The organism is Pseudomonas sp. SWI44, assembly GCF_002947915.1.
GTDB classification, from domain to species: domain Bacteria; phylum Pseudomonadota; class Gammaproteobacteria; order Pseudomonadales; family Pseudomonadaceae; genus Aquipseudomonas; species Aquipseudomonas taiwanensis.
This window is the reverse complement of the sequence record NZ_CP026674.1, coordinates 1,461,897-1,575,290: the sequence shown is the minus strand read 5'-3', so window position 1 is coordinate 1,575,290 and position 113,394 is coordinate 1,461,897. Positions and strand designations below refer to the sequence as shown.

Genomic DNA, 113,394 nt, shown 5'->3' with positions numbered 1-113,394 from the left:
GACCGACGCCGATCAGACCATGGGCCCCGGGCAGGGCTTCGTTGAACTGGGCAGCGATGTCGCCGAGCTTAGGGTTCGGCTGGATCACGTTGAAGTCTTGCTGCAGGCGCTCGGCCATGGCCGGGGTGATACGGCTGAAGGCCAGGACGGTCTTTTTCATCGGGCTACTTCTCTGCAAGGCGGTAGGACAGTGGTGGCGGCTTCGCGGATGAACCGGATCGTTGCGAAGAGGCCGGTATTGGTTAGCAACCTACCATTGTCCACCGCCTTGGCGCAGCAGCTTTTTCAGTTGGCGATCTGCAGCTCGTGGGTTTTCAGGTCCGCTTCGTGGGCCGCGAGAATCTCTGGCAGGGAGTTACGCAAGTACTCCACCCAGGTCTTGATCTTCGCATCCAGGTACTGGCGAGAGGGGTAGATGGCATACAGGTTCAGCTCCTGCAGCCGGTACTCGGGCATCACCCGCACCAGGCTTCCGTCGCGCAGGCCGTCGATTGCCGAATAGATCGGCAACACGCCCATGCCCATGCCGCTGCGAATCGCGGTTTTCATCGCATCGGCCGAGTTCACCTGGAACGGCGAGGTGGAGATGTTGACCAGTTCCTGGCCTTCCGGACCATCGAACAGCCACTTTTCCAAGGGAATCACCGGGCTGACCATGCGCAGGCAGGCGTGCTTGAGCAGGTCGACCGGTTTGTGCGCGAAACCCTGCTTGGCCACGTATTCAGGCGAAGCACAGACAATGCTGTAGGTGATCCCCAGGCGCTGGGAAACGAACCCCGAGTCGGGCAGTTCGCTGGCCAGCACGATGGACACGTCGTAGCCCTCGTCGAGCAGGTCCGGTACGCGGTTGGCCATGGTCAGGTCGAAGGTGACGTCCGGGTGCGATTCGCGGTAGCGGGCAATGGCGTCGACCACGAAGTGCTGACCGACACCGGTCATGGAATGCACTTTCAGTTGCCCGGCCGGACGGGCGTGGGCATCGCTGGCTTCGGCTTCGGCTTCCTCCACGTAGGTGAGGATCTGTTCGCAGCGCATCAGGTAACGCTTGCCCGCCTCGGTCAGGGCGATACGCCGGGTGGTGCGGTTCAGCAGCCGGGTTTGCAGATGGGCTTCCAGATTGGATACCGCCCGCGAAACGTTCGCGGTGGTCGTATCGAGCTGCGCGGCGGCAGCCGTAAAGCTGCCCAGCTGAGCTACGCAACTGAAAGCACGCATGTTTTGCAGGGTGTCCATGGGTCACTCTCGATGTAGAGGACAAAATTGTGACACGAAGTAACGAAAATGTTCCTTCGACCAAAGCCGGATTATCGCCGTTTTGGTAACAAAGATTCGCAGGAATGTGCGCTTATCGCCAGTGCGGCTGCCCCCTAGAATTGCCCGGCCTCTCCACTTCTTCCTCGGGAAATCGCAGCTGTGCCGCGTCGCATCATCGGAACGCTCCAGGCGTTCAGCGTCTGTGCCCTTAGTCTCGCCTTGAGCGGCTGTATTGGAACCTGGGGCATAGCCCCGAAAAGCAAAACCCTGCAAGCCAACACCCTGATCACCGATGCGGCCATTCGCGAAGCCGCAACCGATGCCCATTGGCCCGATCAACAGTGGTGGCACGCCTACCACGACCCGCAACTGGACCGTTGGGTCGCCCTGGCAGTGGCCGGCAGCCCGAGCATGGCCATGGCCGCCGCGCGAGTGCGTCAAGCCAAATCCATGGCGGGCGTGGTCGAGTCCGCAGAAAAGCTGCAGGCCAACGGCCAGGCGACGCTCAAGCGCCACAACTGGCCCGAGGACCAGTTCTACGGCCCCGGCGCGTTGTCGGGTGCCAACACCTGGGACAACAATGCCGCCATTGGCTTCAGCTACGCCCTCGATCTGTGGGGGCGCGAGCGCAATGCCACCGAGCAGGCCGTGGACCAGGCGCACATGAGCGTGGCCGAGGCGCGTCAGGCGCAGCTCGAGCTACAGAACAATGTGGTACGTGCCTATATTCAACTGAGCCTGCATTTCGCCCAGCGCGATATCGTCAAGGCCGAACTCGATCAGCAGGAGCAGATTCTGGCCCTGGCCCAGCGTCGTCTGGACGCCGGCATCGGTACCCATTTCGAAGTCAGCCAGGCCGAAGCGCCCCTGCCTGAAACGCACCGCCAGCTCGACAGCCTCAACGAAGAAATCGCCCTGACCCGCAACCAGTTGGCGGCATTGGCCGGCAAAGGCCCAGGGGAGGGTGCCAGCATCGAGCGACCCACCCTGACCCTGGGGGCCGACCTCAAGCTGCCATCGGCCTTGCCTGCCGAGCTGGTCGGGCAGCGCCCCGACGTGGTTGCCAGCCGCTGGCAAGTGGCGGCTCAGGCGCGGGGCATCGACGTCGCCCATGCCGGGTTCTTCCCCAATGTGGACCTGGTCGGTAGCCTCGGCTTCATGGCCACCGGCGGCGGCCCGCTGGAGTTTCTCACGGGACGCAAGTTCAACTACAACGTAGGCCCGGCCATCAGCCTGCCGATTTTCGACGGTGGTCGCCTGCGCTCCGAGCTGGGCGTCGCCTCGGCCGGTTACGACGTGGCCGTGGCGCGCTACAACCAGACGGTGATCGGCGCGCTGAAGAACATCTCCGACCAGTTGATCCGCCGCGAGTCGATGAAAGAGCAGTCGCACTTCGCCGCCGAGTCCGTGGCCGCCGCGCAGAAGACCTATGACATCGCCATGGTGGCCTTTCAGCGTGGCTTGACCGATTACCTCAACGTGCTCAACGCCCAGACCCTGCTGTTCCGTCAGCAACAGGTGCAACAGCAGGTGCAGGCTGCACGACTGGCCGCCCACGCCGAGCTGGTCACCGCGTTGGGCGGCGGCCTTGGGGCCGGTGAAGACGTACCGGACCAGGCGCGTCAGGCCGCGCCGAAAACCCCCGCCACGCTGGCCATCTTCGACAAGCCGGAACACGCTGAATGAGCACATCGAGCTTGCCCCTGCGCTGGCTGCAAAGCCTTGAGTGGCGTCGGGGTTTCTTTGCCTGGGCGCGTACCGATGGTGTGACCTGGGTCTACATCTTCAAGATCATCGCGGCTGCGCTCATCACCCTGTGGTTGGCCATGCGGTTGGAGTTGCCGCAACCGCGCACGGCAATGATCACTGTGTTCATCGTCATGCAGCCGCAGAGCGGTCATGTATTCGCCAAGAGCTTCTACCGGGTGCTCGGCACCTTGGCCGGCTCGGCGATGATGATCGCGCTCATTGCCCTGTTCCCACAGAACACCGAGTTGTTCCTGCCTTGCCTGGCGGTGTGGGTCGGCCTGTGCTCTGCCGGTGCCATGCGCTACCGGACCTTCCGCGCCTATGGGTTCGTGCTCGCCGGCTATACCGCGGCGATGATTGGCCTGCCGGTGCTCGAGCACCCAGACCAGGCCTTCATGGCCGCCGTGTGGCGGGTGCTGGAAATTTCGCTGGGCATCTTGGTGTCGACGCTGGTCAGTGCCGCCGTGTTGCCACAATCGGCCAGTGCTGCCATGCGTAACGCTCTCTACCAGCGCTTTGGCGTGTTCGCCGGGGTCGTGGTCGAGGCGCTGCGCGGCGAAAGTCAGCGTGACCGCTTCGAAGCCAGCAACGTGCGCTTCGTCGCCGAGGCCGTGGGCCTGGAAACCCTGCGCAACGTCACCGCGTTCGAAGACCCGCACATGCGACGTCGCAGTGGCCGGCTGGTACGCATGAACAGCGAGTTCATGGCCATCACCACGCGCTTCAATGCCCTCAATCGCCTGCTCGAACGCTTGCGTGCACGCGGGCCGCTGCAGATCGTCAGTGCTATCGAACCCGGTATCGAGACCTTGGCCAAACTGCTCGACCCGTATGTGGGCCGGGCCTTGACCGATGCCGATGCCCTGCGCCTGGCCTTGGAGTTGGCGGCCTACAAGGAAGGTCTGCAGGCCCAGGTGCGCAGCCTGCGCGCCGACTACCTGCGAACCGAGCCCAGCGAGTCGGACCTGCTGGACTTCCACACCGCGTTCGAGTTGCTGTACCGGTTCGTCGACGAGATGTTCAGCTACGCCGAAACCCATGCCTCGCTGGCGGCCCACAACCATGCGCGTGAGCAGTGGGACGAGCCTTACGTGTCGCGCACTAACTGGCTGGTGTCGCTGGCCGCGGGCGTGCGTGCCTCGGCGGTGTTGCTGCTGTTGGGCAGCTATTGGTTGCTCAGTGACTGGCCTAGCGGCGCCATGATGACCTTGGTCGCCACGGTGACGGTGGGCCTGTCGGCGGCCTCGCCAAACCCTAAGCGCATGTCGTTCCAGATGGCCTGCGGCACGATGCTTGGGGCTTTCATCGGCTTCTACGAAACCTTCTTCGTCTTCCCCTGGATCGACGGCTTCCCGTTGCTGTGCGTGGTCCTGGCACCGGTCTTCGTGCTAGGCGCGTTCCTCGCATCGCGCCCGGCCTATGCCGGGTATGGACTGGGGCTGCTGGTGTTCTTCTCCATCGGGTCGGTGCCCAACAACCTCACCACCTACAACCCTTACAGCTTCATCAACGACTACATCGGCATGGTCATCGGTATGCTGGCCTGTGCGGCTGCGGGGGCGATCATCCTGCCGCCGAACAGCCGCTGGCTGTGGAGCCGCCTGGAGCAAGATTTGCGCGCGCAGGTGCTGTTCGCCATCGGCGGACGCCTGCGCGGTTTGGGCAGCGCCTTCGAAAGCCGAACCCGCGACCTGTTGCACCAGGCCTACGGCCTTGCCGCTGGCAAGCCCGAGGTGCAAAGCCAATTGATGCGCTGGATGTTCGTGGTACTGGAAATCGGCCACGCCATCATCGAACTGCGCAAGGAACAGGCCCGTGCTCCGGTGCATCCGGCCTATGCCGAATCGCAGCCTTGGCGCCAGGCTATCCGCGTGATGGGCCGTGCCCTGGCCCGGTTGTTCCTGCAACCTAGCGCCAGCAATCACGAACGTGCCCTGGTGGCGGTGGACCATGCCATCAGCCGTGTGCAGGCCACCGACGAACCCTTTGCCCGGCACTTCGACACTTCGGTGCTGCGCCGGGTGCAGAGCTATTTGCATTTCATCCGTACTTCCCTGCTCGACCCACAGTCGCCACTGGCCCCGGCGAAAGGATTGCACCATGCCCCGTGAGATCGCCTTCCATGGCGTTTACATGCCCACCATGACCCTGATGTTCCTGCTCGCCCTGGGCCTGGCCTGGGGTCTGGACCGGTTCATCGCCAGCCATGATGGCTATCGTTTTTTCTGGCATCCGGCGCTGCTGCGCCTAAGCCTGTTCGTCTGCTTGTTCGGCGCCATGGCGCTGTCTCTCTACTGGTGAGAATCCTTCGATGAAAAAGTTCTTCAGCTTGATCGCCACTCTGCTGGTGCTGGCCGCCGCCGTGGTGATCGGCCACCAGTTGTGGAAGCACTACATGACAACGCCGTGGACCCGTGACGGCCGCGTGCGTGCCGACATCATCAACGTCGCCGCCGACGTGCCCGGCTATGTAGTGGAGGTGCCGGTCAAGGACAACCAGCGGGTCAGGAAGGGAGACCTGTTGATCCAGATCGACCCTGAGCACTACCAACTGGCGGTCGACCAGGCCAAGGCCCTGGTCGCCTCGCGTAAGGCCACTTGGGAAATGCGCAAGGTCAACGCCAAGCGCCGTGCCGACATGGACAACCTGGTGATCTCCAAAGAGAACCGCGACGACGCCAGCAACATCGCCAATTCCGCGCTGGCCGACTACCAGCAGGCCCAGGCACAGTTGGCGGCCGCCGAACTGAACCTGAAGCGTACGCGCATCGTTGCGACGGTGGACGGGTATGTCACCAACCTGAACATTCACCGGGGCGACTATGCACGTACCGGAGAAGCGGTGATGGCAGTGGTCGATGAGAACTCGTTCTGGGTCTATGGCTTCTTCGAGGAGACCAAGCTGCCGCATGTGAAGGTTGGTGACCAGGCCGAGCTGGAGATGATGAGCGGCGAGCGCATCAAAGGGCATGTGGAGAGCATCGCCCGCGGTATCTACGACCGCGACAACCCACAAAGCCGCGAGCTGATCGCCGATGTGAATCCGACCTTCAACTGGGTGCGCCTGGCGCAGCGGGTGCCGGTGCGGATTCATATCGATGAAGTGCCGCAGGGGTATCTGCTGGCGGCGGGGACCACTTGTACGGTGGTGGTGAAGCCTGGGGAGAGGTGAGATGTTCTGGGGCCAGGCATGGGATTTGTGGCGGGTTTGAGATCGAGCGCCGCCCGCGCGGCGCATCGCGAGCAAGGCTCGCTCCTACGTCTGTTTAGGGCCAATTATGCGTGAGTGCATGGTGCGATACCGTGTCGTACAAACAAGGCGGTCGCGCGCGCCTGCCACTGGCGTTACTGGCCAGAAACAAACGTAGGAGCGAGCCTTGCTCGCGATGCGCCGCGCGGGCGGCGCTCGATCTCACTGACGCTACAACACTCACGGCGAGCCCTCCGCAGCCCCCACCAAAACAGGCACCTGCACCCGATCAATCACCTTCGCGCTGATCGACGGATCCAGCAACCGCCCCAGCCGGGACAGGTGCCGGTGCCCCATGATGATCAATTCGCACTCCAATTCCTGGGTCTTGGCGACAATCGCCTCGACAGGCTGCCCGGCAACCATGCAGCCCCGGGCAGCAAAACCAGCTCCTTGCAAAGCCTCTACAGCCTCGGCCACCGCGCGGTCGCCCAAGCGCTGCTCTTCACAGGCAGCGGGGTATTGCTCCAGTTCTTCGGCGGTGTAAGGCGCGGGTGTGTCGTGCACGGCGAAAGTGGAGTCGATGGCCAGCAGGATATGCAGTTCATGTTCGCCTGGGCGGCAGTAGCGTTGGGCCAGGGCGAGCAGCCCGGTGGAAGCGGGGGAAGCGTCGATGGCGATGAGTACGGGGCTGGGCATGTGCGATCCTTGTGGGGGTGATGTGTTGCCGGCGATGGCGCCGGTACAGCCACTGCATTCCTTATGGCCCATCCGCACGCCGAGATAAATGCCCCATCATGCATGGCCGCATTGCGTCTGGTGCAATCGTCCGACCTGTTAACATGATGGCCCCCACAGCTGTCACGGAAAACGGTCATGCAACTCCCGGACATGAACCTGCTCGTCGCCCTCGACGCCCTGCTTGATGAAGGCAGCGTGGTCGGCGCGGCGCAACGCATGAACCTGAGCCCGGCGGCGATGAGCCGGACCCTGGGGCGGATTCGTGATGCGCTGGGCGATCCGATCCTGGTGCGTGCCGGCCGTGGTCTGGTGCCGACGCCCCGGGCACTGGCCCTGCGCGAGCAGGTCAGCCAGCTGGTGGAACAGGCCGGGCAGGTGTTTCGCAATGGCGACGATGTCGACCTGCCAAGCCTCGACCGGGCCTTCAACATTCGCACCAATGACCTGTTCATCGCCCTGTATGGCGCCCGTCTGCTGCACAAGATGCACGAGCAGGCACCGCGCACCGTCTTGCGTTTCGTCCCGGAAAGCCCCGGGGGCGATGACGACAGCGTGCTACGTGATGGGCGCACTGACCTGATCATCAGCTCGACCGTGGACTTGGGTCCGGAAATCAAGGTACAGAGTCTGTTTCATACGCATTACGTTGGGCTGGCGCGCAGCGACCACCCGATTTTCCAGCAACCGATCACGCCGTTGAGCTTTGCCAGTTATCCACAGATCAGCGTGTCGCGGCGTGGCCGTGCCAATGGGCCGATCGACGTCGAACTGGCCAACTTCAAGGTGGAGCGGCGGGTGGCATTGATCACCCCCAGTTTCCACTCGGCGCTGTTCTCGCTGCCGGACTCGAACCTGATCCTGCCGATGCCGGCCAATATTCTCAGCAGTGTGGAGAGGCTGGGGTTGCCCCTGCGCTCGTTCGAAATTCCAGTGCCGCTGGAGCGGGTGAACGTGATGCAGGCGTGGCATCCGCGGTTTCACAACGACCCGGCGCACCGCTGGTTGCGGCAAACCCTCAAGGCTTGCTGCAACATCGACCCTTGATGCTCACGTCGCTCGCTTCGCAGGTAGCTCCGCGAAAGTACGCACTGCTCCACCGATTGCGTCTGACGCAACATAAAACTGCCAATAAGTCGATTTTCGTCAGCATTCGACTTTCATAGACTTCTCCAGCCCGAAATTTGTTGCTGGAGATGTCACCCCGTGAGTTCCCTGTCTGCGCCCGCCACCGCGATAGTCGCCGCCCCAGCGCCGGCCGCGCCCGTGCAGACGGCGTTCGGCCTGCGGGTGGTGGTTGGCCTGTTCGGTGTACTGCTGGCGGTGCTGTGTGCCGGTCTGAACGAGTCGGTGACCAAGATTTCCCTGGCCGATATTCGTGGCGCGATGGGCATCGGTGCCGACGAGGGCGCCTGGTTGCTGGCGGTCTACAGCGCGGCATCGGTTTCGGCCATGGCCTTCGCGCCGTGGTTGGCCACCACCTTCTCCTTGCGCCGCTTCACCATGACCGCGGTCGGCCTGTTCGCCGTGCTCGGTCTGCTCCAGCCGTTCGCCCCGAACCTGCACAGCCTGATGCTGTTGCGCATACTCCAGGGCTTCGCTTCCGGCGCGTTGCCACCGATGCTGATGAGCGTGGCGCTTCGCTTCCTGCCGCCGGGCATCAAGGTCTATGGTCTGGCGTGCTACGCACTGACCGCCACCTTCGGGCCCAATCTCGGCACGCCGCTGGCCGGGCTGTGGACCGAATATGTCGGTTGGCAGTGGGCGTTCTGGCAGATCATCCTGCCCTCGGCCGTGGCAATGTTCTGCGTCGGCTGGGGCCTGCCGCAGGACCCGCTGCGCCTGGAACGCTTCAAACAGTTCGACTGGCGTGGCGTGGTGCTGGGCTTGCCGGCGATCAGTTGCATCGTGCTGGGGCTGTCGTTGGGCGACCGTTGGGGGTGGTTCGATTCCCCGTTGATCTGCTGGCTACTGGGCGGCGGCCTGCTGCTGCTGGTGCTGTTCATGTACAACGAATGGTCCGAGCCACTGCCGTTCTTCCAGTTGCGCATGTTGCAGCGGCGCAACCTGAGCTTCGCCCTGTTGACCCTGGCGGGTGTGCTGATCGTGCTCTCTGGTGTGGGCAGCATTCCATCGGCCTACCTTGCGCAGATCCAGGGTTATCGCCCTGCGCAGACCAGCCCGCTGATGATGCTGGTGGCCATGCCGCAACTGATCGCCCTGCCGCTGACGGCAGCGCTGTGCAATATCCGTGCGGTCGATTGTCGCTGGGTGCTGGGCATTGGATTGGCCATGCTGGCGATGTCCTGTGTCGGCAGTAGCCTGCTGACCTCCGAATGGATTCGCGGCGATTTCTACCCCTACTACCTGCTGCAGGTGTTCGGCCAGCCGATGGCGGTACTGCCGTTGCTGATGTTGTCCACCAACGGCATGACCCCGCAGGAAGGCCCCTTCGCCTCGAGCTGGTTCAACACCGTCAAAGGCCTCGCCGCCGTGATCGCCACAGGCCTGCTGGATGCGCTTGGCACCCTGCGTCGACATTTCCATTCCAACCACCTGGTGGACAGCCTGGGCAATGCCCCGCTGATCGACGACAACACCGCAGGCCTGGCCGGGCGCATTCACGAGCAGGCGCAGGTGCTGACCTGCGCTGACCTTTACCTGGTCATGGCCTGTATCGCCGTGGCGCTGATCTGCCTGATTCCTTTCGTGCCTACCCGGGTCTATCCACCGCGTGCGGTGGCCTGAACCCTGGATGAATTCGAGAACGCTGAAAATGAGCAACAACCGCAAGACTATCGTGATCGGCTCGGTGCTGGCCGTGGCTGTGCTGGCCGGCATCGTCGGCCCCTGGATGCTGGGCAGCGATCATCGTCAGAGCACCAATGACGCCTATGTGACCGCCGACTACACCGTGGTCGCCCCCAAGGTCGCAGGGTTCATCAAGGACGTACGGGTGGAAGACAACCAGCAGGTTCACGCTGGCCAACTGTTGGCGACCATCGATGACCGCGATTATCGAGCCGCACTCGATGCCGCCCAGGCGCAGTTGTTGGTGGCCAAGGCGCAGAGCGCCGATGCCCGCGCAACGCTCGATCGGCAGGCGGCCCTGATCGCTCAGGCTGAAGCGGCCGTCAAGGCCGCCCAGGCCGAGGCAGCTTTCGCCGACCATGAAGTCAATCGCTACAGTCGCCTCGCCGAACAGGGCGCCGGAACCGTGCAGAACGCCCAGCAGGCGCGCAGCCGGGTCGACCAGGCCCGTGCTCGCCTGGCCAATGCCCAGGCTGCGCTGGTGGCCACGCGCAAGCAGGTCGATGTTCTCACCGCCCAGGTCGCCAGTGCCGATGGCCAGCTCAAACGCGCCGAGGCAGGTCTGGAAAAAGCCCAGCTGGATCTCTCCTACACCCGTATCACCGCCCCCGTCGACGGCATGGTGGGCGAGCGCGCGGTGCGGGTTGGCGCTTACGTCAATCCAGGCGCGCGGCTGCTGTCGGTGGTGCCGCTGGAGCGCGCCTACGTCGTGGGCAACTTCCAGGAGACCCAGCTGACCCATGTGCAGCCAGGGCAGCCGGTGAGCATCAGCGTCGATACCTTTTCCGGTGAAACCCTCAAAGGCCACGTCCAGAGCATTGCCCCGGCCACAGGCGTGACTTTCGCCGCTGTGAAACCTGACAACGCCACTGGCAACTTCACCAAGGTCGTGCAGCGTATTCCGGTGAAGATTGTGTTCGAAGATGGCCAGCCGCTGCTTGCCCGCCTGCGCGTGGGCATGTCGGTGGAGGCGACCATCGACACCCATGGCGACAAGTTCGAAGGCAAAGAGGTCAGTGCGCGATGAAACCGGCCTTGCGTTTGAGCCCCGTGTTGCTGGCTGTGGTGCTGGCCGGCTGCACCCTCGGGCCGGATTTCCAGCGTCCGGATAGCCAGGCGCCACAGAACTGGGCGTCTTTGCAGGGTGACGCTGCTCCCAGCCAGCCGCAGGCCGAACCTATGGAATTACGCTGGTGGGATAGCTTTAACGACGCCCGCCTGAGTGCCTTGATCCAGAAAGTCGCCGAGCGCAACCTCGACCTGCAGATGGCCAGTGCTCGCCTTGTGCAAAGCCGTGCGCTGCGCAGTACGGTGGCCGCCGATGAAGCACCGTCTGTGGACGTCGACGCAGGCTACAGCCGCGCCCGTAACAGCGCCGAGGGGCTGAGCGACCCGTCCGGCAACGCCGGCAAGTCTGCGTTCAACCTGTGGCAGGGCGATTTGGTCGCGGGTTGGGAACTGGACCTGTGGGGTCGCGTACGCCGCCAGGTGGAGGCTGCCGATGCCACAGTCGAGGTGGCCGAGAACGACCGTCGCGCTGTGCTGCTGGCCCTGCTGTCCGAAACGGCCGGCAACTACATCCAGCTACGCGCCGTGCAGCACACGTTGGCGGTGACCCAGGACAACCTGGAGGTGGCACGGCACAGCCTGAAACTGTCCGAGGACCGCCAGGCCGAAGGGGTGGCCACCCGACTCGACGTCGCCCAGGCCAGCGCCCAGGTGGCCTCGATCGAGGCACGCCTGCCTAGCCTCCAAGCCAGGCGCGATGACCTGATCAACGCCCTCAGCTTGCTGGCCGCCGAACCGCCACGCAGCTTGCAGGCCGAGTTGCTGGAGGGAGGTGAGCTGCCGACGCCGCGACAGAGGTTTGCCATTGGCCTGCCGTCAGAGTTGGCCGAGCGACGCCCGGATATCCGGCTTGCCGAAGCCCGATTGCATGCCGCCACGGCCAGCATCGGTGTGGCCAAGGCCGACTTCTACCCGAGCATACGGCTGTCGGGCAGCATGGGTTTTCAGGCCATGCAACTGTCGGACTTCGGTAGTTGGGATTCGCGGCGTTTCGCCTTTGGTCCGCAATTGTCGCTGCCGATCTTCGAAGGCGGCAGGCTCAAGGGCACCTTGGAATTGCGCGAGGCGCAGCAACAGGAGGCCGCGCTGAACTACCGCAAGGTCGTGCTCGGTGCCTGGCATGAAATCGACGATGTACTGCGTCTGTACAACGCCAGCCAGTTGCGTCGCGACCACCTGGCCGAAGCGGTGCGGCAGAACCGCATCGCCCTGGAGACTGCCCAGCGTCAGTACGTGGAAGGGGCGGTGGACTTTCTCAATGTGTTGAGCGTGCAGGGTGCCCTGTTAGCCAGTGAAGAGCAGTGGATCGACAGTTCGGCTGCGGTTTTCCAAGCGTTGGTTGGCCTATACAAAGCCCTGGGTGGAGGGTGGCAGGCATTCGATATGCAGCCGCATAAAGCATGAGGATTGGCGCCGCCGCTGCTTTGAGGGAGGGGCCCTGTGTCTTGGAAGGGCTGCACAGCAGCCCCCCATGACGGCATGGGCTCAAAGCGGACGCAAAAGCCCAAAGCGCTTGCGCAACACCCAGTCCAGCATGCGGCGCGGCAGCAGCCGGGCCATCAACGGTAGTGCCGTGCTGCCATTGCCCAATCGCACAACGGCGGGCACCTTGCGCTTGCCCGTCGCTGCTAGCACCCCTTTGGCGAACACCGCCGCAGGCGTTGGGCGGTCCTGCGATGCCCGGGCCCGTGCCTGAACCTGTTCGCGCAAAGGCCACCACGCCGAGTCCGCTGCCAGCACCTGATCGGCCTGGCGTTGGGCATTGCTGGCGAACTGCGAGGCAATCGCCCCTGGCTGCACCTCCATCACCTGAATGCCAAAGGGCGCCAACTCAAGGCGCAAGGCATCGCTCAGCGCGTTCACCGCGGCTTTCGAGGCGCAGTAGGCTCCCGCAAACGGGGTCACCAGCACGCCTGACACGCTGCCGATGTTCACCACCAGACCACGGGCGCGGCGTAGCAGCGGGAACAGCGCGCGCGTCACGCCGATCACCGCGAAGACATTGGTTTCGAATTGCTGGCGCAGGGCATCAACCCCACCGTCGAGCAGCGGCCCCATGGCGCCGTAGCCGGCATTGTTGATCAGCATGTCCAGTCGGCCATGACGGTCCTCCAACTCGTCAGCCAGTCGCTTCAGGGCCTCGCTGTCATTCACATCCAGCTCACGTGCGGCGAAACCGGCTGCGGCCAGCACCGCGACGTCTTCGGGCTTGCGGGCGGTGGCCCAGACTTCATAGCCAGCATCGCGGAAGGTATCGGCCAGGGCGCGGCCGATGCCGCTGGAACAACCGGTGATCAGGACGGTGGGCATGCTTGGGACCTGTTGTCAGTGAGTGGGTTATTTCCCGTGCCGCGTCTTCGCGGGTTACCCCGCCGAAGGGCCGGTAGAGGCGACGCATCAGTTGGCAAATGTACCTTGCAGGTGCTCGGCCCGGAATTCCAGGGTCTGTGGCCGGTACCCCGAGCGCAGCGGCGGAAGTGGCAAGCAGTCTTGCCACTGTGCCCCCGGCTGCAATTCGCCCGGTCCGCGGTAACGCGGTGCATTGTAGGTATTCTCGGCAAGGTTCACCGTATCGCCAGGGGCGTAGGCTGCCACGCGCCAACGCAGTTCGGTCAGCGGGACATCGTTGCCGTTTTTCATGGTCACCCGCAGTGCGCGGTCGGCGGGGCATTCTTGCGGTGCGTAGGTCAGGCGCAGGTCCAGGCGTGCCAACTGCGAGGTTTCACGGTTGTCCTGCCAGGCCACCCACAATGCCACCAGACCCAAGCCGCACACGGCGGCCATGGAAATCGGCAAGGCCTTGGCCGGGTAGCGCAGCAGCAGGACAAGCCAAGTGAGTATCAGAGCGGCGCCGATAAGCATCAGTCAGTGACCTTCAATGCACAGGTTCATCCATCCTAGCGGTAAATCGATCCAGCTTGAAGGACGCGACGCTGTCTACGGCACACCTGGCATTTCTGCCAGTTTCGAATGCCTCTCTGCGCTCGTAGCCTTTCTCCAAGGCGGCACGTTCTCACATGCAGCATCTACTTCATAACGCTTGCGCCGCCGCAGGAGACAAGAAAGTGAATTCAAGCAAGGAAAAAGTGGGGCAGTTGGTTGGACAAATGACTGCCGTGATCAGTGGGCGCGATGCAAGGTTCAAGGCCAGCACGATCAACTATCTGCCAGGCAATGCGGTGTTCGCGATCGACGATGAAGCCATCGATAACGAGCCATTCATTTATATTCACCTGCCCGAAACGCCAGAGGTGAAAACCTACGATATCGAGCCTCTGGAAGCTGGCAAGGTTTGGGCGCACCTTGGCATCGAAGGCGCCGGTTACGCGCAGACCGGCAGGCTGGCCATCGAGGTGTTGGGAAGCTCGGGCGAGCCGAAGCAGGCAAGCTTCGACTTCAAGGGCGGCAACAGCTCGTTTTCGGTGAGCGATGGTCACTTTGAAATCGACAGTCAGGTGAGAACCCTGGCAGCGAAGGCTTCCGGGACCGCCACGGCACAGGTAAGCCCGGTCCTTGAAAGCAATGGTGGGTTCACGGCTGATCAAATCCGGCCACTCTACAACTCGGCAGGTGAACTGTCGGGCGTTCTGGTTAGCCAGCGAGAGGGGCTCAAGGGTGGCCTGGAGGATTTTGGCGCGTTTTTCCTGTTCACTGCTGACAGCGTCACCAATTACTTCGCCGTTGTTGACCGTGGGCTTTATGCGGGGCAGCCAAGTGGTGGCAACCCGCCGATCGGCAAGTTCGAATACAGACAGGGTCAAAGCCTGCTCATCGAATTCGAGTTTGAATTCACCAGGTCCGGCAAGAAGTACGTGCTGAACAGCGGGCGAGTCGAGCTCGATCTGCGTCCCAAGTAACGCCGCATTGAAAAAGCCCCGTGGTCGTCCAAGGCCACGGGGCTTTCTTTACGTCCGCTATTTACTGCGCGATGGTCTTCACCGAAATGCCGCGTTCGATGGGTGTGGATGTACGCCCATACACGTCTTCGAATCGCTCGATGTCATCCTCGCCCAGGTAGCTGCCAGACTGAACCTCGATGATCTCCAGTGGGATCTTGCCCGGGTTGCGCAGGCGGTGGACCGAGGCGATCGGGATGTAGGTCGATTGGTTCTCGGTAAGCAGGAACACATTCTCGTCACACGTCACTTCGGCGGTGCCGGACACCACGATCCAGTGCTCGGCGCGGTGGTGGTGCATCTGCAGCGACAGGCTGGCGCCCGGCTTGACGGTGATGTGCTTGACCTGGAATCGCCCGCCCATGTCCACCGAGTCGTACGAGCCCCACGGGCGATACACTTCCAGGTGGTTCTGGGTTTCGCTGCGGCCTTGCTCGTCGAGCGTCTTGACCATCTGCTTGACGCCCTGGACCTTGTCCTTGTGGGCGATCATCATCGCGTCCTTGGTCTCGACCACCACGATGTTCTCCAGGCCAATCACCGACACCAGCTTGCCGTTGCCATGGATCATGCAGTTGCGGCTGTCCTGCACCACCACATCACCCTTGGTGACGTTGCCGTCGGCGTCCTTTTCGTGCACGTCCCACAGCGACGACCAGCAGCCCACATCGCTCCAACCGGCGGACATCGGCACCACGCAGGCGCGCTGGGTCTTTTCCATCACGGCGTAGTCGATGGAGTTGTCCGGGCAGCAGGCGAAGGTGGCTTCGTCGATGGTCAACACGTCGCCGTCTTCAGCGCTGCGCTCCAGGGCCAGTACGCAGGTGTCGTAGATGTCGGCGTCATGTTTCTTCAGCTCTTCGAGGAAGCGGCTGGCGCGGAACAGGAACATCCCGCTGTTCCAGAAGTAACCACCGGCCTGAACGAATTCGGCGGCGCGTTTTTCATCGGGCTTTTCGACGAACTGCGCAACCCGCGCCACGCCCTCAGGCAGCAGGGCATCCTGGCTGGAGCGGATGTAGCCGTAGCCGGTTTCAGGCTTGGTGGCCGGCACGCCGAACAGCACCATCTCGCCACGTTCAGCAGCCACGGTGGCCAGGGCCAGGGCGCGTTGCAGTGCCTTCTGGTCCTCGATCACATGGTCGGCCGGCAGCACCAGCATCAGCTCGTCGCGGCCTTCGTTGACCAGCTTCATGGCCGCCATGGCTACCGCTGGGGCGGTGTTGCGACCGAACGGCTCCATCAGGATGCCTTGGGTCTGCAGCTTCAGCGCGGCGAGTTGTTCCTGAACGATGAACTTGTGGTCCTTGTTGCAGACCACGATAGGCGCGTCCATGCCTTCGAACACCAGGCGCTTCAGGGTTTGCTGGAACAGGGTGTGTTCACCGGTCAGGGCCAGGAACTGCTTGGGGAACTGCTTGCGCGACAGAGGCCACAGACGGGAACCGCTACCACCAGAAAGAATTACCGGGATCATCATGTTTCTCCAATAGTCGTTTAGAGGCAGGGGGATCAGTTGCTAGCCACGGGGCGAGTTACCCACACCGGCGACAAGTTGTTGCCGGAACCCGTTACGTACAGCACTGCGGCTTCGCCGCGCTCCAGAGCGACCGGCTTGAGGTCGCTGACTTTCTTGTCGCCTTCGAACAAGGCCAGGTTGACCTTGACCGGATTGATTTCACGTTCGCCACGGCCCTTGGCGGTTACCGAATCCACCACGGCAGTCTTGCCATCGGCGGTTTTCAGGGTCAGGGTCTGGTCGCTGAGGTTCTGGACCCGGACAAGTGCTTTCTGCTTGTTCTTGAACGGCGGTTCTTCGATCAACTGCGGGTTGCCGCCGGCGTTGTTGACCAGGGTGTAGTACTTGTCGGCGGCCAGTTTGACCGGGACGCTCTTGCCGCCGACCTGGGCGGTGTAGTCACCCCCCGGCAGGAAGCTGAAGTCGCTGCTGGCCTGGGCGCCGACCTGCTTGATCTGGGTGTTGCCGACAGTGGCGGCGGTGGGTGCGCTGGAGGCGTTGTACAGGCGCACGAAGGTCGAACCCTTCGGTGCGGTTGGGCCGTACAGCGCAGCGTCGGCGCCGGCGAAGGCTTGCATCGAAGCCAGGGAAAGGCCTGCCGCGAGGGTGAGGGCTTTGGCAATGGAAGTCTTGGTAGTCATGTGCGTGTTCCTCTCTATCAGTGGTTCGTCCGGGAGGACGACAAGGCCAGGTTTTCTTCGGATTTACGTGCGCTCTTGAGCTGTGCGATCCAGTTCGGGTCGAAGCTGCTGAGGTCGTTCTTCATTGGCAGATATCGTTCTGGGAATTCCCACACCACCACTTGTGGCGCGGCATTTTTGAAGGCATCGCTTTGCAGGTACTTGAGCATCGGCAACACCGGGCCATGGCCGTCTTCGGCGTAGTTGGCCACGTCGCTGCGCAGGGCTTGCTGCAGGGCACCGAGGAAGTTCCAATGCGGGTTTGCGCTGTAGCTGGTCCCCACCAGGGCCACTGGAATCCGGGTGTCGGCGAACAGTGCGTCGTCGGCCTCGCCCTCGGTTTGCGCAGGGCGCGTGGTGCGCTGCTGCAGGTTGTCGGGGGTCGGCAGCAGGTTGCTGAAGAGTGGGTCCAGCGGCAGGAAGTTGGTCAGGTCGCCCTTGTACGGTGCGCTGTTGCCAGCCTCGGTGATGAACGTCTGCGGCTCGCCATTGAGCAGGTTCTGACGGCCAACGGCTTCGGCCAGGGCCTGTGCGACGACTTCGGCGCCCATGGGCGTCCAATGGGTGTCGGTACGCAGGAACACCTGGCCACGGGCCTTGGCCTGTTCCAGGGCCGCCTGCAGGTCGGGAGCGAACACGTTGGCCTGGCGGGCCTGGGCATGGAAGCGGTTGTACAGGTCATCGTGCAGGCTGGCCGGTTGTTCCTTGCCCAGGTACTCCGAGTAGATCCGCGCCTTGGCTGGGACGATTGCCAGCACCAGTTGCACGTTGTGGCGCTTGAGGGTTTCGCTCACGCCACGGATGAGGGCGAGGTTTTCCTGCATCAACTGTTCGGCGCCGGCAGTCGGCTTGAACTCTTCGTCACTGAACAGCCACTGGTCGCGCCCCAGGACCACGCCCGGGCGGCCTTCGTTGAACAACTTGAAGTCCAGCGCCGCCCAGACGTTGGTGCCCAGGCGCTTGATCGGGAACTGCTCGTCGTAATGGGTCTCGGCAGCCTTGGCCAGCTTGCCGTCGAGCATGGTCATCTGCTCGGTGCGCTGGAAGCTTTGCAGGCCACCGGTGGACCACACGCCCATGCCCACCAGCAGACCGAGGAACGACAGGGAGTAAGTGATGCGTAATGTCCGGGTCATGGTCATCAGCCTCAGAACTGGAAGTAGAGGAACGGCGAGTAGCTCTGCGCCGAGAGCTTGAGGATCGAAGCCACGAACAGCAGCAGGATCAGGGCGCGGGACATTACCCGGGTCCAGTCCAGGCCGATCGAGCCATCGGCATTGACCTGCACCGGGCTTGCCACGGGGCTCGGCTTGGCATTGCGGTAGAAGTCGCGCAGGCCGAAGAACGCCAGGGTGATGTAGGCGATGACCAGCGTGGCCACCTGCAGGCCAGTGAGCTGGGCGCGATTGAGTTCGGACAGCTGCCACTGGCCGAAGCTGAACATGGCGCCATACATGCGGCCGGCCACTTCCAGGTTCTCGGCGCGGAAGATCACCCAGCCGACCACTACCAGCAGGAAGGTGAAGGCCCATTTGACCGGGTTGAAGCGTTGCGGATTGGTGTCGATGCCCAATGCACGCTCGATGGCCAGCCACATGCCGTGCCAGGCGCCCCAGATGATGTAGGTGAAGTTGGCGCCGTGCCACAGCCCGCCCAGCAGCATGGTCAGGAACAGGTTGCGGTAGGTATTGAAGGTGCCTTTGCGGTTACCGCCCAGGGTGATGTACAGGTAGTCCCGCAGCCAGGTCGATAGGCTGATGTGCCAGCGGCGCCAGAACTCGGTGATCGACTGGCTGATGTAGGGCTGCTTGAAGTTCTCCATGAAGCGGAAGCCCATCATCAGACCCAGGCCGATGGCCATGTCGCTGTAGCCGGAGAAGTCGAAGTACAGCTGCGCGGTATAGGCCAGGGCGCCGAGCCAGGCGTCGCCAGTGGTGGGGTTCTGCAGGGCGAAGCAGTGATCGGCGACCACCGCCAGGGTGTCGGCGATGAACACTTTCTTGATGAAGCCCTGCATGAAGCGGGTGCAGCCTTCGGAGAACTTGTCCAGTGTGTGGGTGCGGTTATTGAACTGGTCGACCAGATCCTTGAAGCGCAGCACGGGGCCTGCGATCAGGTGCGGGAAGATGGCCACGAACGCCGCGAAATCGATCAGGTTGCGGGTGGCCGGGGTGTCGCCGCGATACACGTCGATGATGTAGCTGATCGACTCGAAGATATAGAACGAGATACCGATCGGCAGCAGCACGTGGGTGAGGATGAACGGCTCCAGGCCAAACGAGGTGATGATCGCGTTCAGGCTGTCGACGCCGAAATTGGCGTACTTGAAGTAGCCCAGGATCGCCAGGTCCACGCCTACGCCAAGCAGCAGCCAACGTTGGGCCGGCTTGGTGCGCACGCCCGCGGCACCGACTTTCAGGCCGATCCAGTAGTTCCACAGGGTGACCCCGGCGAACAGGGCGAGGAAGTCCACCCGCCACCAGGCGTAGAAGATGTAGCTGGCAACCAGCAGCAGCAGGTTGCGATAGCGTTGCCCGCTCAAGTAGTACAAGCCGAGGAAGACCGGCAAGAACAGGAACAGGAACACGTTGGACGAGAAGACCATCCCGGTTCTCCTTTTTGTTCACAGCATCCAGGGCAAAGCGCCCCCCAAACCCCCCACTCGAAAAGTGGGAGATACCTAGTCCCTTGCAGGAGCGGATTCATCCGCGATTGCGATGGTCATGGCAGTGGTTGTGAGCCTGCCGACGCCAGCGCGGATGAATCCGCTCCTGCAGGGCCTTTGCGTTACTTCTTGCGCGCTGCGCTCGGGTCGTAGACCCGGGTCAGGTTGCCACCCAGCCGGAAGCTGTCGAATGGCTGCATGTCGCGCTTGCGCTCAAGGGTGTCGGCGTTGCACGAATACAGCTGGCACCAGGGCTCCAGCCAGGCGTACTTGTTGTCGATCTTGAGGTCGTCCATGTCCTGCTTCTCGCCATTGCGGGTCTTGAACGCACTCGGATCCCTGGCCCCGGCCAGCACTTTCTGCCCCAGGCGCTGCAGGGCGTTGTTGTTCTCGCCACGCAGGTCCACGCCATTGGCCTGGGCGAAGCTGGCAATCATCGCCAGGGGGGGCAGGGCATAGTTGTGGTAGGCCAGGGCGCGCTGCTTGCGCTTGAGCTCGTTTGGCAGGAAGCCCTGGGCATCGACCTGGTTGGCGCCGACCTTGTATTCCTTCACCGCCCAGTCGAACAGGTCACGGCGGTCGGTGGCCACGGCGGTAGCCATGACCGACCAGGCCGCCCAATAGCTGTGGTTGTTGATCTTCTGCAGGGGCAAGTTGCTCCAGTCGCGTACGGTCTGCTCGGCCAGGCGGGCGAACCACTTCTCGATCAGTTCGGCCTGGGCCTGGTGCGCCGCCAGTGGTTGCGAGTTAGAGAACTTAAGGCGCAGCCAAGACCCGCTCATGCTGCCCAGTGCCCATTTGCGCATGGACTTGCCGGTGTGGTTGTAGTTGGTCGACATCAGGGCATCGGCCCGTGCCCAGGTGCTCAGCCAGTTCAGCGTGCAGTCGAGCTGCGCGGGCCGACCGTCTCGCATGTACTGGTTGACCATCTTGGCCACGCCACGCTCCAGGGTGGTGATTTCCTTGGTGGAGTCGCGGAAGGCCTGTTCCGAGTCCAGGTTCAAGGTTGCCCGGGCACTGTCCGAGCCCTCGTACTTGCTGCGAAACTGCAACGCGCCGGTATAGGGTCTGGGCGGTGCCGCGCAACGGAAATTGCCGTCGCTGGTCTTGAGTTTCTCGATGCCTTCGTAATAGCCCTGGGGCGGTACCAGCGCGGCATGCGCGGCGCCGCCGAACAGCGCCAAGGCAAGAAGTGCGGGTGCGGTGGTTCTGCTGAGCTTGGTCATGTTCGCCTCACTGGCCAGCTTGCGCGGTGTGCATAGGGCTGGCGAAGTTGTTGCGTTTGCAAAGCTTGGCTTCGACTTTGCGGGTGCCGTCCTCAGGCCCCTGGACCTCGACGGCCAACAGGTTCTGGCTGGCCCAGTCTTCGTCTTCGCGCATCTGGAAAACGAAGCGACCGTCGGTTTCGGAGGTGTCCGGCTTCTCGATCTTGATGTCTTCGTGGCGGCCATTGAGGTACCACAGGGTGGCCTGCAGGGTCTTGACCGAGGTGTCCTCGAACTTGAAGTCCATCTGCAGGTTGCGGTTGATCAGGTCTTTGATCACGCCGCCCTTGCCGTTGACCATCAGCTCGTTCTTGCCGGGCTTGAGTTCGGCGCTGGCGCTCATCAGCGCAGGACGCGCGTCGCAGCCATCGTCGAGCAAGGCGAGGATCTGGCGCCAGATGGTTTCCTGGTCGAGGCGATACAGCGGAGAGAACTCCCAGATCAGGATCTTCGGCGGGTGCTTCTGGAACTCTTCGCTGCCCAGGTACTGGATCATCGAGCCTTCCAAACCGCCGCCTGGGAAGGCGACGTTGAGCACATCGGCGCCGATGTACTGTTGCAGGAACCCGGAGAAGTTGTAGTTCTTGCCGCTGTGGCTGGTGCCGACCAGGGTGATCTGGGCATTACCGCTGTCACCGAACAGGTCGTCGCCGCCGCTCGAACCCTTCGGTTCGGTGGCGAACTGGTCCATGTACTGCACGGCGTAGCTGGTGCCACAAAGCTGGCCGGCAACGTTATGCAGCGTACCGGTCTTACCCATGCGGCCCGACTTGTGGGTTTCGAATTCCTTGCGTGGAATGCCTTCGAACGCCGGCATCTTGTGCACGGTCTCGGCCACGATCTTCGCTGCGCGCTCGGCGCCGTAGGGCGTCCAGTGCTGGTCGCCGCGGAAGTAGAAGTCCTTGCCCTGGTCGGCTGCGGCCAACTGCTCGTTGGTTAGCGGCGAGAGGTCGGGTACGTTGTAGCCCATCTTGGCAAAGCGCTGCAGCATGGCCTGGTAGTTGCTCAGGGCCTTCTGATAGTTGAAGGCGGCTTTTTCTTCAGGCTTGAGCATGTTGCGGTTCACCAGGCCGCGGGTCGGCTGGTACACCACGACCAACTCCACGCCGCGCTTCTTGAAGGCGTCGTGCACTTGCTGAAGGCGTTTGTAGCCAGACGGTGTGGTGTCGAACTCGGTACGCAGGTCTTCGCGGGTCCGGAACAGCCAGTCGCCCTGGGCTTGCACCAGGGTGGTGAAGTTCTGCTGGTAACGCGTGGTGTAGCGGCTGGGGTCATGCGCCTCGGGGCACAGTTGGCAGCACGGCTCGGCGGTGAAGGTCGGTGCCTTCACGTCGTCGGCGCGCACGCCCTGGCTAATGGCCAGGAGGGCAGCGGACAGACCGAGCAGTTTCATCAGATGTGGGGTCATGGTCGGGCTTCCTTAGTCGATCATTTCGGTCTGGCGTTCGACCGGGTCGATCAGCACAGCCTTCTGCTGGCGCACCAGCAGGTCGAGGATTTCGTCCTGGCGCTCGCCGAGGATGCCGTTGAGGCTGATGCCGTTGGCCTTGCGCGGGGCGAGCATCGAGACCTTGTACAACTCCACCGAAAGGGGCGAGTCGATCGACAGCGGCCCCGAGCCGTTGGCCGCCAGCTCACCGCCGACCACGATCAGCGAGACCTTGGTGTCGAACGGGTCGAGGGCGATGTCACGGTCGGTATCCGACAGATCCTTGATGTGCCCGTAGACGCCCACCAGGCCGTTGGCCATGGCGACGTTTTCGTACAGACGAATGTTCACGCTGTTGCGCACGCGGATGCCGTGGCGACGGTTGTTGATCAGCTTGTTGCCCCAGATCAGGTTGTCGCCGCTTTCGTACAGGGTGATGCCGTCGGTGTGGTTGCGGTAGATCTCGTTGTAGGCGATCAGGTTGTTGACGCTGTTACGGTCGATCACCACACCCGAGAGCTTGTTGTCGTAGCTCTTGTTGTTGATGATCCAGCTGTCGTTGACCTCACGCGAGACGATGATCCCGTGCTTTTTCTTGGTGCCGTAGACAGTGTTGCCGGCGATGATCAGGCGGTGCGAACGGTCGTGCGGGTCGATGCCGTAGACGATGTTGTCGCGGTAGACGCTGTCCTTGACCACGAAGTCCTGGGTTTCGTAGCAGTAGAAGCCGTACCACATGTCGCTGAACTCCGAACCGATGATCCAGCCGGTCGGTTCAGGGCGGCCCATGCGCTTGGCCATGTTCGGGGTGTACTGCGAGATGCTCACACCGTAGGACTTGGACTTGGCATAGCCGAAGCTGGCCATCTTGGTGTTGACGATGTAGGTCTCGGTGCCGCCCCAGGACAGCAGGAACGGGCGGAATTCGCTGGGCGAGCGGAAACTGGCCGGGCCGTTGTCCTTTTCGCGCCAGCCGGTCACCTGGGTGTCGGTGACGAACAGCTTGCCGTCGTTGACCAGGAACGAACCGCCTTCCTGGGACAGGCGCAACTGCTTGACCTTGCCGTCGATCTCGAGGATGCCCTTCTGCCCGACCACGATCGGCAAGCGTGCCAGGTACACACCAGGCTCGACCTCGCTCAGGTACTGCTTGGGTACTTTCTTGCTCAGTTCGACCAGGTCGACATGGCCGTTGTCGACGAAGATCGCCTGGGGAATGCCATGCTGGCGCTGCACCCACTCGGCGGCTTTGTTGTCACCGCCGATGAACTCCTTGAGCGATTCTTCCTGCAGCATGCGGCGTACGCTGACGGTGCCCTTGTGGCTGCGGTCGATCTTCTTCTGCACGGCCTCTGCGGTGTAGCCGGACAGGTCGGGCAGCTTGGGTGGGTCCATGTGCAGTGGCTCGACCGGTGCACTGGACACGGTGTAGGTCTTGGCCTGCTGCAGTTCCTTGGCCTTGTTGGCGGGGTTGTCCGCGAACGCAAGGCCCGAGGCCAGCAGCAAAGCGCTGGCCAGGAGGCTGTGGCGAAGGTTCGGGTGAAGGGTCATGTGGTTCCTCTCCCGGCTCAATAGCGCCAGATCACGTCGACGAAGGCGCGGTGCATGTACGAGTCCGCTTCCTGGCCATAGGCGTCGCCCGGCTTGAACACACCGGCACGCAGACGTACCAGGGCCGAAGGTTCGTCGATGGCCTGGCTCATCGACGCCGGCAGCAGGCCTTGCTTGAAGTACTTGGTGACGACCACGTCCATCTCCTGGCCCAGGTCTTTCTCGCCATTGACCAGTGGGCGGTTCACGCCGTTGTCGTTGACCACGGCGTTGATGCCGCTGGAGCCGATGTTCTGTTGGTCATCGACACGCCAGAACTTGTGGTAGATGAAGCTTGCGTCGTAGTCGTCGCGCAGTTGCCAGGAGGCGAACAGGGTGGCCGCCTGCAGGTTGCCCAGCTCGCCACGGAACGCCTCGCCGAAGCGGTGGACGCGCGAACGGGTGCCGGTGAAGTTGGACCGGTTGCTTTCAAGGCCGGTCTGCTCGAAGTTGTTCGAGCCGTCGCTGCCGCCACCGCCGCTGCCACGGGCATAGGCCGCGCCGACTTGCCAGTTGGGGTCCAGGCGCAGGCGGATGCCGAGGTCGGTGCCCCAGGCGTTGACGTCACCGCTCTGCTTGCCGGTTGCCACCTGCTCGTTGCCCACTTGTTGGCTGCTCAGGGTGTCGCGGTCGCCCGTCAGCCAGGTGACGCTGCCCCAGTAGTTGACGGTGTGGTCGTTGCGCCAGTTGTAGGCATCGCTGTTGGCTTCCAGGCCCAGCCAGGTGAGGTCGCCAGTGCGGGTCTTGTCCAGTGCGTCGACGGTTTCGCCTGGGTTTTTCAGGCTGCCGCTGTCGTGGCTGTGGTGAGCGCGCAGGCCGACCCAGTGGCCAGGGGTCCACTGTGTGGCGACATTGCCGTAGACATGGGTGCGGTCCTTGTCTTCCGGCGCCAGTTCGGTGAGGTCGGTGCGGTATTCGCTGAAGCGCTGGGCCACGCCCAGGTCAGCCTTGAGCAGGGTGGTGTCGAAGGTCCAGTTCAGGGCTTCGATATTGGTGTCGCGCCACATGCCATCATCGCTGCGCAGGCGTTGGCGACCCAGGCGAAGCTGCTCGCCGGGGTAGGCGGTGAGGCCGCTGTAGCCGACCCAGAACTCGCGCAGGGCCAGGTAGCTCTTGTCTGGCGTGCGGCTGTCCTCGCCAGTGTCGGTGGTGGTGCCGTCGTCGTTCTGGCGCAGGGTGTCGGTTTCGATGGTGTCGGTAGCGGTCACGGCCTGGCCCATGGCGTAGGCACTCCAGTTACCGCGTTCGCCGTACACCCATGGGCGCAGGTCCAGGCCCAGGCCATTGACGTCGCCGCCGGAGCGGGTGCCCAGGTCACGGTCGTCCTCGGACTGACCGGTGATTTTCACGTCCAGACCAAAGTTCTTCTCGGCGGTCATGTCCGCCAGGGTCGGGCACGACCACAGCAGGGCGAAGCTCAGGCCGATGCCGGCCTTCACGAAGGGATTGAGCGTCATAGCATGTCCTCACCGTCTACTTCTTTTTCATCGTCTTGCAGCGCTTCGATGGCCAGTGTGCTGGTGGCACCCCGGCCTATGCTGCCGCGTGCCTGCTTCTCCTGGGCCAGCAGTTGCTGGGCCTGGCTGCGTTGTTCAGGCGTGAGTTGCTGATCGAGCTGTGCAAGCAGTTCAGCCGACTGCGGCGTCGGGTTGGCCTGGGACAGCTGGGCGAACACCCAGGCGTTGGCCGGGTTGCTGCGGATACCATGGCCCTCGCTGAACAGCTGGGCCAGGGCGTAGTCGGCGCTGTTCTGGCCACCACGGGCGGCATTGAGCAAGTGGTCGACCGCTTTCTGCGGCTCGACATCGCCCAGGTATCCACGGCGGTACAGTTGGCCCAGGTAGTAGTCGGCACTGACTTCGCCGGCGTTGGCCGCCGCTTGCAGGTGTTGTTCGGCCTTCACGGCATCGGCCGGTACGCTCTTGCCTTCGTAGTAGAGACGGCCAAGCAGCAGTTCAGCACGGGGCTGTTGCGCTTCGCGACCTTTGTCGATGTAAGCCATCAACTGGTCGGTGTCGCCCAGCTCGGGGAAGTCGTACACCAGTTGCGCGAGGCTGACCCAGGATGCCGGATTAGATGGCGCGATCTGTTCGAGCAGGTCCTTGGCGGTTTTCTCATCGGTCTGGCCGAGGTTGCGGTCGGCCAGGACGCGGGCGACGCTGTCGACGCGGCTGGCCGGCACCGAGCCGCGGGCGTAGGCCGACTTGAGCTGTTGCAGCAGGGCAGCCTGCTGGTCGGTCTGGCCCCGCTTCTGGTAGACGGTCGCCAATTCGGCATAGCAGACGTCCAGGGTGTTCAGGGCTTCCTTGCAGAGCGCCTCGACCTTGTCCAGATTCTGGTCATAGGTGCCTTGGGTGCGGTACAGCAGCACCTGGGCCAGGCCGGCTTCCGGATAGCCAGCCGCGCGCCACTGGTCGATCTGCTGCTGGGCGTTGACCTTGGGGAAGCTCTGCGGGTACAGCAGGTAAAGCATCGCCAGTGGGATCAGGGTCTTGTTTTCGCCCTGCGCCGAAGCCTGCTTGAGCAGCCGTTCAGCTTCCTCGCGCTCGGCCTGGGTGCTGTCGGGTTTGGCCACCAACAAGCGGCCAAGGCGCGCCTGGGCACGCGGCGAGGTTGCTGCCGCGGCGCGGTAGGTCGCTTCGGCTTCCTTGAACTGCGCAGGGTCGCCACTGGTGACCTTGATGTCGGCCAGGCCCACCTGCGCGTCGCTGTAGCCCAGGTCGGCCAGCGCTTTGTAGTTGCGCTCGGCCAGGGCAGTGTCGCCACGCTTGAGCGCTTCGTTGGCCAGGCGCTGGTCGGGCAGACCGGCGCAACCGGCCAGGCTGACGGCCAGCGCCAGTGCACACCATGCAGATGGGCGAGCGCTGCGTGCTCCAGTGGACGACGCAGGCCCTGTGGCTGTGGCCTTGAGTCGCGATGGAGGGCAGAGCCCTCGCAACGGCGTCATGCAATTCATCAGCTCGATCCTCTTAAAGCCCACGGGCAACGGCTTTGTCGATCAACCAGTCCAGCGATGGACCACGGTCGCTGGTGACCGAGGCCGGGCGGCCGGCCAATTCGGCCGGCAAGGCGCCGTCAGGCTTGATTTGAACGCGGATATCGGAGGCCAGGTCTTCGCTGTTGAGGCTGGTGCTGCTGACGATATGGCCGGTGCGCACGTCGTCTTCGCCGGCGATCTGGAAGTTGACACGGGTGCCTGGTTGGACCTTGTCGAACTGGCGGTAGCTGAAGCGCGCCTCGATCAGCGGGTTGCTGGTACGCGGGATCAGCTGGAAGATCGGCTGGCCCTTGGCGGCGTACTGGCCGTCGTCCACCAGCTGGCGGGCGACCACGCAATCGCAGGGACTGGTGAGAGTCCCGGAGAGTTGCTTGCCGAACAATTCCTCGACCTTGGCCGGCTCCAGCTGCGAGTCGTCCAGATGGCCCTTGAGCATGTCCAGCATGCTGGTGCTGAAGCTGGCCAGCGGGGCGCCTTTGGCGATCAGGCCACCGCTTTCGACCAGGCTGCTCACCGTACCGTCGCGGGGCATGGTGACGTTGGTGGTCGGCACTGCCACCACGCCGGCTTCGGCATGGCTCACGAAATACATGCCATACAGCGACTTGGCCACGAAGCCGAAGGCGGCAATGCCCACCACGAACACGCCCAGGGTCACGGTCACCGCTTTCAGGCGGCCGAAGGCCGACAGGCCGGTACCTGAATCCTTCTGCTTGCGGGCCTTGGTGAAGTTGTCGCGCTGCAGGGTGCTCAGTACATCGCCGATGCTGATCAGCTCACCGGACAGGTGGCTGGTGATGATGTGGCGCAAGGTGGCGATGTCGCGTGGTTCCAGGTTCTGGAACTGCGCGCCGGTACGGCCGGTGTCGGCGAGGTAGGAGCGCACCTGGAATTCGATGTCCATCGACAGGCCAAGGTTGTCGACCACGAACTGCAAGCGCCCGCGCAGCACATCGCCAACCTTCAGTGGCTGCTTGGTGTGGAAGCTCAGGCCACCGGCGGAAAGGTCGTCGACCTTCACATCATGGGGCTGGCGCTGGGCATCCAGGAAGCGCAGCTTGGCGGGGATGCGCACCCGGGCGTGTTGGCGCTGGGCTTCGGACTCATGCACGACGTTGACATTCACGGCGGTATTCATGGTGGTTTGTTCCTTTAGTTCCGATCCGGGTTGGGCTCACACGACCATGAACAGCACAGCAACGAAGATGCTGGCAGCCGAGAAGGTCATGGTCCGCGAGGACCAGGTGTTGAACCATTGTTGAAAACTGGCGAGGTCGCGCTTCAGGGCAGTGGGCTGACGGGTCCAGGACTGCTTGTCGAGGCGGAAGAACACGTAGATCTTCATCAGCGCGCCGACGATCTGGTTGTAATAGAGAATCAGCGGGTAGGCCGGACCCACGTTGTGGCCAGAGCACAGCAGCATCACCGTCAGGATCAGGCGGGTGATGCCGATCCACAGCAGGTAAACCAGCAGGAAAGCCATGCCGAACTTGAGGCTGGCGATCACCGCCACGGTAAGGCCCAGCAGGCTGGTCCACATCGACACGCGTTGGTCGAACAGCACGATGCTGGTGAACAGCCCCAGGCGACGAACACCCAGTCCCAGGGCGCGGGAATTTTGCCGCAGGTTGTTGCCGTACCAGCGGTACATCAGCTTGCGACTGGCCTTCAGGAAGCTCTTCTCGGGCGGATGTTCGACCGTGTTGATGGCGGCATCGGGCACGTAGAAGGTGTCGTAACCCAGGCGCATCAGGCTGAACCAGCTGGACTTGTCGTCACCGGTGAGGAACTTGAACCGGCCCAGGCGCCAGTGCATCAGCGAGTCGCTTTCGACGTCGGCGATGAACTCGGGGTTGGTCACCACGCTGGCGCGGAACATCGACATGCGCCCGGTCATGGTCAGCACGCGCTTGCTCAGTGCCATCGAGCACATGTTGATGTGACGCTGAGCGAAGCGCAGCTTGTGCCACTCGCTCATGATGTAGCCGCCGCGCACTTCGCAGAATTCGTTGGTGGTCAGGCCGCCAACGTTGGGGTAGAGCTTGAACCAGGGCACGGTCTTGTTCACCACGCCATCGGCCAGCACGGTATCGCCGTCGATGACCGCGACCACGGCGTTCTCGTCCGGCAGCATCCGCGAGATGGCGCGAAAGCCATAGGCCAGGCCGTCGCGCTTGCCGGTGCCGGCGATGCGCACGATGTCGAGTTTCACATGTGCTGGCGGGTTGTACTTGGCCCACAGGCTTTTCACCAGCAGCTCGTCGGACATCTCCACCAGTGAGCACACCACGGTCGTCGGGTAGCCGCAGTTGATCGCTTCACGGATCACCGAGCTGTACACCTGGGCCGTGGTCAGTGCGTCGATGCGGAAGCTGGTCACCATCAGGTAGACATGCGACGGGTCAGCCGCCTTGCCCAGTTTCTGCACCTTGCGGCGCAGGTAGGGGTAGACCAGGTACAGGAAGATCATGCCGCGGATGAAATGGGTGGCGCCCATGGAGTAGCGCCAGATGCCGACTGCGCCGACCAGGAAGATGAAGTGCTTCGACTGCGAGTCGAAGATATCGCTGGGCAGGGCCAGGGCGATCAGCATGAGCAGGCTCATGTAGAGCAGCCACCCGGCGCACTGCAACAGCACTGTCTGGAGCCTTTGCATGTTCAGCATCCGTCGCGAAATCAGAAAAAGGGAGGGCAGCGGCGGTGGGGAGGCCACCGCTGCCCGGCCAAGGGCTTACCAGCAGATACCTTCGGTACGGCTGGCAGCGCAGGTGCCTTTGCTCATGAAACCGACCAGGTCGATCACTTGCTTGCCGGCCGGCGCTTGCTCGGCAAGGGCGCGGAACTGCTCGTCACGGTTGCCCAGGACGATGATGTCGGCGTTGTCGATGACCTTTTGGAAGTTGGCGTTGAGCAGCGACGAGACATGCGGAATCTTCGACTCGATGTACTCTTTGTTCGCCCCGTGAACGCGGGCGTACTCGACGTTCTCGTCGTAGATATCCAGTTGATAGCCCTTGCCGATCAGGCGCTCGGCCAGTTCCACCAGCGGGCTTTCACGCAGGTCGTCGGTGCCGGCCTTGAAGCTCAGGCCAAGCAGGGCGACCTTGCGCTTTTCATGGGCTTCGATCAGCTCGAAGGCGTTCTGGACCTGCGATTCGTTGCTGCGCATCAGCGAGTCGAGCAGGGGAGCGCGTACATCGAGGCTGGCGGCACGATAGGTGAGGGCGCGTACGTCCTTGGGCAGGCAGGAACCACCGAAGGCGAAGCCTGGGCGCATGTAGTACTGCGAAAGGTTCAGCACTTTGTCCTGGCAGACCACGTCCATCACATCGCGGCCATCGACACCCACCGCCTTGGCGATGTTGCCGATTTCGTTGGCGAAGGTGACCTTGGTGGCGTGCCAGACGTTGCAGGTGTACTTGATCATCTCGGCCACTTCGATCGGCTTGCGGATGATCGGAGCGTCGAGCTCTTCGTACAGGCTTTGCAGGATGTCGCCGCTGGCGCTGTCCAGTTCGCCAATGACGGTCATCGGTGGGTGGTCGTAATCCTTGATCGCGGTGCTTTCGCGCAGGAACTCAGGGTTGACCGCGACGCCGAAGTCGACCCCGGCCTTCTTGCCCGAGCAGTCCTCGAGAATTGGGATGACCACGTTCTTGACGGTACCAGGCAGCACGGTGCTGCGTACCACGATGGTGTGACGACGGGTGGTGTCGCGCAGCACATAGCCGATTTCGCGGCACACCGACTCGATGTACTCAAGGCCCAGGTCGCCGTTTTTCTTGCTCGGGGTGCCGACGCAGATCATCGATACATCGCTGGCACGGATGGCCTCGGCGAAGTCGGTGGTGCCACGCAGGCGGCCGTTGGCGATGCCTTGCTGCAGCAGTGCTTCCAGGCCTGGTTCGACGATGGGCGACTTACCCTGATTGATCAGGTCGATCTTGGTGCTGGAAACGTCCACACCAATCACGTCATGGCCACGTGCCGTCAGGCAACCTGCACAGACTGCACCCACATAACCCAAACCAAAGATGCTGATACGCATCGCTATCACCTCATGTGTTTATCACGCCAGCTCCTCCGGGAAGAGCCGGACTGGGTTGATTAACAACAGTTTTCGGGCGCACGGATCCATGGCGAAAGCACACTTCGCCGAGCGCAGGCATGAATGAATCCAGAGCGCACGAAGTTGTGCACTCAAAGTTGGCAGTCAAAAGCCAATAATTAAAAGGCGTGCCCTGAAATGCAGCCGTCTTTATTGCAAGGCGCTACTTGGCGCGATGCTGTGCTTGTTCTTTCAAGTGAAAAAATCCTTTGAAATCAACCACTAGGACGATTTGTTAGGGGCGCGTCTCTCCTGTAAAGACAGGGTTCTCGGGCTTTCCGTAGCCACTGTCGAAGTTTCCATGGCGGGTATGGATACCTGCCGTTGTCATCTGTAAGTCATCTCTCACACCCACGGCGCAAGATATTCGTTACGGCACTATGAGCGATGGGTCGTAGCAGAAGTTCCGAGGTGGGTTCCGCTCGGATGAAAGATTTCTAAATATTTTTTCAGTGGCTAATACTTTCATTCTGATAGCACGTCCCGGTTTCGTACCTATATACAAAGGGCGAAGTCGGGGTGGGATGTTCTTGTGCCAGCATCCAAAAAATTTTTTCAAAAATCGTCAAAAAACTACGGGCGGTCTTATGGCGTTTGGCGATAAGGGGGTTGCTGCTGGATTTTTGGCGCTGGAAAAATGGCGCTTTGCCGAATGAAGCCTGCGCTGCCGTGGTGCAGGGTCACATTCAGACATATTCAAAGCCCATAAAAAGTCTAAGGCTTTCTCGATGGCTGCCGTTAAGCCCTATGGACGCCCTTCGGGAGCTGTCCACGTACGAAGGAACGTCTTGGACATGCTTGGGACCACCTAAGGGCGCCTCATCCATCAACACACGGAAGAGTCGAGAGAGCGCCAACGTATGAAGAAGACATCGCTGTCACTGTTTGCCACGGCTTCGCTGATTTTTGCCGGAGGGGTGCAGGCGGGGCCGCCTGTAGAGGTAACGTTCAAGAATCTGGGAACACAGCCAGCTGTGTTGAAGCTAGTGACATCCAACGAGAGCAGTACTTACCAGATAGCCAATCCCAAACCTGACCAGACCGTTGAGCCTGGATCGGCGACCTACATGCGCGTTCAGCGCATTATCAGCCCGGACGTGAATGCCGCAATGGTGCGTTACACCATTGGTAGCAAAGCCTGTGCCTTCGGCACAACGTACCAACTGCGAACACTCCCAGGTGGAATCCAGAAGCCCGAATGGACAAAGGCTGCAACGCCGAGTGGTGGGGCCACTTGCCAGGCAACCATTATCAGGACGGCTGCTGATTATTCGTGGGTCGTTGAGTTCACCATGAAATAGCACACGGTAATAGCCTGGCCATGAAGGCACCTCATTGGCGAAGTGATGAGGTGCCGCTATTTCAAGATGCAATGGATATGTTGAGGTGCAATTAATGGATTCCATAAAACGGGATTTACTATCCAGTAGTGTACGGGCTGTTGTCACTCATGTGAAACGCTTGGATGAAAGTTCGGGCAAGTCAGTCATTGCTGTCGATCCCACGGAGGATGCTGGAAAAGAAGTAGAACTGTCAGCGTTCGCACAGCAACTAGGTGCTGCTGCCGAGCGTGCTGCAGCCCGAGACAGCCAGCTTTCACGCAAAGAGCTCGCCGCATTCGCAGCCAGGATCCTAGATAGCATAGGAGGGGCTGGGTACTTGCTTGCGAAAGACTTCTATGACAGCCAGCTCCCCGACACCGATGATCCTGAACTCATTGAACGTGCCAAAAAGGCAAACGCATTTGCCATGGGGACAGGTGATAATCCCTTCAAAGGGCTCAGTCGCGATCAGTTGAGTCTGATTATTTACGATGAGAGTGGGGCATTCACCATCAGTGAACGGCGTGCCGCATTGAGTGAAAGAACTGAGCAGCACAATGCGTGGGCTCGGCATATTATCGACAAGATGAATTCGGAGTATCGGAAAACGGGGCGTATTGATAACGGATTGCAGGAGACTCTCGATTACTACAAATCGCTCCCCCCTGTAGAGGTGGCGCAGTACGGTAACTACGAAGCCGGAATCATGATGCAGATGGGCTTGCAAGAAGTTGAGAGGCCCGAATTCAACATCTCTCTAATGGACCTGATGGCCAACGAATGGAAGCTCGCTACCGAAAGCGACCCATCGTCAAAGGACCCAGAGGCCGCCCTTCCAGCGACTGACACTGACGAGGAGGGAGCACGCCGATGAGCACAATCCTTTCCCTGGATGGCGTTACCCGTTTTCTGGGCAATCAGCCCATCCTGCACGATGTCTCGCTGTCGATCCCTTCTGCCCAGACCTGTGCCATCGTCGGCCCTTCCGGTTCAGGCAAGAGCACCTTGCTTAATTTGATGGGCCTGCTGGATCAACCCTGCCAAGGCCGTGTGCTATTGGCCGGCCGCGACATGACAGCCGCGAACGCCGACCAACGCGCGATCCTGCGCAACCGCATGATCGGCTTCGTCTTCCAGAGTTTCAACCTGATACCGCGCCTCACGGCGCTGGACAACGTTGCCTTGCCGCTCTGTTATCGGGGTGTTCGGCAAGCAGCGGCACGCCGGGCGGCGCAGGTGCAATTGGAGGCGGTCGGGCTTGGGCTGCGGGTCCAGCATCGCCCCGCAGACCTCTCGGGTGGCCAGCGCCAGCGGGTGGCCATGGCCCGAGCCTTGGTGACAGAACCTCGATTGCTGCTAGCCGACGAGCCGACAGGCAACCTGGATGCGGCTACGTCCAACGAGGTGCTGGAATTGTTGTTGGCGCTGAACCGGGAACGGGGCGTGACCTTGGTCATGGTCACTCATGACGCCACCCTGGCCCGTCGTATGGAGCGGTGCCTGCAGGTGCAGGATGGAGGTGTCGCGAGTGCCTGAGGCCTACGGCCCTGATTGGCGGCATCGCGTGGGTGAGGCGTTGGCCAGTTTGCGTTTGCTGGGGCGCCGTGCCTGGCTGGCGTTGCTGGGTATCGCGGTAGGCTGCGCTGCCGTGGTGGCTTTGCTCAATATTGGCCACAGTGCGGCGCAGCATGCCAGGCAACTGTTTCAGGGCCTGGGCAGCGAGCTCATGCTCATCGACCTGACACCCGCAGGCCGTTTCCCTGGATTTTCCGGGCTGCCGGCGGAAATCAACGCGATCGCGCCGTTGGCAATGGCGGTGGTCACTGTGCAGTCGCGTGGACAACAGCGAGAAGTGCTGGTTGCCGGCAGTACTCCACATTTGGTGCAGGTCCTCGGCTTGACCGCTGGCGAGGGGCGTCTGTTGTCGATGTATGACGATTCCAGCCCCCACGTGCTTTTGGGTGCGACATTGGCTCAGACCCTCGATGTCAACGTAGGAGATCGGCTGGCGCTGGGCGCCTACCTGTTCAATGTCGTGGGGATACTCGCGCCGCTGGGCTACAACCCGATGCTACCGGTGCAGCTGGACGATGCCGTGCTCATGCCGTTGCAGGGCATGAGGCGCCTATTGGCCTCCCCTGAGATCGGCACACTGCTGGCGTTGGGGCGTGATACTGCAGTCATGTCGCAGGCTGCCATTGCCCTGAAGGACTACCTGAATGCTCGGCTTGCGGGGCATGAAGTCGAGGTACGTCTTCCGCAGCAACTGATCGAAGGCATGGCCGACCAGTCGAGCCTGTTCCGTTGGTTGCTTGGCGGGTTCGCGGGCATTGCGTTGTTGCTGGGTGGCGTTGGGGTAATGAACGTGATGGTGATGAATGTCGCTGAACGACGCCGAGAGATCGGTGTGCGTTTGGCGTTGGGCGCACGGGCTCGGGATATCGCCTGGCTGTTCCTGCTCGAAGCCATTTTGTTGGCCGGTGCGGGTGCATCAACGGGAGCGCTGGTCGGGCTTGTAGGCGCTTGGCGCTTTGCAGTCGCATCGGGGTGGCGTTTTACGGTGGACGGCTCGTCGTTGCCGTTGGGGGTTGGCAGTTCACTGATTGTGGGCGTGTTCTTCGGGTTGCAGCCCGCGCTCGCCGCTGCGCGTTTGCAACCGGTGGTGGCGTTGCGTGATGACTAGGTGGCTGGCGATCGCCTGTGGGTTGTTGATGCCTTTGCAAGGGGTTGCCGGTGACCGCTTGCAACCGTCTCGGCCAACGCAAATCCACGCGGTATCGGCCAAAGCCTTCGCGGTCGATGTCGGGGAGGAACTGGCCCTGGAACTGGTGGATGCCATCGCCTTGGCCCTGCGTGACAATCGGGCGATTCGCAGCGCCTACCTCGAGCGTATCGCTCAGAAGTTCGACTTGCGTGTGGCACGTGATCACTTTGCCCCGCAACTAACGCTCAAGGCGCGTTTTCTGGGCAGTCGTAACCAGGACGATCGCTATCGCGAGGCAGAGGTGACGCCGTCGGCCAGCCTGCTGACGCCCTATGGCACTCGCTTGAGCCTTGACTGGGCCTATGGCCAAACGCGTGCCGAGGAAGCGGGTAATCGCTACCGTGATGGCGCCAACCTCATGGTGGTCCAACCCCTGTTGCGTGGTGCCGGGCGAGCGGTGGCAAGCGCACCGTTGCGCCAGGCGCGGTTGACCGAGCAGACCAACCGGCTGGCGCTCAAGGACAGTGTGGCGCAGGTGATCACTGACACGATCAAGGTCTACCGTGACCTGCTGCAAGCCCAGGAACAACTGCGCATCGCTCGCGATAGCCTGGCCAGGGCGCGGCAACTGGTGGAGGTCAACCAGGCGTTGATCGCTGCTGGGCGCATGGCAGCGTTCGAAATTGTCCAGGCTGAAGCAGAAGTTGCCAATCAGGAACTGGCATTGCAAGGCAGTCTCAATCAACTGCATGCCCGCCGCCTGGCACTCGCTCAAACCCTTGGCATAGCGCTTTCCACACCGCTACGGGCGACGGAAAAGCCAGTGGTACGGCCGCTGCAGGTGGATGGCCAACAGGCGATAGGCAAGGCCGAAGCGATGCAGCCTGCGTACCTGATGCAACTGATTGCCGGCGAGCAGGCCGCGATCGATTTGCAGGTGGCGCGCAATGACCAGCGGTGGGACCTGTCGCTGGTCAGCGGTGCCACTCAGGCACGAGCGCGCCCTGGCAAGGACAAGGCGTGGGAACACTACGTTGGGTTGGAACTGGACATTCCCATCGGTGACTTGAGTCGTCGTCAGACGGAAGTCCGGGCGCAGGTCGCCTTAGAAAACCATCAAGTGAGCCTGGCGGAGTCCCATCAGCAACTGCAGCGCGATGTCGCCAATGCGGTTCGGGACATCAATGTCCGTTGGCGTCAGTTAGAGATCGCTGGGCGTGCGTTGGCACTGTCACGTCGAAAGCTGCAGATCGAGCAGGAAAAACTGGCCGTGGGGCGTTCGAGCAATTTTCAGGTGCTCAGTTTTGAAAACGACCTGCGCACTGCCCAGAGCATTCACCTGGATGCCACGATCGCTTACCTCAATGCTCAAGCCGAACTGGACCAGACATTGGGTACCACGCTCGATAGCTGGGATGTGACGCTCAATGACTAGGCGACACCTGTTGGCGTGCGCGTTCGTGATGCTTGCTGGAGCCTTGATGGTGTTCTGGCTATCGCGACCTGTGTCGACAGTGCAGGGCGGTGTCGAGCGCTGGCAGCGCGTGGAGCCGCACCTGCTGGAGAGTCAGTTGGGTCTTGTCGGGCGGATTCACGCCGGTCGCCAGCTCATCCTGGCCGCGCCTTTCGATGGCTCGATTGCCGCGTTGTTCGTCGAGGATGGGCAACAGGTGCAGTCTGGCGAGACGTTGATGATGCTGGATACCGAGGGTCTGGAAATCCAGTTGCGCGAAGCGCAAGCGCAAGTGCTCAAGGCCGGTGAGGCGCTGCGGCAGATGCAGGGTTGGCAGGACGGGCCAGAGGTGGCGCAGGCCCGACGTGCGCTGGACCGCGCCCGTGGCGCATTGGCTGTGAGTCAGGCGGAGCTTGACGATACCCGACGTTTGTTCGATCGCGGCATCGTTGCGCGAATGGAGGTCGATAACCTCATTCAGCAGGTACGGGTCCAGCAACAGGGCGTGCTGGAGGCAGAACATGCGTTACGGCTGACCCGCGCGCGTGGTCAAGGCAATGGCCTGCGCATTGCGCAGATGGAGATGACCAATGCCCAGGCGCGTTGGCAGGCATTGGCGCGCATGTGCGAGCAACGGGTGATCAAGGCGCCTTTCCCGGCATTGGTGGCGCGGGCAAGCCATGCTGTTGCAAGACCGCAGCGGCACCTTCAGGTGGGGCAACAGGTTGCTCAGGGGCAGCCTTTGCTGGCCTTGGTCGATGTGGGGCGGTTAGAGGTGTTGGCGAAGGTGGAGGAGGGGGACCTGGGCAAACTGCGCGAAGGCATGTCGGTTGAGGTCAGGGTGGCCGGCCAGCAGCTTGCAGGGCGGGTGCAGCGCATCGCACTTCAGGCCAGGGAGGACGGAGGTGACGGTGCCTGGTATGACCTGGTGGTATCGCTCGATACACCGTCCCAACCGTGGGCGTTGGGTTTGCGGCTAGGCATGAGCGCGCAGTTGAAGGTGGTCGTGCATCGCAGCGAGCGGGGGATTGCCGTGGCGCCTGAGTCGTTGCGTGTGGATGAATCAGGACGAACCTATGTGGTCTACCGCGAGGCGGAAGGCCAACCCGAGCGCAATGTCTTCGTCGAGATTGGCGCAACCGTGGCCGAGGGCGTTGAGGTGCAGGGGCTGGGAGCGGGGGATGTGCGGATGCCTTAGGCGTAGGTCGATAGCGTTGTTGTGGTCTTGAGATCGAGCGCCGCCCGCGCGGCGCATCGCGAGCAAGGCTCGCTCCTACGTTTGTTTCGGGCCAGTGGGTTCTGTGGGATTTGCGCGCGACCGCTTTGGTGCACGGCGCGATATCGAGTCGTGCAAACAGGCCGCATTGGCCGGGGAGAGGCTATGTGGTCTACCGCGAGGCGGAAGGCCAACCCGAGCGCAATGTTTTCGTCGAGATTGGCGCAACCGTGGCCGAGGGCGTTGAGGTGCAGGGGCTGGGGGCGGGGGATGTGCGGATGCCTTAGGCGTAGGTCGATAGCGTTGTTGTGGTCTTGAGATCGAGCGCCGCCCGCGCGGCGCATCGCGAGCAAGGCTCGCTCCTACGTTTGTTTCGGGCCAGTGGGTTCTGTGGGATTTGCGCGCGACCGCTTTGGTGAAGGCCTCATTGGCCGTAAACGACCGTAGGAGCGAGCCTTGCTCGCGATGCGCCGCGTGGGCGGCGCTCGATTTCAAAACCACACGCCAACCAAAACAGGGCCGACACTCATTCCCCCGGATGATCCCGCAAGAACACGAGGTGATCCGCCTTCGACTGCTCCGCGCTGTAGTAATACCCCTGCACATCGAACTGCTTGAGCTGTGCCGGGTCGTTGACCTGCTCCTGGATCACGAAGCGGCTCATCATCCCGCGGGCCTTCTTGGCATAGAAGCTGATGATCTTGTACTGGCCGTTCTTCAGGTCCTTGAAGTCCACGTCGATCACCCGCGCCTTGAGCGCCGAGCGCTTCACCGCGCTGAAGTACTCGTTACTGGCCAGGTTCAGCAGCAGGTCATCGCCTTGGTCGGCCAGGGCCTGGTTCAGCCATTCGCTGATACGTGTCCCCCAGAAGGCATACAGGTCCTTGCCCCGGGCGTTGGCCAGTTTGGTGCCCATTTCCAGGCGGTAGGGCTGCATCAGGTCCAACGGGCGCAGCAGACCGTACAGGCCGGAGAGCATGCGCAGGTGGTCCTGGGCATAGCTGAAGTCGTCCTCGCTGAGGGTCTGGGCATCCAGGCCGGTGTAGACGTCGCCCTTGAAGGCCAACAGCGCCTGCTTGGCGTTGGCGGGGGTGAAGTCCGGGGTCCAGCTGCCGAAGCGGGCGGCATTGAGACCGGCAAGCTTGTCGGAAAGGTGCATCAGTTCGCTGATCTGGGCTGGCGACAGGTCGCGCAGTTGCTGGATCAGCACCTGGGAGTCGTCCAGATACTGGGGCAGGGTGAACCGCTCGGTCACCGGCGGGGTTTCGTAGTCGAGGGTCTTGGCGGGGGAAATCACCGTCAGCATCGGTTCGGCTCCTGGAATCGTTGCCGCGAATTCTACGGATAGATGGAGTTAAGTCCAAACTATGGCGACGATAGCCACAGACCATCGCCTCATCAGGCGCTATAGTGCGCGTTTCGCCGCTGCGGAGAGTCTGAACGTGCGCATCGCTGGTGCCTTCCTGGTCATGCTGTTAAGCCTGGCTACCCAGGCCGCCCCCCTTCCACCGGCCAGCCTGGACCGCCGCGTGTGGCCAGAAGCGCTGAACAGTCCGGCGCTGTTCGATGTCGCTTCGCGCGCCGAGATTCTCTCGTTTGCCCAGGTGCTGCACGAGAGCGAGCTGCTGGACGACGCGGCACTGGCCAAGCGCCTGGGCCTACGCCAGATCAACCTGCAAAAGATTCGCGCGGTGCGGGCACGCATGTGGCAACGCGTGTTCCAGGGTTACCAGCAAGCCCAACGCAGTTGCGAGCAGGACGCCTCGTTCTGCTATCCGGTCGACTCGATGGCCGACTTACGTGCTCAAGCGGCGACGTTCGCAGGCGATGTTGGCACGTTCTACACCGGTTGGATCGAGCCGAGCCACCAGTTCCATGTGCTGTACCTGGATGAGCAGTTGCGCAAGGCGGCGCTGTTGCCGCAGACCACCAGCGAGGTCGAGCGTCTGTCGAGTCGTGAGCGCAATGGCGATGAGCTCAATGACCGTATGTTCCTGCTCACCTTCGTGGGCGGCCCGGGTCCGGAGGAGGGCAGCACCGATGCATTGAGCCGTTACCTACGTAGGCAGAAGATGCAAGGCACGTTCTTCGTGCTGGGTAACCGGCTGCAACAACGGCGCGACGGCGGCAAGGCCAATGCGCTGGCCGAGCTTTATCGGGGTCAATGCGTGGGTATCCAGGGCTGGGAGTACCGTTCCCATGCCCAGTGGCAGGACTGGCAGGATTCGCTCAAGCGCAGCCAGGCCAGGGTGCAGGCCGACCTGCCAGAGCAGTATGTGCCCCTGTTCCGTCCACCTTACGGCCAGCGGCGGGCCGATGGCGAGGCGTTCATGGCCCGTCAGCAGTTGCAGGTTTCGCTATGGGATATCGATGCCCAGGACGCTAGCGCCCTGAGCGCCGAGGCCTCGGCACAGCGTGTGCTGACCTTGATGTTGCTTTGGCGCAAGGGTGTGATCCAGCTGCATGACAGCCTGCCCAAGGCGCAGCCGGTAGTGGAGTGGCTGTTGCACAACACGGCGCAGAGCGGAATCGGCTGGGAAGGCTGCCGCGATTACGGGTATCGCGAAACGGGGGTATGACTTTTGACTGTAGTCCTCGCGAGCCTGGTCGCCAACCCCTGTTCGTCAATCGGAAAAATAAACTTCATTGACGCGTAAAAATACTTTTTTTAGTCATGGTTTTTGCGGTATGAAGAAACCAGACAGCCGATTCCTGCAGCACAGGTGGCGTCATCCAGGCCCTCCTTGCCAGGTGCGCTCCCCGCCCGTAACAACGCGGATACGGGGAGAACGGCAGTCACTCTGCGGCGCAGCGGTACGCGTCGTGTGGCTTTCACATAAGGTGACCGAGTATGGATGACCAAGGACGCAACCCTTCCTCCAACCAGCCTATCCTGTATGTGCTCGATACCAACGTCCTGATTCACGACCCCAATGCTTTGCTGAACTTCGAGGAGCACCACGTCGCGATCCCGATGACCGTGCTGGAGGAACTCGACAAGCTCAAGACAGGCAAACATACCATCGCCGCCGAATGCCGCCAGGCCATCCGCCTCATCGACCAGACCCTCGCAGACGCATCCCCCAGCGATGTCGAGCAGGGTGTGCCGATCCAGCGTGGCAAGAGCGGTCCCAAAGGGTTCCTGTCGATCCTGATGAGCCCACGCAGTGAACCCAACCGGCTGTTGCCGGAGAACCTGGCCGACAACATCATCATCAACCAACTGCTGGAGCTGCGTTCACGCCGCGCCGACCTGGACGTGGTGCTGGTGACCAAGGACATCAACATGCGGCTGAAGGCGCGTGCCTGTGGCATTGCCGCCGAGGATTACAGCACCGACCAGTTGGTCGACGACGTGTCGTTGCTGTCCAAGGGTTACCATTCGGTCACCGGTTCGTTCTGGGACCGAGTCAGCAAGGTCGATACCCGCCAGGAGCGCGGCCGCACCTGGCATCGGGTGCAATTGATCGACAACCTGCCCGCTGTGCACGTCAATGAATTCATCATCGACGAGCAAGGCTTCGTTGGCTGGATCAAGGGCATTCGCAACGATGAACTGCTGCTGCTCGACCTGCACCAGGAGCCGCTGCTGCACCAGGAGGCCTGGGGCCTGAAGCCACGTGACATCCATCAGAGCCTGGCGTTGTTCGCATTGCTCGACCCCGATATCCACCTGGTCAACCTGACGGGGGCCGCCGGCTCCGGCAAGACCATCCTGGCGCTGGCCGCAGCCATCGAGCAAACCATGGTCAGCAAGCGTTACCGGCGCATCATCGCTACCCGCAGCGTGCAGGGGCTGGACCAGGAGATCGGCTTCCTGCCGGGCACCGAGGCCGAGAAAATGGAGCCTTGGCTGGGTGCCATCACCGACAACCTCGAAGCCTTGCACATGGATGACGAAAGCACCCATGGCAGCGTCGAGTACATCCTCGAGCGGGTTCCGTTGCAGTTCAAGTCGCTGAACTACATCCGTGGTCGCAGCTTCCAGCAGAGTCTGATCCTGATCGACGAGTGCCAGAACCTGACGCCGCACCAGATGAAAACCATCATCACCCGTGCCGGCTCGGGGTCCAAGGTGGTCTGCCTGGGCAACCTGGCGCAGATCGACACCCCCTACCTGTCCGCGACCAGCTCGGGCCTGACCTACCTGACCGAGCGCTTCAAGGACTTCCCTCATGGTGTGCACATCACCCTGCAAGGGGTACCGCGGTCGGTGCTGGCCGAGTACGCCGAGTCCCATCTGTAACCTTTGCAGCCGGGCGGCCCGCCGCCCGGCTTTTTTGCCGCCACACAGACCTGTCACTGGATTGAGTGCCGGGGGTGCCTGCACGGGAGTAGGTTGACCGCGACGAGGCCAGGGCTGGCGATACATTGCACTGCTCAAACCTGACCCACAGGTTTACACTCTTCGTTCCCTTCCCAGGAGCAGAGCAGTGCTGACTCATCTCGATTCCCAGGGACGCGCCAACATGGTCGACGTCACTGAAAAAGCCGTAACCGAGCGCGAAGCCACCGCCGAGGCGCGGGTGCGCATGTTGCCGCAGACCTTGCAGATGATCGTCGATGGCGAGCATCCCAAGGGCGATGTATTCGCCGTGGCGCGTATCGCCGGGATACAGGCGGCGAAAAAGACCAGCGACCTGATTCCACTGTGCCACCCGCTGATGCTTACCAGCGTCAAGGTCGAGCTCAGCACTGACGGTCAAGACGCCGTGCGTATCGTCGCCCGCTGCAAGCTGGCCGGGCAGACTGGCGTGGAGATGGAGGCGCTGACCGCTGCCAGCGTTGCTGCCCTGACCCTCTACGACATGTGCAAGGCTGTGGACAAAGGCATGGTCATCGAGCAGGTACGCCTGCTGGAGAAGCTCGGTGGCAAGAGCGGCCACTACAAGGCGGAGGCGTGATGAAGGTCAAGGTGATGTATTTCGCCCGTTACCGTGAGCGGCTGGGCGTGGATGCCGAGCGCCTTGAAGGTGAATTCAAGGTGCTCGACGACGTGCGCCAGGCCCTGTTGGCCAAGGGCGGGCGGTATGAGGTGCTGGCCGAACAGAACCTGATGTGCGCGCGTAATGAAGAGCTCTGTCGGCTTGACGAGCCGCTGGAAGAGGGCGACGACGTGGCGTTCTTCCCACCGGTGACTGGAGGCTGAACATGGCGGTTCGAGTGCAGGAAGGTGCTTTCGACCCCGGGGCCGAGGTCAATGCCATGCATGCCGCGAATGTCGGTGTGGGAGCGGTGGTCGGCTTCGTCGGCTATGTGCGCGACTTCAACGATGGCCGGGAAGTGGCCGGGATGTTCCTTGAGCACTACCCGGGCATGACCGAGAAGGCCTTGGCCAAGATTGTGGTCGACGCCGAACAGCGCTGGCCGTTGCTCAAGGTGGAGGTGTTGCACCGTATCGGTGCCCTGGAGCCGGGGGAGCCGATCGTGTTCGTGGGCGTGGCCAGTGCCCATCGGCAGGCAGCGTTCGATGCCTGCAATTTCATCATGGATTATCTGAAGACGCGGGCACCGTTCTGGAAGAAGGAAAATACCCAGGAAGGGCCGCGGTGGGTCGAAGGGAAGCAGAGTGACCAGGAGGCGGCGGGGCGCTGGTAGGTGTGTGGTGGATGACCGGGGCTTTGCCCCGATTCCTGGGTAAACCCGCTCTCACAGGGTGGCGCTGGCCTGTGGGAGCGGGTTTACCCGCGAAAAGGTCACCACCGATCAATGATGCTTGCGCGGCACCGGCTTGAGCAGTTCATCCGGTGGCATCTCGCATTTGATCTTGCGCCCCAGTAGCGCCTCGATAGCCGGTAGCTGGTAGGAGTCATCCTCGCCGGCGAAGCTGATCGACACACCACTGGTGCCCGCCCGTCCGGTACGACCGATGCGGTGCACATAGTCATCCGGGTCTTCCGGCAGGGTGAAGTTGATCACATGGCTGATGCCGTCGATGTGAATGCCGCGCCCCGCCACGTCGGTGGCCACCAGCACGGTGATGCGGCCTTCGCGGAAGTTCTCCAGGGTGCGAATCCGCTTGTGCTGTGGCACGTCGCCGGAAAGTTGGGCGGCATTGATGCCATCGCGCACTAGCTTCTCTTCGATGCGCCGCACTTCGTCCTTGCGGTTGGCGAATACCATCACCCGTTCCCACTTGTTCTGGGTCACCAGGTTGTACAGCAGCTTGTACTTGTCGCTGCCCGCGACTGCATAGACATGCTGCTCGACCGTCTCGCTGGCCACGTTCTCCGGTTCGATCTCGACGATTTCCGGGTTGGTGGTCCACTGCTTGGCCAGATTCATCACATCGTCGGTGAAGGTGGCGGAGAACAGCAGGGTCTGGCGCTCGCTCTTGGGCGGTGTCTGGCGAATGATCTGGCGGACCTGCGGGATGAAGCCCATGTCCAGCATGCGGTCGGCCTCATCCAGCACCAACACTTCGACCATGTCCAGGTGCACTTCGCCGCGCTGATTGAAGTCCAGCAAGCGGCCCGGTGTAGCGACGAGAATGTCGCAGTGGCGCGCTTCCAGGCTCTTGAGCTGCTTGTCGAAGTCCATGCCGCCGACGAAGCTCATCACGTTCAGGCCACTGTACTTGGTCAGGGCCATCGCGTCCTTGGCGATCTGCACCACCAGCTCGCGGGTCGGGGCGATGATCAGCGCGCGAGGCTCGCCCATGTAGCGTTCCTTGGGCGGTGGTGTCTGCTGCAGCTGCGAGATGATCGAGATCAGGAACGCTGCGGTCTTGCCGGTACCGGTCTGGGCCCGGCCGATGGCGTCCTTGCCGCGCAGAGTATGGCCGAGCACCTGGGCCTGGATCGGCGTGCAGTATGGGAAGCCCAGGTCGTGGATGGCATGCATCAGCTCATTGGAGAGCTTGAAGTCATGGAAGCGTGTCTTGCCTTCCTGTGGCTCTACCACGAAGTCTTCAGGTTTCCACAGGCTGGCTTGTGGTTTGGGTTTGCGCTCGCGGCGCGGTTTGTCTTTGGCCGGTTTGTCGGCGGCGGCAGGGGCTGTGGGTTGGGTGCTGGCCTCGGCCGGAGCGGCTTCGGGTTGCACGGTAGGCGCCGGCGCGGACTTGTTCACCGGCGCTGCGGGTTCGACGGCCTGAGGCGCGGCGTCTCCCTTGCCGAATATTTTCTTGAGTGCCTTGAGCACGATCGTCTCATCAATTGGTTAAGGAATGTACGCCGGGCAGTGTAATGCAAGATTCAGGCGCGGCGTAGTGGAATGCGCAGGCAGCTACACGCTTGGCCTATTGCAGTTGCTGGCTCAACCAGTCGTGGATGTCGCCCAGTTCTTCGACCATCACTTCATGTTCCATGGGGTATTCCTGCCAGCGGGCGGCAACGCCCCAAGTATTGAGGAATTCGAAGGCCGTACGGCCCATCGAAGGGATCACCACCGAATCGTGCACACCATGCAGGCACAGGGCTGGCGTGCGTTGCTGGCACGCGCTGAGCTGATGACTGTCGGTAAAGGTTGGAGCGTAGGTGGACAGCGCGATTACCCCTCCCAGTGCCTCCTGCCACTTTATATAAGCGGTGTGCAGCACCACGGCGCCGCCCTGGGAGAAACCGGCGAGGAAGATTCGCGACAGGCTGATGCCCTTGGCCTGCTCGGCCTTGATCAAGGCGATGACCTGCTGCGCCGACTCTTCCAATTGCCCTTCGTCGATGGCGCGGGCCGGGGTCATGGCCTTGATGTCGTACCAGCTTGGCATGGAATAGCCGCCGTTGATGGTAACCGGACGGGTGGGCGCCTGCGGCATCACGAAGCGGGTAGTGAGCAGCCGTTCCTGCAGAAATTCGGCCACCGGTAGGAAGTCGTAACGGTCGGCACCCAGGCCGTGCAACCAGATCACACAGGCGTCTGCGGTTTTCTGTGGTTCGAGAATCAGCGGGTTGGTCATGACTGCTCCGAAAGTGTGCATGCCTGGTAAGAACGTGCGTGAAAAGAAGGCCTGGCTATTGATTGTCAGAAAAAGAATGTCGCAACGATACAACTTTCCCTACTTGACTAGCGCTTAAACGCTTAAGCCGCCAACTGTGGTACGCGCTTTGCTATGGATCCGTTGAGGCAAAGGGACTATCCGCGACGGTAACACCCTTTGCACGCGAAGGCTGTCACAGAACAGCTCATTGCGCCAATTGACCCAATAACAAGCCAACAAGGGTCGGATGCGCCTCATAAGGGTGCGGTGCAATTCCGGCTCGGTACAACAAGAGCGATTTGGAGGTTGTGAATGAAGATGTTGAAAACCACCCTGGCAGTCCTGACCGCTGCCGCCGCGCTGGGAGCCACCAGCTTCGCACAGGCCGGCGCCACTCTCGATGCGGTCAAGAAGAAGGGCTTCGTCCAGTGTGGCGTGAGCGACGGTCTTCCAGGCTTCTCGGTCCCCGATGCTAAAGGCAAGATCATCGGTATCGACGCCGATGTATGCCGCGCTGTCGCCGCTGCGGTGTTCGGTGATGCCACCAAGGTCAAATTCAGCCAACTCAACGCCAAGGAGCGCTTCACCGCCCTGCAGTCGGGCGAAGTCGACGTGCTGTCGCGTAATACTACCTGGACCAGCTCGCGCGATGCCGGCATGGGCCTGGTGTTCGCCGGTGTCACCTACTATGACGGCGTGGGCTTCCTGGTCAACAAGAAGCTGGGTGTTTCCAGTGCCAAGGAGCTCGATGGCGCGACCATCTGCATCCAGGCCGGTACCACCACCGAACTGAACGTATCCGACTTCTTCCGCGCCAATAATCTCAAGTACACCCCGATCACCTTCGATACTTCCGATGAGAGCGCCAAGTCGTTGGAGTCCGGCCGTTGCGACGTGCTCACCTCGGACAAGTCGCAACTGTTCGCCCAACGCTCCAAGCTGGCTGCACCGACCGACTACGTGGTGCTGCCGGAAACCATCTCCAAGGAGCCTCTGGGCCCGGTGGTGCGTAAAGGCGACGAGGAGTGGTTCAGCATCGTCAAGTGGACCCTGTTCGCGATGCTCAACGCCGAAGAGGCCGGCATCACCTCGAAGAACGTCGAGGCCGAAGCCAAGTCCACCAAGAACCCGGACGTCGCCCGTCTGCTGGGTGCCGACGGTGAATACGGCAAGGACCTCAAGCTGCCCAAGGACTGGGTAGTGCAGATCGTCAAGCAAGTCGGCAACTATGGTGAAGTGTTCGAAAAGAACCTTGGTCAGAGCACCGACCTCAAGATCGACCGTGGCATGAACGCCCTGTGGAACAACGGCGGCATCCAGTACGCGCCACCTGTGCGCTGATGGCTGCACCCTGCGGCGGCATCCCGCCGTCGCAGGTTGTTCGGATCCCTTTTTTTCGGGGCACTTCATGCAAAATCAAATCGGCGCACCCAAGGGGTTATCCCTGAGCGATCCACGTGTGCGCGCGTGGCTGTTCCAGATCCTCACGATCGTTTTCGTGGTCGGTCTGGGCTGGTATCTGTTCCACAACACCCAAACCAACCTGCAACACCGGGGCATCACCTCCGGCTTCGACTTCCTGGACCGCAGTGCCGGGTTCGGCATCGCCCAGCATCTGATTCCTTATGTGGAATCCGACAGCTATGCGCGAGTGTTCGTCATCGGCCTGCTCAACACCCTGTTGGTGACGTTCATCGGTGTCATTCTGGCGACGATTCTGGGCTTCATCATCGGTGTGGCTCGTTTGTCACCGAACTGGATGATCAACAAGCTGGCGACCGTGTATGTGGAGACCTTCCGCAACATTCCGCCGCTGCTGCAGATTCTGTTCTGGTACTTCGCGGTGTTTCTGACCCTGCCGGGACCGCGGGGTAGCATCAACATCGACGACACGTTCTTCATCAGCAACCGTGGCCTGAACATGCCGGGTGCCTCGATGGCCGAGGGCTTCTGGCCGTTCTTCGTCGCGCTGGGACTGGCGATCGTGGCCATCGTGTTCATGGTGCGCTACGCCAACAAGCGGTTCGATGAAACTGGCGAGCCTTTCCACAAGTTCTGGGTCGGCCTGGCCTTGTTCATCGTCATTCCTGGCGCCAGCGCCTTGCTGTTCGGCAGCCCCGTGCACTGGGAAGTGCCGCAGCTCAAGGGCTTCAACTTCGTCGGTGGCTGGGTGCTGATTCCCGAACTGCTGGCCCTGACGCTGGCGCTGACCATCTACACCGCGGCGTTCATCGCCGAGATCGTGCGCTCTGGCATCCGTTCGGTCAGCCATGGCCAGACCGAGGCTGCGCGCTCGCTGGGGCTGCGTGAGGGGCCGACCCTGCGCAAGGTGATCATCCCCCAGGCACTGCGGGTGATCATTCCGCCGCTGACCAGCCAGTACCTGAACCTGGCGAAGAACTCGTCCCTGGCGGCCGGTATCGGCTATCCGGAGATGGTCTCGCTGTTCGCCGGTACCGTGCTCAACCAGACCGGCCAGGCCATCGAGGTGATTGCCATCACCATGAGTGTCTATCTCGCCATCAGCATCAGCATTTCGCTGCTGATGAACTGGTACAACAAGCGCATTGCGCTGATCGAGCGGTGAGGATACGCCCGTGAATGCCCATGTTTTCAAACCCGACATGCCGCCGCCGGTGAAAACCGTCGGCGTGCTCGCATGGATGCGTGCCAACCTGTTCTCCAGCTGGCTCAATACCTTGCTGACCCTGTTCGCCCTGTACCTGATCTGGCTGATCGTGCCGCCTCTGGTGCAATGGGCGCTGATCGACGCCAACTGGGTAGGCACCACCCGCGCCGATTGCACCAAGGAAGGTGCCTGCTGGGTGTTCGTCCAGCAGCGTTTCGGCCAGTTCATGTATGGCTACTACCCGACCGAACTGCGCTGGCGCGTGGACCTGACCGTCTGGCTTGCCGTGCTCGGTGCCGCACCGCTGTTCATCAAGCGCTTTGCGCGCAAGGCGTTTTACGGCCTGGGCTTCCTGGTGCTGTATCCGATCCTGGCCTACACCCTGCTGCACGGCGGCTACCTGGGGCTGGATACCGTGCCGACCAGCCAATGGGGCGGCCTGATGCTGACGCTGGTGATCGCCACCGTGGGCATCGTCGGCGCCTTGCCGCTGGGCATCCTGCTGGCGCTGGGCCGACGGTCGCGCATGCCGGCGGTGAAGGTGGTATGCGTCACCTTCATCGAGTTCTGGCGTGGCGTGCCGCTGATCACCGTGCTGTTCATGTCCTCGGTGATGCTGCCGTTGTTCCTGCCCGAGGGCATGAGCTTCGACAAACTGCTGCGGGCGATGATCGGCGTGATCCTGTTCCAGTCGGCGTATATCGCCGAAGTAGTGCGCGGCGGCCTGCAGGCCATTCCCAAGGGGCAGTACGAGGCGGCCGCGGCCATGGGCCTGGGCTACTGGCGCTCGATGGGGCTGGTGATTCTGCCCCAGGCGCTCAAGCTGGTGATCCCAGGCATCGTCAACACCTTCATTGCTCTGTTCAAGGACACCAGCCTGGTGATCATCATCGGCCTGTTCGACCTGCTCAACAGTGTCAAGCAGGCGGCTGCCGATCCGGCCTGGCTGGGCATGGCCACTGAGGGCTATGTGTTCGCCGCCCTGGTGTTCTGGATTTTCTGTTTCGGTATGTCCCGCTACTCCATGCATCTGGAGCGCAAGCTGGACACTGGCCACAAGCGTTAGGAGTTTCGAAATGAGTGAAGCGATCAAGCAGCCTGCCGGCCCCGAAGGCATCATCCAGATGCAGGGCGTCAACAAGTGGTACGGCCAGTTCCATGTGCTCAAGGACATCAACCTGAACGTACGCCAGGGCGAGCGTATCGTGCTGTGCGGGCCGTCTGGCTCGGGCAAGTCCACCACCATCCGCTGCCTCAACCGCCTGGAAGAGCACCAGCAGGGGCGCATCGTCGTCGATGGCGTAGAGCTGACCAACGACCTCAAGCAGATTGAGGCGATCCGCCGCGAGGTGGGCATGGTATTCCAGCACTTCAACCTGTTCCCGCACCTCAGCATCCTCGAGAACTGCACCCTGGCACCAATGTGGGTGCGCAAGATGCCGCGGCGCAAGGCCGAGGAAATCGCCATGCACTACTTGGAGCGGGTACGCATCCCGGAGCAGGCGCACAAGTACCCCGGGCAGTTGTCCGGTGGTCAGCAGCAGCGCGTGGCGATTGCCCGGGCCCTGTGCATGAAGCCCAAGATCATGCTGTTCGACGAGCCGACTTCGGCGCTTGACCCGGAAATGGTAAAAGAGGTGCTCGATACCATGGTAGGTCTGGCCGAGGATGGCATGACCATGCTCTGCGTCACCCACGAGATGGGCTTTGCCCGCACCGTGGCGAACCGAGTGATCTTCATGGACAAAGGTGAGATCGTCGAGCAGGCAGCGCCGGATGACTTCTTCGACCGGCCGCGCAGTGACCGGACCAAGCTGTTCTTGAGCCAGATTCTGCATTGATGTGACGGGGGGCGCCTTGCGGCCCTTTCGCGCTGCAAGGCCGCCCCAGCATCAACTTACTTCTCTTCTTTGGCAGCCACCGGTGCAGGTGGCGGTCGCAGCCCCACCTCGGCAACCAGTTTCAGTTGCTGCCCGTTGCGCACCACCTCGATGGTGATCTTCTCGTTGGGCTTGATCCGCGCAACTTGGTTCATCGACTTGCGTCCGTCTCCCGCAGGTTCGCCATTGATGCTCAGGATCACGTCACCCAGCTGCAACCCGGCCTTTTGCGCCGGCCCATCGCGGAAGATCCCCGCCACGACGATGCCTGGGCGGCCCTGCATACCGAACGATTCCGCCAGTTCCTGGCTCAATGGCTGCACTTCGATGCCCAGCCAGCCGCGAATCACCTGGCCATGCTCGACGATCGACTTCATCACCTCCAGCGCCAGCTTGACCGGGATGGCGAAGCCGATGCCCTGGGAACCACCAGACTTGGAGAAGATCGCGGTATTGATGCCGATCAGGTTGCCATTGGCATCGACCAGCGCACCACCGGAGTTGCCTGGGTTGATGGCCGCGTCGGTCTGGATGAAATCTTCGTAGTTGTTCAGGCCCAGTTGGTTACGTCCGGTGGCGCTGATGATGCCCATGGTCACGGTCTGGCCGACCCCGAACGGGTTACCGATGGCCAGGGAGACATCGCCGATGTGGATGTTGTCGGAACGGCCGATGGTGATCGCCGGCAGGTTCTTGAGGTCGATCTTCAGTACCGCGAGGTCGGTTTCCGGGTCGCTGCCCACGACGCGCGCCAGGGTCTCACGGCCGTCCTTGAGCGCCACCACGATCTGGTCGGCGCCGCTGGTAACGTGGTTGTTGGTCAGCAGGTAGCCCTCGGGGCTCATGATCACGGCCGAACCCAGGCTGGACTCCCAGCGCCGCTGCTTGGGCAGGTTGTCACCGAAGAAGCGGCGGAACTGCGGGTCTTCGAACAAGGGATGGGCGCTCTTGTTCACCACTTTGGTGGTGTACAGGTTCACCACCGCTGGGGCGGCGAGGGTCACGGCGTCGGCATAGGACACCGGCCCCTGCATGATCCGGGTGGTCTGCGGAGCCTGCTGCAGGTTGACGTCCTGGCTGGGGAGGCCGACCCATTCAGGGAAACGCTGGATGACCAGCATGGCGATCAGCACGCCAGTAATCAGGGGCCAGCCAAAATAACGCAGAGCCTTGAGCATGAACGAATCCTGGGAGTAGGGCGGGGGCCAATTGGCAGCGCAGCGGGGCGCGAGCGCGCGCGATCATACACAGGTACAGAGCGATCGGCGATGTGCAAACCGATTTACCTGCTTCGCGGTTGAGTCCATGTCCTCCAGGGACCACGCTGGCCCCTGGGGGAGCGGGTCTGCCCGCGAATGCTGGCGCCTCGGTCTTGCCCCCATGCGACTGCCGCCGGTTTCCCCGAAGCCGGCGACGGCCCATAATGGCCGCCATTATACGGGCGTTGTGCCCGTCGAAAGCGCAGATTTCGAGGAGATTTTCCATGGCCGTCGCACTGAACACCCTGGTCGAGGAGGCCGAGCGCTACCTGGGTAGCGCGAAGATCCAGGATTACTGCCCCAACGGCCTGCAAGTCGAAGGGCGACCGCAGGTCAGTCGCATCGTCAGTGGCGTGACCGCCAGCCAGGCGTTGCTCGACGCGGCGGTCGAGGCCGATGCCGACTTGGTGCTGGTTCACCATGGTTATTTCTGGAAGGGCGAGAACCCGTGTGTCACCGGCATCAAGCAACGCCGCTTGAAAACCTTGCTCAAGCACGACATGAGCCTGCTGGCCTTCCACCTGCCGCTGGATGTGCATCCCGAAGTGGGCAATAACGTGCAATTGGCTCGTCAGCTGGACATTACCGTCGAGGGGCCGCTGGACCCGGAGAACCCAAAGGTCGTGGGGCTGGTCGGGTCGCTGGCCGAGCCAATGACAGCGCGGGATTTCGCCCGGCGCGTGCAGGAGGTGATGGGACGTGAGCCGCTGCTGGTGGAAGGCGATGTCATGGTTCGCCGGATCGGCTGGTGCACCGGAGGCGGCCAAGGCTACATCGATACCGCGATCGCCGCCGGAGTCGACCTGTACATCAGTGGCGAGGCGACCGAGCAGACCTTTCATAGCGCGCGCGAGAACGGCGTGAGCTTCATCGCCGCAGGCCACCATGCCACCGAGCGTTATGGCGTGCAGGCGCTGGGGGATTACCTGGCGCGTCGGTTTGCCCTGGAGCACCTGTTCATCGACTGCCCAAACCCGATCTGACCTTTGGGGCCTCATCGCCGGCAAGCCGGTTCCTGCTGGCGCGCTCGTCTCGGGCGCTGGCCTGTCGGCGATGCGTTGCTTGAGCCCCAAACCCCCAGTCATATCGTTAGATTGTTTCGATCTAGTGCGGCTCCTAAATAGAATCAGCCGCTGTGATAAAGTGGCTCGCTCGAACACGGCCCGCAGGCCGTCCATAAGATCGTTTTTCGTGAGTAGCCATGGTCGACAAACTGACGCACTTGAAACAGCTGGAGGCGGAGAGCATCCACATCATCCGCGAGGTGGCCGCCGAGTTCGATAACCCGGTGATGCTGTACTCGATCGGCAAGGACTCCGCCGTGATGCTGCACCTGGCGCGCAAAGCCTTCTTCCCAGGCAAGCTGCCGTTCCCGGTGATGCACGTCGACACCCAGTGGAAATTCCAGGAGATGTACCGCTTCCGCGACAAGATGGTCGAGGAAATGGGTCTGGAGCTGATCACCCACGTCAACCCCGAAGGTGTGGCCCAGGGCATCAACCCGTTCACCCATGGCAGCTCCAAGCACACCGACATCATGAAGACCCAGGGCCTGAAGCAGGCGCTGGACAAGCATGGTTTCGACGCCGCCTTTGGTGGCGCCCGCCGCGACGAAGAGAAGTCCCGGGCCAAAGAGCGCGTTTACTCGTTCCGCGACAGCAAGCACCGCTGGGACCCGAAGAACCAGCGCCCCGAGCTGTGGAACGTGTACAACGGCAAGGTCAACAAGGGCGAGTCGATCCGTGTGTTCCCGCTGTCCAACTGGACCGAGCTGGACATCTGGCAGTACATCTACCTCGAAGGCATCCCGATCGTGCCGCTGTACTTCGCCGCCGAGCGGGAAGTGATCGAGAAGAACGGCACCCTGATCATGATCGACGACGAGCGCATCCTCGAGCACCTCACCGACGAGGAAAAAGCCCGTATCGTCAAGAAGAAAGTGCGGTTCCGTACCCTTGGCTGCTACCCGTTGACGGGTGCCGTCGAGTCGGAGGCCGAGACCCTGACGGACATCATCCAGGAAATGCTCCTGACCCGTACGTCCGAACGCCAGGGCCGAGTCATCGACCATGATGGCGCAGGCTCGATGGAAGACAAAAAACGCCAAGGCTACTTCTAATTTCAGGGTTTCATCATGTCGCACCAATCCGATTTGATCAGCGAAGACATCCTCGCTTATCTGGCTCAGCACGAGCGCAAAGAACTGCTGCGTTTCCTCACCTGCGGTAACGTGGATGACGGCAAGAGCACCCTGATCGGGCGCCTGCTGCACGACTCGAAGATGATCTACGAAGACCACCTCGAGGCCATCACCCGCGATTCGAAGAAAGTCGGCACCACCGGCGAAGAAGTCGACCTGGCATTGCTAGTCGATGGCCTGCAGGCCGAGCGCGAGCAGGGCATTACCATCGATGTCGCCTACCGCTACTTCTCCACCGCCAAACGCAAGTTCATCATTGCCGACACCCCGGGCCACGAGCAGTACACCCGCAACATGGCGACCGGCGCCTCGACCTGCGACCTGGCGATCATCCTGGTCGATGCCCGTTACGGCGTGCAGACCCAGACCCGCCGTCACAGCTACATTGCCTCGCTGCTGGGCATCAAGCACATCGTGGTCGCGGTCAATAAGATGGACCTCAAGGGCTTCGATGAGCAGGTCTTCGAGTCGATCAAGGCCGATTACCTGAAGTTTGCCGAAGCGATCAACCTGAAGCCGTCGAGCCTGCACTTCGTGCCGATGTCGGCGCTCAAGGGCGACAACGTGGTCAATCACAGCGAGCAATCGCCGTGGTACGCCGGCCCGACGCTGATGGAAATCCTCGAAACCGTGGAAGTGTCGGCCGACCGCAACGTCACCGACCTGCGTTTCCCGGTGCAGTACGTCAACCGTCCGAACCTGAACTTCCGCGGCTTCGCCGGCACCATCGCCAGCGGCGTGGTACACAAGGGTGACGAAATCGTCGTGCTGCCTTCGGGCAAGAGCAGCCGGGTCAAGTCCATCGTCACCTACGAAGGTGAACTGGAGAACGCCGGCCCCGGCCAGGCCGTGACCCTGACCATGGAAGACGAGATCGACATCTCCCGTGGCGACTTGCTGGTGCATGCCGACAACGTTCCGCCGGTGACCGACCAGTTCGACGCCATGCTGGTGTGGATGGCCGAAGAACCGATGCTGCCGGGCAAGAAATATGACATCAAGCGCGCCACCAGCTACGTGCCGGGCTCGATTGCCAGCATCACCCACAAGGTGGATGTGAATACCCTGGAGCAAGGCGCTGCCAGTGCACTGCAACTGAACGAGATCGGTCGCGTCAAGGTGTCCCTGGATGCCGCGATCGCCCTGGACGGTTACGACAGCAACCGCACCACCGGCGCGTTCATCGTCATCGACCGCCTGACCAACGGCACTGTCGGTGCCGGCATGATCATCGCCCCGCCAGTCCTGCCGCATGGCACCACGGGTCAGCATGGCAAGTTGGCTCACGTGTCCACTGAAGAGCGCGCGCTGCGCTTCGGTCAGCAACCGGCTACCGTGCTGTTCAGCGGCCTGTCCGGCGCTGGCAAGAGCACCCTGGCCTATGCCGTCGAGCGCAAGCTGTTCGACATGGGCCGTGCGGTCTACGTGCTCGATGGCCAGAACCTGCGTCACGACCTGAACAAGGGCCTGCCGCAGGATCGCGCGGGCCGCACCGAGAACTGGCGCCGCGCCGCCCATGTGGCGCGTCAGTTCAACGAAGCTGGCCTGCTGACCCTGGCCGCCTTCGTTGCGCCTGATGCCGAGGGCCGTGAACAGGCCAAGGCCTTGATCGGCAAGGAGCGCCTGGTAACCGTTTACGTGCAGGCATCGCCAATTGCCTGCCGCGAGCGTGATCCTCAGGGCCTGTATGCCGCTGGCGGTGACAACATCCCGGGTGAAAGCTTCCCGTACGATGTGCCGCTGGATGCCGATCTGGTGATCGACACCCAGACCACCAGCGTGGACGAGGGCGTGAAGCAGGTGCTGGATGTGCTGCGTCAGCGCGGCGCGATTTAAGCGTTAGTGCTGTACGAGAAACCCCGCTTCGGCGGGGTTTTTGTATTGGGGATTGGCGTCGGGGCTGTTGGGTGCTTGGCGTGAGAGGTGCGGCGCCTGTGAGATCGAGCGCCGCCCGCGCGGCGCATCGCGAGCAAGGCTCGCTCCTACGTTTGTTTCGGGCCAATTATTTCTGTGAGATTCGCGCGCGAACGCTTTGGCGCTTGGCGCGATATCGCGTCGTACAAACAAGGCGGTCGCGCGCGTCTATCACTGGCGTTACTGGCCCGAAACAAACGTAGGAGCGAGCCTTGCTCGCGATGCGCCGCGCGGGCGGCGCTCGATTCGCGCACCACCTCAAAGCTCAAGTCAGGCCGTCCTCACCAGAAAGAACCTCAACTTGTTTCCGCGATGCAATACCGCTCCTTCAGGTGTCGATCGTGGCAGATCTGTCTCAGATATGCTTTTCCGATACAGGAATCACGCGCTTTTCCTTAACCGCCTTATACGAAAAGCTCGAATATATCTCCTTCACCCCCGGCAACCGCTGCAACACCTCACGGGTGAATTCCCCAAACGACTCCAGATCCCGCGCCAGAATCTCGAGCAAGAAGTCATACCGCCCGGAAACATTGTGGCAGGCAATGATCTCTGGAATTTCCATCAGCCGCTTTTCGAACGCCAGCGCCATGTCCTTGGTGTGCGAGTCCATCATGATGCTGACGAACGCGGTCACACCAAACCCCAGCGCCTTGGGCGAAAGAATGGCCTGATAACCGGTGATGTAGCCGTTGTCCTCCAGCAACTTGACCCGACGCCAGCAGGGCGAGGTGGTTAACGCGACTTGGTCGGCAAGCTCGGAGACGGTGAGGCGGGCGTTGCCCTGCAAGGCTGCGAGCAGGGCGCGGTCGGTGCGGTCGAGGGTCGAAGGCATGTTTTGCCCTCCTGATCTGTCATGTGTTGTTTTTGTTCCAAAACTAGCCATTTCGCGTAGGAGATTTTGGAAAAAATCAGGCGGCTTGGTGGCATAAGCTTATAACAAACCACCAGAGGTTGTTGCCATGCGCGACTCCCATAACAACAGCGGTTTTTCCACGCGGGCCATCCATCACGGGTACGACCCGCTCAGCCATGGCGGCGCCCTGGTGCCGCCGGTCTACCAGACCGCTACCTACGCTTTTCCTTCCGTCGAATACGGTGCTGCCTGTTTTGCAGGCGAAGAACCCGGGCACTTCTACAGCCGTATCTCCAACCCGACCCTGGCCTTGCTGGAACAGCGCATGGCCTCGCTGGAAGGGGGCGAGGCAGGCTTGGCCCTGGCCTCGGGCATGGGGGCCATCACTTCGACGATCTGGACGTTGCTGCGCCCTGGGGATGAACTGATCGTGGGGCGCACACTGTATGGCTGCACCTTCGCCTACCTGCACCATGGGATTGGCGAGTTCGGAGTCAAGATCCGTCACGTCGACCTCAATGACATCAAGGCGCTGAAGGCGGCGATCACCAGTAAGACGCGAATGATCTACTTCGAAACCCCAGCCAACCCGAACATGCAGTTGGTCGATATCGCTGCCGTGGCCGAAGCGGCGCAGGGGCATGACCTGCACATCGTGGTCGACAACACCTATTGCACGCCGTATCTGCAGCGGCCGTTGGAGCTGGGTGCCGATCTGGTCGTGCACTCGGCTACCAAGTACCTCAGCGGCCATGGCGATATCACCGCCGGGCTGGTGGTCGGGCGCAAGGCGCTGGTCGACCGGATTCGCCTGGTAGGGCTCAAGGACATGACTGGCGCGGTGCTGTCGCCGCATGATGCCGCGCTGCTGATGCGTGGTATCAAGACATTGGCCCTGCGCATGGACCGCCACTGCGCCAATGCACAGCAGGTGGCTGAGTTCCTGGCGGAGCAGCCTCAGGTCGAGCTGATCCATTACCCGGGCCTGTCGTCATTCGGGCAGTACGCGCTGGCACAGCGGCAAATGCGCATGCCGGGCGGGATGATCGCTTTTGAGCTCAAGGGCGGGATCGAGGCCGGCCGACGCTTCATGAATGCCTTGCAGCTGTTCGCACGTGCGGTCAGCCTGGGGGATGCCGAGTCGCTAGCGCAGCATCCAGCGAGCATGACCCATTCCAGCTATACGGCGAAGGAGCGGGCGCATCACGGGATATCGGAAGGGTTGGTGAGGCTGTCGGTGGGGTTGGAGGATGTAGAGGACTTGCTTGCCGATATCGAACAGGCGCTCAAGCACTGTGTATGAGGTTGGCTGCAAACTTCCTACTTATCGATGCCGGTTTTCGACAGCGATATCAAGAAACGTCGGATAGAGCCTGTTGAGGTGGTCACTTAGTTTGGGTGTTCGCACGGAATCTGTTCCGTGCCTAGTCCATTCACCTGAACAGGCATGAGTATGAAATTCAAGAGTGTACTTTCGCACGCCGCCCTGGCGCTTGCGGTGGTTACTGCCAGTGGGGTCGCTTTGGCAGGCGATGTGGGCCAGCCATGCTGCCCTTTCAGCGATAAAAGCCTGAAGACGTCGCCAGAGGCGCTGTCGGGTTCCACTCAGCAGTTGTTGAAACTGCAAGGTATGAAGTTCACCTGGAAAGAAACGGGGCGCAAGGATATTGGGCTGATGGCGCAGGATGTCCAGGCCGTGTACCCGGAACTGGTTCATGAGAAGAACGAAAAGCTGACGGTGGACTACCAAAAATTGGTCGCACCACTGATTGAGTCGATACGTGAACTGAATCAGCGGATCGATACACTGGAGAAGGCTCAGGCCAAGACGATGTAACGCGGGTTGTTGCCGTGTTCTTCACGCAATAAGAAAGGCCTCTTCCGAGGCCTTTTTGCATTTCACCCGCTTAACGCTTGAGCCCGTAGCTCTCGTCCAGCATGCCTGGCGAGTTCGGCGCCTTCGGCGCATAGTCGCGAGGCACTTCGGCGGTGTCCTTCGGCGGGGTCAGGCGGTCACGTGGGGCCTGGGCGGCCTCGGAGTGCAGGGCGGCCAGCAGGCGCTGACGGGTAACCTCGTCCAGCGCCAGGGCATTGGCGCCTTCGGCCAGGTGGTCCTGGACATCCTGGTAGCTCTGGGTCAGCTTTTTGACCAGCACGGCAGTGCTGTTGAAGTGGGTGACCACTTCGTTCTGGTAGGTGTCGAAGCGTTGCTGGATATCGTCCAGCTGGCGCTGTGTGCTGCTCGGCGCGGCATTGGGCAGCAGGCGCGCGACGACGAAACCGACCACGACGCCGACGACCAGGGCCAGGGTCGGCAACAACCAAACAAGGAGCGAGTGTTCCACGAGTCCTTCCTCTATAAACGGCTTTGCTTTACGTTAACGGCTCAGACCTGCGCTGTATACCGCGAGCGATCGCAAATCAGAACAGAATTCCTCAGCTAGACGAATCGACCCCTCCCGAGGTCACGGAGTAGTGCCTTGCTTGTCCGCGAAACCCCCTTGTTCATCGATGGCCCCGTTGGCCAGCTGGAAGCCTTGTACCTGGACGTGGCCGATGCCCGTGGTGCGGTGCTGATCTGCCACCCCAACCCAGTTCAGGGCGGCACCATGCTCAACAAGGTGGTTTCGACGTTGCAGCGTACCGCCCGCGATGCAGGCTACGTGACCCTGCGCTTCAACTACCGTGGTGTGGGCCAGAGCGCCGGCAGCCATGACATGGGCGCAGGCGAGGTAGCGGATGCCGAGGCCGCTGCTGGCTGGCTGCGCGAAAAGCACCCCGATCTGCCCTTGGTGCTGATGGGTTTCTCTTTCGGTGGTTTCGTCGCTACCAGCCTGGCCGGGCGGCTGGAGGCTTCTGGCGTGGCCTTGCAGCAGTTGTTCATGATTGCCCCGGCGGTGATGCGTCTGACGGCCGATTTCCCGCTTCCGCAGCATTGCCCGATCACCGTGGTGCAGCCGGAGAGCGACGAAGTCGTCGATCCGCAGCTGGTTTACGACTGGTCCGACAGCCTGTCGCGCCCCCATGAGCTGCTGAAAGTGGCAGAATGCGGACACTTCTTCCATGGCAAGCTGACCGATCTGAAGGATCTGCTGCTGCCGCGCCTTTCGAACTGAGCCAAGCCTGAATAAGCGAACACCCATGACCACGCGCATTCTCACCGGTATCACCACCACCGGCACCCCGCACCTGGGCAACTACGCCGGAGCTATCCGCCCGGCCATTCTCGCCAGCCAGCAGCCCGGTGCCGACTCGTTCTACTTCCTGGCCGACTATCACGCCCTGATCAAGTGCGACGATCCGCTGCGCATCCAGCGCTCGCGCCTGGAAATCGCTGCCACCTGGCTGGCCGGTGGCCTGGATCCGGACAAGGTGACCTTCTACCGTCAGTCAGATATTCCCGAGATTCCTGAGCTGACCTGGCTGCTGACCTGCGTTGCCGCCAAGGGCCTGCTCAACCGCGCCCACGCCTACAAGGCTTCGGTGGACAAGAACGTCGAAGCCGGTGAAGACCCGGATGCCGGTGTGACCATGGGGCTGTTCAGCTACCCGGTGCTGATGGCGGCGGACATCCTGATGTTCAACGCGCACAAGGTGCCGGTAGGCCGTGACCAGATCCAGCACGTGGAGATGGCCCGTGATATCGGCCAGCGCTTCAACCACCTGTTCGGTCAGGGCAAGGACTTCTTCGCCCTGCCAGAAGCTGTGATCGAAGAAAGCGTGGCGACGCTGCCAGGGCTGGACGGTCGCAAGATGTCCAAGAGCTACGACAACACCATTCCGCTGTTCACCAGCGCGAAGGACATGAAGGACGCAATTTCGCGCATCGTCACTGACTCCCGTGCCCCAGGCGAGGCCAAGGACCCGGACAACTCGCACCTGTTCACTCTGTTCCAGGCCTTCTCCACACCAGCCCAGTGCGCTGAATTCCGTGAAGAACTGCTGCAGGGCTTGGGCTGGGGTGATGCCAAGCAGCGTCTGTTCCAGCTGCTCGACAGCCAGCTTTCCGAGAAGCGTGAGCACTACCACCAACTGATCTCGCGACCGTCGGACCTGGAAGACATTCTTTTGGCCGGTGCCGCCAAGGCACGCAAGATCGCCACCCCGTTCCTCGAACAACTGCGCGAGGCCGTAGGCCTGCGCTCGTTCCGCAGCAGCGTCCAGGCAACTGCCGAAGTGAAGAAGAAAGCCGCCAAAAGCGCCCGTTTCGTCAGCTTCCGTGACGAAGACGGCAGCTTCCGCTTCCGCCTGCTTGCCGCCGATGGCGAGCAATTGCTGCTCTCGCGCAGCTTCGCCGATGGCAAGAGCGCCGGTGCGGTAAGCAAGCAGCTGCAGCAGGGCGGTGAGGCTGATGTGCGAGTCGAAGGCCTGGGCTTCAGTCTGTGGCTGAACGGCGAGCAGGTGGCCGACGGGCCGCAGTTCGACAGCGCCGAAGCCCGCGATTCGGCTATCGAGAGCCTGCGTGTAGCGCTGCAGCCCCTGTAGGAGCGGATTTATCCGCGAACACCGGCATAACCGGTGCCAGGCACCGCGTTGTCTGTTTTGCGGGTAGGCCTTCGCCCTCAGGAATGCATACCGCCTGAGGCATTTCGCCGCAAGTCTGATTGCCATTAAGCGGGCCTGTCGCTACAGTGACGGCCCGTTTTTTGTTGCCTCGCTAACGAATCATGACGCCCCTAGAACGATATCAAGCAGATCTGAAACGTCCCGACTTCTTCCATGACGCGGCGCAGGAGACTGCTGTGCGTCACTTGCAGCGTCTATACGACGATCTGGTCGCTGCGCACAACAACAAGCCAGGTGTATTCGGCAAGTTGTTCGGCAAGAAGGAGCAGACCCCGGTCAAGGGCCTGTACTTCTGGGGCGGTGTGGGCCGAGGCAAGACCTACCTGGTGGATACCTTCTTCGAGGCGCTGCCATTCAAAGAGAAGATGCGTACTCACTTCCACCGCTTCATGAAGCGTGTGCACGAAGAGATGAAGACCCTCAAGGGCGAGAAGAACCCCTTGACCATCATCGCCAAGCGCTTCTCCCAGGAAGCCAAGGTCATCTGCTTCGACGAATTCTTCGTTTCCGACATCACCGATGCCATGATCCTGGGCACGCTGATGGAGGAACTGTTCAAGAATGGCGTTTCCCTGGTCGCGACCTCCAACATCGTGCCGGACGGCTTGTACAAGGACGGCCTGCAGCGGGCGCGCTTCCTGCCGGCCATCGCGATGATCAAGCAGAACACCGACGTGGTGAACGTCGACAGCGGGGTCGATTACCGCCTGCGTCACCTTGAGCAGGCCGAGCTGTACCACTACCCGCTCGATGATGCGGCGCACCAGAGCCTGCGCGCCAGCTTCAAGGCACTGACCCCTGAGTGCACCCAGGCGGTCGAGAATGACGTGCTGATGATCGAGAATCGTCCGATCAATGCCTTGCTCACCTGCGACGATGTGGCCTGGTTCGACTTCCGCGCCCTGTGCGACGGGCCTCGCAGCCAGAACGACTACATCGAGCTGGGCAAGATCTTCCACGCCGTGCTGCTGAGCAACGTGGAGCAGATGGGTGTGGCTACCGATGACATCGCCCGTCGTTTCATCAACATGGTGGACGAGTTCTACGACCGTAACGTCAAGCTGATCATCTCGGCCGAGGTGGAGCTGAAGGACCTGTACACCGGTGGCCGCTTGAGCTTCGAATTCCAGCGTACCCTGAGCCGCCTGCTGGAGATGCAGTCGCACGAGTTCCTGGCGCGCGCGCACAAGCCATAAGCCTCGGAGTTCGGGGCCGCTTGCCGGCCCCGCTCATCTCAAGCTTCTTGCATGAACTGCTGCCGATACTGGTTCGGGGACAGCTCAGTGTGCTGCCGGAACAGTCGGGCAAAGAAGCTGGCATCGTCGTAGCCAACCTCGTAGCTGATGGTCTTGATGCTCTTGCGCGTGCTCGACAGCAACCCCTTGGCCGTCTCGATGCGTAGCCGTTGCAGGTAGTGCAATGGTTTGTCGCCAGTCGCGCCCTGGAAGCGACGCATGAAGTTGCGAATGCTCATGCCGTGGTTGCGGGCCACGTCCTCGAAGCGGAACTTGTCGGCGAAGTGTTCTTCAAGCCAGTGCTGGATCTGCAGGATGATCAGGTCCTGGTGCAGCTTCTGCCCACCAAAGCCCATGCGTCCAGGGGTGTAGTTGCGCTGCACCTCGTAGAGGATGTCGCGTGCCACGGCGCGAGCCACGTTGGCGCCGCAGAAGCGCTCGATCAGGTAGATGTACAGATCACAGGCCGAAGTGGTGCCGCCGGCACAGTACAGATTGTCGGCGTCGGTAAGGTGCTTGTCCTGGTTCAGCCTGATCTTGGGGAAGCGCTCGGCGAAGCTGTTGAAGAAGCGCCAGTAGGTAGTCGCTTCCTTGCCGTCGAGCAGCCCGGCCTCGGCCAGCCAGAAGACCCCGCTTGCCTCGGCGCACAGTACGGCGCCGCGGGCATGTTGCTCGCGTAGCCACGGCAGCACCTGAGGGTAGCGCTGCAGCAGGTTGTCGAAGTCGTCCCAGAAGGCTGGGAGGATGATCACATCGGCATCGTCCAGGCCGCCGTCGACCGGCAACTGTACGCCGCTGAAGCTGTCCACGGGCTGCCCGTCGGGACTGACCAGGTGGATTTCGAACATGGGCTGCAAGCCCAGGCCCAGTTGCTTGCTATAGCGCAGGCTGGCCAGGTGGAAGAAATCCTTGGCCTGCATCAGGGTCGAGGCGAACACCTTGTCAATGGCCAGGATGCTGACGCGCCGCAACGACGCGGAGGGTTGGGTAAACATCATTGTCATTGTTCTTATAGGGTAGAGTGGTCAATCACCGGCTGGATCGTCTTATTTTTTGGCGATTGTGTCTACCCCGCAGATTCGCGCTACCTGCTTCGCGGGTAAACCCACGCCCACGAGGGCTGCGCGTAGCCCTACGGGAGCGGGCTCACCCGCGAAGCAGGCAATTGTGGTTCGGGTCAAGGCGCCGGATTGGGCTGCTGCTGATGAATCGCCTCGATCCCCGCCAGCAGCTCATCGCTGAGGTTCAGTGCCAGGCTATTGAGGTTGCTCTTGAGCTGATCCAGGTCGGTCGCTCCGATGATATTGCTGGTCACGAACGGTTGCCGAGTCACGAACGCCAAGGCCATTTGCGCCGGGTCCAGGCCATGATCGCGGGCCAGTTGCACGTAGCGGCTGCAGGCTGCGACTGTCTGTGGGTTGGAGTAGCGGGCGAAGCGGCTGAACAGGGTCAAGCGTGCCTTTGCAGGGCAGGCGCCATTCTCGTATTTGCCCGAGAGCATGCCGAACGCCAGTGGCGAGTAGGCCAGCAGGCCGCATTGTTCGCGAATCGCCACTTCCGCCAGGCCCACCTCGAAGCTGCGGTTGAGCAGGTTGTACGGGTTCTGGATCGACACCGCGCGCGGCCAGCCACGGGCCTCGGCCAGTTGCAGGAACTTCATGGTGCCCCACGGCGTTTCGTTGGACAGGCCTACATGGCGGATCTTGCCGGCGCGAACCTGCTCATCGAGCACTTCGAGGGTTTCCTCCAGCGGGGTGAAGTGGTCCTGCGGCAGGTGTTGGTAGCCCAGTTTGCCGAAGAAGTTGGTGCTGCGTTCGGGCCAGTGCAGTTGGTACAGGTCGATGCAGTCGGTCTGCAGGCGCTTGAGGCTTTCGTCCAGCGCCGCGACGATGTGCTGGCGGTTGTGCTTGAGCTGGCCGTCGCGGATATGGCTGATACCGTTGCCAGGGCCCGCGACCTTGCTGGCGAGGATCCAGTCGTCACGATCACCGTGCTCGCTGAACCACTTTCCGATGATCCGCTCGGTGGCGGCATAGGTCTCGGGGCGGGGTGGCACCGGGTACATTTCGGCGGTGTCGATGAAGTTGATCCCGGCCTGCTTGGCCAGGGCGATCTGTTCGAAGGCCTCTTCCTGGGTGTTCTGCTCGCCCCAGGTCATGGTGCCCAGGCACAGGGCGCTGACGTGGAGGTCGGTACGGCCGAGCTTGCGGTATTCCATCGGAAAGACTCTCCTTGGCAAAGATGCCCATAAAAGCAGGTTGAATTTTCTGGCGCAATCTGGATAATTCGGCCCCTCTCCGTGTGGCGGAAGTGATGCACCACCATGCAGGAAGAACCCCGTCGAACATTGGCGTGCCCGACCCGAGCCCCCAAAAGCGTCAGCGTTCGGCTGCGCGCTTGCCCTTGGCAAGTTGTGCACTATCCAGTAAGATTCGCCGTCTATTTTTCGCTGGGCGGCCTCTGAGGCTTTAGAGAATGAAAACTTTTACTGCTAAACCGGAAACAGTAAAGCGCGAGTGGTTCGTAGTCGACGCCGCTGGCCAGACCCTGGGTCGTCTGGCTACCGAAATCGCTAGCCGTCTGCGTGGCAAGCACAAACCAGAATACACCCCTCACGTTGACACCGGCGACTACATCGTCGTTATCAACGCCGAGCAGGTTCGTGTGACTGGTGCCAAGTCTTCCGACAAAATGTACTACTCCCACTCCGGTTTCCCAGGCGGCATCAAGGAAATCAGCTTCGAGAAGCTGATCGACAAAGCCCCTGAGCGTGTTATCGAAACCGCGGTCAAAGGCATGCTGCCTAAGAACCCGCTGGGTCGCGACATGTACCGCAAGCTGAAAGTGTACGCGGGTGCAACTCACCCACACACTGCTCAGCAGCCTCAAGAACTGAAGATCTAACGGGAAAAGTTCATTATGTCGGCGACTCAAAATTACGGCACTGGCCGTCGCAAGACCGCAACCGCTCGCGTTTTCCTGCGTCCGGGCACTGGCAACATCTCCATCAACAACCGTTCTCTGGACGTGTTCTTCGGTCGCGAAACCGCTCGCATGGTTGTTCGCCAGCCGCTGGAGCTGACCGAGACCGTTGAGAAGTTCGACATCTATGTCACCGTTTCCGGTGGTGGTGTCAGCGGTCAAGCCGGTGCGATCCGTCACGGTATCACCCGCGCTCTGATGGAATACGACGAAACCCTGCGTGGCGCTCTGCGTCGTGCTGGCTACGTCACCCGCGACGCTCGTGAAGTTGAGCGTAAGAAAGTGGGTCTGCGTAAAGCGCGTAAGCGTCCTCAGTACTCCAAGCGTTAATACCGCTTCGGCAGTCAAAGAAGCCCGGTTCCTTTGGAACCGGGCTTTTTTTATGTCTTGAACTAACCTGTCAGCATGTCGGTGACAACTGGCCGCATAGACGCAGATCAAGCAAAGCGAGGGTTGTAGCCCGTTGCAGGGGTAATCACCTTGTCAGTGTGTGGTTTTGTTTCTTACCATGGCGGCCAATTTTTAGTGCCACAGACATTACCTAAGTACAGGCCTGATTCAACAGGCCAAGCAAGCTGATGGGAGAGGACTGAATGAGCAATGACGGCGTCAACGCAGGCCGGCGCCGCTTCCTCGTAGCCGCGACATCCGTGGTCGGGGCGGCGGGGGCAGTGGGGGCTGCGGTACCGTTCGTAGGGTCATGGTTTCCCAGTGCCAAGGCGAAGGCCGCAGGTGCACCGGTGAAGGTCAACATCGCCAAGGTCGAACCCGGGCAGCAGATGGTGGCCGAGTGGCGCGGCCAGCCTGTATTTATCGTCAGGCGAACGGAAGAGATCCTCGGGAATCTCAAGAAGATCGCCGGTGAGCTGTCCGACCCTGAATCGAAGGCATCGGTGCAGCCGGCCTATGTCGATCCCCAAGTGCGTTCGATCAAGCCGGAGATCCTCATTCTCGTCGGTCTGTGCACCCACCTTGGGTGTTCCCCGACGTTCCGTCCGGAAGTGGCGCCGGCCGACCTTGGTCCTAAATGGGTGGGTGGCTACTTCTGCCCTTGCCATGGCTCCCACTACGATCTGGCCGGGCGGGTTTACAAGGCCCAGCCTGCACCTCTCAACCTGCCAGTGCCGCCTCACTCTTACGAGTCGGACGACATCATTGTCATCGGCGTCGATCAGGAGAACGCATGATGAGCAAGTTCATGGACTGGATTGATGCTCGCTTCCCCGCTACCAAGATGTGGGAAGACCACCTGAGCAAGTATTACGCGCCCAAGAACTTCAACTTCCTGTACTTCTTCGGCTCCCTGGCCCTGTTGGTATTGGTCAACCAGATCGTCACGGGTGTGTGGCTGACCATGAGCTTCACGCCGTCGGCGGAAGAGGCCTTTGCCTCGGTCGAATACATCATGCGTGACGTGGAATACGGCTGGATCCTGCGTTACCTGCACTCCACGGGGGCGTCGGCATTCTTCATCGTGGTCTACCTGCACATGTTCCGCGGATTGCTCTACGGCTCCTACCAGAAGCCCCGTGAGCTGGTGTGGTTGTTCGGCATGCTGATCTACCTGGCGCTGATGGCCGAGGCCTTCATGGGCTATCTGCTGCCTTGGGGGCAAATGTCCTATTGGGGCGCCCAGGTGATCATTTCGCTGTTCGGTGCCATTCCGGTGATCGGCGATGACCTCACTCAGTGGATTCGTGGTGACTACCTGATCTCCGGCATCACCTTGAACCGCTTCTTCGCCCTGCATGTCGTGGCCTTGCCGATCGTCATCCTGGGCCTGGTCGTGCTGCACATCCTCGCGTTGCACGAAGTAGGTTCGAACAACCCCGATGGCGTCGATATCAAGAAGAAGAAGGACGAAAACGGCATACCGCTGGACGGCATTCCGTTCCACCCGTACTACACCGTCAAGGATATCGTCGGCGTGGTGGTCTTCCTCTTCGTATTCTGTGCCGTGGTGTTCTTCTTCCCGGAAATGGGTGGCTATTTCCTGGAAAAACCGAACTTCGAGCAGGCAAATGCCTTCAAGACGCCAGAGCATATCGCCCCGGTGTGGTACTTCACGCCGTTCTACGCAATCCTTCGGGCGGTTCCTGACAAGCTGTTCGGGGTGATCGCCATGGGGGCGGCCATTGCCGTGCTGTTCGTGTTGCCCTGGCTTGACCGCAGTCCTGTGCGCTCGATGCGCTACAAAGGCTGGTTGAGCAAGATCTTCCTGCTGGTGTTCTGCGTGGCCTTCGTGATCCTCGGTGTGCTGGGCGTTCTGGCGCCGACACCAGGGCGCACCTTGCTGTCGCAGGTGTGCACGGTGTTGTACTTCGCCTACTTCCTGCTGATGCCGTTCTACACAAGGCTTGAGAAGACCAAACCGGTTCCGGAAAGGGTGACTGGCTGATGAAAAAGTTGATTGCAGTATTTTTGCTGGCAGTGATGCCTGCCTTTTCCTACGCTGCCGAAACTGGCCTGACGTTGGACAAGGTCGATATCGACCTCGCCGACAAAGCGGCCATGCAGGATGGTGCTCGTACCTTCGCCAACTATTGCATGGGCTGTCACAGTGCGAAGTTCCAACGCTATGAGCGTGTGGCCGATGACTTGGGCATTCCACACGAGCTGATGCTCGAGAAACTGGTGTTCACCGGTGCCAAGATTGGCGACCACATGAAGATCGGCATGCAGCCCAGTGATGCCAAGACCTGGTTCGGCGCGGCGCCACCTGACCTGACGCTGGTTGCCCGGGTGCGCGGTACCGACTGGTTGTACACCTACCTGCGCAGCTTCTATGAAGACAAGTCGCGTCCTTATGGTGTCAACAACAAGGTGTTCCCGAACGTCGGCATGCCCAACGTGCTGGTGGGACTGCAGGGTAACCAGGTCATCGGCTGCAAGCAGGTGCAGACCGTGGTCGACGGCAAGAAGCAATTCGACCCATTGACAGGTAGTCCGCTGACCCATGAGGCTTGTGACCAGCTGACCATTACGCCGAATTCCGGTACCCTGACCACCGAGCAGTTCGACGAGAAGGTCAAGAACCTGGTGACCTTCCTGGCCTATTCGGCCAACCCGGTCAAACTGGAAAGCCAGCGTATCGGTACTTATGTGTTGCTGTACCTGGCTTTCTTCTTCGTATTCGCCTATTTGCTCAAGCGCGAATACTGGAAGGACGTGCACTGATCACGCAGTAGTTTCTGGTAGTTGAACGCGCCCTGGGCGCTCCACCGCTGACGCGGAGGGGCCTCCAGGGCGCGTTTGCATTTGCAGTTTCTTAAGCATCCCCATGCGAGGAGGCGCTACATGGGCGCAACCAACAGGTTAGCCTGCTATTCCGACCCCGCTGATCACTATTCCCATCGCGTGCGCCTGGTGCTCGCGGAGAAAGGCGTCAGCGTGCAGATCATCGATGTGGATCGCGGTCGTCTGCCACCCAAGCTGGTTGAAGTGAACCCCTATGGGAGCGTGCCGACCCTGGTCGACCGTGACCTGGCGTTGTATGAATCGACCGTGGTGATGGAGTACCTTGAGGAGCGGTACCCGCATCCGCCACTGATGCCGGTATACCCGGTGGCACGTGGCAACAGCCGTCTGCTGATACATCGTATCCAGCGCGACTGGTGTGCGCTGGCCGATACCATCCTCGATGCGCGCAGCGCCGATGCCGCGCGTACAGAGGCGCGCAAGGCGTTGCGCGAGAGCTTGACCGGCGTGTCGCCGCTGTTTGCCGAGTTCGCTTGCTTCATGAGCGAGGAGCAAAGCCTGGTCGACTGTTGTCTACTGCCCATACTCTGGCGTTTGCCGGTATTGGGTATCGAATTGCCGCGGCAGGCCAAGCCGCTGCTGGATTACATGGAGCGACAGTTTGCCCGTGAGCCATTCCTGGCAAGCCTGTCCTCCGTTGAACGTGAAATGCGCAAGCTTTAAGGAGCCGTTGATGAACTCCAGTCGCCCCTATCTGGTTCGAGCGCTGTACGAGTGGATCGTCGACAACGATTGCACCCCTCATATGCTGGTCAATGCCGAATATCCGGCGGTCCAGGTGCCGCAAGGCTTCGCCAGTGACGGTCAGATCGTCCTGAATATTTCCCCCAGCGCGGTACGCAGCCTGCACATGGACAACGAAGCGGTGAGCTTCGAAGGCCGGTTCGGCGGTGTGGCGCATTCGCTGTTCGTGCCAGTTGGCGCGATCCTCGGTATCTATGCCCGCGAAAACGGCCAGGGTATGGTCTTCGAGCTGGAGCCTCCACTGATGGATGGCGACGACGACATCGAAGATGAAGGTGTCGAGCCGGATGACGATGGCCCGCCTGAGGGAGGTGGCCAGCCGCCGCGTCCGAGTGGGCGGCCAAGCCTGAAGGTGGTCAAGTAAACAAAAAAGGCGATCCATGCGGGATCGCCTTTTTTATGGCTGCGGGCCAGGACTTACAGGTCGCTGATGCTGCGCACCTGGTCCTTGTTGACGCGGGTGCGTTTGCCGTCGAGCTGCTGGAATTCGTAGAAGCCAGCGTCCTGGTCGAACTGCGGCTCATCGACGGTCTGGAACTCGCGGCCGTCGTTGAGAGTGATCAGGCTTGGAGTGGAGCAGCCGGCCAGGGTGGCGAAGGCGCCGATCAGCAGGGCGGGCAGCAGAAGCTTTTTCATGCGGTGTTTCCTGGGTTTCTGTAGGGGTGGTGCGGAGGGAGGCCCATGCCGGCTCCGTACAGGTCGTTTCCACCTGCAGGAGCCGGTCGCCGGCGATCATTCCGGTGCGGGCAATCAAGGAATCAGTCGATGTACTCGTACAGCTTGACGATTTTCTGCACGCCCGACACGCCCTGTACCACGGCGGTGGCTGCGTTGGCCTCGCCTTGGGTGACCAGGCCGAGCAGATAGACGATACCGTTTTCGGTGATCACCTTGATGCGCGAGCTGGGTACGTTGGCGTCAGCCAGCATCTGGGTCTTGATCTTGGTGGTCAGCCAGGCGTCGTTGTTGCGCGCAAGGATGGAGGAGGGCTGCATCACTTGCAGCTCGTTGTGTACTTTCTTGACCCGCTGGACCTGGCTGGCGGTCTGTTCCGCCAGGCTCTTGAGGTCGGCGCGAGGTGTCTGGCCGGCAAGCAGCACGATGCCGTTATAGCTGCTGACGACAATGTGCGAACCTTTGTCCAGGTCCGGGCTGGCCTTGGCGATGTTTACCGCAGCCTTGGTTTCGATCAGCGAATCGTCGATCTTGCTACCGATGGTGCGAGTGCCGCGATCATCCTCGATCGGCGAGTTGCGGGTCGAGGTCAGTACCGAGCTGCAGCCGGTGACGCTCAGGCACAGGGTCAGGGCCATCAGGCCGAGGCGCTTGGGGATCATTCTTCACTCCCGAACAGTTGGCTGTCGATCAGATCGCACAGGCAATGGATCGCCAGCAGGTGGACTTCCTGGATGCGTGCAGTGACCGTCGAGGGCACGCGAATCTCGACGTCCTCGGGCAGCAGCAGTGAAGCCATGCCGCCGCCGTCACGACCGGTCAATGCTACGACAATCATTTCACGATCATGTGCGGCCTGGATGGCCTGAATGACGTTCGCCGAATTGCCGCTGGTGGAAATGGCCAGCAGAACGTCGCCCGGTTGGCCCAGGGCGCGGATCTGCTTGGAAAAGACCTCGTTGTAGCTGTAGTCGTTGGCAATTGAGGTCAGGGTCGAGCTATCGGTGGTCAGGGCAATGGCCGGCAGACTCGGGCGCTCGCGTTCGAAGCGGTTGAGCAGCTCCGACGAGAAATGCTGGGCATCGCCGGCCGAGCCGCCGTTGCCACAGGCGAGCATCTTGCCCTCGTTGAGCAGTGCGTTGACCATGACCAGACTGGCCTGCTCGATGTGCGGTGCCAGGATGTCCATTGCCTGTTGCTTGGTGTCGATGCTGGCCTGGAACAGCCGGCGAATTCGGGATTGCATGTCCATCGGGTGACCTTAAGTGGGGCGGTGGCCGGCGCGGCGCGCAACAGAGACCAGCCCGCGAAACATAGAGCAAAAAAAATGAAGTGGGTTCAGCATTCGAAGGCGTTTTTCAGCCATTGAAGCGGTCGGCCTGCATGCTGGCTGCCCTGCAGGGCGACAACGTCGAAGCGGCAGGGTTGGTTGGCCCAACGGGACTCCTTCTGCAAGAACAGGCTGGCGGCAAGCGCCAGTCTTTTCTGCTTGCGCCCGTCGATACTGCCGAGGGCGCCACCGAAGTCCGCATGCAAGCGGTAGCGGACTTCGACGAATACTACTGTATCGGCGTCGAGCATGACCAGATCAAGCTCGCCGCCTTTACATCGCCAATTGCGAGCCAGCAGTTGCAGGCCTTGACCCTGAAGGTATTCAAGGGCTTGGTTTTCTGCGGTTTGGCCGGCACGGGTCGGCGATGCGTCCGGCATCAGCGCGCAGTGTCCGGCAGGCGCTTGATCTGGCCGCCCGAGAACTCGGCCCACGGCAGCTGACGCTCCACGCGCTGGTTGGCGTTCATGGTCAGGCTTCCGGAGAGGCCTTGCACGCGGTTATCCGGCAGTGCCTTGAGTTGGCCCAGGCGAGGCGCCAGGCTGTAGGCGTCAACGCCCATGGCGTACAGGCGGCCAAGGCTGCCGGCGGCTTGCGGCCACTGTTGGACCACTTGTTGACGCAAATTGTTGGTGGTGTCGAGCAGCCACGGGGTTTCGCAGAAGCGAATGCCGTTCATGTCGTTGTACTGGTTGACGTCACCGCTGGCGCTGTAGAGGTTCGAGGTGGCGTATACCGGTACGTCGCCCGCGTACTGGAAGTTCAGCGTCGGCTTGATCTGTTGCGCCTGTTGCGGGGTCGAGGCGAGGAAGATGAAGTCGATGTCCTGGCGACGCGAAGGCTGTGCGGCAATGTTGCCACCTACCGTGCTTTGCAAGCTCTGGGCGCGACCTTCGCTCTGGCGAAGTTGGAACAGGTCGGCGATTTGCTGGGCCAGGGCTACTGGCTGGGCGATGCGCTCGGCGGCCAGCAGGGTGCCGCCGTTGCTCTCCCAGTCCTTGCGGAAGGCGGCAAGCACGCGGTCACCCCATTCGCCGCTCGGCACCAGGGCAACGGCCCGGACCATGCCGTCGGCACGGGCGCGGCGAGACACTTCGCGAGCTTCGTCCTCGGCGGCCAGGCCGAACTGGAACAGTTGCGGTGGGGTGGCTTGCCCGGCGTCCGCGTAGTTCAGCGCCAGGGTGGTGATTGGCAGTTGCGGGTAGGCCGCGAGCTTTTTCACCAGTGGTTTTTCCAGTGGGCCGACCACCAGCTGTACGCCTGCGGCCTGCGCCTGGCGGTAGAAGTCGTCGAGGGAGGTGATGCGCGAGCTATCGAAGACCTGAACGGCGGGCGCCGGCTGGCCGGCCTGCTGGGCCTGGAAGTGCGCAGCCATGAAGCCATCACGCAGGGCGCGGGCGACACCGGCCAGTGGGCCCTCCTGAGGCAGCAGCAGGGCGATCTTGGTCAGTGGCTGGCTGGCCAGTTCCTTGAGCTTGGTCAGCGCCAGCGGCAGTTGCTGTGCTGCAGGGTGGTCAGGGTGCTGCTTGCGCCAGGTTTCGATGGCCGCTTGCTGCTGCTCAAGGGTGCCGGCGCTCTTCACTGCAAGGGCCAGGCTGGTCCAGCCGCCCAGGGTTTCGTTGCCTGCTGGCTGCTGCAGCTGTTCGGCCGGCAGTGATGCCACCAGCGCCCAGATCGAATCGTTGTTGCTGCTGGCGGCCTGGCCACTGAGCAGGGGTGCCAGCAGAACGCGCTGCTGGGCTGCGGCAAGCGCCTGGCCGTCGGCTTCGAGGGCGGCGGCATGCACATTGTAGGTGCGGGCCTGTTGTTCTTCCGGCAGCTCGGCAACGCGTTGCAGGCTCGGGTGCGACAAGGCGGCCAGCGCCGCCTTGGGCTGCTTGCGGCTCATCGCCAGTTCTGCGGCGAGGGTGCTGGCGAACACCTGCTGCGCAGGCTTGAGCGTGTCCAGTGGTACTTGTTCGAGAATGCGCGCGGCGCGCGGGAAGTCCTTCTGCTTGTAGGCCAGGTCGGCGGCGCTCAGGCGCAGCAGTGCGGCATCTTCCGCAGATTTGCTGGTGGAGGCTTTTTCGAGCAGTTGCTCGATGCTGGCGTCCGGGGTGCGTGGCAGTTCGCCCAGGCTGGATGAGGGCGAGCTGGCGCAGGCTGCCAGCAAGGTAGCGAGGCAGAGGGCTGTGAGCAGCCGCAGGCAAGCGATCATGTAAAGGTCCTGTTACTCGATCAAGTTGGCCGGCAATTGTACCCAAGCGCTGGCCGGGGCGCGATGTCGCCGATGCGGAACCTTCACTATAGGTGGCTCACCATTGGTCGTATGCGAAGTTCTTTGCGCTCTGTAACAAGCGCTCGGGCTACAATGGCGCCTTTGATCCGAAAGACAGGTGTGCGCAGTGACTGATGTGGCAGGGGCTTCCAAAACCACCGTGGGTACGCTGTACGTCGTGGCAACGCCCATTGGCAACCTTGACGACATGAGCGCCAGGGCGCTGAAGGTACTGGCCAATGTCGCCCTGATAGCGGCCGAGGACACCCGGCACTCGATCCGCTTGCTGCAGCACTTTGGCATCGATACGCCGCTGGCTGCCTGCCATGAACACAATGAACGCGACGAAGGCGGTCGGTTCCTGGGCAAGCTGTTGGCCGGCGACGATGTGGCGTTGGTCTCCGATGCTGGTACGCCGCTGATTTCCGATCCTGGCTACCACTTGGTGCGTCAGGCGCGAGCGGCAGGCGTCAATGTGGTCCCGGTGCCAGGTGCGTGCGCGTTGATCGCCGCACTGTCGGCAGCGGGCCTGCCGTCCGACCGGTTCATCTTCGAAGGCTTCCTGCCTGCGAAGGCTGCCGGTCGCCGTGCCCGGCTCGAGCAGGTAAAGGAAGAGCCTCGTACGTTGATCTTCTACGAGGCGCCTCACCGTATCCTCGAGTGCCTGGAAGACATGGAGGCTGTGTTCGGGGCCGAGCGGCCGGCACTGCTTGCACGTGAACTGACCAAGACCTTCGAGACGCTCAAGGGCTTGCCCCTGGGTGAGCTGAGAGCTTTTGTCGCCAGCGATGCCAACCAGCAGCGCGGTGAGTGCGTGGTGTTGGTGGGCGGCTGGAGTGCGCCGGAGGGCGACCAGGCCATCAGCGCCGAGGCCCAGCGGGTGCTGGATCTGTTGCTGGCGGAATTGCCGCTCAAGCGCGCGGCGGCATTGGCTGCGGAAATCACCGGTGTGCGCAAGAATCTGTTGTATCAGGCCGCACTTGAAAAGCAGAAAGCCCAGTAGTGGCCTTATGCTATTCTTTGCGGTATGGCTTGTTCTTGGGCGCGCCTACCGTTAACCTTGGCGGCGGAGAGTCGATCGGACAGTCGCTGCCTGCTTTTGTTCTGCAACTTTTGTTGCGTGACGGCAGGGGGAGGAAAGTCCGGGCTCCATAGGGCAGGGTGCCAGGTAACGCCTGGGAGGCGCGAGCCTACGGAAAGTGCCACAGAAAACAACCGCCTAAGCACTTCGGTGCCGGTAAGGGTGAAAAGGTGCGGTAAGAGCGCACCGCACGGCTGGCAACAGTCCGTGGCTAGGTAAACCCCACTCGGAGCAAGACCAAATAGGGTTCCATTAGGCGTGGCCCGCGTCGGAACCGGGTAGGTTGCTAGAGGCGTCCAGTGATGGCCGTCGTAGAGGAATGACTGTCCTCGACAAAACCCGGCTTACAGATCGACTCTCCACCTTCCTCTCCTGCTTGAATCGATAGCAGATCCCTCTTGGTAATACCGAAAAATTCTTACTCTTAATAAATCACTTTAACTTCAAACTCTATCCGTCTGGGAGCGTTTGATTTTCCCCGTCTTTTTTTCTTTCCGGCAGTGCTTCCTTCTTCCCTTGTTGCGCTAAATCTCGGTCCTGTAAGGGTTTTCCTTATGAACGTGCCTTGACGGTGCAGCGGGCGGATTCCTATAGTGTGCGCAAGTGGCAGAAAGTGGGATGAAGTGGGTTTTCTGGCACAAAAAAGCTAACATTGTGGGGAATCGCAGCCGTGTTCCGCGGAGCCAACGCCGTCAGCCTCGATGCAAAGGGCCGTCTCGCAATGCCGAGCCGGTACCGTGACGAGCTCGATTCGCGTTGCAATGGCCAGCTGATCGTGACCATCGATGCCGTTGATCCCTGCTTGTGCGTATACCCCCTCGATGAGTGGGAACAGATAGAAGCCAAGTTGCGTGCCTTGCCGTCGTTGCGTGAGGAAAACCGCCGCCTGCAGCGTCTGCTGATCGGCAATGCGGTTGACCTGGAGCTCGATGGCAGCGGGCGTTTCCTGGTACCGCCCCGTTTGCGCGAATACGCCAAGCTCGACAAGAAGGCGATGCTGGTGGGGCAACTGAACAAATTCCAGTTGTGGGATGAGGATGCCTGGAACGTGGTTTCGGCAGCCGACCTCGCAGCTATTCAACAACCGGGCGCCATGCCCGACGATTTGCGTGACCTGATCCTGTGACCATAGATAGCGGCTTCAACCACATTACCGTATTGCTCGACGAAGCTGTCGAGGCATTGGCCCTGCGCGCCGACGGTTGCTATCTGGACGGCACCTTTGGCCGTGGCGGACACAGTCGGCTGATTCTCAGCAAGCTCGGGCCGCAAGGTCGCTTGCTGGGCTTCGACAAAGATCCACAGGCGATTGCAACCGGGCAAGCGCTGGCGGCCGAAGACGGCCGCTTTGTCATTGTGCAGCGCAGCTTTGCCGAGCTGGGCTCGGAGGTGGCCGCGCGCGGGCTGGATGGCAAGATCAGCGGCATCCTGCTCGACCTGGGCGTGTCTTCGCCGCAGCTGGACGACCCCGAGCGCGGTTTCAGCTTCCTCAATGATGGCCCCCTGGACATGCGCATGAACCCGGACCAGGGCATCAGTGCCGCCGAGTTCATCGCCACCGCTGCCGAGGAAGAGATCGCCCGCGTCTTCAAGGAATACGGCGAAGAGCGTTTCGCCAAGCGCATGGCCCGTGCCGTGGTGCAGCGTCGCGAACAACAGCCGTTCACCCGCACCGCCGATCTCGCCGAAGTGCTCAAGGTGGCCAACCCTGCCTGGGAAAAGGGCAAGAACCCAGCGACCCGGGCATTCCAGGGCCTGCGCATTCACGTCAATAACGAGCTGGGCGACCTCGAAGCCGGCCTGGAGGCTGCAATCGATGCGCTTGAGGTCGGTGGCCGCCTTGCCGTCATCAGCTTCCACTCACTCGAAGACCGTATCGTCAAACTGTTCATGCGCAAGCTGGCCAAAGGCGAGGCGGACAATCTGCCGCGCAACCTGCCGGTGCAGCACAAAGCCTTCGAACCGAAAATCCGCCTGATCGGCAAGGCGCAATTCGCCTCCGAAGCAGAGCTCAAAGCCAACCCGCGGGCACGCAGTGCCGTCATGCGGGTGGCGGAGAAACTGCGGTGAGCCGGCTTTTTGCCAAGCCTCTTCCAGGTGGGAGCTTCCTGATGCTTCTGCTGTTCGTCGCTGTCCTGATTTCGGCCATCGCGGTGTCCTACAGCGCCCACTGGAACCGTCAGTTGCTCAACACGTTGTACGGTGAGTTGAACGAGCGCGACAAAGCCCAGGCCGAATGGGGGCGCCTGATCCTCGAACAAAGTACCTGGACTGCTGCCAGCCGTATCGAGAGCCTGGCTTCCGAGCAGCTCAAGATGCGCGTTCCTGCGGCTGACGAAGTGCGAATGGTGGCGCCATGATGAAGCTCGAAGGCGCACTCTACCCCTGGCGCTTCCGGGTCGTGATCGGCTTGCTGGCTTTGATGGTCGGTGCCATCTGTTGGCGTATCATCGACCTGCAGGTGGTCGATCGTGACTTCCTCAAGGGCCAGGGCGACGCACGCAGCCTGCGCCACATCCCGATTCCAGCACACCGTGGTCTGATCACCGACCGCAACGGTGAGCCGCTCGCCGTCAGTACGCCGGTCACCACCTTGTGGGCCAACCCCAAGGAGATGCAGGCATCCAAGGACCGCTGGCCTCAACTGGCTGCTGCGCTTGGGCAGAATGTCCAGCAATTGACCGAGCGTCTGACCCAGCAGGCGAACAAGGAATTCATCTACTTGGTGCGCGGCCTGACCCCGGAGCAGGGCCAGCATGTGCTCGACCTCAAGGTGCCGGGTGTCTACGGCCTGGAGGAGTTCCGCCGCTTCTATCCAGCTGGCGATGTCACCGCGCACATGGTCGGTTTCACCGACCTGGACGACCACGGTCGCGAAGGGGTCGAACTGGCCTACGACGAATGGCTGGCCGGAGTGCCCGGCAAGCGGCAAGTGATCAAGGACCGGCGTGGCCGGCTGATCAAGGACATTCAGGTAACCAAGAACGCCAAGGCCGGAAAGACCTTGGCGTTGTCGATAGACCTGCGCCTGCAGTACCTGGCGACCCGCGAACTGCGCAACGCCATCGCCGAGCAGGACGCCAAGGCCGGCAGCCTGGTGATCATGGACGTCAAGACCGGCGAAGTCCTGGCGATGGTCAACCAGCCGACCTACAACCCGAACAATCGCCGTAGCATGTTCCCGGCCGCGATGCGCAACCGGGCGATCATCGACGTGTTCGAGCCGGGCTCGACCGTCAAGCCGATCTCCATGAGTGCGGCACTGGAAAGCGGTCGCTGGAAGCCTACCGACAAGGTCGAGGTGTATCCGGGCAGCCTGCAGATCGGCCGCTACACCATCAAGGACGTGTCCAAGAGCGAAGGCCCGATCCTCGACCTGACCGGCATCCTGATCAACTCCAGTAACGTGGGCATGAGCAAGATCGCCTTCGACATTGGTGGCGAGGCGATTTATCGGGTCATGTCCCAGGTTGGCCTGGGCCAATACACCGGCCTGGGCTTCCCGGGCGAGCGCGTCGGCAACCTGCCGAACCACCGTGAGTGGCGCAAGGCCGAAACCGCGACCCTTTCCTATGGCTACGGCGTTTCGGTCACCGCCTTGCAGTTGGTGCACGCCTACGCGGCGCTGGCCAACGACGGCAAGATGGTGCCGCTGTCGATCCTCAAGGTCGACAAGGCGCCTGAAGCCGTGCAGGCGATTCCCAAGGAAACCGCCGAAACCATCCAGGGCATGCTGCAGCAGGTCATCGAAGCGCCGCGCGGCGTGTTCCGTGCCCAGGTGCCGTTCTATCACGTCGGTGGCAAGTCCGGTACGGCGCGTAAGGCCACGGTTGGCTCCAAGGGCTACACCGAGAACGCCTACCGTTCGTTGTTCGCCGGCTTCGGGCCGATGAGCGACCCGCGTTACGCCATCGTCGTGGTCATCGACGAGCCGAGCAAGGGCGGTTACTTCGGCGGTCTGGTTTCGGCGCCGGTATTCAGCAAGGTCATGTCGGGCACCCTGCGCCTGATGAACGTGCCCCCAGACAACCTGCCGCCCCCAGCACCCGTTGAAACATCGCAAGTCAATGCAGCAGCCGCCAAGGGAGGGCGTGGATGATGACAATGCCATTGAGCAAGCTTTTCGCCCATGCCAGCCGCGATCCGCTGATTCGTGAGCTGACCCTGGACAGCCGCCATGTGCGCCCTGGTGACCTGTTCCTGGCCGTGCCAGGCGCGAAGGTCGATGGTCGTGATCATATTGCCGATGCCTTGGCCCGTGGCGCTGCCGCAGTGGCTTATGAAGAGCGTGGCGCCAATGTGCTGCCGCTGACCGACGTGCCGCTGATCCCGGTCAAGGGCCTGGTTGCCCAGTTGTCCAAGATTGCTGGGCACTTCTATGGTGAACCCAGCCGCCAGTTGAACCTGGTGGGTGTTACCGGCACCAACGGCAAGACCAGTGTCACCCAATTGGTGGCCCAGGCGCTCGATCTGCTTGGCCAACGTTGCGGCCTGATCGGCACCCTGGGTACTGGTTTCTATGGCGAGTTGCAGAGCGGTCGGCTGACCACGCCAGATCCGATTGCCGTGCAGTCGACCCTTAACGATCTCAAGAAGGGTGGCGCCAAGGCCGTGGCCATGGAGGTGTCCTCCCATGCGTTGGAGCAGGGGCGTGTCGCTGCGCTGGAATTCGACATCGCGGTCATGACCAACCTGTCCCGCGACCATCTGGATTACCACGGCAGCATGGAGGCATACGAGGCCGCCAAGGCCAAGTTGTTCGCATGGCCCAGCCTGCGTTGCCAGGTGGTCAATCTGGATGATGATTTCGGTCGACGCCTGGCCGAAGACTATGCCCGCCGCCCGAGTGTCGACCATGTCGAGACCCGGCTGCTCAGTTACAGCCTGGAAAACCCGGACGCTTCGCTGTTCTGCCGCGAAGCGCATTTCGATGATGATGGCGTGCGCGCCACACTGGTCACTGCCCAGGGCGAACGTATCCTGCGCAGCCAGCTGCTGGGCCGCTTCAACCTGAGCAACATGCTCGCCGCTGTTGCCACGCTGTTGGCGCTCGAGTACTCGCTTGACGAGATTCTCAAGGTCACCCCCGACTTGCAAGGGCCGGTCGGCCGCATGCAGCGCCTGGGTGGCGGTGACAAGCCGCTGGTGGTGGTCGATTACGCCCACACCCCGGATGCGCTGGAGAAGGTCCTCGAGGCCCTGCGTCCGCATGCTCACGGCAAGCTGCTATGCCTGTTCGGTTGTGGTGGCGACCGTGATCGCGGTAAGCGCCCGTTGATGGCCGACGTGGCCGAGCGCCTGGCCGACCGCGTGCTGGTCACTGACGACAACCCGCGTACCGAAGACCCCCTGCGCATCTTCGACGATATTCGCCCCGGTTTCAGCAAGCCGGACGCCGCCGAATTCGTCGCCGGTCGCGGTGAAGCCATCGCGCACCTGATCGCAACTGCCGCCGCCGATGACGTGATCGTCCTGGCCGGCAAGGGGCACGAGGACTACCAGGAGATCAACGGCCAGCGCCACGATTTCTCCGACCTGGTCGAAGCCGAGAAGGCACTTGCAGCCTGGGAGGCTCCGCATGCTTAAACCCATGATACTCAGCCACCTGACCACTGCACTGAATGCGCGGTTGGTGGGTACCGATGCCAGCTTCAACGGTGTCAGCATCGACAGCCGCAGCGTCAGCGCCGGCCAACTGTTCGTTGCCTTGACGGGGCCGCGTTTCGACGGCCACGACTACCTGGCTGATGTAAAAGCCAAGGGCGCGGTTGCTGCCTTGGTCGAGCGCGAAATCGCCGATGTCGAACTCCCCCAACTGGTCGTGGCCGATGCCCGGCTGGCCCTGGGACAGTTGGGTGCATTGAACCGCGCCGAGTTCGACAAGCCGGTCGTGGCGATCACCGGTTCCAGTGGCAAGACCACGGTCAAGGAAATGCTGGCGGCTATCCTGCGTACGCGTGGGGTGGTACATGCGACCCGTGGCAACCTGAACAACGACTTGGGCGCGCCGCTGACACTGCTGGAAATCGCTCCCGAGCACAGCGCCGCCGTCATCGAGCTGGGCGCGTCGCGCATTGGCGAAATCCGTTACACCGTGGGCCTCACCCAGCCACAGGTGGTCATCATCAACAATGCCGGTACTGCCCACGTGGGTGAGTTCGGTGGGCCGGAGAAAATCGTCGAGGCCAAGGGTGAAATCCTCGAAGGGCTGGGCGAGGGCGGCACCGCCATCCTCAACCTGGCAGACAAGGCCTTCGAGATCTGGCGCAAGCGTGCCGGCACTCATCGGGTCCTGAGCTTCGCCCTGGACAACCCGCAGGCGGACTTCCATGCCAGGGATATCGGGCGTGATGCCCGGGGTTGCCCGTCCTTCACCCTGGTGGGGCCAGATGGCAGCGTGCCGGTGCAGCTCAACCTGCTCGGCACACACAACGTCAGCAACGCCCTCGCGGCCGCGGCCGCGGCCCATGCCGTTGGTCTGAGCCTGCACGGCATCGCCGTCGGGCTGGGCGCCGTGCAGCCGGTCAAGGGCCGGACTGTGGCGCAGATTGCGCCGAACGGCGTGCGCGTCATCGACGATAGCTACAACGCAAATCCCACCTCCATGTGCGCGGCCATTGATATACTCGCCGGCTTTTCCGGGCGCACCGTTCTGGTGCTTGGGGATATCGGCGAATTGGGCCAATGGGCCGAGGAAGGTCACCGTCAGGTGGGCGACTACGCGCGCGGCAAGGTCGATGCCTTGTATGCGGTGGGAACCAACATGACACACGCGGTCAAAGCGTTCGGCGCCAATGGCCGTCACTTCGCAACGCAAGCTGAGCTGATCGACGCCGTTCGCGGCGAGACGGCCAGCGACACCACAATCTTGATCAAGGGCTCGCGCAGCGCTGCGATGGAAAACGTCGTGGCGGCTTTGTGCGGTGCCAGCGGGGAGAAACATTAATGCTGCTGCTGTTGGCTGAGTATCTGCAACAGTTCCACAAAGGCTTCGCAGTCTTTCAGTACTTGTCCCTGCGCGGGATTCTCGGTGTACTGACCGCGTTGTCCCTGGCGCTGTGGCTGGGTCCGTGGATGATCCGCACCTTGCAGATTCGCCAGATCGGTCAGGCTGTCCGTAACGACGGCCCGCAATCGCACCTGTCCAAGTCCGGCACCCCGACCATGGGCGGTGCCTTGATCCTGTCCGCCATCGGCGTCAGCACCCTGTTGTGGGCCGACTTGAGCAATCGTTATGTGTGGGTCGTGCTGATCGTCACCCTGCTGTTCGGTGCCATCGGTTGGGTCGACGACTACCGCAAGGTGATCGAGAAGAACTCCCGCGGCTTGCCGAGTCGCTGGAAGTATTTCTGGCAGTCGGTGTTCGGCCTGGGAGCCGCGGTCTTCTTGTACAAGACCGCTCCGACCAGCATCGAGACCACCCTTATCGTGCCATTCCTCAAGGATGTCACCATCCCGCTGGGTATCGGCTTCGTCGTGCTGACGTACTTCGTGATCGTCGGCTCCAGCAACGCGGTCAACCTGACCGACGGCCTGGATGGCCTGGCCATCATGCCGACCGTGATGGTGGGCGGTGCCCTGGGTATCTTCTGCTACCTGTCGGGTAACGTGAAATTCGCCGAATACCTGTTGATCCCGTACGTGCCGGGCTCGGGCGAGCTGATCGTGTTCTGCGGCGCGCTGATCGGTGCGGGCCTGGGCTTCCTTTGGTTCAACACGTATCCGGCCCAGGTCTTCATGGGCGACGTTGGCGCACTGGCACTGGGGGCCGCGCTGGGTACCATCGCCGTGATCGTGCGTCAGGAAATCGTGCTGTTCATCATGGGCGGCGTGTTTGTCATGGAGACCTTGTCGGTGGTGATTCAGGTCGCCTCCTTCAAGCTCACGGGCAAGCGCGTGTTCCGCATGGCACCGATCCACCACCACTTTGAACTCAAGGGTTGGCCCGAACCGCGGGTGATCGTCCGTTTCTGGATCATCACCGTGATTCTGGTGCTGATCGGCCTTGCAACCCTGAAACTGAGGTAGATGAGCGTGTCACTGATCGCTTCCGACCAATTCCGCATCGTTGTCGGCCTCGGCAAGAGCGGCATGTCCCTGGTTCGCTTCCTGGCGAACCAGGGCATTGCCTTTGCGGTCGCCGACACCCGCGAGCAACCACCGGAACTGGAAACCCTGCGCCGTGAGTACCCGCAGGTGGAAGTGCGCTGTGGCGAGCTGGACGTGGACTTCCTGTGCCGCGCCAACGAGTTGTATGTGAGCCCAGGTCTTGCGCTGTCGACCCCGGCGCTGCAGCAGGCGGCCGCGCGTGGCGTGAAATTGTCGGGTGACATCGAGCTGTTCGCTCGCCACGCCAAGGCGCCGATCGTCGCGATCAGTGGTTCCAACGCCAAGAGCACCGTGACTACCCTGGTCGGCGAGATGGCGGCCAAGGCAGGAAAGCGAGTGGCAGTAGGCGGCAACCTCGGCACGCCGGCGCTGGATCTGCTCGCTGATGATGTCGAGCTGTACGTCCTGGAGTTGTCGAGCTTCCAGCTGGAAACCACCGACCAGCTCAACGCCGAAGTGGCCACGGTACTGAACATCAGCGAAGACCACATGGACCGCTACAGCGGGCTGCCGGCCTATCACTTGGCCAAGCACCGTATTTTCCGCGGCGCCCGTCAGGTCGTGGTAAACCGCCAGGATGCGCTGAGCCGCCCGCTGCCGATCGAAGGTCGCCCCTGCTGGACGTTCGGTCTCAATGCGCCTGACTTCAAGGCATTTGGCCTGCGCGAAGTCGACGGCGAGAAATACCTGGCCTTCGAGTTCCAGGCCTTGATGCCGGTGCGCGAGCTGAAGGTCCGTGGATCGCACAACCAGAGCAATGCCCTGGCTGCCCTGGCCCTTGGCCATGCTGCTGGCCTGCCGTTCGAGCCCATGCTCGAAGCCCTGCGTGAATTTGGTGGCCTGGCCCACCGCTGCCAATGGGTACGCGAGCGCAACGGGGTGAACTGGTACGACGATTCCAAGGCCACGAACGTGGGGGCGGCCCTGGCGGCCATCGAGGGCCTGGGGGCCGACATCGACGGCAAGCTGGTGCTGATCGCGGGTGGCGACGGCAAGGGTGCCGATTTCTCTGCCCTGCGCGAACCGGTAGCGCAGTACTGCCGCGCCGTGGTGCTGCTGGGCCGTGATGCCGAGCGCTTGGCCGAGGCTTTGGGTGATGGCGTGCAGTTGGTGCGGGTCAAGACGCTGGACGAGGCCGTGCACCAATGTGCCGAACTGGCCCGGTCCGGTGACGCCGTCTTGCTGTCGCCTGCCTGCGCCAGCCTCGATATGTTCAAGAACTTCGAAGAACGCGGGCGCCTGTTCGCCCAGGCGGCGGGAGGGCTTGCATGATCTTCGGCATCCTCAAGCCATACCCGTCGCCGCTGATCAGCGGACGTGGCATCGACCTCGATTTCCCGCTGCTGGCCGGGTGCCTGGCGCTGCTCGGCCTGGGCCTGGTGATGATCACCTCGGCTTCCTCGGAAGTGGCTGCGGTGCAGTCCGGCAATCCGCTTTATCACATGTTCCGCCACCTGGTTTACGTGGTCCTGGGTCTGGTGGCGTGTGGGGCGACCATGATGGTGCCTATCGCTACCTGGCAACGCATGGGCTTCATGATGCTGCTTGGCGCCTTCGGCCTGCTGGTACTGGTGCTGGTGCCAGGTATCGGTCGCGAAGTGAACGGTTCCATGCGCTGGATCGGCTTCAGTTTCTTCAACGTCCAGCCTTCGGAAATCGCCAAGGTGTTCGTGGTCATCTACCTGGCCGGCTACCTGGTAAGGCGGCAGACCGAGGTGCGCGAGACCTGGATGGGCTTCTTCAAGCCCTTCATCGTCCTGCTGCCCATGGCCGCGCTGCTGCTGATGGAGCCGGACTTCGGCGCCACCGTGGTCATGATGGGCGCAGCGGCGGCCATGCTGTTCCTCGGCGGGGTGGGGCTGTTCCGTTTCAGCTTGATGGTGGTGCTGGCGGTAGTGGCGGTGTTCGTGCTGGTGCAGGCACAGCCGTACCGGATGGCCCGTCTGATCACCTTCACCGATCCGTGGTCCGATCAGTTCGGTTCCGGCTACCAGTTGACCCAGGCGCTGATCGCCTTCGGCCGTGGCGAGTGGCTGGGCGTGGGGCTGGGCAACAGCGTGCAGAAGCAGTTCTACCTGCCCGAAGCGCATACCGACTTCGTGTTCTCGGTCCTGGCCGAGGAGCTGGGCGTCGTCGGTTCGCTGGCGACCATCGCTCTGTTCGTGTTCGTCACCGTGCGCGCCCTCTACATCGGCTTGTGGGCCGAGAAAGCCAAGCAGTTCTTCGCCGCCTACATGGCGTTCGGTCTGGCCTTCCTGTGGATCGGCCAGTTCCTGATCAATATCGGGGTGAACGTCGGTCTGTTGCCGACCAAGGGCCTCACCTTGCCGTTCCTCAGCTACGGAGGCAGCTCGCTGGTGATCTGCTGCGCCTGCGTGGGGTTGTTGCTGCGCATCGAGTGGGAAAGCCGCACGCACCTGGGTAGCGAGGAACATGAATTCAAGGAAAGCGATTTTGCCGAGGAGACCAGCCATGGCCGCTAACGGCAAAAACGTACTGATCATGGCGGGCGGCACCGGCGGGCATGTATTCCCGGCCCTGGCCTGCGCCCGTGAATTCCAGGCTCGCGGTTACAGCGTGCACTGGCTGGGCACGCCGCGCGGCATCGAAAACGAACTGGTGCCACAGGCCGGTCTGCCACTGCACCTGATCCAGGTCAGCGGCCTGCGCGGCAAGGGCAAGCTGTCGTTGCTCAAGGCACCGTTCACGTTGGTCAAGGCTGTGCTTCAGGCACGCCGTATCATTCGGCAGCTCAAGCCGGTATGCGTGCTGGGCTTCGGCGGCTACGTGACCGGCCCGGGCGGTGTCGCTGCGCGTCTGTGCGGCATACCGCTGGTCATTCACGAGCAGAACGCCCGCGCCGGCACTGCCAACCGCCTGCTGGTACCGCTGTCGGCACGCGTTTGCGAAGCGTTTCCGAACACCTTCGAGGCCAGCGACAAACGTCGCACCACGGGTAACCCCGTGCGCCCTGAGCTGTTCATGGACGCTCAGCGTGCGCCTTTGGCCGAGCGCCGGGCCCGCCTGTTGGTCATGGGGGGCAGCCTGGGTGCGGAACCCTTGAACAAATTGTTGCCTAAGGCCCTGTCCGAGGTGCCCGCGAACCTGCGGCCCGAGGTATTCCACCAGGCCGGCAAGCAGCACGCGCCGATCACCGCCGAGCGTTACCGCGAGGCTGGGGTCCAGGCTCAGGTCGAACCGTTCATCAAGGACATGGCCCAAGCCTATGCCTGGGCCGATATCGTGGTCTGCCGGGCCGGTGCCCTGACCGTCAGCGAACTCGCGGCGGCTGGCCTGCCTTCGATGCTGGTGCCCTTGCCCCATGCCATCGACGATCACCAGACCCATAACGCCCAATACCTGTCTCGGGAAGGCGCGGCCTTCCTGATGCCACAAGCGACAACTGGCGCAGCGCAGCTCGCTGAACGCCTGAACGAGGTGCTGATGCAACCCGAGAAACTCAACACCATGGCCAGCACCGCACGGAGCCTGGCCAAACCTGCTGCAACCAGCACCGTGGTCGACATCTGCCTGGAGGTGGCACATGGTTGAAAGCCAGAAAGCCATGCCCCAGCCGAAAATGGGTCGGATCAACCGTATTCACTTCGTCGGTATCGGCGGTGTGGGCATGTGCGGTATTGCCGAAGTGCTGCTCAACCTGGGCTACCAGGTGTCCGGTTCCGACCTGAAGGCCTCGCCAGTTACCGAGCGCCTGGAATCGTTCGGTGCCCAGATCTTCGTCGGCCACCGTGCCGAGAACGCCGCCAATGCCGACGTGCTGGTCGTGTCCAGCGCCATCAATCCGGCCAACCCGGAAGTCGCCACCGCACTGGAGCGCCGCATTCCAGTGGTGCCGCGCGCTGAGATGCTTGCCGAGCTGATGCGCTATCGCCACGGCGTAGCGGTTGCCGGTACCCACGGCAAGACCACCACCACCAGTCTGCTGGCCTCGGTGTTCGCCGCGGGTGGCCTGGACCCGACCTTCGTCATCGGCGGGCGCCTGACGGCGGCCGGGACCAACGCGCAGTTGGGCACCAGCCGTTACCTGATCGCCGAAGCCGATGAAAGCGATGCCAGCTTCCTGCACCTGCAGCCGATGGTCGCGGTAGTCACCAACATCGACGCCGACCACATGGCCACCTATGAAGGCGACTTCAACAAGCTGAAGAAAACCTTCGTGGAGTTCCTGCACAACCTGCCGTTCTACGGCCTGGCCGTGATGTGCCTGGACGACCCGGTAGTGCGCGAGATCCTGCCGCAGGTCAAGCGCCCGACGGTCACCTACGGTTTCAGCGAAGAGGCCGACGTGCGCGCCATCAACGTGCGCCAGCAGGGCATGCAGACCCACTTCACCGTGCTGCGCCGCGACCGCGAGCCGCTGGATGTGTCGGTGAACATGCCCGGTAACCACAACGTGTTGAACGCCTTGGCCACCATCGCCATCGCCACTGACGAAGGCATCAGCGACGAAGCCATCGTCCAGGGCTTGTCCGGCTTCCAGGGCGTGGGGCGGCGCTTCCAGGTCTACGGCGAGCTGCCAGTCGAAGGCGGCAGCGTGATGCTGGTCGACGACTACGGTCACCACCCGACCGAAGTGGCTGCGGTCATCAAGGCCGTACGTGGCGGCTGGCCAAGCCGTCGACTGGTGATCGTCTACCAGCCGCACCGCTACAGCCGTACCCGTGACCTGTACGACGACTTCGTGCAGGTGCTCGGCGACGCCAACGTGCTGCTGTTGATGGAAGTCTACCCGGCCGGCGAAGAGCCGATTCCGGGTGCCGACAGCCGTCAGCTCTGCCACAGCATCCGTCAGCGCGGCAAGCTCGACCCCATCTATATCGAACGTGGCGTGGAACTCGCGCCGTTGGTCCAGCCGCTGCTGCGCGCCGGCGACATCCTGCTGTGCCAGGGTGCCGGTGATGTCGGCGGTCTGGCCCCGCAATTGATGAAAAGCCCGCTGTTCGCTGGCGCCAAGCAGGAGAAGTCGAAATGACCAGCGCCTACGACAAGCTGCATTCCACCCTCGACGTCAAGGCATTCGGTCGTGTCGCCGTGCTGTACGGCGGCAAGAGCGCCGAGCGCGAGGTGTCGCTGAAGTCTGGCGCCGCCGTGATCGATGCGCTGACCACTGCCGGTGTGGACGTGGTAGGCATCGATGTGGGTGATGACCTGCTGGCCCGCCTGCAGAGCGAGAAGATCGACCGCGCCTTCATCATTCTCCACGGCCGTGGCGGTGAAGACGGCAGCATGCAAGGCCTGCTCGAGTGCCTAGGCATCCCTTACACCGGTAGCGGGATCCTGGCGTCTGCCCTGGCCATGGACAAGCTGCGCACCAAGCAGGTGTGGCAGAGCCTGGGCATTCCGACACCGTGCCACGCCGTGCTGGCCAGCGAGAGCGATTGTGTTGCCGCCGGTGCGGAACTGGGCTTCCCGTTGATCGTCAAACCGGCCCATGAAGGTTCAAGTATCGGCATGGCGAAGGTGAACAGCGTGCAAGAGCTGGTCGCCGCCTGGAAGGACGCCGCCAAGTACGATTCGCAAGTTCTGGTCGAGCAATGGATTCACGGCCCGGAGTTCACCATCGCAGTGTTGCGCGGGCAGGTGCTGCCTCCGATTGCGCTGGGCACCCCGCACGTGTTCTACGACTACGACGCCAAGTACATTGCCAATGACACCCAGTACCGCATTCCGTGCGGCCTGGACAGTGCCAAGGAAAAGGAACTGATCGACCTGACCGCGCGCGCCTGCGATGCCATCGGCATCGAAGGCTGGGGGCGGCTGGACGTGATGCAGGACGAGCAGGGCCGGTTCTGGCTGCTCGAAGTCAACACCGCACCCGGCATGACCGACCATAGCCTGGTGCCCATGGCGGCGCGCGCGGCCGGCCTGGACTTCCAGCAACTGGTGCTGGCGATCCTGGCTGAAAGCGTCGTGACGCGAGGTTAAGAGCCATGCAAGGCGCGATGATACGTCAGCAGCAACCCGTTACCGGCCGTAGCAAGCCGGTGCCGCGTGGTGCCAGCCGACTGGTGGCCGACGAGCCCGTATCGGCGCGCCTGCCTCGGCCAAGCCTCGGTGGTCTCAAGCGCCTGCTGTGGCCCGTGCTGCTGGTGGCGGCGGGCTTTGGTGCCTACGAAGGCGCCATTCGCCTCATGCCTTACGCCGACCGGCCGATCACCAAGATCGCCGTACAAGGCGACCTGAGCTACATCAGCCAGCAGGCGGTGCAGCAACGGATCGCGCCGTACGTGGCGTCGAGCTTCTTCAGCGTCGACCTGACGGCGATGCGCGCAGAGCTCGAGCAGATGCCATGGATCGCCCATGCCGAGGTTCGCCGGGTATGGCCGGACGAGGTGGTGATTCGCCTTGAGGAACAGTTGCCGGTTGCGCGCTGGGGGGACGAAGCCTTGCTCAACAACCAAGGCCAGGCCTTCACCCCGCGCGAGTTGGCCAACTACGAGCACCTGCCGCAGCTGTTCGGGCCGCAGCGCGCTCAGCAACAAGTCATGCAGCAGTATCAGGTATTGAGCCAGATGCTGCGCCCCCTGGGCTTTTCCATCGCTCGCCTGGAGCTGCGCGAGCGGGGCAGCTGGTTCCTGACCACAGGCGCGGGTAGCGCCGGGTCGGGTGTCGAGCTGCTGTTGGGGCGCGATCACCTGGTGGAGAAGATGCGCCGTTTCATTGCCATTTACGATAAGACACTCAAAGAGCAGATCACCAACATCGCCCGCATTGATCTGCGTTATTCCAACGGACTTGCCGTTGGTTGGCGGGAACCGATTGCACCGACGACGGCCCAACCCGCCGTTGCGAAGAATTAGAGAGAGGCAGGACCATGGCAAACGCGCATAGCGGCAAAATGATCGTCGGGCTGGACATCGGCACCTCCAAGGTGGTGGCGCTGGTGGGTGAAGTGGCCGAAGACGGCACCCTGGAAATCGTGGGTATCGGCACCCATCCGTCCCGTGGCCTGAAGAAAGGCGTGGTGGTGAACATCGAGTCCACCGTGCAGTCGATCCAGCGCGCGGTGGAAGAAGCGCAGCTGATGGCCGGTTGCCGCATCCACTCCGCATTCGTCGGCGTGGCCGGCAACCATATCCGCAGCCTGAACTCCCACGGTATCGTCGCCATTCGCGATCGCGAAGTGAGTCTCGCCGACCTTGAGCGGGTACTCGACGCTGCCCAGGCCGTGGCCATTCCGGCCGATCAGCGCGTGCTGCACACCCTGCCGCAGGACTACGTGATCGATAACCAGGAAGGCGTGCGCGAGCCGCTGGGCATGTCCGGCGTTCGTCTGGAAGCCAAGGTCCACGTGGTCACCTGCGCAGTCAATGCGGCACAGAACATCGAGAAGTGCGTGCGCCGCTGTGGCCTGGAAATTGACGACATCATCCTCGAGCAACTGGCCTCGGCCTACTCGGTGCTGACCGACGACGAGAAAGAGCTGGGCGTGTGCCTGGTAGACATCGGTGGTGGCACGACCGATATCGCCATCTTCACCGAAGGCGCCATCCGCCACACCGCGGTGATCCCGATCGCGGGCGACCAGGTGACCAACGACATCGCCATGGCCCTGCGCACGCCCACCCAGTACGCCGAGGAAATCAAGATCCGTTACGCCTGCGCCCTGGCCAAGCTGGCCGGCGCTGGCGAGACCATCAAGGTGCCAAGCGTGGGCGACCGTCCTCCGCGCGAGCTGTCGCGTCAGGCCCTGGCCGAGGTGGTGGAGCCGCGTTACGACGAGCTCTTCACCCTGATCCAGGCCGAGCTGCGTCGCAGCGGCTACGAGGACCTGGTGCCAGCCGGCATCGTCCTTACCGGTGGCACCGCGAAGATGGAAGGTGCCGTGGAACTGGCCGAAGAAATCTTCCACATGCCGGTACGCCTTGGCGTACCGCACAGCGTTCGGGGACTGAGCGACGTGGTGCGCAACCCGATCTATTCCACTGGCGTGGGCTTGCTCACCTATGGCCTGCAGAAGCAGACCGAGGACTTGCCCCTGACCGGTAACAGCAGCAGCAACAGCTATGGCGATGAACCGAAGGCCCCAGTGCTTGAGCGCTTCAAGCGGTGGGTCCAGGGCAACTTCTAAGTTTCAAAGCAGTAGTGGTAGGCGCGACAACTAGAGAACTGTAAGGAGAGGGAAAATGTTCGAGCTCGTAGACAACGTCCCGCAAAGTCCGGTCATCAAGGTGATCGGCGTTGGCGGTGGCGGCGGCAACGCCGTCAACCACATGGTGAAGAGCAACATCGAAGGCGTCGAGTTCATCTGCGCCAACACCGATGCTCAAGCGCTGAAAAACATCGGCGCGCGCACCATCCTGCAACTGGGTACCGGTGTGACCAAAGGCCTGGGTGCCGGTGCCAATCCGGAAGTCGGTCGTCAGGCCGCGCTGGAAGACCGTGAGCGTATCGCCGAGGTGCTGCAGGGCACCAACATGGTGTTCATCACCACTGGCATGGGGGGTGGTACCGGTACCGGTGCGGCGCCGATCATCGCCGAAGTGGCCAAGGAAATGGGCATTCTCACCGTTGCCGTGGTGACCCGTCCGTTCCCGTTCGAGGGCCGCAAGCGCATGCAGATCGCCGATGAAGGCATCCGTATGCTGGCGGAAAGCGTTGACTCGCTGATCACCATCCCTAACGAAAAACTGCTGACCATCCTGGGCAAGGATGCCAGCCTGCTGTCTGCCTTCGCCAAGGCCGACGACGTGCTGGCCGGCGCCGTTCGCGGTATTTCCGACATCATCAAGCGTCCGGGCATGATCAACGTCGACTTCGCCGACGTGCGTACCGTGATGGGCGAGATGGGCATGGCGATGATGGGCACTGGCTGCGCCAGCGGTCCGAACCGTGCTCGCGAGGCGACCGAGGCAGCCATCCGCAACCCGCTGCTCGAAGACGTCAACCTGCAGGGCGCTCGCGGTATCCTGGTCAACATCACCGCAGGTCCCGACCTGTCGCTGGGCGAGTACTCCGATGTGGGTAGCATCATCGAAGCCTTCGCCTCCGACCACGCGATGGTCAAGGTCGGTACCGTTATCGACCCGGACATGCGCGACGAGCTGCACGTCACCGTGGTCGCCACTGGCCTGGGCGCTCGTATCGAGAAGCCGGTCAAGGTGGTGGACAACACCCTGCAGACCGCCCAGCAGGTATACGAGTCGTCCAACCCTGCGCCTGCGCGTCAGGAGCAGCCAGCGGTCAACTACCGTGACCTGGAGCGTCCGACCGTGATGCGCAACCAGGCCCATGCAGGTGCCGCCGCGGCAGCTAAACTCAACCCACAGGATGATCTGGACTACCTTGATATTCCGGCATTCCTGCGTCGTCAGGCTGATTAATGGAATTTATCAGGGGTATAGGGGTGATTGGTGTTCAGCAAAGGCCGGGTCTGTTATCATCCCCAGCCTTTGTTGATACCTGTTCGCAATTTGCGCTGAAGCGGCCAATGCCATGATTAAACAACGCACCCTGAAGAATACCATCCGTGCCACAGGTGTCGGTCTGCACTCCGGGGAGAAGGTCTACCTGACCCTCAAGCCTGCGCCTGTTGACACCGGCATCGTCTTCCGTCGCGCCGACCTCGACCCTGTGGTCGAAATCCCGGCGCGCGCGGCCAACGTCGGTGAGACAACCATGTCGACGACGCTGGTCAACGGTGACGTCAAGGTCGATACGGTCGAGCACCTGCTCTCCGCCATGGCGGGCCTGGGCATCGATAACGCCTACGTCGAGCTCTCCGCCTCGGAAGTGCCGATCATGGATGGCAGCGCCGGTCCCTTCGTATTCCTGATTCAGTCTGCTGGCCTGGAAGAACAGGACGCAGCCAAGAAGTTCATCCGTATCCTGCGCGAAGTGACAGTGGAGGAGGGCGACAAGCGCGCTACCTTCCTGCCGTTCGACGGGTTCAAGGTGAGCTTCGAGATCGACTTCGACCACCCGGTGCTGCGCAACCGGACCCAAAGTGCCAGCGTCGACTTCTCCAGCACGTCGTTCGTGAAGGAAGTCAGCCGCGCCCGTACCTTTGGTTTCATGCGTGACATCGAGTACCTGCGCAAGCACAACCTCGCGTTGGGCGGCAGTGTCGAGAACGCCATCGTTGTCGACGAAGACGGCGTGCTGAACGAAGACGGCCTTCGCTATGAAGACGAATTCGTCAAGCACAAGATCCTCGATGCCATCGGCGACCTTTACCTGCTGGGCAACAGCCTGATCGGCGAGTTCAAGGGCTTCAAGTCCGGACACGCGCTGAACAACCAGCTGCTGCGCAAGCTCATTGCTGAAAAAGATGCCTGGGAAGTGGTCACTTTCGAAGATGCCAGTACGGCACCGATCTCGTACATGCGCCCTGTTGCGGCCGTGTAAGTTCGAACACTCTCTAGTTCATTGAGGCCACCTTCGGGTGGCCTTTTTATTGCCTGGATCGTGTGGTGTCGGGAGGAAGGGCTCCCACCTCTGTTTCGGGCCAGTCATGCCTGCGGGATGCGCGCGCGACCGCTTCGGCGCCTGGCACGTTATCGCGCGCATCTTCGGTAGAAGCGAGCCTTGCTCGCGATGCGCCTGGCTACTTCTCTCGGGCGTGCGCGGCCAGTCGTTCCAGTGCGGCGCGCAACTTGGGGTCAGCAATGCCCTCGGCGGTGTCACGCAAGCTCTCGGCCGCCGTGCTCGACAGCTCGATGGCATGTCCGCCACGCTTGGCAGGCACCAGCGGCGGCTGCACCTTGAACAGGATACGGGAGAGGTTGCCGAACGCTTCCATGGCCTGTAGCTGGCGCATCAGGCGCTTTTGCTGATAGCGCAGGCGTGTAGCCCAATGACCGTCGGTCACCACCAGTAACAGCGTGCCGTCGCGCCACGATGCCACATGGCAGTGCTCGCGGGCGGCTGGTTGCAGCTGGCTTTCCAGTAGGCGCTGCAAGTGCTCCAGGCGCTCGGCCTGGTTCAGTAACAAGCGCAGCGGGCGGTTCTGGCGCAACAGGGCAGAGGGCGGCTGGGCGGGAGTGGGTTTGTAGGCCATGGGGTACGCACGCGGTTACAAGATCGGCAGTCTAACATTTCCGGCACCCTGGCTGGCCTCATCGCCGGCTGGCCGGCAATACGTCGGTGCAGACCCTGCGGGATACGAGTCATTCGCGATACGTTTCATGAACACAAGGGTTGAACTCAGTGAAAATGACCCTATCTTAGAAACGCCCCCGCCAAAGCGCTGTGCCAGCATCGTGGAAATCCACCACTTTCCTCACCATCGTTTCCGGGTAGAATGCTCGTTCGCATGCGGCCTCAGGGCTGCACGGGCGACTCATGGGGCCGCCCTCCATCCCTACGTGTGGAAGATCCTGCCGATATGTTTGCGCCTTTGTTAAAGAAACTTTTTGGAAGCAAGAACGAGCGTGAAGTCAAACGCATGCTCAAGACGGTGAACATCGTCAATGCTCTCGAAGAGAAGATGGTGGCCCTCTCCGACGAGCAGCTGCGGGGCAAGACCGCAGAGTTCAAGGAGCGCCTGGCCAAAGGCGAGACACTGGACCAATTGCTGCCCGAGGCCTTCGCCGTTGCCCGTGAGGCCGGCAAGCGAGTCATGGGCATGCGTCACTTCGATGTGCAGCTGATCGGCGGCATGACCCTGCACGAGGGTATGATCGCAGAAATGCGCACCGGCGAAGGCAAGACCTTGGTCGGTACCCTGGCCGTCTATCTCAATGCATTGTCCGGCAAGGGCGTGCATGTCGTGACCGTCAACGACTACCTGGCCCGCCGTGACGCCAACTGGATGCGTCCGCTGTACGAATTCCTCGGCCTGACCGTTGGCATCGTATCGGCCTTCCAGCCGCCGGAAGAGAAGCGCGCCGCCTACGCCGCCGACATCACCTACGGCACCAACAACGAATTCGGTTTCGACTACCTGCGCGACAACATGGCCTTCAGCCAGGAAGAGAAGTTCCAGCGTGAACTGAACTTCGCCGTGATCGACGAAGTCGACTCGATCCTCATCGACGAAGCCCGTACCCCGCTGATCATCTCTGGCCAGGCCGAAGACAGCTCGAAGCTGTACATCGAGATCAACCGCCTGATCCCGCGCTTGAAGCAGCACATCGAAGAGGTCGAAGGTCAGGTCACCCAGGAAGGCCACTTCACCATCGACGAGAAGAGCCGCCAGGTCGAACTCAACGAGGCCGGTCACCAGTACATCGAAGAGATGCTGACCCAGGCCGGTCTGCTGGCCGAGGGCGAAAGCCTCTACTCGGCGCACAACCTGGGCCTGCTGACCCACGTCTACGCCGGCCTGCGTGCGCACAAGCTGTTCCACCGCAACGTCGAGTACATCGTCCAGGACGGCCAGGTCCTGCTGATCGACGAGCACACCGGCCGTACCATGCCAGGCCGCCGTCTGTCCGAGGGCCTGCACCAGGCCATCGAGGCGAAGGAAAACCTGAACATCCAGGCCGAAAGCCAGACGCTGGCTTCGACCACCTTCCAGAACTACTTCCGTCTCTACACCAAGCTGTCCGGCATGACCGGTACCGCCGATACCGAAGCGTTCGAATTCGCCCAGATCTACGCCCTCAACGTGATGGTCATTCCGCCTAACAAGCCGCTGGCGCGCAAGGACTTCAACGACCTGGTCTACCTGACCGCGGACGAAAAATATGCCGCGATCATCGCTGACATCAAAGAGAGCCTGAGTCATGGCCGTCCGGTACTGGTAGGTACCGCGACCATCGAAACGTCCGAGCACATGTCGAACCTTCTGAAGAAGGAAGGCATCGACCACAAGGTACTGAACGCCAAGTACCACGAGAAGGAAGCCGAGATCATCGCCCAGGCCGGCGCGCCAGGTGCGCTGACCATCGCCACCAACATGGCCGGTCGCGGTACCGACATCCTGCTGGGTGGCAACTGGGAGGCCGAAGTGGCGGCCTTGGAGAACCCGACCGCCGAGCAGATCGCCCAGATCAAGGCGGATTGGCAGAAACGTCACCAGCAAGTGATCGAGGCTGGCGGCCTGCACGTCATCGCTTCCGAGCGTCACGAATCCCGCCGTATCGACAACCAGCTGCGCGGCCGTTCCGGTCGTCAGGGCGACCCGGGTTCGAGCCGCTTCTACCTGTCGCTGGAAGACAGCCTGATGCGTATCTTCGCCTCCGACCGGGTGAAGAACTTCATGAAGGCCCTGGGCATGCAGTCCGGCGAGGCTATCGAACACCGCATGGTGACCAACGCCATCGAGAAAGCCCAGCGCAAGGTCGAAGGCCGCAACTTCGACATCCGCAAGCAGTTGCTCGAATACGACGACGTGGCCAACGAGCAGCGCAAGGTGATCTACCACATGCGCAACAGCCTGCTGGCCGCCGAGAACATTGGCGATACCATCGAAGAGTTCCGCAAGGAAGTCCTGGATGCCACCATCAGCCAGCACATTCCACCGCAGTCGCTGCCTGAGCAGTGGGACGTGGCTGGTCTGGAAGCGTCGCTGGCCAGCGATTTCGCCATGAAGCTGCCGATCCAGCAGTGGCTCGACGAGGACGATCACCTCTACGAGGAGACCCTGCGCGAGAAGCTGCTGAACGAGATCACCCGCGCCTACACCGAGAAGGAAGACCAGGCCGGCATCGAGGCCCTGCGCACCTTCGAGAAGCAGATCCTGCTGCGCGTGCTGGACGACCTGTGGAAAGACCACCTGTCGACCATGGACCACCTGCGTCACGGTATTCACCTGCGTGGTTACGCGCAAAAGAACCCGAAGCAGGAGTACAAGCGCGAATCGTTCACCCTGTTCCAGGAACTGCTCGAGTCGATCAAGCGCGACACCATTCGTGTGCTGTCCCACGTTCAGGTGCGTCGCGAAGATCCAGCCGAAGAGGAAGCCCGTCTGCGTCGCGAGGCCGAGGAGCTGGCCAGCCGCATGCAGTTCCAGCACGCCGCTGCCCCTGGTCTTGAAGCCGAGCAGCAGAGCGAGGAGGGCGCCGAAGTGGCCGTGGCTGCCGCGCCGGTGCGCAACGAGCAGAAGCTGGGCCGCAACGAGCCGTGCTGGTGTGGTTCGGGCAAGAAGTTCAAGCATTGCCATGGTCAGATCGAGTGATCTGACCTGAGGGGCCGCTCTGCGGCCCTATCGCGACACAAGGCCGCTCCCACAGGTACTGCGCCCAGCTCATCGGCGGCGTGGTATCCGGTGGGAGCGGCTTTGTGTCACGAAGGGGGCGCCAAGCGGCCCCGCTCTACACATTGTTCTCAAACCCTATTTCTAGGAGCGCTCTAATGGCTGTTGGTCTTGGTCCTTTGCCCACCTTGCACCCGGTTCCGGGTTTCGAACTCGGTATTGCATCCGCGGGCATCAAGCGTCCCGGGCGCAAGGATGTGGTGGTCATGCGCTGTGCCGAAGGCTCCAGCGTCGCAGGTGTGTTCACCCTCAATGCCTTCTGCGCAGCGCCGGTGATCCTGTCCAAGCAGCGTGTGCAGGGCACCGTGCGCTACTTGCTGACCAACACCGGCAACGCCAACGCCGGTACCGGCGCTCCTGGTCTGGCCGCTGCCGAGCGTACCTGCGCCAAGCTGGCGGAACTGGCCGGCGTACCTGCCGAATCGGTACTGCCGTTCTCTACCGGTGTCATCGGTGAGCCGCTGCCGGTAGAGAAGATCGAAGGCGCCCTGCAGGCCGCCCTGGACAACCTGTCGGAAAACAACTGGGCTGAAGCCGCCACCGGCATCATGACCACCGACACCCTGCCCAAAGGCGCCAGCCGTCAGTTCCAGCACGATGGCGTGACCGTCACCGTGACCGGCATCAGCAAGGGCGCGGGCATGATCCGTCCGAACATGGCCACCATGCTCGGTTATATCGCCACCGACGCCAAGGTCGCACCGGCGGTGCTCAAGGACCTGATGCTCGATGGCGCCAACAAGTCGTTCAACCGCATCACCATCGACGGCGACACCTCGACCAACGATTGCTGCATGCTCATCGCCACCGGCAAGGCCAACCTGCCGGAGGTCACCCAAGCCAGCGGTGCGCTGTTCGAAGCCCTGAAAAAGGCGGTGTTCGAGGTGTGCATGGAAGTGGCTCAGGCCATCGTCCGTGATGGCGAAGGCGCTACCAAGTTCGTCACCGTTCAGGTCAATGGCGGCGGCAACCACCAGGAGTGTCTGGACGTCGGTTACGCCGTGGCCCACTCGCCGCTGATCAAGACCGCGCTGTTCGCGTCCGACCCGAACTGGGGCCGTATTCTGGCTGCAGTGGGCCGCGCCGGTGTGCCGGAACTGGATGTCAGCCTGATCGACGTGTACCTGGACAACGTCTGCATTGCCAGCAAAGGCGGCCGCAGCCCAAGTTACACCGAAGACCAGGGTGCCAAGGTGATGGCCCAGGAGGAAATCACCATTCGCATCGAGCTGGGCCGTGGCCAGTGCAGCGAAACCATCTGGACCACCGACCTGTCCCACGAGTACGTGAAGATCAACGCCGAATACCGTACCTGATACAAGGTCCTGTTCGCCGGTAAGTCAGCTCCTGCAGGTGCAATGTCCACAGGAGCCGGCTTGCCGTGGTGCCGAACCGCGGCGATAGCCTGCCAGGCAGCCGCCACTCACCCGCATTCAATGGAGCCGACCCATGAGCTATCACCTGATCATCGGCGACAAACGCTATTCTTCGTGGTCGCTACGTGGCGCCCTGGCCCTCGAGCTGGCTGGCGCGGACTATGAAGAAACGCTGATCAAACTCAACCAGCCAGACACCCGCCAGCGCATCCTTCAGTACTCCGCTACCGGCAAGGTGCCATTGCTCAAGACCGAGCACGGCGTGATCGCCGATTCCCTGGCGATTGCCGAATACCTCAACGAACGCCACCCCGCTGCCCAGCTATGGCCTGCAGATATCGCAGCGCGTGCGCAGGCCCGCTCGGCCTGCGCTCAGATGCACAGCGGGTTCACCGCCTTGCGCAGTGCCATGCCTTTCGACTTGTCCCGAGACGCCGCCCTGGAGAGCATCCCGCTGGAGGTGCAAGTGGACATCGATCGTATCGTCGCGTTGTGGTCGGAGTGCCGCCTGGTGGCCAAGGACAGTGGCCCGTTCCTGTTCGGCAAGCCGACCCTGGCCGATGCCTTCTTCGCGCCGGTCGCCGTACGCCTGCGTACCTATCGAGTCGATGTGCCGGCGCATGCGGCGGCCTACATCGAAACCCTCTACCAGTGGCCGGCCTTCCAGGCCTGGCAGAAAGCAGGACTCGCGGAGCGTGAAGGGTGAAACGGATTCATGTCGTAGCAGCGGTCATTCGCGGTGGTGACGGCCGGATCCTTATCGCCCGGCGTGCCGATAGCCAGCATCAGGGTGGCCTGTGGGAGTTCCCTGGGGGCAAGGTGGAGGAGGGCGAAGGCGTCGAGTCGGCGCTGGTCCGCGAGTTGCGCGAGGAGTTGGGCATCGAGGTGACCCGTTCGCGACCGCTGATCAAGGTCAGCCATGACTACCCGGACAAGCAGGTGTTGCTGGATGTCCATGAAGTCGACGCCTTCACCGGCGAACCTCATGGTGCCGAAGGGCAGCCGCTGGCCTGGGTAGCCCCGCGTGATCTTGGGCAGTACGCGTTCCCGGAAGCCAACAAGCCGATCGTCGCTGCCGCGCGGTTGCCGGATCAGTATCTGATTACCCCGGACGGGCTTGAGGTACCCGAGATGCTCAAGGGCATCCAGAAGGCCGTCGCCTCGGGTATCCGTCTGATCCAGCTGCGGGCACCGGACATGTACGACCCCAAGTACCGGGATGTGGCGGTGGACGCGGTTGGCCTTTGTGCTGGCAAGGCGCAACTGATGCTCAAGGGGCCGCTGGAGTGGCTGGGCGACTTCCCCGCGGCTGGTTGGCACCTCACCGCCGCGCAGTTGCGTAAGTATGCGGCCAAGGGCCGACCGTTCCCGACGGCGCGTTGGCTGGCGGCGTCCTGCCATAATGCAGAGGAACTGGCGTTGGCCGAACGGATGGGCGTGGACTTCGTCACCCTGTCGCCGGTTCAGCCGACCCAGACCCATCCAGAGGCGGCGCCACTGGGCTGGGATGCGGCGCGGCAGATGATTGCCGGTTTCAACCAACCGGTATTCTTGCTGGGTGGGGTTGGACCCAGTGAGCGCGAGCGTGCCTGGGACGTCGGGGCACAGGGCGTTGCGGGGATCCGGGCCTTCTGGCCTGAGGTCTGAACGGCGGGGCCGCTGAGCGGCCCTTGCGCGACACAAGGTCCACCGTCAGTCTGGCGTCTTCCCTGTAGGCTGCCACAAAACCTCAGCGATTCCTTGGCGGCGCCCAATGATGCGGGCCGCCACGAACAGCAGATCGGAAAGCCGGTTGATGTAGGCCAGGCCCACGCCTTCGAGCGGTTCTACGGCGTTCAACTGCTGACACCGGCGTTCCGCAGTGCGGGCCAGGCTCCGACACACATGGGCCTGGGCCACCAGAGCAGAGCCGCTGGGCAGAATGAAATTCTTCAACGGCCCCAGCTCTTCGTTCCACACGTCGATGGCGGCTTCCAGTCGCTCCACCTCGGCCTGGTCCAGCGCCTGGTAACTTGGCATTGCCAGCTCGCCACCCAGGTCGAACAACCGATGCTGGCACGGCGCAAGCACCTCGCTCACTTCATCCAGCCCTTGTTCGGCCAGGCCGGCCAGTAGTAGCCCAAGCTGGCTGTTAAGACTGTCCACTTCGCCGATCGCCTCGATCCGTGGATGGTCCTTGGGGACGCGACGACCGTCGCCCAGGCCGGTTTCGCCTTTGTCGCCGGTGCGTGTGTAGATCTTTGAAAGGCGGTAGCCCATGTCATGCCTCCGTTGTGCCTGGCGCCGCCGTGGTCGGCTGGCCGAGGGGCAGGCGCAGAGTGAAGCAGGTGCCTTGGCCCGGCGTGGACTGCACCTCCATCTGCCCTTTGTGGTTGTTGGTGATGATGAAATAAGAGACCGACAACCCAAGGCCTGTACCCTGGCCCACTTCCTTGGTGGTGAAGAAGGGCTCGAACATGCGCTTGCGCACTGTTTCGGGCATGCCGATGCCGTTGTCTTCCACTTGGATTTCCGCCCAAGGCGGATTGAGCCGGGTACGCAGCGTGATGCGTCCGGGTTCGCAAGGTTGCGGGCGCTGGTGAATCGCCTGGGCGGCGTTCTTCAGCAGGTTGAGCAGTACCTGTTCGAGCTCGTTGGCGGTGCAAGGGACCGGCCCCAGCTCAGGGTCGAACTGGCGGACGATGGCTTGTCCTTTGAAGTCGAAACCGATGGTGAGGTCGAAGTCGTTGCTGGCGATGTCCACTGCCTGATCGATCAAGGCGGGCAGGTCGCACGGCGCCAGTTGCCGATTGCTGCGGCGACTGAAGCTGAGCATGTGGGTAACGATCTTCGCCGCACGCGTGCCGGCCTGCTGGATGCCGTCGAGTAACTGAGGAACGTCGCGGCTCTCCAGATAGCGATTGACGTTGGACAGGTCGATGCCCAGCTCGCTGGCTTGCTCCTGGTTACGGGGCAGCTCTGGCGACAGGCGCCGTCGGATGTTCTGCACGTTGTGCAAGATGGCGCCCAACGGGTTGTTGATCTCATGGGCCATGCCTGCGGCCAGGCCGCCGACCGACAGCATCTTCTCCGACTGCACCATCATTTCTTCCAGTGACAGGCGTTGAGTGATGTCGTCGATGCGGATCACCACGCCGCGGCCGCCGCCGCCCATCAACGGGTAGAACGTCAACGCGTAATGGCGCAGGTCGTCCCCCTTGGGCCAGGTGACCCGCTCTATCTTGGCTACGCGGTGCTTCTCGACGCTTTCCTTGAGCTGCGGCAGGAAGGGCTTGAGCGGCTCGAAGGCGATGAAGATCGGCTGGTTCAGCGCTTCGTCCAGGGGCGTGCCGGAGAGCACCGTGGCCTCATGGTTCCATTGGGTGACGTAGAGCTGCTCGTCCAGGGCGATCAGGGCCGATGGCATCGAGTCAATGATGCTGTTGAGGTAGTTCTGGAAGCCGGTGAGCTTTTTCTCGATCTTGCTGCGTACCTGAACTTCCAGTTCCAGTTTACGGTTGGTGTGGCGGGTTTCCTCGGCAAGACCCTGGGCCTGGTCATAGGCCGTCTGGAATTCATCTCGGGCGCGCTTGAGTTGCTGCTCTCGCGCCTCGATGCGCGACAACATGGTGTTAAAGGCTTCGGCCAGACTGCCGATCTCGTCCTCGTTGCCACGCTTGGCACGCAGGGCGTAGCTCTCTTCGCGGGTGACCTGGCGGCTGAGTTCCTCGAGCTGGTTGATCGGCTGTGTGATCAGCCGCTTGATCTGTCTGGCGATGACCACCCACAACAGGATACTGAATATCAGGATGGCCAGGCTGGCGCTGAGCGTGCCGGTGTAGAAAGCGGTCGGTAGCTCGCTGCTGGCCACCAGCAGCAGGTGGGCTGGCGGACTGGCGTCCCGGGGGATGCGGATCAGTTGCGTACTGCGAAACTCCATCAGCCGCCAGCCGTCGATATTGCGGTAGCGCTTGGGCAAGGTCAGTGGGTCGCCATGCTGGAGCTGCGCGAGCATGCGGCCGTCACCGCCGTAGATCGCGGCGGCGCGCAGAGGGGTGTAGCTGTCCAGTTCCTTGAGCAGGGCGCTGGCCGACTCCGGGCTATCGCCCGCGCGGGTCGACAGCTGGGGGTTGGCCACCAGCCGGCCGATGGTCTGCAGTGCCTGGGGCGCCATGCTCTCCTGGGTGATCCAGTAGGCGGCGCTGATGAACGTCAGGTTGGCCACCAGCAAAATGGTGACCAGCAGTACCAGCAGGGCAGCCAGCAGTTTCTGACCTACCGGGAGGTTTTCCAGGCGTTGGCGCAGGGTCATGGGCAAGGCAATGTCCGTATCGGGTTCAATGGCCAGCGTCAGGCGCTGGGCAAGCCGCGGGCCTGCAGGTTATCGACCAGGCGCTGGTGCAACTGTTCCAGCTGCGGCAGGGCTACGCCATGACGGGTGGCGACCCGGCATGCATGGCCGAGCAGGTAATGCACCTCGGTACGTCGGCCGGCCCGCACATCCTGATACATGGAAGAGTAGTTGGCGGCGGTGGCGAGGATCACCCGCTGTACTTCTTCATCGAGGTTTTCCGCTGCCTGGGGCTGACCGCAATAGCACAGCAGCGCGCCCAGCTCGGCGCAAACGGCGTCGACTTCCGGTAGATGCCCCAGCAACCCGCCGTTGTGACAATCATGCAGCACGGTCAGCGGGTTGATGGCGCAGTTCAGCGCGAGTTTGCGCCACAGCCGGGTAAGGATATCCACCGTCCATTCGGCGGGAATCCCCGCCTCATGCAGGTCATCGAACCATTCCGGCGTGCTGGGGTTGACCGGGTCGCCCAGCCAGTTGAAACCATGGCCGGCAAAGCGGACCCGCCAATCATCCTCACGGAACGCGCCTTCGGTGCTCGAGGCGAAGATGCACCGGGCATGGGGGACCTGGTCGGCCACCTCATCCTGGCTACCCAGGCCATTTTGCAGCAGCACGATTTCTGCGCCTTCGGCCAGCCTGGGCGCCAGGTGAGCGACGGCTGGCGCGGCGTCATACGCCTTGCAGGCGACCAGCAGGCGGTGGATCGGCCCGTGGGCCGCAGCGGTTTCGGCGGGTATCGCGTAACGGTTCGAGAGGTCCTGCTCGAGCAGGGTCAGCCCTCCGGCTTGCTGATAAGCCTTCAGGCGACGCTCATCGCGCAGGATCAACCGTACTGCCTTGCCTGCCCGTGCCAGGCGGCAGGCCCACAGGCTGCCGAGGCTGCCGGCGCCGAGAATATGCCAGGTGCTGCTCATCTGCGTTTCGCAACCCGTTATAATGAGCTCGCATTTTAACCGTCAAACCCCGCGCGCTCCATCTTCACGCCGAGCGCGCTTTTATTTTGGAGAACAACATGCCTTCGTTCGACGTGGTATCGGAACTGGACAAGCACGAAGTGCAGAACGCTGTCGACAACGCCATCAAGGAACTGGACCGTCGCTACGACCTCAAGGGCAAGGGCAGCTTCGAGTTCAAGGAAAAGGAGCAGACCGTGCTTTTGACCGCCGAAGCCGAGTTCCAGCTTGAGGCGATGGTCGAGATCCTGCGCCTGGCCCTGGTCAAGCGCAAGATCGACGTAAAGTGCCTGGAAGTGAAGGACGCTTATCCTTCGGGCAAGGAAATGAAGCAGGAAACCAAGTTCCGCGAAGGGATCGACAAAGACTTGGCCAAGAAGATCGTCGCTACCATCAAGGACGGCAAGCTGAAGGTCCAGGCCGCCATCCAGGGCGAGCAGGTACGCGTCACCGGCAAGAAGCGTGACGACCTGCAGGAAGCGATCGCCCTGCTGCGCACCAAGGAATTCGACATGCCGCTGCAGTTCAACAACTTCCGCGATTGATCTGTCCGGCGCAGGAACCTTGGTGGCGTATTGATGTCCACCGGTTCCTGCGGCCGCTGAACGCTCCGCGGACCGTTTTACTGTGCAATTGCCGCTCGGCATCAGGAGATGAATATGGATTTGAACGCTGAAGTCGATCAGCTGGTCCGCCAATCGCAGACCTGGATTCCCTTGATCATGGAGTACGGCAGCCGCCTCTTGCTGGCACTGTTGACCCTGGCCATCGGCTGGTGGTTGATCAACAAGCTCAGTGCGCGGCTGGGCAAACTGGTGGGGCTGCGGGCCGATGTGGCGCTGCAAAGCTTCATCAGCACCTTGGCCAACATCGTACTCAAGGTGCTGCTGGTCGTCAGCGTGGCGTCGATGATCGGCATCGAGACCACCTCGTTCGTTGCGGCTATCGGTGCCGCTGGCCTGGCCATTGGCCTGGCCTTGCAAGGTAGCCTGGCGAACTTCGCCGGCGGCGTGCTGATTCTGATGTTCCGCCCATTCCGAATTGGCGACTGGATCGAAGCTCAGGGTGTCAGTGGCACCGTCGACAGCATCCAGATCTTCCACACCGTGCTGCGTACCGGTGACAACAAGACCGTGATCATGCCCAACGGCAGCCTGTCCAATGGCATCATCACCAACACCAACCGTCAGCCTACCCGCAAGGTGGTGTTCGATGTCGGCGTGGACTACGAGGCCGACCTGCAGAAGGCGCGTAATGTGCTGCTGGAGCTGGCGCAAGACCCTCGCGTGCTGCCCGACCCTGCGCCGCAGGCGGTAGTTGCGACGCTGGGTGACAGCTCGATCACGGTGTCCCTGCGTCTGTGGACCAAGACCGCCGATTACTGGGACGTGATGTTCATGCTCAACGAGCATGCCCGTGACCGGTTGAAGGCTGAGGGTATCGACATTCCGTTCCCGCAGCGCGTCATTCGCGTGGTGCAGGAGACGGTGGCGTCGTAAGCTACCAGTGCAAGGGGCTGCTGTGCAGCCCACTCGCGACACGAGGCCGCTCCGACGGGTACAGCGTATGGCTGCTACCTGCGGGGCGGTTTCTGTTTTTCCACCGTTACACTTGTTCACAGCCAAAGCTCGCCGTTTCTGGCATATAGGCTGGCCCAAGCTATTTCCACCCGATACCCACCATGAAGCCATTGTTGTACATCACCCCCCTCAGGGCCCTGCTGTTCGGCCTGACCCTTGCCCTGTTCGAGCTGCTGACTTACCTGGCCAGCGATGCGGTCATGCCTGCCATGCCGGTGGTGGTCGATCATTTGAACGCCAGCCCCGAATACATACCTCACGCCCTGAACCTCTACCTGCTCGGTGGTGTGGTCCTGCAGTGGCTGATCGGTCCATTGGCCGACCGCTACGGGCGTCGCCCCCTGCTGTTGGCCGGTTGCGCCTTCTTCGGCGTGGCTTGCCTGGCGACCTTCTGGGTGAACGACATTGGCCTGTTCAACCTGCTACGCCTGTTGCAGGGCATCGGCCTTGGCTTCGTGGTCACGGTCAGTTATCCAGCCCTGAACGAAGCCTTTAGCGAAGCGGATGCGGTGCGGATGATGGCCCTGTTGGCCAATATCGCCCTGCTGTCGCCATTGCTCGGCCCGCTGGTGGGCACGCTGCTGTTGCAATGGCTGGACTGGCGTTACCTGTTCGTCGCCTTCGCGGTTGGTGCGGTGCTGACGTGGGTGCTGTTGCACCGGTTGATGCCGGAAACCCTGGGCGTCGAGCGTCGCGATGGCTCGCGCCTGGCGTTCACGCCGATCCACTTGCTGCCGTTGCTGGCGGGCTACGCCCAACTACTGAGTAACCGCCGCTTCGTCGCTGGTAGTGCCGCGCTTGGCCTTGTCGGCCTGCCTCTGATCGGCTGGATTGGCCTGTCGCCGGTGTTGCTGATCCACGACGAAGGGCTGAGCACGATGGCGTATGCCCTGTGGCAGTTGCCGGTGTTTGGCGGTTTGATCCTGGGTAACCTGATCATCAACCGCATCGCCGACCGCTACCCGCTGCCAGCACTGGTGCGGGGCGCGCTATGGCCTTACCTGGCCGGTCTGTGCCTGATGGCCGTGGCGACCTGGTACTGGCCTACCGTGACCAGCGTGGTCGCAGGCATGTCCTTGTATGCGCTGGGGCTGGGGGTGGCCAATGCGGTGCTGTATCGCATGACGTTGTTCGCCAGCGAGCAGAGCAAAGGGCTGGTGTCGGCGATGCTGGGGATGATCACCATCGCTTTACTGGGACTGGGCGGGGCGGTATTGGCGATGATCGGGGCGGGCGCCAGCCTGCTGCACTTTGCCCTGGCCGCGGGTGCAGCCGGGGCGCTGGCGCTTTGGCCGCTGTGGTTCGTGGTGGGTGGACGGCCTGGGGAAGGGGCGGTCGCTCAGTAATACTCATGCCCCTATCGCCAGCCAGGTGGTCACCGGCAGGAGCCGGCTTGCCGGCGATAGGATCCGTTGAATCGGTACCCGCCTCAGGGCCGTTCGGCCGCTGAATTCTCCGCCGGCACCTGCTTGCCACGCCCCACTTCCTGATGCCACTGCAGCGCGATCAGAATCAGCGTCGGCACCCCAAGCAAGGCAGTGATCAGGAAGAAGTCGTGGTAGCCGAACTTCTCCACCATCACGCCGGAATACCCGCCAATCAGGCGTGGCAGCAACAGCATGATCGAGCTCAGCAGGGCGTACTGGGTGGCCGAGAACTTGAGGTTGGTCAGGCTCGACAGGTAGGCGACGAATGCCGAAGTCGCCATGCCGGAGCTGAAGTTGTCCAGCGAGATGGTGACCACCAGCATTTCGAGGTTCGGCCCCATGTCCGCCAGCATCAGGAACAGGATGTTGGTTGCCGCCGAGGCCACGCCACCGATGAACAGGATCGGCAGGATGCCGAATCGCACGATCAGCAAGCCGCCGATCCCCGCGCCCACCAGGGTCATGATCAGGCCGAAGATCTTGCTGACACTGGCGATCTGGTCCTTTGTGAAGCCCATGTCGATGTAGAACACGTTGGCCATCACCCCCATGACCGTGTCCGACATGCGGTAGGTTGCGATCAGGCCAAGCAGCAACAGGGCCTGCCAGCGATAACGGGCGATGAAGTCGTTGACCGGCGTGAGCACTGGCGCCAGGCCTCGGCGGCCCAGGGACGACAGGCAGGCCCAGGTCAGCAGCACGTAGAGAATCAGGCGCAGGAAGGCACGGTCTTCCAGCAGCAGGTCGAGCGGGGTGGCATCACCGAAGATCACGCTGGCCCAGTCGGTGTTGAACAGCTGGGTGAAACTGGCGGGTACCGAAACCAGCAGGATGATCAGCACGAACACCGACGCCAGCTGGTGAACCAGCCCGTAGCGTGCCGCAGACAGCTGGGTGCGCAGGGGGACTGGAGGTTCGCGCATCACCAGGGTGGTGAACACTGCCGGAAGCATCATCACGCCGAACAGGATGTAGGTCCCAGCCCAGGCCTTGTGCAGGTAGCTGAAGCCCGTGGAGCCGAACCATTCGGCGAAGAACAGCGCGCCCGCGGTGGCCAGCAGCGCTGCGACGCGGTAACCCGCCATGTAGCTGGCGGCCAGGGCAGCCTGACGTTGGTCGTCGGCGATTTCCAGACGATAGGCGTCGACGGCGATGTCCTGGGTGGCGGAGGCGAATGCCACCAGCACCGCCAGTGCAATCAGCCACGACAGGTGCTGCTGTGGGTCGCACAGGCTCATGCCCACCAGGCCGATGACCACCAAGCTCTGCGACAGCAACAGCCATGAGCGGCGGCGGCCAAGGCCACCGAGCAACGGCAGGCGCCATTGGTCGAGCAGCGGCGACCAGACCCACTTGAAGGCATAGGCCAGGCCGATCAGGCTGGCGTAACCAATGGTCTCGCGGGCCACACCCGCTTCGCGCAACCACACCGACAGCGTCGAGAACACCAGCATGTAGGGCAGACCGGCGGCGAAGCCGAGCAGCAAAAGCACCAAGGTTGACGGGCTGGCATAGGCAGCGAGCGCAGCGCGCCAGGTTTTACGGGGCATGGGCCAACATCTGCCTCAAAATTGCGAAAACAAAGCGCGCACTCTAACCGCTGTGCTCCATCGGGCGCCAGCCATGGCGCGTCATATCCACACGATTATTGGTCACATTCACACCTTCCGCGCGCAGTCGGGCGCGCTGTTCATCGCCCGAAGGCGTGCCCAGCGCCAGGCTCAGGCGGCCGCCCGAACCCAAGACACGGTGCCATGGCAGGCGAGTGTCGGCGGGCAGTTGCCCCAATGTGCGTCCGACCCAACGCGCTGCGCGTCCCAGTCCTGCCAGCTCGGCCAGTTGGCCGTAGCTTACGACCTTGCCGGCAGGCACCTGTCCCAGCACCGAATAGAGTGCCGTTCGTCGGGCGTCTGGGCTGTCTTGGACAGGCGCGTTTTCGCCAGACATCAGGGCTGCCCTGCGCTACGGATGAAACCGGATGAGTGGTCGGGGTAAATGAGAGTTGAACTCATCGGCATGGTCTGTGTCTGTCCTTGCTCTGGTCGTGGGTATCTGGATAATGCCCGGCTTTTTTCGTCAAATCGAACCCATAGTCCGCTTATGCATTCTAGATTCGTGTTGTGCCTGCTTGCCGTTTCCCTGTGCGCCGCTCCTGCGTTCGCCGATACCGTGTGGATGAAGAACGGCGACCGGCTCAGTGGCAAGATCAAGGTGTTCGACGGCGGCAAGCTGCTGCTCGAAACGCCATACGGCGGCTCCATTGCCCTGGACTGGAAACAGGTCCAGACCCTCGAAAGTGATCAGGAGCTGCTGGTCAAGCAAGACGCCTACACCGGTGAAAAGGCCAAGTCGCTCAAGGCTGCCGAGCCTGGCAAGGTCACCCTGGCCAATGGCGAAGCACCCAAGACCGTCGACCTGGCCAGCATCGAGCAGATCATGAAGCCCAAGCCGGTGGTCGAGGACCTTCTGTGGAAAGGCAACATCGACGTCGCCATGGACTACAAGCGCGCTGAGTCCGACAGCGACGATTATGACGTCAGCTTCAAGACCACCGGTCGCCATGGCCGTTGGCGGCACAATGCCGAAGGCGAGTACAACCGCGAGACCAAGGACGACGTCACCACCACCAACAACTGGAGTGCCGAATACGCACTGGACCGCTTCATCACCGAGAAGTGGTTCTGGAAGGGGCGTTTGGAATACAAACGCGACCATATCGAAGACCTGGCTCGCCAGCGGACCGTGGGTACGGGCCCGGGTTACCAGTTCTGGGACGACGAGTTGGGTGCATTCTCCTTGAGCACCCTGGTCAACCGCACCGATTTCGAATACCGCGACGGCGGTAAGGACAACTTCTATTCCACGACGGTGAAGTGGGACTACAACCGCTACCTGATCGGCAAGCGGGTCGAGTTGTTCACCAACGGTGAGATCGGCAAGCCCCTGGGGGGCGTGGCCAACTACTCGCTGGATGCCGAACTGGGGCTTCGTTACAAGGTGACCGAATGGGCCTCGCTCAACCTCAAGGCGGAAAAGGACGTCATCAGCGGCACGCGTGAAAGTGACCTGGACAAGACCCGCTACACCGCAGGCTTCGGCGTCGCCTGGTAGGCTGCGGCGTTCCTTCGCCTGATTGTGGCACCCGGCTTCGATAGTGCTTATCTTGTCCCCCATCCCTATCACCGCCAGGAGTGCCCTTCGTGAGTACCAACGCCATTCGTCCCGCCCGCGAACTGCTGCTCAAGGAATACCGCGGCGTGCTCTCGACCCATTCCAAGTCCATGCCGGGCTATCCCTTTGGCTCGGTGGTACCGTACTGCCTGGACGCCCAGGGCAATCCGTTGATCCTCATCAGTCGCATCGCCCAGCACACCCACAACCTGCAGAAAGACCCCAAGTGCTCGCTGCTGGTCGGTGAACGCGATGCCGAGGACGTGCAGGCCGTTGGGCGTCTGACGGTCATGGCCCAGGCCCACAAGCTGGTGGCTGAGGCCGAGATCGAGGCTGCGGCCGAGCGCTACTACCGCTACTTCCCCGAAGCCGCCAATTACCATAAAGCCCACGATTTCGACTTCTGGGTGTTGCAGCCTGTGCGCCATCGCTACATCGGCGGCTTCGGCGCCATCCATTGGCTGGACCAGATAACCCTGGCCAACCCGTTCGTGGGCAAGGCCGAGGCCAGCATGATCGCGCACATGAACAGCGATCATGCCAACGCCATCGCCCACTATGTCGAGCTCAGCGGCCTGCCGCGCAGCGCGACGCCGGAAATGGTCGGCATCGACAGCGAAGGTATGCACTTGCGCATCGGGCAGGGTGTTCACTGGTTGCCTTTCCCCAGCACTTGCAACACCCCGACACAAGTCCGCGAAGCCTTGGTGTTGCTGGCCCGCGCCGACCAATGGCCGGTCGCGACAGAAATCGAGGGTTGAAAAGGCGAGCAAACGCATCCATTTGAGGTTCTTACTGGGAGATTGTCTTCCGTCGAGGAACACTTGATGCGTGCTTTTCTACTGCTGTTTCTGATTTTTCCCGTGCTGGAGCTGTTCGTCTTCGTCAAGGTCAGCGCGGCGATCGGTTTCTTCCCGGCGTTGCTGTTGATCATCGCCGGTTCTGCACTGGGTGTGCTGGTCATTCGCGTGGCCGGTCTGGCCACCGCCTTGCGTGCCCGTGAAAGCCTGCAGCGCGGCGAACTGCCCGCTGAGGACATGTTCCAGGGCCTGATGCTGGCCGTCGGTGGTGGCCTGCTGTTGCTGCCTGGCTTCATCAGCGACGTGCTGGGCCTTTTGTGCCTGCTGCCTTTCACCCGCCACCTGGCCGCGCGCAAGATGCGCGAGCGGGCCGAGGCCCAGGCCATGCGCCAGCGAGCCTTCCAGGATGACCCGTTCCAGGCTCGACCCAACGATGCAGGCCATCGCCCCAATGTGATCGAGGGTGAGTACGAGCGCCGCGACAAATAAGATCCAGGGTCGCTGTTGGCCCCCTTCACGACACCAAGGCCGCTCCGGCAATCGTCCGCAGGAGCGGCCTTGTGTCGTGAAAGGGGCACCGCAGCGGCGCCGGTTTCTGGGTCACCTGGTGGTCTGATAAAAAATTTTCCATGGCAAACCTTGTAATTGAATATGACGGCCTCATGTATGTGGTCACCGCAAGGTTTCTGGTGGTGACACCAGACATTACACAGGTGGTTCGCTCCAAGCGGGCCACTCCCGGCTACGCCGGATCGTATCAACCCGCCGGTGTCGACACCGGCCGATGAAAACCACAATTTGGGAGAGATCGACAATGAAGCTTCGTCCTCTGCATGACCGCGTAGTCATCCGTCGCAGCGAAGAAGAATCGAAAACCGCTGGCGGTATCGTCCTGCCGGGTTCGGCCGCTGAAAAACCAAACCGCGGCGAAGTTGTCGCCGTGGGCACCGGTCGCATCCTGGACAACGGCGAAGTACGTGCACTGGCCGTCAAAGTGGGTGACAAAGTGGTTTTCGGCCCTTACTCGGGCAGCAACACCGTGAAAGTCGATGGCGAAGACCTGCTGGTGATGAGCGAGAACGAAATCCTCGCCGTCGTTGAAGGCTAATTTCCCCGACTTCCCGTTACTCCAAAGAATTTCAAGGATTAAACGATCATGGCTGCTAAAGACGTAAAATTCGGCGATTCCGCCCGTAAGAAAATGCTGGTTGGCGTCAACGTTCTGGCTGACGCGGTTAAAGCGACCCTGGGCCCGAAAGGCCGTAACGTTGTCCTGGCCAAGAGCTTCGGCGCTCCGACCATCACCAAAGACGGTGTTTCGGTTGCCAAGGAAATCGAACTGAAAGACGCCTTCGAAAACATGGGCGCCCAGTTGGTCAAAGAAGTGGCTTCCAAGGCCAACGACGCTGCCGGTGACGGCACCACCACCGCCACCGTTCTGGCTCAGGCCATCGTCAACGAAGGCCTGAAGGCCGTCGCTGCCGGCATGAACCCGATGGACCTCAAGCGCGGCATCGACAAGGCCACCGCTGCCATCGTCGCCGAGCTGAAGAACCTGTCCAAGCCATGCGCTGACTCCAAGGCCATCGCCCAGGTAGGTACCATCTCCGCCAACTCCGACACCTCCATCGGTGAAATCATCGCCGAAGCCATGGAAAAAGTCGGCAAAGAAGGCGTGATCACCGTTGAAGAAGGCTCGGGCCTGGAAAACGAACTGTCCGTCGTAGAAGGCATGCAGTTCGACCGTGGCTACCTGTCGCCGTACTTCGTCAACAAGCCAGACACCATGGTTGCCGAGCTGGAAGGCCCGCTGCTGCTGCTGGTCGACAAGAAGATCTCCAACATCCGCGAGCTGCTGCCAGTTCTGGAAGCCGTTGCCAAGGCCGGCCGTCCTCTGCTGATCGTTGCCGAAGACGTCGAAGGCGAAGCCCTGGCTACCCTGGTGGTCAACAACATGCGCGGTATCGTCAAGGTTGCTGCGGTCAAGGCACCTGGCTTCGGCGACCGCCGCAAGGCCATGCTGCAGGACATCGCCACCCTGACTGGCGGCCAGGTCATCTCCGAAGAAATCGGTCTGACCCTGGAAACCACTACCCTGGAGCACCTGGGTAACGCCAAGCGCGTCATCCTGTCCAAGGAAAACACCACCATCATCGACGGCGCTGGCGCCGACGCTGACATCGAAGCACGCGTCAAGCAGATCCGTGCCCAGATCGAAGAAACCTCTTCGGACTACGACCGTGAGAAGCTGCAAGAGCGTCTGGCCAAACTGGCTGGCGGTGTTGCCGTGATCAAGGTCGGTGCTGGCACCGAAGTTGAAATGAAAGAGAAGAAAGCCCGCGTCGAAGACGCCCTGCACGCTACCCGTGCAGCCGTCGAAGAAGGCGTAGTGCCTGGCGGTGGTGTTGCGCTGGTTCGCGCCCTGCAAGCCGTTGCCGACCTCAAGGGCGACAACGAAGACCAGAACGTCGGTATCGCGCTGCTGCGCCGTTCGGTCGAAGCGCCGCTGCGCCAGATCACTGCCAACGCCGGCGACGAGCCAAGCGTTGTCGCTGACAAGGTTAAGCAAGGTTCGGGCAACTACGGCTACAACGCTGCTACTGGCGAATACGGCGACATGATCGAGATGGGTATCCTGGACCCAGCCAAGGTCACCCGTTCGGCTCTGCAAGCTGCAGCTTCGATCGGCGGTCTGATGATCACCACCGAAGCCATGGTTGCTGACCTGCCGGAAGACAAGCCAGCTGCTGGCATGCCTGACATGGGCGGCATGGGTGGCATGGGCGGCATGATGTAAGCCAGCCTTACCCCCTGCACCATGAAAAAGCCCCGGCTCGCGAGAGTCGGGGCTTTTTCATGGGCGTTCGCAAGCGGCGTGGCGGCTATCGCCGGCACGCCGGCTCCCTACACGGTTTTCGGTGCGACCGCGGGCACCACTGCCATCCCCCGTCGGTACAGGACCAGGTAATACGATCCCAAGCCGATCAGCCAGCAGAACACGGCTGTCCACACGTTGTGCGACAGGAAGTGCGCACCTTGCATCATCCG

Annotated in this window: 105 protein-coding genes and 1 other RNA gene (2 of these 106 running past the window's edge); 69 read left to right on the top strand and 37 right to left on the bottom strand. The window is 62.0% G+C overall.

Going from position 1 to position 113,394, the window contains the following annotated elements:
* Together C4Q26_RS07570 and C4Q26_RS07565 are read right to left on the bottom strand one after the other, a co-directional pair.
* Window positions 1–160, bottom strand: the start of a protein-coding gene (locus C4Q26_RS07570) for a D-glycerate dehydrogenase (RefSeq protein ID WP_023378746.1). The gene continues 815 nt to the left of window position 1, outside the view; 160 of the gene's 975 nt are visible here — the first part of the coding sequence; its start codon is at window positions 158–160; the stop codon falls past the left edge of the window.
* A 125-nt stretch (window positions 161–285) separates the two neighbouring features.
* On the bottom strand, window positions 286–1,233 hold the full coding sequence (locus tag C4Q26_RS07565) for a LysR family transcriptional regulator (protein ID WP_023378747.1): 948 nt from the start codon (window positions 1,231–1,233) through the stop codon (window positions 286–288).
* Window positions 1,234–1,413: 180 nt separating this feature from the next.
* Here C4Q26_RS07565 and C4Q26_RS07560 point away from each other — a divergent pair, with 180 nt between their 5' ends.
* Genes C4Q26_RS07560 through C4Q26_RS07545 form a run of 4 tightly spaced genes read left to right on the top strand, consistent with a single transcriptional unit; the run spans window position 1,414 to window position 6,175 of the window.
* Window positions 1,414–2,940 (top strand): efflux transporter outer membrane subunit, encoded by a 1,527-nt coding sequence (locus tag C4Q26_RS07560; RefSeq protein ID WP_023378748.1) that lies wholly within the window; start codon window positions 1,414–1,416, stop codon window positions 2,938–2,940.
* Window positions 2,937–5,114, top strand: coding sequence for an FUSC family protein (locus tag C4Q26_RS07555; RefSeq protein WP_104882933.1), 2,178 nt, complete (start codon window positions 2,937–2,939; stop codon window positions 5,112–5,114). Before C4Q26_RS07560 ends, C4Q26_RS07555 begins: the two co-directional genes overlap by 4 nt.
* Window positions 5,104–5,304, top strand: coding sequence for a DUF1656 domain-containing protein (locus C4Q26_RS07550; RefSeq protein WP_023378750.1), 201 nt, complete (start codon window positions 5,104–5,106; stop codon window positions 5,302–5,304). Before C4Q26_RS07555 ends, C4Q26_RS07550 begins: the two co-directional genes overlap by 11 nt.
* A gap of 10 nt (window positions 5,305–5,314) precedes the next feature.
* Window positions 5,315–6,175 (top strand): HlyD family secretion protein, encoded by an 861-nt coding sequence (locus tag C4Q26_RS07545; protein WP_023378752.1) that lies wholly within the window; start codon window positions 5,315–5,317, stop codon window positions 6,173–6,175.
* 258 nt (window positions 6,176–6,433) lie between these two features.
* Here C4Q26_RS07545 and C4Q26_RS07540 read toward each other — a convergent pair whose 3' ends face one another.
* Window positions 6,434–6,892, bottom strand: coding sequence for a universal stress protein (locus C4Q26_RS07540; protein WP_027908058.1), 459 nt, complete (start codon window positions 6,890–6,892; stop codon window positions 6,434–6,436).
* Between the two features lie 177 nt (window positions 6,893–7,069).
* Between C4Q26_RS07540 and C4Q26_RS07535 the strand changes: the two genes are divergently transcribed.
* The 4 genes from C4Q26_RS07535 to C4Q26_RS07520 all read left to right on the top strand — a co-directional run bounded on the left by C4Q26_RS07535 (window position 7,070) and on the right by C4Q26_RS07520 (window position 12,214).
* On the top strand, window positions 7,070–7,978 hold the full coding sequence (locus C4Q26_RS07535; RefSeq protein WP_023378754.1) for a LysR family transcriptional regulator: 909 nt from the start codon (window positions 7,070–7,072) through the stop codon (window positions 7,976–7,978).
* A gap of 159 nt (window positions 7,979–8,137) precedes the next feature.
* Window positions 8,138–9,679, top strand: a complete 1,542-nt coding sequence (locus tag C4Q26_RS07530; RefSeq protein WP_023378755.1) for an MFS transporter — start codon at window positions 8,138–8,140, stop codon at window positions 9,677–9,679.
* Window positions 9,680–9,707: 28 nt separating this feature from the next.
* Window positions 9,708–10,769, top strand: a complete 1,062-nt coding sequence (locus C4Q26_RS07525) for an HlyD family secretion protein (RefSeq protein ID WP_027908059.1) — start codon at window positions 9,708–9,710, stop codon at window positions 10,767–10,769.
* Window positions 10,766–12,214: an efflux transporter outer membrane subunit gene (locus C4Q26_RS07520; RefSeq protein ID WP_104882932.1), complete on the top strand. Its 1,449-nt coding sequence runs from the start codon at window positions 10,766–10,768 to the stop codon at window positions 12,212–12,214. Before C4Q26_RS07525 ends, C4Q26_RS07520 begins: the two co-directional genes overlap by 4 nt.
* 81 nt (window positions 12,215–12,295) lie before the next feature.
* On the opposite strand, the gene C4Q26_RS07515 is transcribed toward C4Q26_RS07520, so the two are convergent.
* Window positions 12,296–13,120, bottom strand: coding sequence for an SDR family oxidoreductase (locus C4Q26_RS07515; protein ID WP_027908061.1), 825 nt, complete (start codon window positions 13,118–13,120; stop codon window positions 12,296–12,298).
* 87 nt (window positions 13,121–13,207) lie between these two features.
* The gene (locus C4Q26_RS07510) at window positions 13,208–13,672 is read right to left on the bottom strand and encodes a hypothetical protein (RefSeq protein WP_023378759.1); all 465 of its coding nucleotides are present in this window, start codon (window positions 13,670–13,672) and stop codon (window positions 13,208–13,210) included.
* 203 nt (window positions 13,673–13,875) lie between these two features.
* On the opposite strand from C4Q26_RS07510, the gene C4Q26_RS07505 reads away from it, so the two are divergent.
* A complete protein-coding gene (locus tag C4Q26_RS07505; RefSeq protein ID WP_155950815.1) occupies window positions 13,876–14,667 on the top strand; it encodes a hypothetical protein in 792 nt (263 codons plus the stop codon).
* Between the two features lie 61 nt (window positions 14,668–14,728).
* Here the strand turns inward: C4Q26_RS07505 and C4Q26_RS07500 are convergent, their stop codons facing one another.
* The 12 genes from C4Q26_RS07500 to C4Q26_RS07440 all read right to left on the bottom strand — a co-directional run bounded on the left by C4Q26_RS07500 (window position 14,729) and on the right by C4Q26_RS07440 (window position 30,900).
* Entirely contained in the window at window positions 14,729–16,183 is a 1,455-nt protein-coding gene (locus tag C4Q26_RS07500; protein ID WP_104882931.1) for a mannose-1-phosphate guanylyltransferase/mannose-6-phosphate isomerase, read from the bottom strand.
* A gap of 35 nt (window positions 16,184–16,218) precedes the next feature.
* The gene (locus C4Q26_RS07495) at window positions 16,219–16,866 is read right to left on the bottom strand and encodes an alginate O-acetyltransferase AlgF (protein ID WP_027908064.1); all 648 of its coding nucleotides are present in this window, start codon (window positions 16,864–16,866) and stop codon (window positions 16,219–16,221) included.
* A gap of 17 nt (window positions 16,867–16,883) precedes the next feature.
* Window positions 16,884–18,041, bottom strand: coding sequence for an alginate O-acetyltransferase (locus C4Q26_RS07490; protein ID WP_023378763.1), 1,158 nt, complete (start codon window positions 18,039–18,041; stop codon window positions 16,884–16,886).
* A gap of 11 nt (window positions 18,042–18,052) precedes the next feature.
* Window positions 18,053–19,510 carry an MBOAT family protein gene (locus tag C4Q26_RS07485; protein WP_023378764.1) on the bottom strand — a complete coding sequence of 486 codons (1,458 nt, stop codon included), beginning with the start codon at window positions 19,508–19,510 and terminating at the stop codon, window positions 18,053–18,055.
* A 182-nt stretch (window positions 19,511–19,692) separates the two neighbouring features.
* A complete protein-coding gene (locus tag C4Q26_RS07480; RefSeq protein WP_023378765.1) occupies window positions 19,693–20,796 on the bottom strand; it encodes a mannuronate-specific alginate lyase in 1,104 nt (367 codons plus the stop codon).
* A gap of 7 nt (window positions 20,797–20,803) precedes the next feature.
* Entirely contained in the window at window positions 20,804–22,243 is a 1,440-nt protein-coding gene (locus C4Q26_RS07475; protein WP_023378766.1) for an alginate O-acetyltransferase, read from the bottom strand.
* Between the two features lie 12 nt (window positions 22,244–22,255).
* Window positions 22,256–23,815: a mannuronan 5-epimerase AlgG gene (gene algG / locus C4Q26_RS07470; RefSeq protein WP_023378767.1), complete on the bottom strand. Its 1,560-nt coding sequence runs from the start codon at window positions 23,813–23,815 to the stop codon at window positions 22,256–22,258.
* A gap of 17 nt (window positions 23,816–23,832) precedes the next feature.
* Window positions 23,833–25,311 carry an alginate export family protein gene (locus tag C4Q26_RS07465; RefSeq protein ID WP_023378768.1) on the bottom strand — a complete coding sequence of 493 codons (1,479 nt, stop codon included), beginning with the start codon at window positions 25,309–25,311 and terminating at the stop codon, window positions 23,833–23,835.
* Window positions 25,308–26,810 carry an alginate biosynthesis TPR repeat lipoprotein AlgK gene (algK, locus tag C4Q26_RS07460; protein WP_104882930.1) on the bottom strand — a complete coding sequence of 501 codons (1,503 nt, stop codon included), beginning with the start codon at window positions 26,808–26,810 and terminating at the stop codon, window positions 25,308–25,310. The genes C4Q26_RS07465 and algK overlap by 4 nt, the downstream gene beginning before the upstream one ends.
* A gap of 13 nt (window positions 26,811–26,823) precedes the next feature.
* The gene (locus C4Q26_RS07455; protein WP_027908067.1) at window positions 26,824–27,990 is read right to left on the bottom strand and encodes an alginate biosynthesis protein Alg44; all 1,167 of its coding nucleotides are present in this window, start codon (window positions 27,988–27,990) and stop codon (window positions 26,824–26,826) included.
* 36 nt (window positions 27,991–28,026) lie between these two features.
* Window positions 28,027–29,508: a mannuronan synthase gene (gene alg8, locus C4Q26_RS07445; protein WP_023378773.1), complete on the bottom strand. Its 1,482-nt coding sequence runs from the start codon at window positions 29,506–29,508 to the stop codon at window positions 28,027–28,029.
* Window positions 29,509–29,583: 75 nt separating this feature from the next.
* Window positions 29,584–30,900 (bottom strand): nucleotide sugar dehydrogenase, encoded by a 1,317-nt coding sequence (locus tag C4Q26_RS07440; protein ID WP_023378775.1) that lies wholly within the window; start codon window positions 30,898–30,900, stop codon window positions 29,584–29,586.
* Between the two features lie 920 nt (window positions 30,901–31,820).
* Here C4Q26_RS07440 and C4Q26_RS07435 point away from each other — a divergent pair.
* The 6 genes from C4Q26_RS07435 to C4Q26_RS07410 all read left to right on the top strand — a co-directional run bounded on the left by C4Q26_RS07435 (window position 31,821) and on the right by C4Q26_RS07410 (window position 37,637).
* A complete protein-coding gene (locus tag C4Q26_RS07435; RefSeq protein ID WP_027908069.1) occupies window positions 31,821–32,261 on the top strand; it encodes a hypothetical protein in 441 nt (146 codons plus the stop codon).
* 94 nt (window positions 32,262–32,355) lie between these two features.
* Window positions 32,356–33,156 carry a hypothetical protein gene (locus C4Q26_RS07430; RefSeq protein ID WP_104882152.1) on the top strand — a complete coding sequence of 267 codons (801 nt, stop codon included), beginning with the start codon at window positions 32,356–32,358 and terminating at the stop codon, window positions 33,154–33,156.
* Window positions 33,153–33,818, top strand: coding sequence for an ABC transporter ATP-binding protein (locus C4Q26_RS07425; RefSeq protein WP_104882929.1), 666 nt, complete (start codon window positions 33,153–33,155; stop codon window positions 33,816–33,818). The genes C4Q26_RS07430 and C4Q26_RS07425 overlap by 4 nt, the downstream gene beginning before the upstream one ends.
* Complete coding sequence (locus C4Q26_RS07420; RefSeq protein ID WP_202962684.1) at window positions 33,811–34,965, top strand: ABC transporter permease; 1,155 nt, start codon at window positions 33,811–33,813, stop codon at window positions 34,963–34,965. Before C4Q26_RS07425 ends, C4Q26_RS07420 begins: the two co-directional genes overlap by 8 nt.
* Window positions 34,958–36,421 carry a TolC family protein gene (locus C4Q26_RS07415; protein ID WP_023378782.1) on the top strand — a complete coding sequence of 488 codons (1,464 nt, stop codon included), beginning with the start codon at window positions 34,958–34,960 and terminating at the stop codon, window positions 36,419–36,421. Before C4Q26_RS07420 ends, C4Q26_RS07415 begins: the two co-directional genes overlap by 8 nt.
* On the top strand, window positions 36,414–37,637 hold the full coding sequence (locus tag C4Q26_RS07410) for an HlyD family secretion protein (protein ID WP_104882928.1): 1,224 nt from the start codon (window positions 36,414–36,416) through the stop codon (window positions 37,635–37,637). Before C4Q26_RS07415 ends, C4Q26_RS07410 begins: the two co-directional genes overlap by 8 nt.
* Before the next feature lie 544 nt (window positions 37,638–38,181).
* On the opposite strand, the gene yaaA is transcribed toward C4Q26_RS07410, so the two are convergent.
* Window positions 38,182–38,961, bottom strand: coding sequence for a peroxide stress protein YaaA (yaaA, locus tag C4Q26_RS07405; RefSeq protein WP_023378784.1), 780 nt, complete (start codon window positions 38,959–38,961; stop codon window positions 38,182–38,184).
* A gap of 136 nt (window positions 38,962–39,097) precedes the next feature.
* Here yaaA and C4Q26_RS07400 point away from each other — a divergent pair, with 136 nt between their 5' ends.
* From C4Q26_RS07400 to moaE, 5 genes are all read left to right on the top strand, one after another.
* Window positions 39,098–40,234 carry a polysaccharide deacetylase family protein gene (locus C4Q26_RS07400; RefSeq protein ID WP_027908073.1) on the top strand — a complete coding sequence of 379 codons (1,137 nt, stop codon included), beginning with the start codon at window positions 39,098–39,100 and terminating at the stop codon, window positions 40,232–40,234.
* A gap of 272 nt (window positions 40,235–40,506) precedes the next feature.
* Window positions 40,507–41,901 carry a PhoH family protein gene (locus C4Q26_RS07395; protein ID WP_023378786.1) on the top strand — a complete coding sequence of 465 codons (1,395 nt, stop codon included), beginning with the start codon at window positions 40,507–40,509 and terminating at the stop codon, window positions 41,899–41,901.
* A gap of 187 nt (window positions 41,902–42,088) precedes the next feature.
* A complete protein-coding gene (gene moaC, locus C4Q26_RS07390; RefSeq protein ID WP_023378787.1) occupies window positions 42,089–42,559 on the top strand; it encodes a cyclic pyranopterin monophosphate synthase MoaC in 471 nt (156 codons plus the stop codon).
* The gene (gene moaD, locus C4Q26_RS07385; RefSeq protein WP_023378788.1) at window positions 42,559–42,804 is read left to right on the top strand and encodes a molybdopterin converting factor subunit 1; all 246 of its coding nucleotides are present in this window, start codon (window positions 42,559–42,561) and stop codon (window positions 42,802–42,804) included. Before moaC ends, moaD begins: the two co-directional genes overlap by 1 nt.
* Before the next feature lie 2 nt (window positions 42,805–42,806).
* Window positions 42,807–43,253 (top strand): molybdopterin synthase catalytic subunit MoaE, encoded by a 447-nt coding sequence (gene moaE, locus C4Q26_RS07380; RefSeq protein ID WP_023378789.1) that lies wholly within the window; start codon window positions 42,807–42,809, stop codon window positions 43,251–43,253.
* Window positions 43,254–43,361: 108 nt separating this feature from the next.
* Here the strand turns inward: moaE and rhlB are convergent, their stop codons facing one another.
* Window positions 43,362–44,795 (bottom strand): ATP-dependent RNA helicase RhlB, encoded by a 1,434-nt coding sequence (gene rhlB, locus C4Q26_RS07375; protein WP_104882148.1) that lies wholly within the window; start codon window positions 44,793–44,795, stop codon window positions 43,362–43,364.
* Window positions 44,796–44,892: 97 nt separating this feature from the next.
* Window positions 44,893–45,549 carry an alpha/beta hydrolase gene (locus tag C4Q26_RS07370; RefSeq protein WP_023378792.1) on the bottom strand — a complete coding sequence of 219 codons (657 nt, stop codon included), beginning with the start codon at window positions 45,547–45,549 and terminating at the stop codon, window positions 44,893–44,895.
* Window positions 45,550–45,882: 333 nt separating this feature from the next.
* Here C4Q26_RS07370 and C4Q26_RS07365 point away from each other — a divergent pair, with 333 nt between their 5' ends.
* The 4 genes from C4Q26_RS07365 (at window position 45,883) to C4Q26_RS07350 (ending at window position 50,040) form a co-directional block, all read left to right on the top strand.
* Entirely contained in the window at window positions 45,883–46,911 is a 1,029-nt protein-coding gene (locus C4Q26_RS07365; RefSeq protein WP_023378793.1) for an amino acid ABC transporter substrate-binding protein, read from the top strand.
* A 67-nt stretch (window positions 46,912–46,978) separates the two neighbouring features.
* On the top strand, window positions 46,979–48,157 hold the full coding sequence (locus tag C4Q26_RS07360) for an amino acid ABC transporter permease (protein WP_023378795.1): 1,179 nt from the start codon (window positions 46,979–46,981) through the stop codon (window positions 48,155–48,157).
* Window positions 48,158–48,167: 10 nt separating this feature from the next.
* Window positions 48,168–49,265: an amino acid ABC transporter permease gene (locus C4Q26_RS07355; RefSeq protein WP_027908075.1), complete on the top strand. Its 1,098-nt coding sequence runs from the start codon at window positions 48,168–48,170 to the stop codon at window positions 49,263–49,265.
* A gap of 10 nt (window positions 49,266–49,275) precedes the next feature.
* A complete protein-coding gene (locus C4Q26_RS07350; RefSeq protein ID WP_003251792.1) occupies window positions 49,276–50,040 on the top strand; it encodes an amino acid ABC transporter ATP-binding protein in 765 nt (254 codons plus the stop codon).
* A gap of 56 nt (window positions 50,041–50,096) precedes the next feature.
* Here C4Q26_RS07350 and algW read toward each other — a convergent pair whose 3' ends face one another.
* Window positions 50,097–51,257, bottom strand: a complete 1,161-nt coding sequence (gene algW, locus C4Q26_RS07345; protein WP_023378797.1) for a Do family serine endopeptidase AlgW — start codon at window positions 51,255–51,257, stop codon at window positions 50,097–50,099.
* A 305-nt stretch (window positions 51,258–51,562) separates the two neighbouring features.
* On the opposite strand from algW, the gene C4Q26_RS07340 reads away from it, so the two are divergent.
* From C4Q26_RS07340 to cysN, 3 genes are all read left to right on the top strand, one after another.
* The gene (locus C4Q26_RS07340; protein ID WP_104882927.1) at window positions 51,563–52,321 is read left to right on the top strand and encodes a Nif3-like dinuclear metal center hexameric protein; all 759 of its coding nucleotides are present in this window, start codon (window positions 51,563–51,565) and stop codon (window positions 52,319–52,321) included.
* Between the two features lie 218 nt (window positions 52,322–52,539).
* On the top strand, window positions 52,540–53,457 hold the full coding sequence (gene cysD / locus C4Q26_RS07335; protein WP_023378799.1) for a sulfate adenylyltransferase subunit CysD: 918 nt from the start codon (window positions 52,540–52,542) through the stop codon (window positions 53,455–53,457).
* A gap of 15 nt (window positions 53,458–53,472) precedes the next feature.
* Window positions 53,473–55,374 (top strand): sulfate adenylyltransferase subunit CysN, encoded by a 1,902-nt coding sequence (cysN, locus tag C4Q26_RS07330; RefSeq protein ID WP_023378800.1) that lies wholly within the window; start codon window positions 53,473–53,475, stop codon window positions 55,372–55,374.
* A gap of 433 nt (window positions 55,375–55,807) precedes the next feature.
* Here the strand turns inward: cysN and C4Q26_RS07325 are convergent, their stop codons facing one another.
* Window positions 55,808–56,287, bottom strand: coding sequence for an Lrp/AsnC family transcriptional regulator (locus C4Q26_RS07325; RefSeq protein WP_023378801.1), 480 nt, complete (start codon window positions 56,285–56,287; stop codon window positions 55,808–55,810).
* Between the two features lie 127 nt (window positions 56,288–56,414).
* Between C4Q26_RS07325 and C4Q26_RS07320 the strand changes: the two genes are divergently transcribed.
* Together C4Q26_RS07320 and C4Q26_RS07315 are read left to right on the top strand one after the other, a co-directional pair.
* The gene (locus C4Q26_RS07320) at window positions 56,415–57,611 is read left to right on the top strand and encodes a methionine gamma-lyase (protein WP_023378802.1); all 1,197 of its coding nucleotides are present in this window, start codon (window positions 56,415–56,417) and stop codon (window positions 57,609–57,611) included.
* A 150-nt stretch (window positions 57,612–57,761) separates the two neighbouring features.
* Window positions 57,762–58,145: a tail fiber domain-containing protein gene (locus C4Q26_RS07315; RefSeq protein ID WP_023378803.1), complete on the top strand. Its 384-nt coding sequence runs from the start codon at window positions 57,762–57,764 to the stop codon at window positions 58,143–58,145.
* A 70-nt stretch (window positions 58,146–58,215) separates the two neighbouring features.
* Here C4Q26_RS07315 and C4Q26_RS07310 read toward each other — a convergent pair whose 3' ends face one another.
* Entirely contained in the window at window positions 58,216–58,653 is a 438-nt protein-coding gene (locus C4Q26_RS07310; RefSeq protein ID WP_023378804.1) for a YhcB family protein, read from the bottom strand.
* A gap of 135 nt (window positions 58,654–58,788) precedes the next feature.
* Between C4Q26_RS07310 and C4Q26_RS07305 the strand changes: the two genes are divergently transcribed.
* The 3 genes from C4Q26_RS07305 to zapE all read left to right on the top strand — a co-directional run bounded on the left by C4Q26_RS07305 (window position 58,789) and on the right by zapE (window position 62,070).
* Window positions 58,789–59,424: an alpha/beta hydrolase gene (locus tag C4Q26_RS07305; RefSeq protein ID WP_023378805.1), complete on the top strand. Its 636-nt coding sequence runs from the start codon at window positions 58,789–58,791 to the stop codon at window positions 59,422–59,424.
* A 25-nt stretch (window positions 59,425–59,449) separates the two neighbouring features.
* Entirely contained in the window at window positions 59,450–60,793 is a 1,344-nt protein-coding gene (locus C4Q26_RS07300; protein ID WP_023378806.1) for a tryptophan--tRNA ligase, read from the top strand.
* A 182-nt stretch (window positions 60,794–60,975) separates the two neighbouring features.
* Window positions 60,976–62,070, top strand: a complete 1,095-nt coding sequence (zapE, locus tag C4Q26_RS07295; protein ID WP_104882144.1) for a cell division protein ZapE — start codon at window positions 60,976–60,978, stop codon at window positions 62,068–62,070.
* A gap of 38 nt (window positions 62,071–62,108) precedes the next feature.
* On the opposite strand, the gene C4Q26_RS07290 is transcribed toward zapE, so the two are convergent.
* On the bottom strand, window positions 62,109–63,005 hold the full coding sequence (locus C4Q26_RS07290; RefSeq protein WP_167332805.1) for a GlxA family transcriptional regulator: 897 nt from the start codon (window positions 63,003–63,005) through the stop codon (window positions 62,109–62,111).
* Between the two features lie 281 nt (window positions 63,006–63,286).
* A complete protein-coding gene (locus C4Q26_RS07285; protein ID WP_104882926.1) occupies window positions 63,287–64,327 on the bottom strand; it encodes an NADP(H)-dependent aldo-keto reductase in 1,041 nt (346 codons plus the stop codon).
* Between the two features lie 257 nt (window positions 64,328–64,584).
* Here C4Q26_RS07285 and rplM point away from each other — a divergent pair, with 257 nt between their 5' ends.
* The 7 genes from rplM to C4Q26_RS07250 all read left to right on the top strand — a co-directional run bounded on the left by rplM (window position 64,585) and on the right by C4Q26_RS07250 (window position 69,457).
* Complete coding sequence (gene rplM, locus C4Q26_RS07280) at window positions 64,585–65,013, top strand: 50S ribosomal protein L13 (protein ID WP_023378810.1); 429 nt, start codon at window positions 64,585–64,587, stop codon at window positions 65,011–65,013.
* A gap of 15 nt (window positions 65,014–65,028) precedes the next feature.
* Window positions 65,029–65,421, top strand: coding sequence for a 30S ribosomal protein S9 (gene rpsI, locus C4Q26_RS07275; protein ID WP_003260797.1), 393 nt, complete (start codon window positions 65,029–65,031; stop codon window positions 65,419–65,421).
* Window positions 65,422–65,684: 263 nt separating this feature from the next.
* Window positions 65,685–66,278 carry a ubiquinol-cytochrome c reductase iron-sulfur subunit gene (gene petA, locus C4Q26_RS07270; protein WP_023378811.1) on the top strand — a complete coding sequence of 198 codons (594 nt, stop codon included), beginning with the start codon at window positions 65,685–65,687 and terminating at the stop codon, window positions 66,276–66,278.
* Entirely contained in the window at window positions 66,278–67,489 is a 1,212-nt protein-coding gene (locus tag C4Q26_RS07265) for a cytochrome bc complex cytochrome b subunit (RefSeq protein WP_023378812.1), read from the top strand. Before petA ends, C4Q26_RS07265 begins: the two co-directional genes overlap by 1 nt.
* The gene (locus C4Q26_RS07260) at window positions 67,489–68,268 is read left to right on the top strand and encodes a cytochrome c1 (protein ID WP_023378814.1); all 780 of its coding nucleotides are present in this window, start codon (window positions 67,489–67,491) and stop codon (window positions 68,266–68,268) included. The genes C4Q26_RS07265 and C4Q26_RS07260 overlap by 1 nt, the downstream gene beginning before the upstream one ends.
* Before the next feature lie 120 nt (window positions 68,269–68,388).
* The gene (locus tag C4Q26_RS07255; RefSeq protein ID WP_027908079.1) at window positions 68,389–69,012 is read left to right on the top strand and encodes a glutathione S-transferase N-terminal domain-containing protein; all 624 of its coding nucleotides are present in this window, start codon (window positions 68,389–68,391) and stop codon (window positions 69,010–69,012) included.
* A gap of 10 nt (window positions 69,013–69,022) precedes the next feature.
* Complete coding sequence (locus tag C4Q26_RS07250; RefSeq protein ID WP_023378817.1) at window positions 69,023–69,457, top strand: ClpXP protease specificity-enhancing factor; 435 nt, start codon at window positions 69,023–69,025, stop codon at window positions 69,455–69,457.
* Window positions 69,458–69,510: 53 nt separating this feature from the next.
* Here the strand turns inward: C4Q26_RS07250 and C4Q26_RS07245 are convergent, their stop codons facing one another.
* From C4Q26_RS07245 to C4Q26_RS07225, 5 genes are all read right to left on the bottom strand, one after another.
* Window positions 69,511–69,729: a YgdI/YgdR family lipoprotein gene (locus C4Q26_RS07245; protein ID WP_023378819.1), complete on the bottom strand. Its 219-nt coding sequence runs from the start codon at window positions 69,727–69,729 to the stop codon at window positions 69,511–69,513.
* A gap of 122 nt (window positions 69,730–69,851) precedes the next feature.
* Window positions 69,852–70,430, bottom strand: a complete 579-nt coding sequence (locus C4Q26_RS07240; RefSeq protein WP_023378820.1) for a BON domain-containing protein — start codon at window positions 70,428–70,430, stop codon at window positions 69,852–69,854.
* Window positions 70,427–71,020 carry a phosphoheptose isomerase gene (locus C4Q26_RS07235; RefSeq protein ID WP_012274070.1) on the bottom strand — a complete coding sequence of 198 codons (594 nt, stop codon included), beginning with the start codon at window positions 71,018–71,020 and terminating at the stop codon, window positions 70,427–70,429. The genes C4Q26_RS07240 and C4Q26_RS07235 overlap by 4 nt, the downstream gene beginning before the upstream one ends.
* An 86-nt stretch (window positions 71,021–71,106) precedes the next feature.
* Window positions 71,107–71,478 (bottom strand): YraN family protein, encoded by a 372-nt coding sequence (locus tag C4Q26_RS07230; protein WP_023378821.1) that lies wholly within the window; start codon window positions 71,476–71,478, stop codon window positions 71,107–71,109.
* Window positions 71,478–73,295 carry a penicillin-binding protein activator gene (locus C4Q26_RS07225; RefSeq protein ID WP_023378822.1) on the bottom strand — a complete coding sequence of 606 codons (1,818 nt, stop codon included), beginning with the start codon at window positions 73,293–73,295 and terminating at the stop codon, window positions 71,478–71,480. The genes C4Q26_RS07230 and C4Q26_RS07225 overlap by 1 nt, the downstream gene beginning before the upstream one ends.
* A 268-nt stretch (window positions 73,296–73,563) precedes the next feature.
* On the opposite strand from C4Q26_RS07225, the gene rsmI reads away from it, so the two are divergent.
* The 18 genes from rsmI to lpxC all read left to right on the top strand — a co-directional run bounded on the left by rsmI (window position 73,564) and on the right by lpxC (window position 92,913).
* A complete protein-coding gene (gene rsmI, locus C4Q26_RS07220; RefSeq protein ID WP_238346471.1) occupies window positions 73,564–74,358 on the top strand; it encodes a 16S rRNA (cytidine(1402)-2'-O)-methyltransferase in 795 nt (264 codons plus the stop codon).
* 67 nt (window positions 74,359–74,425) lie between these two features.
* Window positions 74,426–74,799: RNase P RNA component class A (rnpB, locus tag C4Q26_RS07215), an RNA gene on the top strand.
* Window positions 74,800–75,106: 307 nt separating this feature from the next.
* A complete protein-coding gene (mraZ, locus tag C4Q26_RS07210; protein WP_016395508.1) occupies window positions 75,107–75,562 on the top strand; it encodes a division/cell wall cluster transcriptional repressor MraZ in 456 nt (151 codons plus the stop codon).
* Window positions 75,559–76,506 (top strand): 16S rRNA (cytosine(1402)-N(4))-methyltransferase RsmH, encoded by a 948-nt coding sequence (gene rsmH, locus C4Q26_RS07205; protein ID WP_023378825.1) that lies wholly within the window; start codon window positions 75,559–75,561, stop codon window positions 76,504–76,506. The genes mraZ and rsmH overlap by 4 nt, the downstream gene beginning before the upstream one ends.
* Window positions 76,503–76,796 carry a cell division protein FtsL gene (ftsL, locus tag C4Q26_RS07200; RefSeq protein WP_023378826.1) on the top strand — a complete coding sequence of 98 codons (294 nt, stop codon included), beginning with the start codon at window positions 76,503–76,505 and terminating at the stop codon, window positions 76,794–76,796. Before rsmH ends, ftsL begins: the two co-directional genes overlap by 4 nt.
* Window positions 76,796–78,535 carry a penicillin-binding protein 2 gene (locus C4Q26_RS07195; RefSeq protein WP_177429857.1) on the top strand — a complete coding sequence of 580 codons (1,740 nt, stop codon included), beginning with the start codon at window positions 76,796–76,798 and terminating at the stop codon, window positions 78,533–78,535. The genes ftsL and C4Q26_RS07195 overlap by 1 nt, the downstream gene beginning before the upstream one ends.
* Window positions 78,532–80,022, top strand: coding sequence for a UDP-N-acetylmuramoyl-L-alanyl-D-glutamate--2,6-diaminopimelate ligase (locus C4Q26_RS07190; protein WP_177429827.1), 1,491 nt, complete (start codon window positions 78,532–78,534; stop codon window positions 80,020–80,022). The genes C4Q26_RS07195 and C4Q26_RS07190 overlap by 4 nt, the downstream gene beginning before the upstream one ends.
* Complete coding sequence (gene murF / locus C4Q26_RS07185; RefSeq protein WP_023378829.1) at window positions 80,015–81,382, top strand: UDP-N-acetylmuramoyl-tripeptide--D-alanyl-D-alanine ligase; 1,368 nt, start codon at window positions 80,015–80,017, stop codon at window positions 81,380–81,382. Before C4Q26_RS07190 ends, murF begins: the two co-directional genes overlap by 8 nt.
* Window positions 81,382–82,464, top strand: a complete 1,083-nt coding sequence (mraY, locus tag C4Q26_RS07180; RefSeq protein WP_023378830.1) for a phospho-N-acetylmuramoyl-pentapeptide-transferase — start codon at window positions 81,382–81,384, stop codon at window positions 82,462–82,464. The genes murF and mraY overlap by 1 nt, the downstream gene beginning before the upstream one ends.
* A gap of 6 nt (window positions 82,465–82,470) precedes the next feature.
* The gene (gene murD / locus C4Q26_RS07175; RefSeq protein WP_023378831.1) at window positions 82,471–83,817 is read left to right on the top strand and encodes a UDP-N-acetylmuramoyl-L-alanine--D-glutamate ligase; all 1,347 of its coding nucleotides are present in this window, start codon (window positions 82,471–82,473) and stop codon (window positions 83,815–83,817) included.
* Complete coding sequence (gene ftsW, locus C4Q26_RS07170) at window positions 83,814–85,028, top strand: putative lipid II flippase FtsW (protein ID WP_023378832.1); 1,215 nt, start codon at window positions 83,814–83,816, stop codon at window positions 85,026–85,028. Before murD ends, ftsW begins: the two co-directional genes overlap by 4 nt.
* Window positions 85,018–86,097, top strand: coding sequence for an undecaprenyldiphospho-muramoylpentapeptide beta-N-acetylglucosaminyltransferase (murG, locus tag C4Q26_RS07165; RefSeq protein WP_104882924.1), 1,080 nt, complete (start codon window positions 85,018–85,020; stop codon window positions 86,095–86,097). Before ftsW ends, murG begins: the two co-directional genes overlap by 11 nt.
* A complete protein-coding gene (gene murC / locus C4Q26_RS07160; protein WP_023378834.1) occupies window positions 86,090–87,538 on the top strand; it encodes a UDP-N-acetylmuramate--L-alanine ligase in 1,449 nt (482 codons plus the stop codon). The genes murG and murC overlap by 8 nt, the downstream gene beginning before the upstream one ends.
* Window positions 87,535–88,491, top strand: coding sequence for a D-alanine--D-alanine ligase (locus C4Q26_RS07155; RefSeq protein ID WP_104882923.1), 957 nt, complete (start codon window positions 87,535–87,537; stop codon window positions 88,489–88,491). The genes murC and C4Q26_RS07155 overlap by 4 nt, the downstream gene beginning before the upstream one ends.
* 5 nt (window positions 88,492–88,496) lie before the next feature.
* On the top strand, window positions 88,497–89,366 hold the full coding sequence (locus C4Q26_RS07150) for a cell division protein FtsQ/DivIB (protein ID WP_023378836.1): 870 nt from the start codon (window positions 88,497–88,499) through the stop codon (window positions 89,364–89,366).
* Window positions 89,367–89,380: 14 nt separating this feature from the next.
* Window positions 89,381–90,637 (top strand): cell division protein FtsA, encoded by a 1,257-nt coding sequence (ftsA, locus tag C4Q26_RS07145; RefSeq protein WP_023378837.1) that lies wholly within the window; start codon window positions 89,381–89,383, stop codon window positions 90,635–90,637.
* Window positions 90,638–90,692: 55 nt separating this feature from the next.
* The gene (gene ftsZ, locus C4Q26_RS07140; RefSeq protein WP_023378838.1) at window positions 90,693–91,889 is read left to right on the top strand and encodes a cell division protein FtsZ; all 1,197 of its coding nucleotides are present in this window, start codon (window positions 90,693–90,695) and stop codon (window positions 91,887–91,889) included.
* A gap of 112 nt (window positions 91,890–92,001) precedes the next feature.
* On the top strand, window positions 92,002–92,913 hold the full coding sequence (gene lpxC, locus C4Q26_RS07135) for a UDP-3-O-acyl-N-acetylglucosamine deacetylase (protein ID WP_023378839.1): 912 nt from the start codon (window positions 92,002–92,004) through the stop codon (window positions 92,911–92,913).
* A gap of 199 nt (window positions 92,914–93,112) precedes the next feature.
* On the opposite strand, the gene C4Q26_RS07130 is transcribed toward lpxC, so the two are convergent.
* Window positions 93,113–93,565 carry a DUF721 domain-containing protein gene (locus C4Q26_RS07130; RefSeq protein ID WP_023378840.1) on the bottom strand — a complete coding sequence of 151 codons (453 nt, stop codon included), beginning with the start codon at window positions 93,563–93,565 and terminating at the stop codon, window positions 93,113–93,115.
* A gap of 327 nt (window positions 93,566–93,892) precedes the next feature.
* Between C4Q26_RS07130 and secA the strand changes: the two genes are divergently transcribed.
* The 4 genes from secA to C4Q26_RS07110 all read left to right on the top strand — a co-directional run bounded on the left by secA (window position 93,893) and on the right by C4Q26_RS07110 (window position 99,729).
* Window positions 93,893–96,628, top strand: a complete 2,736-nt coding sequence (gene secA, locus C4Q26_RS07125; RefSeq protein ID WP_027908084.1) for a preprotein translocase subunit SecA — start codon at window positions 93,893–93,895, stop codon at window positions 96,626–96,628.
* A gap of 176 nt (window positions 96,629–96,804) precedes the next feature.
* Entirely contained in the window at window positions 96,805–98,022 is a 1,218-nt protein-coding gene (gene argJ / locus C4Q26_RS07120; protein ID WP_023378842.1) for a bifunctional glutamate N-acetyltransferase/amino-acid acetyltransferase ArgJ, read from the top strand.
* A gap of 133 nt (window positions 98,023–98,155) precedes the next feature.
* Window positions 98,156–98,788, top strand: a complete 633-nt coding sequence (locus C4Q26_RS07115; RefSeq protein WP_023378843.1) for a glutathione S-transferase family protein — start codon at window positions 98,156–98,158, stop codon at window positions 98,786–98,788.
* The gene (locus C4Q26_RS07110; protein WP_023378844.1) at window positions 98,785–99,729 is read left to right on the top strand and encodes a Nudix family hydrolase; all 945 of its coding nucleotides are present in this window, start codon (window positions 98,785–98,787) and stop codon (window positions 99,727–99,729) included. The genes C4Q26_RS07115 and C4Q26_RS07110 overlap by 4 nt, the downstream gene beginning before the upstream one ends.
* A 45-nt stretch (window positions 99,730–99,774) precedes the next feature.
* Here the strand turns inward: C4Q26_RS07110 and C4Q26_RS07105 are convergent, their stop codons facing one another.
* From C4Q26_RS07105 to C4Q26_RS07095, 3 genes are read right to left on the bottom strand one after another with little or no spacing between them, the layout of a single operon-like run.
* A complete protein-coding gene (locus C4Q26_RS07105; protein ID WP_023378845.1) occupies window positions 99,775–100,341 on the bottom strand; it encodes a cob(I)yrinic acid a,c-diamide adenosyltransferase in 567 nt (188 codons plus the stop codon).
* Between the two features lies 1 nt (window position 100,342).
* The gene (locus C4Q26_RS07100; RefSeq protein WP_023378846.1) at window positions 100,343–102,373 is read right to left on the bottom strand and encodes an ATP-binding protein; all 2,031 of its coding nucleotides are present in this window, start codon (window positions 102,371–102,373) and stop codon (window positions 100,343–100,345) included.
* 38 nt (window positions 102,374–102,411) lie between these two features.
* The gene (locus C4Q26_RS07095) at window positions 102,412–103,329 is read right to left on the bottom strand and encodes a putative 2-dehydropantoate 2-reductase (protein WP_104882922.1); all 918 of its coding nucleotides are present in this window, start codon (window positions 103,327–103,329) and stop codon (window positions 102,412–102,414) included.
* Window positions 103,330–103,427: 98 nt separating this feature from the next.
* Between C4Q26_RS07095 and C4Q26_RS07090 the strand changes: the two genes are divergently transcribed.
* The 3 genes from C4Q26_RS07090 to C4Q26_RS07080 all read left to right on the top strand — a co-directional run bounded on the left by C4Q26_RS07090 (window position 103,428) and on the right by C4Q26_RS07080 (window position 106,294).
* Window positions 103,428–103,913, top strand: coding sequence for a YajQ family cyclic di-GMP-binding protein (locus tag C4Q26_RS07090; RefSeq protein WP_023378848.1), 486 nt, complete (start codon window positions 103,428–103,430; stop codon window positions 103,911–103,913).
* A gap of 114 nt (window positions 103,914–104,027) precedes the next feature.
* Window positions 104,028–104,867, top strand: a complete 840-nt coding sequence (locus C4Q26_RS07085; protein WP_023378849.1) for a mechanosensitive ion channel family protein — start codon at window positions 104,028–104,030, stop codon at window positions 104,865–104,867.
* 182 nt (window positions 104,868–105,049) lie between these two features.
* Window positions 105,050–106,294, top strand: coding sequence for an MFS transporter (locus C4Q26_RS07080; RefSeq protein ID WP_027908089.1), 1,245 nt, complete (start codon window positions 105,050–105,052; stop codon window positions 106,292–106,294).
* 83 nt (window positions 106,295–106,377) lie between these two features.
* Here C4Q26_RS07080 and C4Q26_RS07075 read toward each other — a convergent pair whose 3' ends face one another.
* Both C4Q26_RS07075 and C4Q26_RS07070 read right to left on the bottom strand, forming a co-directional pair.
* On the bottom strand, window positions 106,378–107,925 hold the full coding sequence (locus tag C4Q26_RS07075) for an AmpG family muropeptide MFS transporter (protein ID WP_023378851.1): 1,548 nt from the start codon (window positions 107,923–107,925) through the stop codon (window positions 106,378–106,380).
* Window positions 107,926–107,968: 43 nt separating this feature from the next.
* Window positions 107,969–108,322 (bottom strand): MGMT family protein, encoded by a 354-nt coding sequence (locus tag C4Q26_RS07070; RefSeq protein ID WP_023378852.1) that lies wholly within the window; start codon window positions 108,320–108,322, stop codon window positions 107,969–107,971.
* A gap of 153 nt (window positions 108,323–108,475) precedes the next feature.
* Here C4Q26_RS07070 and C4Q26_RS07065 point away from each other — a divergent pair, with 153 nt between their 5' ends.
* From C4Q26_RS07065 to groL, 5 genes are all read left to right on the top strand, one after another.
* Entirely contained in the window at window positions 108,476–109,486 is a 1,011-nt protein-coding gene (locus C4Q26_RS07065) for a DUF481 domain-containing protein (protein ID WP_023378853.1), read from the top strand.
* Window positions 109,487–109,575: 89 nt separating this feature from the next.
* Entirely contained in the window at window positions 109,576–110,307 is a 732-nt protein-coding gene (locus C4Q26_RS07060) for a HugZ family protein (protein ID WP_023378854.1), read from the top strand.
* A gap of 66 nt (window positions 110,308–110,373) precedes the next feature.
* Window positions 110,374–110,835 (top strand): FxsA family protein, encoded by a 462-nt coding sequence (locus C4Q26_RS07055; protein ID WP_023378855.1) that lies wholly within the window; start codon window positions 110,374–110,376, stop codon window positions 110,833–110,835.
* Window positions 110,836–111,160: 325 nt separating this feature from the next.
* Complete coding sequence (locus tag C4Q26_RS07050; protein ID WP_009395550.1) at window positions 111,161–111,454, top strand: co-chaperone GroES; 294 nt, start codon at window positions 111,161–111,163, stop codon at window positions 111,452–111,454.
* 48 nt (window positions 111,455–111,502) lie between these two features.
* The gene (gene groL, locus C4Q26_RS07045) at window positions 111,503–113,143 is read left to right on the top strand and encodes a chaperonin GroEL (protein WP_023378856.1); all 1,641 of its coding nucleotides are present in this window, start codon (window positions 111,503–111,505) and stop codon (window positions 113,141–113,143) included.
* Between the two features lie 107 nt (window positions 113,144–113,250).
* On the opposite strand, the gene C4Q26_RS07040 is transcribed toward groL, so the two are convergent.
* A protein-coding gene (locus tag C4Q26_RS07040; protein ID WP_023378857.1) for a phosphatase PAP2 family protein crosses the window boundary here: on the bottom strand, window positions 113,251–113,394 show its final stretch. The gene runs 585 nt beyond the window's last position; only the last 144 of its 729 coding nucleotides appear in the window; the start codon falls outside the window, past its right edge — the gene reads right to left on this strand; it ends in the stop codon at window positions 113,251–113,253.

Coding starts and splice junctions, on each gene's coding strand:
- C4Q26_RS07565 (WP_023378747.1), bottom strand. CDS start 1,233: ATGGACACCCTGCAAAACATGCGTGCTTTCAGTTGCGTAGCTCAGCTG.
- C4Q26_RS07555 (WP_104882933.1), top strand. CDS start 2,937: ATGAGCACATCGAGCTTGCCCCTGCGCTGGCTGCAAAGCCTTGAGTGG.
- C4Q26_RS07550 (WP_023378750.1), top strand. CDS start 5,104: ATGCCCCGTGAGATCGCCTTCCATGGCGTTTACATGCCCACCATGACC.
- C4Q26_RS07545 (WP_023378752.1), top strand. CDS start 5,315: ATGAAAAAGTTCTTCAGCTTGATCGCCACTCTGCTGGTGCTGGCCGCC.
- C4Q26_RS07540 (WP_027908058.1), bottom strand. CDS start 6,892: ATGCCCAGCCCCGTACTCATCGCCATCGACGCTTCCCCCGCTTCCACC.
- C4Q26_RS07535 (WP_023378754.1), top strand. CDS start 7,070: ATGCAACTCCCGGACATGAACCTGCTCGTCGCCCTCGACGCCCTGCTT.
- C4Q26_RS07525 (WP_027908059.1), top strand. CDS start 9,708: ATGAGCAACAACCGCAAGACTATCGTGATCGGCTCGGTGCTGGCCGTG.
- C4Q26_RS07520 (WP_104882932.1), top strand. CDS start 10,766: ATGAAACCGGCCTTGCGTTTGAGCCCCGTGTTGCTGGCTGTGGTGCTG.
- C4Q26_RS07515 (WP_027908061.1), bottom strand. CDS start 13,120: ATGCCCACCGTCCTGATCACCGGTTGTTCCAGCGGCATCGGCCGCGCC.
- C4Q26_RS07510 (WP_023378759.1), bottom strand. CDS start 13,672: ATGCTTATCGGCGCCGCTCTGATACTCACTTGGCTTGTCCTGCTGCTG.
- C4Q26_RS07500 (WP_104882931.1), bottom strand. CDS start 16,183: ATGATCCCGGTAATTCTTTCTGGTGGTAGCGGTTCCCGTCTGTGGCCT.
- C4Q26_RS07495 (WP_027908064.1), bottom strand. CDS start 16,866: ATGACTACCAAGACTTCCATTGCCAAAGCCCTCACCCTCGCGGCAGGC.
- C4Q26_RS07490 (WP_023378763.1), bottom strand. CDS start 18,041: ATGACCCGGACATTACGCATCACTTACTCCCTGTCGTTCCTCGGTCTG.
- C4Q26_RS07485 (WP_023378764.1), bottom strand. CDS start 19,510: ATGGTCTTCTCGTCCAACGTGTTCCTGTTCCTGTTCTTGCCGGTCTTC.
- C4Q26_RS07480 (WP_023378765.1), bottom strand. CDS start 20,796: ATGACCAAGCTCAGCAGAACCACCGCACCCGCACTTCTTGCCTTGGCG.
- C4Q26_RS07475 (WP_023378766.1), bottom strand. CDS start 22,243: ATGACCCCACATCTGATGAAACTGCTCGGTCTGTCCGCTGCCCTCCTG.
- algG (WP_023378767.1), bottom strand. CDS start 23,815: ATGACCCTTCACCCGAACCTTCGCCACAGCCTCCTGGCCAGCGCTTTG.
- C4Q26_RS07465 (WP_023378768.1), bottom strand. CDS start 25,311: ATGACGCTCAATCCCTTCGTGAAGGCCGGCATCGGCCTGAGCTTCGCC.
- algK (WP_104882930.1), bottom strand. CDS start 26,810: ATGAATTGCATGACGCCGTTGCGAGGGCTCTGCCCTCCATCGCGACTC.
- C4Q26_RS07455 (WP_027908067.1), bottom strand. CDS start 27,990: ATGAATACCGCCGTGAATGTCAACGTCGTGCATGAGTCCGAAGCCCAG.
- alg8 (WP_023378773.1), bottom strand. CDS start 29,508: ATGCAAAGGCTCCAGACAGTGCTGTTGCAGTGCGCCGGGTGGCTGCTC.
- C4Q26_RS07440 (WP_023378775.1), bottom strand. CDS start 30,900: ATGCGTATCAGCATCTTTGGTTTGGGTTATGTGGGTGCAGTCTGTGCA.
- C4Q26_RS07435 (WP_027908069.1), top strand. CDS start 31,821: ATGAAGAAGACATCGCTGTCACTGTTTGCCACGGCTTCGCTGATTTTT.
- C4Q26_RS07430 (WP_104882152.1), top strand. CDS start 32,356: ATGGATTCCATAAAACGGGATTTACTATCCAGTAGTGTACGGGCTGTT.
- C4Q26_RS07425 (WP_104882929.1), top strand. CDS start 33,153: ATGAGCACAATCCTTTCCCTGGATGGCGTTACCCGTTTTCTGGGCAAT.
- C4Q26_RS07415 (WP_023378782.1), top strand. CDS start 34,958: ATGACTAGGTGGCTGGCGATCGCCTGTGGGTTGTTGATGCCTTTGCAA.
- C4Q26_RS07410 (WP_104882928.1), top strand. CDS start 36,414: ATGACTAGGCGACACCTGTTGGCGTGCGCGTTCGTGATGCTTGCTGGA.
- yaaA (WP_023378784.1), bottom strand. CDS start 38,961: ATGCTGACGGTGATTTCCCCCGCCAAGACCCTCGACTACGAAACCCCG.
- C4Q26_RS07395 (WP_023378786.1), top strand. CDS start 40,507: ATGGATGACCAAGGACGCAACCCTTCCTCCAACCAGCCTATCCTGTAT.
- moaD (WP_023378788.1), top strand. CDS start 42,559: ATGAAGGTCAAGGTGATGTATTTCGCCCGTTACCGTGAGCGGCTGGGC.
- moaE (WP_023378789.1), top strand. CDS start 42,807: ATGGCGGTTCGAGTGCAGGAAGGTGCTTTCGACCCCGGGGCCGAGGTC.
- C4Q26_RS07370 (WP_023378792.1), bottom strand. CDS start 45,549: ATGACCAACCCGCTGATTCTCGAACCACAGAAAACCGCAGACGCCTGT.
- C4Q26_RS07365 (WP_023378793.1), top strand. CDS start 45,883: ATGAAGATGTTGAAAACCACCCTGGCAGTCCTGACCGCTGCCGCCGCG.
- C4Q26_RS07360 (WP_023378795.1), top strand. CDS start 46,979: ATGCAAAATCAAATCGGCGCACCCAAGGGGTTATCCCTGAGCGATCCA.
- C4Q26_RS07350 (WP_003251792.1), top strand. CDS start 49,276: ATGAGTGAAGCGATCAAGCAGCCTGCCGGCCCCGAAGGCATCATCCAG.
- algW (WP_023378797.1), bottom strand. CDS start 51,257: ATGCTCAAGGCTCTGCGTTATTTTGGCTGGCCCCTGATTACTGGCGTG.
- C4Q26_RS07340 (WP_104882927.1), top strand. CDS start 51,563: ATGGCCGTCGCACTGAACACCCTGGTCGAGGAGGCCGAGCGCTACCTG.
- cysD (WP_023378799.1), top strand. CDS start 52,540: ATGGTCGACAAACTGACGCACTTGAAACAGCTGGAGGCGGAGAGCATC.
- cysN (WP_023378800.1), top strand. CDS start 53,473: ATGTCGCACCAATCCGATTTGATCAGCGAAGACATCCTCGCTTATCTG.
- C4Q26_RS07325 (WP_023378801.1), bottom strand. CDS start 56,287: ATGCCTTCGACCCTCGACCGCACCGACCGCGCCCTGCTCGCAGCCTTG.
- C4Q26_RS07320 (WP_023378802.1), top strand. CDS start 56,415: ATGCGCGACTCCCATAACAACAGCGGTTTTTCCACGCGGGCCATCCAT.
- C4Q26_RS07315 (WP_023378803.1), top strand. CDS start 57,762: ATGAAATTCAAGAGTGTACTTTCGCACGCCGCCCTGGCGCTTGCGGTG.
- C4Q26_RS07300 (WP_023378806.1), top strand. CDS start 59,450: ATGACCACGCGCATTCTCACCGGTATCACCACCACCGGCACCCCGCAC.
- zapE (WP_104882144.1), top strand. CDS start 60,976: ATGACGCCCCTAGAACGATATCAAGCAGATCTGAAACGTCCCGACTTC.
- C4Q26_RS07285 (WP_104882926.1), bottom strand. CDS start 64,327: ATGGAATACCGCAAGCTCGGCCGTACCGACCTCCACGTCAGCGCCCTG.
- rplM (WP_023378810.1), top strand. CDS start 64,585: ATGAAAACTTTTACTGCTAAACCGGAAACAGTAAAGCGCGAGTGGTTC.
- rpsI (WP_003260797.1), top strand. CDS start 65,029: ATGTCGGCGACTCAAAATTACGGCACTGGCCGTCGCAAGACCGCAACC.
- petA (WP_023378811.1), top strand. CDS start 65,685: ATGAGCAATGACGGCGTCAACGCAGGCCGGCGCCGCTTCCTCGTAGCC.
- C4Q26_RS07265 (WP_023378812.1), top strand. CDS start 66,278: ATGAGCAAGTTCATGGACTGGATTGATGCTCGCTTCCCCGCTACCAAG.
- C4Q26_RS07260 (WP_023378814.1), top strand. CDS start 67,489: ATGAAAAAGTTGATTGCAGTATTTTTGCTGGCAGTGATGCCTGCCTTT.
- C4Q26_RS07255 (WP_027908079.1), top strand. CDS start 68,389: ATGGGCGCAACCAACAGGTTAGCCTGCTATTCCGACCCCGCTGATCAC.
- C4Q26_RS07250 (WP_023378817.1), top strand. CDS start 69,023: ATGAACTCCAGTCGCCCCTATCTGGTTCGAGCGCTGTACGAGTGGATC.
- C4Q26_RS07245 (WP_023378819.1), bottom strand. CDS start 69,729: ATGAAAAAGCTTCTGCTGCCCGCCCTGCTGATCGGCGCCTTCGCCACC.
- C4Q26_RS07240 (WP_023378820.1), bottom strand. CDS start 70,430: ATGATCCCCAAGCGCCTCGGCCTGATGGCCCTGACCCTGTGCCTGAGC.
- C4Q26_RS07235 (WP_012274070.1), bottom strand. CDS start 71,020: ATGGACATGCAATCCCGAATTCGCCGGCTGTTCCAGGCCAGCATCGAC.
- C4Q26_RS07230 (WP_023378821.1), bottom strand. CDS start 71,478: ATGCCGGACGCATCGCCGACCCGTGCCGGCCAAACCGCAGAAAACCAA.
- C4Q26_RS07225 (WP_023378822.1), bottom strand. CDS start 73,295: ATGATCGCTTGCCTGCGGCTGCTCACAGCCCTCTGCCTCGCTACCTTG.
- rsmI (WP_238346471.1), top strand. CDS start 73,564: ATGAGCGCCAGGGCGCTGAAGGTACTGGCCAATGTCGCCCTGATAGCG.
- C4Q26_RS07195 (WP_177429857.1), top strand. CDS start 76,796: ATGAAGCTCGAAGGCGCACTCTACCCCTGGCGCTTCCGGGTCGTGATC.
- C4Q26_RS07190 (WP_177429827.1), top strand. CDS start 78,532: ATGATGACAATGCCATTGAGCAAGCTTTTCGCCCATGCCAGCCGCGAT.
- murF (WP_023378829.1), top strand. CDS start 80,015: ATGCTTAAACCCATGATACTCAGCCACCTGACCACTGCACTGAATGCG.
- mraY (WP_023378830.1), top strand. CDS start 81,382: ATGCTGCTGCTGTTGGCTGAGTATCTGCAACAGTTCCACAAAGGCTTC.
- ftsW (WP_023378832.1), top strand. CDS start 83,814: ATGATCTTCGGCATCCTCAAGCCATACCCGTCGCCGCTGATCAGCGGA.
- murG (WP_104882924.1), top strand. CDS start 85,018: ATGGCCGCTAACGGCAAAAACGTACTGATCATGGCGGGCGGCACCGGC.
- murC (WP_023378834.1), top strand. CDS start 86,090: ATGGTTGAAAGCCAGAAAGCCATGCCCCAGCCGAAAATGGGTCGGATC.
- C4Q26_RS07155 (WP_104882923.1), top strand. CDS start 87,535: ATGACCAGCGCCTACGACAAGCTGCATTCCACCCTCGACGTCAAGGCA.
- C4Q26_RS07150 (WP_023378836.1), top strand. CDS start 88,497: ATGCAAGGCGCGATGATACGTCAGCAGCAACCCGTTACCGGCCGTAGC.
- ftsA (WP_023378837.1), top strand. CDS start 89,381: ATGGCAAACGCGCATAGCGGCAAAATGATCGTCGGGCTGGACATCGGC.
- ftsZ (WP_023378838.1), top strand. CDS start 90,693: ATGTTCGAGCTCGTAGACAACGTCCCGCAAAGTCCGGTCATCAAGGTG.
- lpxC (WP_023378839.1), top strand. CDS start 92,002: ATGATTAAACAACGCACCCTGAAGAATACCATCCGTGCCACAGGTGTC.
- C4Q26_RS07130 (WP_023378840.1), bottom strand. CDS start 93,565: ATGGCCTACAAACCCACTCCCGCCCAGCCGCCCTCTGCCCTGTTGCGC.
- secA (WP_027908084.1), top strand. CDS start 93,893: ATGTTTGCGCCTTTGTTAAAGAAACTTTTTGGAAGCAAGAACGAGCGT.
- argJ (WP_023378842.1), top strand. CDS start 96,805: ATGGCTGTTGGTCTTGGTCCTTTGCCCACCTTGCACCCGGTTCCGGGT.
- C4Q26_RS07115 (WP_023378843.1), top strand. CDS start 98,156: ATGAGCTATCACCTGATCATCGGCGACAAACGCTATTCTTCGTGGTCG.
- C4Q26_RS07105 (WP_023378845.1), bottom strand. CDS start 100,341: ATGGGCTACCGCCTTTCAAAGATCTACACACGCACCGGCGACAAAGGC.
- C4Q26_RS07100 (WP_023378846.1), bottom strand. CDS start 102,373: ATGACCCTGCGCCAACGCCTGGAAAACCTCCCGGTAGGTCAGAAACTG.
- C4Q26_RS07095 (WP_104882922.1), bottom strand. CDS start 103,329: ATGAGCAGCACCTGGCATATTCTCGGCGCCGGCAGCCTCGGCAGCCTG.
- C4Q26_RS07090 (WP_023378848.1), top strand. CDS start 103,428: ATGCCTTCGTTCGACGTGGTATCGGAACTGGACAAGCACGAAGTGCAG.
- C4Q26_RS07085 (WP_023378849.1), top strand. CDS start 104,028: ATGGATTTGAACGCTGAAGTCGATCAGCTGGTCCGCCAATCGCAGACC.
- C4Q26_RS07080 (WP_027908089.1), top strand. CDS start 105,050: ATGAAGCCATTGTTGTACATCACCCCCCTCAGGGCCCTGCTGTTCGGC.
- C4Q26_RS07075 (WP_023378851.1), bottom strand. CDS start 107,925: ATGCCCCGTAAAACCTGGCGCGCTGCGCTCGCTGCCTATGCCAGCCCG.
- C4Q26_RS07070 (WP_023378852.1), bottom strand. CDS start 108,322: ATGTCTGGCGAAAACGCGCCTGTCCAAGACAGCCCAGACGCCCGACGA.
- C4Q26_RS07065 (WP_023378853.1), top strand. CDS start 108,476: ATGCATTCTAGATTCGTGTTGTGCCTGCTTGCCGTTTCCCTGTGCGCC.
- C4Q26_RS07055 (WP_023378855.1), top strand. CDS start 110,374: ATGCGTGCTTTTCTACTGCTGTTTCTGATTTTTCCCGTGCTGGAGCTG.
- C4Q26_RS07050 (WP_009395550.1), top strand. CDS start 111,161: ATGAAGCTTCGTCCTCTGCATGACCGCGTAGTCATCCGTCGCAGCGAA.
- groL (WP_023378856.1), top strand. CDS start 111,503: ATGGCTGCTAAAGACGTAAAATTCGGCGATTCCGCCCGTAAGAAAATG.